Raw genomic sequence first — 115343 nt, 5'->3', positions numbered from 1 at the left:
ATATCGGTCAGCATTTGCCGGCGCTCTTCTTCCGTATTACTTTGGAATACATTCTCACAAATATAGTCCGTTTTTACCATACAAGCACCCCCGTCTGTTTGCTACAACATATGTAAAGGGGTTTGTACTGTATTCGTTTCTCAAGAAAGAAAATCATTCCCCCAGTGTTCACACGGCATTTTTCTCCCGAAAATGGCGAATCACCACCCATTCCCCCCACGGAAATAGATGGTGATTCAAGCGAGTTTATATCAAAATGTTAGGAATAAGCGATGAAATGACTTTTATTCAAAGCGGATCAAAACCTTCAAGCGCTGTGCGCCGAGTTCTGCCGTCTCTTTGAATGCCTTCTCTGCATCTCCAAACTCATAAACAGCAGATGCAATCGGCTCTAGATTGGCTTTTCCATCTTTAACAAAATCAATGAGCTCTTCAAAATCCTCTTTAAGGGCATTGCGGGAGCCGAAAATATCCAATTCCTTGGTCTGGATGATGGAGTAGAAGAAATCGAGGCTCTGTTTGCCGATGCCAACCACCGCAATGCGAGCGCGGAACGCAGCCGCATTGATGCAGTTCATAAAGGTGGAGGGTAGGCCAACTGCTTCAATGCAAACATCGAAGCCATTGCCGCCGGTAATCTCTTTTACCTGCTCGTTAAATGCTTCTTCACTCGTATTTAAAATCGTTCCGTCTACGCCAAGCTCTTTTACAAATTGCAGCTTGGATTCGGAAATATCGCTTACATAAACCTCGGCGCCCACCATTTTAGCAGCTGCGGCTGCCAAGTAGCCAATGGTACCGCCACCAACAACCAGCACCTTATCGCCGGCCTTTACACTGGCACGCTTTACTGCATGGTAGCTGATGCAAAACGGCTCAATAGATGCCAGAATTTTTGCCGGCAGACCCTTACCATCATAAATGCGCTCAATCGGCATGGAAATGTACTGAGAGAAAGCGCCGTCGCGCTGTGCACCCATTGTTTGGTTCGAGGTGCAGCAGTTTACAAACCCACGTTGGCAGGAATAGCATTTGCCACAGTTAAAATAAGGGTTCGCAGTCACAATCATTCCGGCTTTCAGGCCGCGGTCGTTCTCGCCAATTTCAACAATTTCAGCAGAAAACTCATGGCCGGGAATACGGGGGTATTCGGAATATAAAAAAGTGCCTTTATACGTTCCCATATCAGAACCGCAAATGCCGCCGTACAGCAGCTTTAAAATAGCGTGCCCTTCTTGCAGCTCAGGGCGCTCGGTTTCTCTGATTTCAACCTTTCCGGGTTTCGGAATCGTAATGTACTTCATTTTCATAGGGATCACACAGACTTTCCTTGAGTATAGTTTATTACAGTGAAAATGCCTTTACTGCATTGTTGTAAAACACATTTTCTGCTTCTTGCGGGGTAAAAGCCCCCAACATATAATCCATCAAATGCTCATAGCTGTCCCTCGTTAAGGGGCTGGGGACATCGCTGCCCCAAATAAGCTTTTCTGTACCCACAATCGATTTTGCAAGCTCTATAAAGCGCACTCCTGTGGGGTACGGGTATTGCTCGGGCGATACATTCCACGGCACCGCCGCTAAATCGAGCCAAACATTTTCGAGCGCAAGGCAGCGAAGGCCTTCTGCCAATGCTTCTTCATCGCCAAGGCGAGGAGCCAACAGGTGGCACACCACAATATTCATATCCGGATATTTGCGGGCAACATTTGCTACCGCCTCCGGCTGAAAGCTTGCCATGCCGGGGCTGCCGATGTCGAGCACCAGCGTTGCCCCTGCTTTGGCTATGGATTCAAAAATAGTTGAAAATACTTCTCCATCAATGGCAAAATCGGTATGATATCCCATCAGGCCGCCGCCAGAACTGGTTTCAAACTTAATCACACGAATGTTTCTTTCCGTTAAAAAGCGATTCAAAAGAGAATCCGCTTGTTTGCAGAAAGGGTCAAAGGTAGCACTTGCAATAAGGCGATCCGGATATTTTTGTGCCGCCTCATAGGTGTAGTCATTTTGAAAGCCATAAAAACTGCCTTGCAGCAATACGCTCTTCTCAACTCCATACTGATCCATCAAGGCAATGAGAGTTTCGGGGGTAAACTCCCTGTCTCCCATTCCCTGCGGAATCATTTGGATTTCCTCACCGTTGGCCCAACGTGCGCGGCCTGAGCCAAGGCTTCTTAATTCGCCCTTTGCGCCGAACCCGGCCAAGGATTCAAACACATGCGTATGGGCGTCAATTACCTTCATGCAAAAGCTCCTTTCTTCTCTTCATATCACAGAAAGAACTCTAGGTTATTTCTTTTTTTTGCCATCCACCGGATTGCATGCTTTTTTACCAAACGGCTTGCTGTTGCGCTGCAAACCGCTTCTGCGGTAACGTGAGTAGGCATCAATTGCAACTGCTGCGATAATCACTATGCCCTTTACCACACTGTGGTAGGTGGAGGGCACGCCCATCAGGCGCAGGCCGTTGCTGAGCATACCAACCAGCAGCGCACCGAACATAGCGCCCTGCAAAGAGCCTTCGCCGCCCATGAGGCTGGTACCACCCACAACAATGGCAGTCAGTACGTCATTCTCGTAACCGGCAGCCGCTTTCGCAATTGCCTGCTGGTTCATACTTGCCAGCACAATACCAGCCAAAGCGGCGGTAAAACCGGAAATAACATAGGCCGCAACCTTCACCTTTTTGCTGGAGATACCAGAAAGGTCCGACGAAACGTCGTTGCCGCCAACCGCATAAATTTTACGGCCGAACGTGGTATGGTTTAAGATGAAATAGCAAACAAGAGCTACCACAGTTAAAATGTAAATGGAGAATGGTATCCCCAAAAGTCTACCGCCACCAATAAAGGTAAAAGAGGCAGGCTTCAGGCAGTTAATAACTTGGTTGCCGGTAAGAAGCTGTGCAATACCGTAAATAATGTTCTGGGAAGCCAAGGTAATTAAAAATGCCGGAACATTGAATTTGGCTACCAAAACACCGTGAACCAAACCCGCAATCATGCCAGATGCAAGGCCAAGCAGTACACCCAGTATGACTCCCGTCGTGCTGTACCCAAAATGGATAACGGTAAGAACTACACAGGCACCGCTCATAGCGGCAACCGCACCAACGGAAAGGTCGATTCCGCCCAGCAGAATCGGGAAAATCGTACCGCAAACCATCACACCATAAATCGAGATGGCAAGGAAAATACTCATAAAGTTACTGCCGGTGAGGAACACGCCCGGCTGAATGATGGTAAGTACAACCATAAGACCGATTAGAATCAACGGTTTTTGAAGAAATCCCATCCATTCCTTTATGCTCTTATGCTGCAATTTCTGCAACAGTTTCATTTGGACTCCTCCTCTCCGTCAATACCAGATGCCGCCATAAGAATATCTTCCTGTGTAATTACACCATCGCTAAACTCCTTGAAGATATGGCCTTTGCGGAACACCAGAATACGTTGCGATACACGCAGCAGCTCCTGCAAATCGGAGGAAACCAAAATAACAGAAACGCCGTTTTCAGCGAGATTTTCAATAATCTTATAAATTTCGTCTTTCGCACCAACGTCAATACCAGCAGTTGGTTCATCAATGAGCAATACCTTTAAATCACGTGTCAGCCATTTGCCCAAAACCACCTTTTGTGCGTTACCGCCGGAGAGATTGCCAACCGGAACCGCAGCATTATTAGGGCGAATGTCAAGCTGGCGAACCGTTTCAACTCCAATTTTCTTTTCTTCTGAAAGATTTACGACGCTTGCCTTGCTCAGCTTGTCGTAATTGGTAATGGCAACATTGCGCGAAATGGAGAGAAGCGGAACAAAACCTTGCGTTCTGCGGTCTTCCGGCACAAGGCCAAAGCCCTTTTTAATGCGCTGGCCAATGGAACCGGTGAGCGGCTTGCCCTCAAAATCAATGGTACCGCTGTCGTATTTATCTGCACCAAAAATGCAGCGTAATACTTCGGTACGGCCGGAACCAACCAGACCGCCAATACCAAGAATCTCCCCCTTATGCAGGGTAAAGTTAATGTTTTCAAAAACACCTTTACGGGTAATCCCCTTTACTTCAAGCATCGGCTCGGAAGTGGGTTTTTTAAGCTTATTTGAAGCAGTGCTTTCACTCAGCTCTTTACCAATCATCATCCGAATCACTTCGGACGGGTCAATCTGCTCTTTTTCAAGGCAATCTACCTTACGGCCGTCACGCAGAACGGTTAAGCGGTCTGCCAAGCGGAAAACCTCTTCCAAACGGTGAGAGATATATAGAATGCTGACCCCCTTTTCACGAAGCTGACAGATAATTTCAAAAAGCTGCTCCGATTCCTTGCTGCTCAAGGAGGCCGTCGGCTCATCCATGATAATCAAAGAAGAATCTTCACTAAGTGCTTTTAAAATCTCAACCATCTGTCGCTGTGCAATGCTAAGGGTTTCGACAATATCATCCGGTGAAAAACCAAAATCATAGTCTTCAATCAGCTTTTTTACTTTTTTGTGCATTTCCTTAATTTTAAGGACCCCAAACATGTTGTTTTCTTTCCCCAGCATAATGTTCTGGGCAACACTCAGGGTAGGAATCAGGCTTAATTCCTGGTAGATAACGCCGATTCCCAATTTAGAAGAATCGTTACGGCTCGTGATTTCACAATCGCTGCCGTTAAAGTGGATCACACCGCCGTCTTTCGGGTAAACACCGGTTAAGATCTTAATCAGGGTCGATTTACCGGCTCCATTTTCACCCATTAAGGCATGTACTTCCCCTTTGGCAATGTTTAAATCAACGCCCTTCAGAACACGAACGCCGTTAAAGCTTTTTTCAATGCCCGACATTTGAAGCAGAGTTTCTCTTGCCATTGCTACGCCGCCTCCTTTGCCTCGTCCGTAAGTTGTTGGGCTTTCGTTTTCTTCTCTTCCATGTATTTGTTGTACACAGAATCAAATACAATCATAACCACGATGACTGCACCCTTAATAATAAGCTGGGTCGCAGTTGGCAGGTTGTATTTGTAAATGCCGTTTGTTAAAACAGCCATAAACAACGTACCAATTACGGTACCAAAAATATCGCCTCGGCCACCGCTGAACGCGCAGCCACCAACGACTACGGCAGCAATAACATCGAACTCCAGGCCAATGCCGGTGTCTGGTGTTACACTGCGCATTTTACCCATGAGAAACAGGGCAGCAACACCGCAGCAAAAACCGGTGAGTGCAAAAACAGAACGCTTAATACGATCTGTATTGATGCCAGACAAATCCGCAGATTTGCGGTTTGCACCTACTGCATAGGTATAAACACCAAGCTTAGTTCTTTTCAGTAAAAATTGACCGACGAATGCAATAATAAAGAACGCAATGATTGCTAAATACACACCGTTAATGCTTCCGCCCAAAACCAAGATGGCCGGGTTATCAATCACACGGTTGCTAATCATACCGGTCGCGGTACGAATCGCCAGAATCAGTGCCAAGCCACGAAATAGGAACTGAGTAGATAGAGTCGCGATAAAGTCTGGCAAACGAAGGAGCGTCACCAAAACTCCGTTCAAATATCCGCCAACTGTACCAGCCACTACGGCAATCAGCATGATAATCGGGGCCGGAATGTTTGTGTAATAAAGCAAATTGGCGCATAGCATAGATACGCAACCAACCAAAGCACCGGTAGACAAATCAATACCCGCAGTGATAATAACGAATGATACACCAACCGCAATAATACCGACCGTTGCGCTTTCTCTTAATAATGTAAACAGATTGTTAGCGGTAAAAAAGTAAGGACTGCTCAGGCCGAAAATCATAACCAAAACAAGCAGCATACCTACTGAAACCAATCTGCGAACGGTTTCCTGACGCACAATCGAATCCTCCTTCGATTAAATTGAAAGTTTAAAAAGCAAAGGCAGCGAGAGTTGTTTTTTTACCTCGCTGCCCTCTTTGTGAATAATTACCAGCGAATGTCTTTGCTGATAGTAGAAACGGTCTCTTTCGTAGCAACAATGGGAGCCATTTTGATGATAGGAGTCTTAGTGTAAGCACCGGTGTTTGCTTCAGAACCGATGAGGTACATTGCCATACGAGCAGCAGTTGCGCCCTGGTCGTAGCAGTTGGTGTAAATGGTACCTGCCATTTTGCCCTGCTCAATGTATTCAAGTGCTTTCTTTTCGCCGTCAGCGCCCCAAATCTTAATGTCCTTCAAACGGCCAGCAGCCTCGGCAGCCTGAGCGGCACCCTCAGCCATTGCATCGTTGTGGCAGAACACTGCGTCGAGTTTGCTGTACTTGGTGAGGAAATCGTTCATAACAACGTTTGCCTTTTCTGTCAGCCATTCGCCGCTTTGTGCGTCTACAATTTTAATGTTCTCATATTTCTTCATTTCATCACGGAAACCAGATTCCAGAATCTCACCACGGGTTGCACCGGGTGTAGCCTGAATAATAGCAACGTTGCCCTGCTTGTTAATGGATTCTGCAATGGATTTTGCCACAAGCGCACCAGCCTCATAGTCAACCATCGCGATTAAGCCTGCATGAGGAGTGGAAGCATCGAGGTTCAGAGTAATAACCGGAATACCAGCTTTTTCAGCCTGCTGAACAGAGCCAGCCAAAGCAGCGGAATCGGCAGCCTGAAGAATAATTGCATCATACTTCTGGTTCACGAGGTCCTGCATAATCTGAACCTGTGTTTCAGCAGACGCCTTACCATCAAAACGCTGGAAAGTAACATTCTCAAATACAGACAGCTCTTTTTGAGCGCCGTCGCCCCAAGCAGTAGCAACCGAATCACCGATTACGTTGGGAACAAATGCAATTTTAACAGGGTCCGCATAGGGGTTTTTCACCGCAGCTGTTGTAGTAGTGCCGGAAGAAGCAGCGGGGGATTTCTGATCGCCATCCACCTTTACTCCACCGCAACCAGTTAGCGCTGCACTAAGTGCCATAGTAGCAGCCAATGCCAAACAAAGTACCTTCTTTTTCATTCTTAATCCTCCTTCAGATTTCATGCCGTACTGCTTTTTAATTTCGTTTGCCCCACCATCTTGTATACAACATGTATACAAGATGCAGTAAAAAAATAAATGCTGTATGACAGCACCGGCATTTTATAGGCCTTATGCCCTTTGCAAGTAACAGAATACAGCAAAACTTCTTTAAAGTCAATGAATGGAAGTTTAAAACAAGAAGAATAAGATTTGTGAAATTTGCACAACGCAATTAGGTCATCATGGCATTAATAGCAGCAAGTTTTGAGCGCTGTAGGTGATTCTTCATCGCCTCAGCCGCCTCATCATATTTTTCATCTAATAAAAAGGAAAAAATTAACATATGCTCTTCGTGCGTTTCTTGAATACGGTGCTCTATTTTTTGCCCCGACAAAATACGGATGCGATGATTCTGCGCATAGATACGCGACATCAGCTCGGAAAAATACGCGTTATTGCTGGCACTGATTAGCATTTGATGCAGGTCGTTATCCGCCGCATACACCGTGGTTCTCTCCCCAGCCATTTCAATCTTCGTAATTTTCTTCTGTACCGCGAGCAAAACGTCGTGCGGAATGTTGGCTGCGTAATTGCGAATGATATACGGCTCAACAAGCTCACGTACCTCGAATATCTTATTAATATCTCCTAAAACAATATCACAGACCACCACGCCCTTTTTGGGCAGAATACGAACGAGGTTTTCTTGTTCTAATTTATTAAGTGCCTCACGAATTGGAGTGCGGCTGGCCCCCACCTGTTCCATCAATTCATTTTCTACCAAAAAAGACGACGGCATGTATTCACAATTGATAATTTTATCTTTGATCAGGCGGTATGCCTTTTCTTTTAAACTATCATTAACCATTGTATTCTCCTAAATTAAAATAAAATCATATTAATATTAACAGCTAGTTATGAAAAAGACAAGCCTCTTAAATAAGAATATCTAATTACGACACAAGAACGATACTCAAATTAAATTAATTCTCTTAAACCCGGTTGTACTATGCGGCCGGGTTCTCGAAACTTAAAAAATTAAAACAGATAATTGAACGATTCGTACTATTATGGACATATATCAATAAAGAGCTCGTGGAACTGCTAAATCGAAATGAGGTATAGTTTGAGTTTGAGTTTGTTTTGCTAAAACAGAAAGATCCCCAACCTCTCTATGTTGTTCTTGTGCAATTGCAGCATCTGCTGCTAAATCCTCATGCAGGTCTGTAATTGGGTCTCCCTTAACGGCAAAGTAAGCGGCCGTAAACGGTACTCCGCTTGCCGCTACCGGATAAATACCCGTTGTGTGATCTACAAAATAGGCGTCGTACCCGCCTTCCTTAATTTGCTCCGGAGTCAGGTTACGCGTGAGCTGATACACAATGGTGCCAACCATTTCTAAGTGACCTAGTTCTTCTGTGCCGATATCCGTCAAAATTGCTTTTAGTTCCGGGTACGGCATCGTGTAGCGCTGACTTAAATAACGAAGCGATGCGCCGAGTTCCCCATCTGGACCACCACACTGTAATAAGGTATGTTTTTCTACTGGTAAAATACAATTACAATTTTTCGGTTGCTTCGGTCAAACACAATATGGTCAATAAATGAGCGAAGCAATTCATTTTTTATTTTATCACCAATGTTTTTATTATCTAGAATACTCAGTATGCTTTGCTCAATGGGCTTTGCTTCTGGCTCTCTGTTTTGCAGCAAAGTTAGCTCGCAACGAAGCTGGCGAATCGTTTTTTGAATACATTCCTTGGTTTTTTTATACTCTTCCAACGTATCTATTCCAGAGGTATAAGCCTCTTTTGCCCGCATCAATCGATTTTGTTGGTACCTGATTGCTTTTTCTGTAATACGGTACAGCTCATCTGCACTTTCGGCCGTGCATAGCGGACTTATTGAAACATTATCTCTACTTAGAGCTTCACGAATACCACTTAGAACTAAGGAATAGAGCTTTTGAATGGATATGCTGTGGGATGTATTGCAACGCCCATGGTTGTAGTTCACGCATTGTAGGTTTGCTTTCCCCAATTTCACCAGCATACCCCCACATGCTGCGCAATGCACCAGACCGCGTAAAAGATACTCCCCCTGCGTTGGCTCTTGCATTTTACGGGAGCAACCCTTTTTCTGTTGCTTTTTTCGCCGCTGCACCCCCTTCCACGTTTCCTCATCAATAATTGGTTCGTGAATACCGGGCAGAATTGTTTTGGTAATGCCGTTATCTTTTGTTTCGTCTCTGCCTGGAGTCCAGCGAATTTTCCCGAGGTAAACGGGGTTATTCAAAACATATTCTACCGTTCTCCCTGCCCATGGGTTACCCCGGTTTGTCCTTACACCCATTGCATTCATTTTGCGAGCAATACCAGTAACGCTCTTTCCAGCCAGATATTCTTTAAAAATCGTGCGAACAAGCTCTGCCTGCTCCGGCTCAATGACATACCGTTTTTCTACCATTTGGTACCCGAAGGACGGAATCGAAACCGGCTCTCCTCTTCCCGCCTTTTCGCTCATTCCCCGGGTTACTTCTTCTGCTAAATTGATGCTGTAATATTCATCCATCGCTTCTATGATCGCTTCCATTAAAATGGACATTTTATCATCACCGAGCGCTTCGGTAATGGAGATAACATCAATGCCCAGCTGCCTTCGAAGCATTGTTTTATACACGATGCTGTCCTGCCGACTGCGGGCAAATCGACTAAATTTCCAAAGCAAAATTGCCTCAAACGGTTTTGGTTTGCGCTTTGCAATGCCAATCATTCGGTTAAACTGCGTGCGGTTTTTTGTTGATTTACCGCTAATGCCTTCATCAGCAAATAGGTATTCGTCCGGCACTACCATTCCATTTCGTGCTGCATATTCCCGAATGAGCCGAATTTGGCTGTCTGGGCTATATTCCGCTTGATCTTCGGTAGAAACTCGAATATACGCCGCCGCTATTTTCATTGCTTTGCTCGCCCCATTCTTTTACGATTCACTAAACTGTATATGTATGTTTCACTTCAATTATTCAATTGACACTTCATGCCCTATTCCTCCAACTTTGTATTTTAAGAAGATGTCATAGGACAAATGGGTGCCCCCATAAGCTTTACCGTGGGGGTGAAAAAATGTCCAAAGCAGAATACTTTACCGTTGCTACATCCATACGCTTTACGGGCGAAGTGGAATTACCCTGGGCAAAAAGCGTTGTTGCATTAACCAAAGAGAGCGGAGAATACCAATGCACCTGCAATGGTACGAAGTTTTACATAGAGCAAAACCAACGCGATGAATACGAACAGACGATACGACAACATATAAGCGAGCAATTGTCTGTTCATTTTTCTGAAATCTGCTGCAGTTTTACAGCTCAAACTGAGAAATCCAAAGAAGAAAAAAACACCGCACTCATAAGTGAGTGCGGTGAAACAAATAATATTTAATTTAACAACCAAACTCCGCAGCTTAAGTACGCCGCAAATGTGGTCCAAAGCAAATAAGGAATTTGCAGGTATGCCGCCGATTTGCGGCACTGAGAAAACAAACGAATCATGATGATGATGAGAACCCATAACAAAAGCAACCAAAGGAAAGCCGCAAAAAACGCCCGCATATTAAAGAAAATAATGGACCAGAAGAAATTCACTGCAAGCTGAATGAGATATACCATGAGCGCTTGCCGTTTGCCTTCGCAGTTGGATGTGTAAATTAAATAAGCAGAAATACCCATTAAAAAGTACAGGATTGCCCACGCAATTGGGAATACAGACGTTGGAGGCGAAAGCGGCGGCTGCTGAATTTGTTGGTATAGCCCGTAATTATTTCTGGTTAATAATCCGGCTAAGGCGCCGGTGCCCATACTAAGAGCAAGGCTGGCAATCAGCGGTTTCCACCGAATGGTAAGACAAAACATTATCTCCCCCTACTTTCTTCTAAATTTATAGAATCCCCTCAGCACTAGTGTATGCGTTTCATCTCGCATTTTATGCAGAACATTGTAAGATCTGCCTTATAACTCTATTATAACTTCCTTACCAAAAAGTTCAATTCTATTATAGACAATCGTCTGTATCATCAGGCGTTTTCATTTTTGATATAAATTGTTCTCTTTACCCTTTAATCCCATTCCATCGTTTTGTGTAAAAGCAATTAGTTCGCGGTTAAACCGTTCCATTTGATCATAGAACAGAAAATGCCCGCACTGCTGAAAAGGAACAAGCTTCGAGTTTGCAATCCCTTTGTGTTGTGCTACGGCTAGGGGGTATAAGCACACACGGTCGTTTAAGCCGTGCAAAATCAACGTGGGTACATTCACCTTTGCCATGTCGTCGAACAGCACCTCGTTCAGCCATGTGTTTGCAATAGCTGCCGTAGACCAACTCGCCGCCTGCAGCCCCAATTGAAAAATCCAATCTAAAATGGGCTTACCAACGCAGTGGTAGAAAATCATATTACCAAAACCCACTAACATCTTGGGCCGGTCGGTATAGGTTCCCTGAATAATATCGAGCACAGCCTTCTTTTGCAAACCATACGGGAAATTCGGGCGCTGAATCAGGCTGGGAGCTGCCGCCGCAAACAGCGCTAGTTTGGCTACCCCGTATCCGTTATGCCTTGCCATATAGCGCAGGCAAATAGCGCCGCCGGTGGAGTGACCGCCCAGCGTTATGTTCCGCAACTGCAAGGCCTCAATTACCGCCCGCAGATCATCCGCCAAACGGTTGTAATCGTAACCGCTCCATGGCTTATCTGAGAGGCCAAATCCACGGCAATCAATTGCAATGCAGCGGTACCCTAATTTGGGGAGCTGATTTAATTGATACTCAAATAGATTATGGTTGCCCGGCCAACCGTGAACAAACAGAATGGTTTTATCCCCACCCGGATTCACATCCTCAACGAAGATTTTTACGTTGGCTTCCACTGTTACATAATAACCCAAAACCTCATCTCCTTTTCCTATACAAAATATTCTTACCGCTTTTTGTCTATGCGTGTGTTAATCAATCTTTTTTAGAAAATAGAACTTTATATAGGTAATTTATTAAAATAACTATGGACTTTTATACCTGCTTGCAGTGTGGCCCACCATACTGAGTCATAATGATTTTTGCCAGAGCAGGGTTGGGGTTCTTAATCTTTACCGGGTATTGCAATCTTTTTTCGTAAACCCACATTAGTTATCCACCTCCTCTTCTACTTCCCACGGCCACGGTCCGGTTATCCAAGCCCATCTGCTGGTTTGGTTGCTTGTTTCTCCCATGGGTCCGTAGGCATCCTCATAGTTCTTTGTTAATTCAGCAATCTTCTTGCGGGTTTCTTCCAATTTTTTAGCTGCCTCGCAATTGTTCGGGTGTGTGTCTAAAAAGATATGGAGCTCCCACGACATAAAGCGATACGAGTTAATTTGCCGCATGAGTCTTTCTTGATCTGTCATTTTAGAACACCCCTCTTCCCTGTAAACGGTTTATCCAAATCTGGGAAAATCGTACCCTGATTAAATCCCTTTTCTGCCGTATACGTTGTATCAAACTGCTGGAAGGGTACATAAGCCATGGCTACGACGGTCTGCGCCGGGAGAGGGGTTACCTCTACCGTCAGCTCACAGCTTTGCATGCTTTGCATTCCCTGAACACTCTGCATATTTTGCATATTCGAGTTACTTTGCATATTGGGCATGTTTGGAGTGCTCTGTGCACCCTGCACACTCTGCATGTTCGGAGTGCTCTGTGTGCCCTGCACGCTTTGCATGTTCGGAGTACTCTGTGCGCCCTGCACACTCTGCATGTTCGGAGTACTCTGTGCGCCCTGCACACTTTGCATGTTCGGAGTGCTCTGTGCGCCCTGCACGCTTTGCATGTTGGAGTTGCTCTGTGCGCCCTGCACGCTTTGCATGTTTGGAGTGCTCTGTGCCCCCTGCACACTTTGCATGTTGGAGTTGCTCTGTGCCCCCTGCACACTTTGCATGTTGGAGTTGCTCTGTGCGCCCTGCACACTTTGCATGTTGGAGTTGCTCTGTGCGCCCTGCACGCTTTGCATGTTGGAGTTGCTCTGTGCGCCCTGCACGCTTTGCATGTTGGAGTTGCTCTGTGCGCCCTGCACGCTTTGCATGTTGGGGGCACTCTGCGCATTCTGCGCACTCTGCGAGTTCTGCACTGCCTGCGTGTTTTGCAGGTTCTGCATATACTGCAGGTACTGATTATCTGTCATTCTTCTCGTGTTCCCCTTTCGCTTAAATCTAAAGCTTATCCCATAACAGAATATGCCAGCAGAATATTCCAAGTGCCTGTTCTCTTCTGAAATTAAACAGAAAGCTTATTGTCCAACCTTTTTCCAGTAATCAATTGCAAGATAGCAATAGATTTAGAGTGCCTTTTTAATGCGAGTTTTCTTCGCCGGAGAAACAAGCGCAGAGCAGTCACTTGAGATGCTCCGAGCGTATCGCGAAAAGTGCCTTGAAAGTAAAGAGACTCTCAAAGCTGCTCATGCTGCAAGTTCGGAATATGGCGTGATTGTGGGCGATAACAAAGTCTAAACTCTTGAATATTTCTATTCTCTACGGGGAATCGTTCTACGATGCCGGTATATGTTCGGCAGATCATGCAATTGCTATTTTAGAGGGTAAGCACCTATGAAAGTTTTAGTGTTAAATGGGTCTCCCAAAGGGGAAAGCAGCAACACTATGCTCTTGACACGTACTTTCTTAGAGGGAGCCGGATGGACCGATGCTGAAGTTATTAACGTGGCAAAGGCAGATGTTAAGCCATGCTTAGGCTGCTATGTTTGTTGGCATACAACGCCGGGTAAGTGTGTAATAAAAGACACTGTGGTAGAAATTCTTACCAAAATAATTTTGGCTGATGTAATTATTTGGTCGTTCCCTCTGTATTATTTCAGCGTTCCCGGTGGTCTAAAAAACCTAATCGACCGCCAGCTACCGCTCAATTTTCAAAAATGGTACCCGGCGCAATACGCAAGAGGGTGAGTGCTAGTTTTTACACATTAAGAATAACTGCAAGAAAGTGAAATCCAGATACCGAAACGGTATCTGGATTTCACTTTCTAATAATAAAACTATTTTATTGGTAAACAGTTAAAGAGTTCCCTCTTTCGATTGTTTCTTACATGATGGGAGCAAACAGATTCAGAATACTGTTAAACGCACGCATATACCAGCTTGTGTGGCATTCGGCATGCACCACTTGGCGGCACTCTGAAAGTGTTGTTTGAAATTCCTCTCGCATGCTATTTACTGCCGGACACCGGAACATCCAAACTGCGCACTCAAAGTGCATATAAAAGCTGCGGTAATCGAAATTAATCGTACCAACAATTCCGTACTCATCATCACACACAACGGTTTTGGCGTGGTTAAAGCCCGGAAGATACTCGTAAATTTTCACCCCGTTTTTCAGTAGCATCTCATAGTTTGCGCGGGTGACCCGATATACCAGCTTTTTATCTGGAATATGCGGCGTAATAATGCGTACGTCTACACCGCTTTTAGCCGCATTGCAAAGTGCGGTTATGGTTTCGTTATCTGGTATTAAATAGGGTGTATTAATATAGAGATATTTTTTAGAGCGGCTAATGAGATTCAGGTACACATTGCGGCCTACCGGCTCCCAATCAAGCGGATTATCACTATAGGGAATCACGTAACCGCCCTCACGCGGTTCATCCGGTTTCGGTACAGCACGGAATTTTTCGTAGTCCTCCGTAATCTTCCGCTCAAACCCCCATAAAGAAAGGAACATTACTGTAAAATTCCACACGCCTTCTCCGCGAATCATCACTGCGGCATCTTTCCATTTTCCAAACCGCGGAGTTAGGTTAATGTATTCATCGGCAAGGTTTACACCGCCGGTAAAGGCAACCTTCCCATCGATTACCACGATTTTTCGGTGGTCACGGTTATTCATTAAGGTGGAAAGAAACGGAACAAAGCTGTTAAATACACAGCACTGAATTCCCATTTTATTAAGGCGGCGGCTATATTTAAAGGGAAGTGTAAATAAACAGCCCATATCATCGTACATAACGCGAACCTCTACACCCTCTTTGGCTTTCTTCGCAAGGATTTCGAGTATGGTATCCCACATAACGCCTTCACGGATAATAAAGTATTCTAAAAAAATGAAGCGCTCTGCCTTTTTCAATTCCTCCACCAACGCAAGGAACTTTGATTCTCCACTTGGAAAATAAACCGCAGAGTCATTTCGTCTGGCAGGGCAGTTGGAGTAGCGTTGCAAATACTGTGCCTGTGCACCGGCATCTGCATTCAATTGGCCGATTTCTTCCAAAATTTGTGGGTCTTGCTTTAAATAGGTACGAAAGCTTTGGTTCTCAAGTGAAACACTGCGCCGAATGAGTCGATTATGGCGGCTGCGTCCAAACATAAGATAAATGAGACCGCCAAATATGGGAAATAGTAAAATAGAAACACACCATGCAAATTTATAGGTTGGGTGAAGCTCACCGGTGTTTAATATCCAAAGCAGTGCTGCAATACTAATTACATTACAAACACTGTAGAACCAAACATAATAACTGCTAAACTGTGTAATCATCAGTAGCAGTACCGCAATTTGGACTAAAATTGCAAATGCAATCATAGAGGTACGGCTAAGCAAACTTTGCAGAATCTTTTTCATACAGTCCTTCCTTTGCGAATAGGGGATTCTTGTCAAACCAGTGGGGATACGTTATAATAACCTCACGCCGCACACAAAAGCTCCGCTTTTGGCGGCTGGGAGAGCATTGAAGCACTTACTTTCTTATTGCTTTTACCTTAAATGCTTTTTATGCTTGTTTGTCATTTAGTGCTTGAACAACCTCACGCCGCACACAAAAGCTCCGCTTTTGGCGGCTGGGAGAGCATTGAAGCACTTACTTTCTTATTGCTTTTACCTTAAATGCTTTTTATGCATTTTTAGTATTTCAGTGCTTGAATAACCTCACGCGCACACAAAAGCTCCGCTTTTGGCGGCTGGGAGAGCATTGAAGTGCCATATGCCAAATTGTCACTTTCAAATTTATATGGATAGTCCTCTTAGTGAGGCTCATTTCGTTAATTAACGTAAAAAAACACGTTTGTATTACCTCAAATCGTTTATTTTCTGCTATAATAACAGAAAATCATGTGTATTGGTATCTCAATAAAAAGTATGTTACATCTTTTTTATACATCACTTATTTTTTAATAGGATTCAGGGAGATAAATCCCTTTGTAAGAGGAGGCCACTTGATTGAAAAATTATGCTTTAATTACTGATGCTACTTGTGATCTTCCCGCCGAAGTATTAGATAAACTGAACGTTCGCGTTATTCCTATGGAATTTCAAATTGGAGGTACCCTCTACCAGCACTACCCGGACGCACGTGAGATGAGCTTCGCTACATTTTACGAGCGGATGGCAGCAGGTGAAACACCCTCTACTTCACAAGTAAACCAGCTTACTTATATGAAATATTTTGAAGCCATACTCGATGCCGGTATGGACGTGCTCTATTTGAGCTTCACCTCAGGACTGAGCGGTACCTACCAGTCTTCCCTCATTATAGCGGCTGAATTACAGGAAAAATACCCCGAACAGAGAATTGTTTGCATAGATTCCTTATGCGCTTCCATTGGCCAAGGCTTATTTGTGCTATTAGCGTCACAGAAAATGCAAGAGGGTTACACAATTGATGAGATGGTTGCATGGGCACAGCAAAGTCACCTGCACATTGCCCAATGGTTTACCGTTGATGACCTCAATCACCTTCGCCGTGGCGGCCGCATTTCATCCGTTGCCGCGCTAGCTGGTTCTGCTCTCGGTATTAAGCCCGTACTGCACGTAGACAGCGAGGGCAAGCTCGTTGCGGCACAAAAGGTTCGCGGTCGTAGAAAATCGATGGATGCCCTTATTGACCGAATAGCACAAACCGGGATTAACCCGGCAGAGCAAGTTATTTTAATTGGGCACGGCAACAGTGAGAAAGACGCGAAGCAGCTCAAAAATGAGATTCGCGAACGATTCCGTCCAAAAGATATTATTATTTGCGACATTGGCCCGGTAATTGGCGCTCATGTTGGGCCAGGGATGCTGGCAGTATCGTTCTGGGCAAGCGAAAACTAATCCTACGGCTGCCATAATGCATAACGTTTTGCCATTTTGAGAAAAAGATGAAATACGATGTGAAACGAAGATTCATCTTGTTAATAAATGTGAGGAGGAATTCACCATGCAGAAGAAAGAAATAGTCACTACCAGCGCACCAGCCGCCATTGGTCCATATTCACAGGCCGTACAAATTGGGGATACCTTGTATACTTCCGGTCAAATTCCGATTGACCCATCTACCGGTGCTTTGGTACCCGGCGGCATACAGGAGCAAGGAAGCCGTGTGTTCCAAAACCTAAAAGCTGTTTTAGAACAAGCTGGCGCCGATTTTTCAAACGTAGTAAAAGTGAATGTATTCCTCACGGACCTAAATGATTTTGCAGCTTTAAACGAGCTGTATGCCACTTACTTTGAAAAACCCTACCCCGCCCGCTCCTGCGTGCAGGTAGCCGGGTTGCCCAAGGGTGCTTTGGTCGAAATAGAAATGGTAGCTGTAATATAAATTAAATTTCAAATCGGATGCTACCAAAAGCATCCTTTAAAACGCTGGATGAGAGCTTGAATTTTTCAAGCTCTTTTTCTGTGAGTGAAACCTCTAATATACCGGCTACTCCCTCACGGTTTACAAAGCTGGGAACACCAATATACACATCACTTTCGCCGTACTGCCCGTTGAGCAAGGTAGAAACGGTTAAAATGCAATTTTCATCACCGAAAATTGCTTTCACAATTCGTACCATCGACATGCCAATGCCATAATACGTAGAATTTTTCGCCGCAATGATTTTTTGTGCGGCGTTTTTTACGTCCTCACTAATATTCTGCAAATCTGTCAGAGAAAATTTTTCGGGAGATTCTTCTACTATTTTTAATACGGGCTTTGTACCTACCATCGCCTGCGACCAAGGCACAAATTCGCTGTCGCCATGCTCCCCCATTACATATGCGTGCACATTGCGAGGGTCTGTCCGAAGGTAACTGCCAAGCAGGTAGCGCAGGCGAGCACTGTCAAGCGTTGTGCCGGAGCCTATGACACGGCGTGGGTCAAAGCCTGAAAGCTTTTGTGTTACATGAGCCATAATATCCACCGGGTTTGTTGCAATCAGGAAGATTCCATTAAAGCCAGACGCAACCACAGGGGCTACCACGGAGCGGAATACCGCCGTATTCCGTTGAAGAAGATCAATGCGGGTTTCTCCCGGCTTTTGAGCTACTCCGGCACAGATGGCAACAATATCGGCATCCTTACAGTCGTTATAGCTGCCGGCATAAATCTTCATATGGGAGCCGGAGAACGCAACACCGTGGTTTAAATCCATTGCTTCGCCTTCCGCACGCAAGGTGTCAAGGTCAATAAGCACGAGCTCATCGCATGCGGTTTGGTTTAGCAGCGCATAGGCGAAGCTCATTCCAACAAATCCGGTTCCAACCAGCACTATTTTTCGAATATCATTTTTCACTGAAATTCCCCTCCTATAATTCCGGTTTCCCTTGCTTCAAGATTGTTAAATAATAGTTATTTGAAGTATACCACTTTTTTCCATTATAGCAAATACTATTTTCCCTTGCTTTTTCTAAGGTCAGTTTATAAATGAAAACGCTGAATCATTTATAACAAAGTTAGAACAATACAAGATAAAATGTAGGAATACTGGGTATTCGCGAGCATTTTTAACACTGTCTGCTTCCCGTTTACCAAATGTAACAATGCTATTTCCTTACATGTAGTTTCTATTATCGAGAATTAATTTTAGTATAACCTCAATTTGCTTCTTTACAAAGAACATACGTTCCGGTATAATTAAAGCATATATTAAAATTCTATTTTTATCAAGTAAAAGGCAAGGTGGGTTGGGCAATTGCAAACGTTGGATAAGCTTAAAATATTATCAGACTCTGCGAAATACGACGTAGCCTGCACTTCCAGCGGGGTAGACCGCGGCGCTTCCGAAAACGGCGGTATGGGAAGTGCCGTCTCTGGGGGAATCTGCCACAGCTTTTCAGCAGACGGACGCTGTATTTCTCTGCTAAAGGTACTCATGACGAATAGCTGCGCCTACGACTGCAAATATTGCGTCAACCGCAGAAGCAACGATGTTCCTCGTGCCACCTTTACGCCGAGGGAACTGGCAGACTTAACCATGAACTTCTACCGCAGAAATTACATTGAGGGCTTGTTCCTTAGCTCCGGCATCTTAAAAAGCCCCGATTACACCTGCGAGCGGATGATTGAGGTGCTTCGTATACTTCGGGAGGAATACCGCTTTAACGGGTATATTCACGCAAAGGCGATTCCTGGTGCAGATAGTCTTTTAATTGAACGTCTTGGCTCTCTAGCGGACCGCATGAGCGTAAACATTGAAATGCCTTCCCAAAAGAGCCTTGCCCTCCTTGCTCCAGATAAATCCAAAACCAACATCTTAAAGCCAATGGGCTTTATTACGGGAAGAATCAAAGAAAACAAAACCGATTTGGTTCGTTACCGCCATACCCCCAAATTTGCACCTGCCGGGCAAAGCACGCAAATGATAATTGGTGCAACTCCAGACAGTGATTTTCAAATTCTAAAACTTACAGAAGGGTTATACCGCCGGTATGAGCTCAAGCGTGTTTTCTTTTCGGCATATATTCCTGTTTCAAACGACCCGCTTTTGCCTGCCCTTTCGGTTCGCCCCCCTCTGTTACGCGAGCACCGGCTGTACCAAGCAGATTGGCTGCTGCGTTTTTATGGTTTTTCGGCAGATGAACTACTGGATGAAGCACACCAAAGCTTCCACCCCATGCTAGACCCCAAGTGCAATTGGGCGCTGAACCATTTGGAGCAATTCCCTGTAGATGTAAACCGTGCCCCCTACGAAACCATTTTAAGAGTGCCAGGAATTGGCGTAAAAAGCGCAGGGCGAATTACTTCCGCTCGCCGCTCGGGAACACTGCGAACTGATGATTTAAAAAAGCTAGGCGTTGTAATGAAACGCGCCAGATACTTTATCTATGGAGCGGGACGCGATGAGCGCCCACCGGTACTAACTCGTGATGCTGTTCTTCGCGCTTTAGTGTCAGATTCCTGCAAATCGCTGTTCGAGCCGCAGGGAGAGCAGCTTTCCTTTTTCCCGAAAGAGACGGTTCCTCAGTTATGGGAAGGAGGAATTGCATGCCTGCCGGGACCCCAGTAGTGCGGGATTACCGCTACGATGGCAGTTGGGACGGCCTGCTGTGCTGCTTATTCGAAACCTATGAAAGAAAAGAGCTACCACAGGCGGTTTACTCACATGACACGGTACAGCAAACACTGTACCCTGCTGTGGAAATCGTCACCGACCCCATGAAGGTGCAACGCGTAAAAACGGCTATGCTGCCCAAAATTGGCCCGAATGCGAAGTATTTAGCAGAGCGGGCTTTTTTAACCTGCCTGCCGCAAAAAGAGGTTTGGATTCTCCGCTTTCTGCGGCAGGCATTTCGTTACGGTCCACAGGTGATGAACCGCTTAACAGACCCCGCTGTTCACAGCTTAAACAAGGCTGTTTTACATTTGCAGCGAGAAAGCCACCAGTACGAAGGCTTTGTTCGCTTCTCTGATTCGCAAGGGGCATTGTGGTCAGTAATTGAGCCAAAAAACCAAGTGCTGCCTCTTTTGGCGCCGCATTTTAGCAAGCGGTTTTGCAATGAGGCCTTTTTAATTTACGATAAAACCAATGATCAAGCTTTGGTTTACCAAAATGGGCGCTATGAAATCCTGCCTTTACTTGCATTTGAGCCGCCGGAACCGGATGAAACAGAACTGCGCTACCGAAAGCTGTGGCACACTTTTTATGACTCAATCAGCATTCATGACCGTGAAAACTTACGCCTTCGTATGAACCATATGCAAAAACGATATTGGAAGCACCTTCCCGAAATGCAGTACCATTTTTACCGGGATTTACAAATCGAGCCGGATTACGATGATGACAGTGAATTAGATAAACAGAGTACTCCTCTTCCGCAAAATGCCTTACCACCCGAAACCAGCATTTAAGAAAGCATGATATTCTTATTTAATAAAATTCAGTTCTTCTTTCTTGTAATATTATCTTATAATATTACATCAATTTTTATAGATTTCATTCTCGCTCTTGCTTTTCCCTTTTCAAAACGGTACGATACTAGAACGGGTAGTATCCCAGTGCTTGCTTTGAAAGGGAGAATCGCATGAAAGCAGTGACACCTGAACAAAAACAATTACGTTCTGCCTTAATTGGTGCGGCGTTTATGACCGGTGCTTCGTCGATTGGGCCGGGCTTTATGGTTCAAACCTCTCTATTTACCGCACAATATGGCGAAAGTCTTGCAGCGGCTATTGTAGCCATGATTGTGATTGATACCTTTGCAAAGCTCAACCTTTGGAGCATTTTAGGCGTTTCTGGCCTACGCGGGCAAGAGCTGGCGAACCGTGTACTGCCCGGCGCAGGAAATGTGATTGCCATATTGGTTACCTTTGGCGGCTTTACGTTCGCGATTGGGAATGTGGGGGGCGCCGCTCTTGGATTAAATGCGGTTTGCGGGCTCCCCCTTATGGCGGGCTATTTTCTTTCGAGTGGGCTGGCAATTTCATTGTTCCTGATGAAGAATGCGTCCAGTGGGATTAACCGGGCATCCCAAATATTGAGTGTGATGGTTCTGCTCATTTTACTTGTCATGTCTTTTCAGACGGATCCGCCGGTTCAGCGTGTGGCAAGCGGCATGCTTTATCCGGAACAGCCTCTTTTACTACTGGTTCCTCTCATTACTCTGCTAGGCGGCTCAACCGGCGGTTACATTGCATATAGCGGTGCACACCGTTTTTTAGATGCAGGTATTTCTGGTCAAGAAAACCTGAAAGGGATTCGAAAAAGCACGCTCCTTACCTGCGGTATCACGGGGCTTTCGCGCATATTGATTTTTCTAGTGGTATTTGGGGTTTGCGCAGCCGGAGGCAAAGCCGCTTCTGCCGCTATTGAATCGGCCGAAAACCCTGCGGCGCAAGCGTTCCTACTCGGCGCAGGGGAACTGGGGTCACGGCTGTTTGGCGTTGCTCTATTCTGTGCCGGTATTACTACAATCATCGGCTCATCGTATACCTCGGTTTCCTTTTTAAAAACATTGCACCCTACCATAGCAAAGAACGAAACGTGGTTTATCACCGGGTTTATCGCGCTGGCAACTCTATTGATTGTAACAATTGGCAAAGCGACTGCTTTACTGGTCATTGCTGGGGTAATAAATGGTTTTATACTGCCCTTTACACTTGCCATTACCCTGTGGAGCGTTCGGGACAAAAGCATTGTAGGAAAAGACTACCGGCACTCCCGGGTGCTAACGGCGGCTGGGATATTGATTACCATACTCACTACATATGCCGCCTTTCTTGCACTGCCCTCTTCGATGGCGATGCTATTTGACTAATTTTCCTATATTTATCAAGAGCAAAAAAGCTGCTGTTCTGAATTTAGAACAGCAGCTTTTACTATTATGAAAACAAATGATTAAATGGATACTTTGAGAGCGATTTGATACAATTCATTATCAAAGGTGCGCTCCATATTCAGGGCTTCGGTAATATCAAAATCAACAATTTGACTACCCTGCATGGCAACGACACGGTTGCTTTTTCCATCTTCCAGCAGCTTTACTGCATGGTAGCCCATTTGTGTTGCCACAACACGGTCACGCAAGGACGGGGAACCACCGCGCTGTACATGCCCTAAAATGGTTGCACGAGTCTCAATTCCCGTATTTTTCTCAATCTCTTTCGCAAGGTCTTCCACATGGCACCCAGCACCTTCCGCAACCACAATAATGAAATGGCGCTTGCCAATTTTTTGCGTGTACTGCATCCGCTGGTAAATATCCCGCTCAAAATCATAGGGCTGCTCCGGCACCAAAATGGCCATAGCGCCAACCGCAATACCGGTATTGAGTGCAATATCACCACAGCGGCGACCCATTACCTCAACTACACTGCAACGGTCGTGCGATTCTGTGGTGTCGCGTAAGCGGTCTACCATTTCCATAGCGGTATTCATTGCGGTATCGTAGCCAATGGTGTACTCACTGCAAGCAATGTCATTATCAATCGTGCCAGGTACACCAATGCAGGGAATACCCGCCTGCGTTAAATCACGTGCACCACGGAACGAACCGTCACCACCAATTACAATCAAGCCTTCTATGCCCATTTTACGGCAGTTTTCCGCCGCTTTTTTTACACCTTCCGGTGTATTGTATTCTGGGCTTCGAGCCGTATAAAGAACGGTTCCACCATTATGAATAATGTCTGAAACACTGCGCAGATTCATTTCTTCTACATCGCAATTGAGCAGGCCGTTATAGCCTCTGTGTACTCCATAAATACCCATTCCGCTGGAAATTGCAGTTCGAACTACGGAACGCACCGCCGCGTTCATTCCGGGTGCGTCGCCACCGCTTGTGAGTACTGCGATTTGCTTCTTCCCCATCTTAGACCCTCCCGATTCAATGTTACTGTAGTATTCAGCCAATTGGTTTGAGCTGATGTTGATTATGGTACTTGCTTTTGCTATAAAAGAACTTTGTATCAATATTATACCATCACAAAGCGGGCGATTGTATGGAGGAAAGTAGCGACAATATGGATAAATGTTGCATCATTTTACCAGTGCCACATTTTCCTCGCCGAGCAGCTCACCGAGTGCCCCCAGTAAAATGTCATTTACACTAACACGGTATTGCATAGGTGCCTGCATCAGCTTTTTCGTGTCTTCAAAATAGAGATATAACGGAGTTGCACCGTCAAACACAGCAATGTATTGCATCGCCTTTCGGTGACAGAAAGAGTCTTGAGATGGCAGCTTTAAATACAGCCCCGGCCGTTTGGATTGCCGTTTTGCCGCAGGAGATATTTGCTCCTGCGCACCAGTCTGCGTCATTTTGCCCCCCTCCTGCGGCGGCAGGGAAAGCGAGTCGCATACCAGCTTTGCATCTTTTTCTTCCGTCAGGCTCAACCGCCCTTTCGCCACCACAACATTGCCTTCCGCTACTAGCTCCCCGTACCGCTCCAACACATTGGGGAAAACCAAAATTTCTAATGAACCGTACATATCTTCAAGCATTACGAACGCCATTCGGCTTCCGTTTTTCGTTACCTTCAGCTTAACGGAGGAAATGACGCCAAGCAGTGCAATCATTTCTCCATCCGGGTGCCTGCCGGTTTGCTCCTGCGCATCCTCCAGTAACTCACCTGTGGGCGTTGCACCAATCTGCTCATACATTTGCAAGTATTTTCCCATTGGGTGGCCGGAAAGATACATGCCGGTTACTTCTTTTTCCATAACCAGCTTATCTGCATCCGAAAAATCTGGCAATGGGTCAATCGAAAACGTGGGTTCTTCTGCCTGAAGCTGTGGTGTGTCAAAAAAACCAATCTGTCCATCCACGTTTCTGCGTTTGTCAGAATCGAGTGTATCGAGCACGGATTGTATATTCGAGAGCATTTGGTTGCGGTTATAATCCAAGGAATCCAGAGCTCCGCACTTGACTAAGCTTTCAAGCGCACGGCGGTTTAAATCCTTACCATACATGCGCTTGCAGAATTGGTAGAAGGATTCAAAACTCCCGTTTGTGTCCCGTTCCTGAATCAGACTGCGCAGGAAACCGTCACCCAAATTTTTTACTGCTAGCAGGCCAAAACGAATGTCTCGCCCTGAAACGGTAAAGCCACGGCGACTTTGGTTGATATTGGGAGGCAAAACACGAATTCCCATACGCGAACACTCGGCGATATAGATGGCGATTTTATTCGTATTATCCAGCACACTGGTAAGCAAAGCCGCCATATATTCGCGCGGGTAATGGCACTTCAGCCACGCCGTTTGGTAAGAGATGGTAGCATATGCCGCCGCATGCGATTTGTTAAATGCATAGGAAGCAAAGCTTTCCATTTCCCCGAAAATCGCTTTGGCGGTTGCTTCGTCGACTCCGCGGCGAATGCAGCCGTCCACTTCTACCGTGCCGTCCTCCGCCACAAGACCATATAGGAAGATGGAGCGCTCTTTCTCCATCACGGAAGCTTTCTTCTTCGACATGGCGCGGCGAACAATATCTGCACGGCCAAAGGAATACCCCGCCAGCGAGCGGAAAATCTGCATGACCTGCTCCTGGTACACAATGCAGCCATAGGTAACTTTCAAGATATCAACTAGCAAAGGATGACGGTAGGTGACTTTTTCGGGATGATGCCGATTCTCAATGTACTTCGGGATGGAATCCATTGGCCCAGGGCGGTATAGAGAAATAACGGCAATCAAATCTTCTATCGTTTCTGGGCGAAGCTGCATAATCATGCTACGCATACCACCCGATTCAAACTGAAACACACCATCCGTTGAGCCTGCGGAAAGCATTTCGAACACCTTTGCGTCGTCAAACGGTATCTTTGAAATAGAGAATGAAGGATCCACCCGCTGAATCGCCTCTTGTGCATCATTGAGCACAGAGAGATTGCGTAGACCCAGAAAATCCATCTTTAAAAGACCCAGCTCTTCCAAGGTAGTCATGGTGTACTGGGTGACAACAGCTTCCCCATTCTTTGCAAGCGGAACATATTCGCTTACGGGATGGTCGGTAATTACAACTCCCGCCGCATGCGTAGAGGCATTGCGGGGCATCCCCTCTACCTTGCGTGCCATCTCAACCAGCTCGTGAATCTGCGGGTCAGATTCGTAGCGCGAGCGCAGCTCCGAGGATGCGGCAAGTGCTTTCTCTAATGTAACATTTAAGCCCATTGGCACCTGTTTTGCTACCGAATCCACTACGTTATAGGGGATTGCCATGGCGCGGCCTACATCTCGCAGCGAGCCGCGGGCAGCCATTGTACCAAACGTGACGATTTGCGCCACATGGTCGGCACCATATTTGTGTACCACATAGTCAATCATTTCACCGCGGCGTTCATCGCTAAAATCAATATCAAAATCGGGCATACTGACACGCTCGGGATTCAAAAAGCGCTCGAACAACAGCTGATAGCGGATAGGGTCAATCCCCGTAATCCCCACACAGTATGCGGCAAGGCTGCCAGCACCGGAGCCTCTCCCCGGCCCAACCGGAATTCCGACAGATTTTGCATACCGAATAAAGTCATATACGATAAGAAAATAATTGACATACCCCATGCTTTCAATTACGCGCAGCTCGTATTCGAGCCGTTCAATAATAGATGGATCAGGCTTTTCCCCATACAAACGATGCAAGCCCTCAAAGCATAGACTGCGGAAGAAAGCAGCGTTATCTTCCCCATTTGGAGTTTGGAATGCCGGCAGCTTCGTGTTGCCAAACTCAAACTCTACCTTGCAGCGCTCTGCGATAACGACCGTATTATCACATGCCTCTTGTGGAAATAAGGCCCGCATTTCCTCTTCACTTTTCAGGTAGAATTGGTCGGTTGCAAACTCCATTTTATCTGGGTCTTGAATGGTATGGTTGGTTTGAATACACAAAAGAATGAGGTGCATTCGGCTATCCTGCTGGCGGATGTAGTGGCAGTCGTTCGTTGCAACAAGGGGAATCCCCGTTTCTTTTGAGAGCCGCAGAATACCATCATTCACAATTTTCTGCTCACGAATCCCGTGATCCTGCATTTCTAAATAAAAGTTCCCTTTGCCGAAAATATCTTGGTAACGCAGAGCCGTTTCCCGTGCGGCGGCATAATCATCATTCGTTATCTGGCGGGGAATCTGCCCTGCCAAACAGGCTGATAGCGCAATAAGCCCCTCGCTATGCGCTTCAAGCAGCTCCAAATCGACTCGAGGCTTGCTATAAAACCCTTCCGTCCAAGACTGCGACACTATCTGTATTAAATTCTGGTAGCCTATATTATTCTCACAAAGCAATACTAGGTGGTACGAATCATTATCCAAACCATGAATTTTATCAAAACGAGTGCGGCGAGCTACATATACCTCGCACCCAATTATAGGATGAAGTCCATTTTGATTGGCCGCTCTATAAAAGTCCACTGCACCGTACATTACGCCGTGGTCTGTTATGGCTACCGCTGTTTGCCCCTGCTCCTTCACTGCCTCCATTAGGGGGGCGATACGGCATGCACCATCGAGCAGACTGTACTCCGTATGAAGATGCAAATGTACAAAACCCATACGCTTGTCCTCCTTCCTTTGCTTCATTATCTGTTTTATTTTGCTGGTTTATTTTAATTGGAAGTATCTTATATTATCAGTGATTGAAAAGCAATTTTAAAGCGGCTAGTGCCGCAAAAAATTCTTCTTTCTTTCCTTCGCCCCTCAAGCCGACTTGGGTTCCTTTTCTTGATGAGAAGAAAAGGAGGAAAGGCTCACCAAAGGCATCGCCTTTGGAATCCGTTTGGGGAACGAAAAACCCAAGCCCTCATACCCAAAGCCACATACAATCCGACGGCCAAAGCGTAACGCCTTGACCGTCGAAAATCATTTCAGGTTTTCAGCCTCTTCAATTAATCGGCGCAGCCGATGATTTACCCCCGAACGGCTCACTGGTGTTTGGAAAAGCTGCCCCAGCTCTCGCAGGGAAAGCTCTGGATTCTCTAACCGAAGCTCAGCGGTTTCCCGAAGCTCCTCCGGTAATACCTCTAACCCAACTGTATCTCGTATCTTCTCAATTGCTTCTACTTGTCTTACAGAAGCCCCCACTGTTTTATCAATATTTGCGGTTTCAAAATTCGTCTTACGGTTTACATTGTTACGAACCTCTTTAAGCATGCGAACCTGCATTAGCTCCATGGCAGCTCCTCCCGCTCCCATATAGGTGAGCAGGTCTGCAATACGGTCACCGCCTTTTATATACACCACAAACGCACCTTTTCGATTTACAAGCGCCGGGTGAAAATCCATCCCCTCCCGTAAGAGGGACATAATATCCTTTGCCAGATTCATGTAAGGAAGAATCAGTTCCAAATGGTAATCTTTATTGGGGTCTGTTACCGTACCACAGGATAAAAACACACCGCGCAAAAATGCTGCCTTACAGCAGTCATTTTCAAGGTTTGCTAAATTCACCCTTAGGCTTATTTCTTTACCGCTATGACCAAAAGCTGCAAGCACCTGGCTGCGCTGACTTTCCTCCTGCACAAGCAGTGTATAGCTGCTGCGGTGAAAAGAAACTGCTGTTCGTACATCTACAATTGCACCGGTAGTTTGTGCTGTAAGCTGTGCGGCACGGCGTGCAACCAACGAATGTTCCGTTACAAGCGAAACAGCTTGTAACGAAAAGCTTTTGGCGCAAAGCAAAAGGCCATAGCATTCCGCTTTTTCACAGCAGGATTGTTCTGGCTCCAGCTTACACATTTCTAATTTCGCATCATACGAGAAGGACATAGTTCTCTCCCTATTTATGAATATCTCTATGGTTTACGCTGGCACGTTTGCCATGCTCAAGAAGATGGTTATACAAAAGCTGCGCGAGCGCCACGGAACGGTGACGGCCACCTGTACAACCTATTGCTATCACCAATTGACTTTTGCCCTCATCGCAATATAGGGGCAGCATATAATCTATCATATCCAGAAAACGGGTAATAAAGCCTTTGGTTTGATCCCACTTCATAACGTATTCGCGAACTGGTTCATCTAGGCCGGTCTGGCGTTTTAGCTCCTCCACATAAAAGGGATTTGGCAAGCAGCGCACATCAAACACAAGGTCTGCCTCTGGCGGAAGACCATATTTAAAGCCAAAGGAGACACAGTGAATCATGAGTGCCGCTGAGGCATCGCCCAAAAACAGGCTGGAGATACGCTCTTTTAACTGCGCCGGAGAAAGATAAGAGGTGTCAATAATATAATCGGAACACTCGCGAACCGTTTTTAATATTTTGCGCTCCATCTGCACAGCTAGCTCTAACGAGCCAAGATATTCTTCCGCCAGTGGATGCTTGCGTCTCGTCTCTTTAAAGCGGTTGATTAAAACGGAATCCCCTGCATCTAAGAAAAGGATTTTATATTTTTTCCCCTCGTCACGCAAGAGAGAAAGTGTCTCGGAAAGGCTTTCAAACAACGTGCCTCCACGAATATCCGTAACGGCGGCCACACGTTGAAACCCTTCCTTTGCCTGACTGCACAAATCATAAAAAGTGGGAATCAGCTTTGGTGGAATATTATCCACGCAGTAAAATCCAATGTCCTCCAGTGCGTTCACTGCTCTGGACTTTCCTGCACCGGAAAGTCCGGTTACAATAATAAATTCCATTTAAAATTCCCCCTCATTCTCACACATCAAAATTTTAATGAGCAGTGCCTTTAATCATTGCCCAATCTTGCGTACTTCACATTCCAGTTCAACTCCGGTTTGTTTTAAAACCGTTGCCTGAATGACCGAAATCAGGCGAAGAACATCCTCACAGGTTGCACCACCTTGGTTTACGATAAATCCGGCATGCTTACCGCTCACCGCTGCGCCACCCACACATTGCCCTTTCAGGCCGCATTGTTCAATCAAGGTACCTGCAAAATGATCTGGCGGGCGCTTGAACACACTACCTGCGCTCGGCATTTCAAGTGGCTGCTTCGAACGCCTTCTGCCAATTAGGTCGTTCATTTTTGCCCTTATCTCTTCCGGGTTTCCTTCATTGAGCTGCAAATGAAGGAATAAGATAGCAGCATGATTTTTGCTGTACGCACTGTGCCGGTAAGAAAGCTCCAGCTCACCACCAGTAAGGGTGCCAAACTCACCGTCCTGTGTCATATGCTCACAAGAAAATAAAATATCTTTCATCTCACCGCCGTAGGCCCCTGCATTCATAAATGCCGCGCCACCTGCGGTACCGGGGATGCCCCATAAAAACTCTGCGCCAGTTAGTGAATGATTCACGGCAAAGGTACACAGTGCCGAAAGCGGCGCGCCCGCACCACAGCGGATTTTCTGATCTATATGGGTAATTTCAGTAAATTCCCCCGTTAACGCTATCACCATTCCGCGGATTCCCGCATCGCTTACCAACATATTAGAGCCATTGCCCATTACCATATAGGGTACTTCCAGCTCATTGGCTCGCTTCACCATTTGCTGCAAACAGGTGCGGCTGCCCGCAGAAACGTATAAATCTGCCGGGCCGCCAATACGGAACGTGGTATGCCGGCTCATCGGCTCATTGTAAGAATATTCGCAGCCGAGCTGCTCTGCCGCAGCCCCTAATTGTTCAATCCGCTCCATAGATGCCTCCTCTATTTTTTTGCCCGCAGGAAAAACCGGAGGCATCTGCTCCGGTTTTATGCCAACCTTGCGCCATTCATGGTGTTATATGTCACTGGAAAAGCCAAAGCCCCAATGAGATAATCCCTGCTCACAAGGGAAAATTGCGACCTTGTTAACTTTTTTACAAATCAAAGTTTAGCTTTTTTTCCGTTGGCTCCATCAGTGTTGAATCCAGGCCAAGGCTGCTGAGCAACTCCTGTGCAGCATTATAACCCATCTTCTTCTGCCGGTTATTCATGGCAGCTACTTCAATAATTACCGCAAGGTTCCGCCCCGGTTTTACCGGAATGGTTAGAATGGGAACACGAATTCCCAAAATCTCTGTATAGTCGTTTTCAAGACCCATACGGTCGTAATTTTTAGAGCTGTCCCATTGTTCCAGACTAATTACAATATCTATTTTTTCGGTTACCTTAACGGCACCCATACCAAAAATGCGGCGGGCATTGATAATGCCTATGCCACGAAGCTCGATAAAATGACGGATATTTTCAGGTGAAGTACCCACCAAGGATTTGGCGGAAACACGGCGAATTTCCACAGCATCGTCTGCAATTAGCCGGTGGCCACGCTTAATTAACTCAATCGCCGTTTCGCTTTTGCCAACGCCGCTGTCGCCAACCAAAAAGATTCCTTCACCATATACCTCAACCAGCACGCCGTGGCGCGTAATGCGTGGCGCAAGCTCTACGTTTACATACGAAACCAGTGCGGCCATTAAGTCGCTGGTTGGCTCGGAAGAGCTAAAAACCGAGACGCCATAAATCTGAGCCGCTTCCAATAGCTCTGGCATAGGCTCAATGCTGCGGGCCACAATCACTGCAGGGGATTTTTTTGAGAGCAGTTTATTTAACGAAACCTGCCGTTCCTCTGGTGTAAAGCTGCTTAAAAAAGCCGTTTCTGTATTGCCCATTATCAGAATACGGTGCGAATCAAAATAATCTAGAAAGCCATTGAGCTCTAATCCCGGGCGATTTACCTCACGGGAAGAAATCAATAATTTTTCTGGGTCAACCGGCATATATACAGGGGTTAGAGAAAGTTCCTTAATTACCTTTGCAAGCGGAACTGTATAGGTTGGCTGCGTATTATAGTTCTCGTGGCCGCTCATTATTATCACTCCTATATTTTCCGCCGTTTGATTAAGAAATGTATTTTAGGTAACTGCATCTCAAACGCCGGGAATCCTGCTGTAATCTAAAAACAGGGTATTTATTTGCCTGTTTAACGATTACTGTTATTATAGCTTAAAAAAGGGTAAAATTCAATGACAGAACACGAAATCATCTACTCTTATAACCCCTTATATTCTAATGTTTGCCTGCAAGGACTCCCGTTAAAAGTACCGTTGCTAACCATGCCTTTTACCCCTAGATTTTATAGGGACAAACGCAGAGTAAAATCTTAAAAATAAAAAGTAAGGAATAAAATTCAAAATCCGCAAGACAAATCGATTTTGCTATACTATAATATTGGCATTGGACAAGTTCAGTTGCCCAAAAAAGACAAAGAATTTTCCTGCGGTATGGTACTTTATTGTTGCCATTCTGCCGTTGGACTGCGATAAGACGAAAAGATTCTGGATGATTTGCGGGTTAGCCTGCCAACTGAAATGCAGAAGAGGCACAGCTAACCGGAAACGGGAGGAATTATGAAAATCGCTATTTTTACTGAAACATATCTGCCACAAACTTGTGCGGTTGAAACGCAGGTTTTACTGCTTGCCCGCTCGCTGATTCGTATGGGGCAAGAGGTACTGGTAGTAAGTACAGATGTAGAATCGGAAGAATGCTATTTAGAACAGCATACTCTATTTGGCCCCGCTAAACCTGCCGACACAATTTATGGACAAACCGGCCAGCGGACAAAGCTAAATCGCCTAAAAGACTTTATTGATGATTTTGACCCAGATATTATACACTTGTTTACCTTCTGTTCCGTAGGGAACCTCGGTTTGAAATATGCACTTTCGCATGACTTGCCGCTCATCACTACTGTGCAAAGCACACACGATATTAGCGAAGGGTTTTATGGCAAAGGAATTCGGCGTATGATAGGTAAGCGGCTATGCGAAAGCACTTACCGCAAAGCGCTCGCTTTTTCAGATTTGGTAACTAGCCCCTCGCAGAAAATCCTGCATAAAATACGACCTTTGTGTAAGCACCGCCAATTGACCGTTTCTCCTCTTTGCATCGATACGGAGATTCTTCGTAAAAAGGCAACGGAAGATACCAATAAGGCAGCCATATGCCGCCGACTTGGTATTACGGGAAAAATAGGAGTTCTGTTTGTTGGCACTATTGGGAAAGACAATGGCGTAGACACCTTGCTGGAACGCTGGGCATCGGTTTGCAAAAGCCTTACCAAGCTGCACTTAGCAATTGTTGGAACAGGGCCTGAATTTGATGAGATGAAAAACAAAGCGAATCTGCTTGGAATTTCTTCGCATGTTACCTTTGCCGGTGAGATTGAGCGTGAGCAAATACCGCTTTGCTACCAGGTTTGCAGTGTGTTTTTCAGTGCATCGGAATCGGACGCGATGAAAGCGGCTCCTCTTGAAGCCATTGTAAGCGGCTTGCCAGTTATGTTACCCAAAAATAGCGCATGCGCCGAGGTTTTGGTGGAGGGCGTAAATGGTTTTGCATATGATGCGGAAACCAACCTTGAGAAAATTTTGCAGAATTTTGTATCTATTTCCCCGGAAAAAGAAGCAGCCATGAAAAAGCTGGTTGCCCGTACCATGAGCGGCCTTACTTTAGAAGAACAGACGAAAAGCTTTTTAAATTACTATGCCCTAACGCAAAAGCACCACTATAAAACAGCAGAAAAACTGGAATGATTTGGAATGTTATTATACGGAAATAGCCGAAACAGACCTCACTATTTCCGTATTTAAGTACTTCTGCTAAAACTATGTGGTAAGAAAAATACCCGTAAATAACAGGCAGCTGAAGTGTCTGCCCATAGCAACAACTTACCGAACCATATCGGCCTGCTCTTTGCATACTTTTGCTGTTACAATCTAAAAATCTGAGTTTGGATATATTGACAGAAGCATAATTTTCCGTTACCATAGGCAAGTAACGGAGGGCGCGCTTTCTGTGCTGGATAAGTTATTGGCAGATTACTGCTGATTGCTTGTCCTTTTTTGTTTTATAAGTAAAAATCCCAAAAAGAATAACGTTCCTCTCAAAACAATCTATGTCAGGAGACGTTCCGATGAAAACCGTCAAAACGCAAGTAAAGCAAGACACCATATTGTTAATGCCGCAAAAATATTTGGGCGCTAAGGGCCTCATCTTATTTATTTCCTTAATGGGAATGTTCATCCCACTGTCAATCGATTTATATCTGCCTGCTATGCCTGCAATGGCAGATTATTTTGACACCACTGCTGCAAAGGTTAATTTAACCTTAATTGCTTTCTATTTTTTCTTTGCAGTCGGTATCATTTTATTTGGTCCCTTAAGCGATAAATATGGCCGAAGACCAATCCTTATTTTGTGCCTTCTTTTGTATACTACGGGAAGCGCGGCATGTGCTTTGTCCACCTCAATTGACCAGCTGATTCTCTTCCGGATTTTCCAGGCGCTTGGTGCCGGGGGCGTAGTAGCCATATCAACAGCCTTAGTAAAGGACTGCTTTTCTGGAAAGCTGAAAAGCAAGGTTCTTGCCGCCGTTCAGGTAATGGGGGTCATGGCTCCTATGGTAGCGCCAATTGCAGGCGCTGCAATTCTTCGCGTAGCGGAGTGGAGGGAGACTTTTTGGGTTTTGGCTCTAATTGGAATTGCGACTCTGATAGCTACACTTTTGTTTCAGGAAACTTTAGTAAAAGCATCCCGCTATAAAGGTAGTCTAGGAGGGGCTTTAGTAAGCCTTCTTGTCGTTGGAAAAAACATTGGGTTCAGCACGTTTTTATTTATTGCTGCCATACTGGCTGGCCCATATATGGCTTATGTAACCGTATCGTCCTATATTTATCAAAATTATTTTTCGTTAAATGCTCAAATGTACAGTTATTTTTTCGCTGTTAATTCTGCTTTGGCGATTTTAGGACCATTTATTTATATTCGTACCATTGGCAAGCTCTCCGCGCGTACCTTTTCCTGGTGCTGCTTCGGCGTGGCAATCATCAGCGGACTTTGCGTACTGGGTTTGGGGAACCTTTCTCCGCTGGCGTTCCTACTCTCTTTTCTGCCGTTTACTTTAGTGGAAAGCACCATTCGTCCGTTCAGCACTAATATTCTGTTGGATCAGCAGAATGAAAACATTGGCTCTGCTTCTTCCCTAATCAATGCGGTTCATACTATTCTGGGAAGTCTGGGAATGGCGCTCAGTTCCCTGCCATGGAGCAATATGATTCATGGACTCGGTCTTATCATGGTATTCTCATCATTCATCGCTGTAGCTGTTTGGATAATTCTGCTGAGAAGCAAGGTTACTATTGTGGGGTTAAAGGAGTAACCCTGCATGTTTTGCTCTAAGCAAAAATCAAAACCAACATATGAATATGCTCTAAGCATAATTGCATCTCAATAGCTCTACCGGAATAGTTGTGGTCGTTCTACATAGTAACCGCCATCTGCAACCAGTGCAGATGGCGGTTGTACTTCATGTTTTATCATGCCCTGCTCAACCAAGAATTCCTCCAATATAAAACAGCACATAGATGTGTAAGGGATAGAAAAGGTAGAAAAAATATTTCCATCCCCTCCCCTTTTCCCCATTATACAGGAGTAAGAACGGAAGCGCTCCAAGCATCATCCATTGATATTCTCTAAAGAGAATGGCAGTCGGGTCTGGATTATAGCCCGGTGTAATTCCTGCGTGAGCTATGCTAAAATCATATAAAAAGGAATGCAAATTGGGAAGATGAAATGCTCTATATTTAATCAGCTGAGCAAGGCAATGCGGTACAAATTGGGTAACAAGCAACAAGAAGAACACGACGCAAAAGATTGTATAGGCACGAGCCAACCGTTTTTTATCGTCCTTTGCCCAATAGAGGATCATGCCCAACAGCAAATACACCCAGCCGCCCTCCAAATAAAAGATGCTGCCAAGAAGTGTGGGCATAAACTCTATTACCATGGTAATAGGTGTCGTAATGGGAAGGACCATTGGCAGAAAAATTAGGAGCAAATAAGCTCCACCCTGCCACATGGCATAAAGGCGCAGCTGTTTTTTGAAGCTTCCATCTTTCCGAAAAAAGCAATCCATTAAATAATAGAGAATGCTTAAACAAAACAAGGGGCGAAATATATTGTTGTCAATTGTTCCTGCAGGGTTTGAAAAATGGGGAATCAGTCTGGTTAAATAGAAGATCACAATATTGGTAATCCCCATAATTACACTGGCAAAATAAAGCCGCAATATGTATTTTTTCTGGCTGCTTGTATGAGAAAACCCATGTGCAGAGCAGAAAATAAAAATTGGAAAGGAGATTCGCCCAACCCAATGCAGCCAAATTGGCATGTTGGGAAGAAACTGACCAATGTGGTCAATCACCATAATGATAAGTGCAAAAACTTTCAGTGCTGTGGTAGACATTCTCTTTCTCCTTATTATCGAATAAATTATAAAAATATAAATGCAAGTAATACTTTACTTTTCCAACCTAGTTAAATATAAAATATATCTGTTTATAAAACCCTTCCTATAATCTATCGTCCTTATATTATGGAATTACAGATTTTTTAAAATAATATTTTCTTAATATTTTTGAATTAATAAAGCCACCCCAAGTGTTATTGCACTTGGGGTGGCTTTTGTTATCGAATGTTTTGCTTTTAAAAACGGAGCTCAGTTGGCAGCAGCTGCTTTTTGTTTCTTCTGCTGCTTGTGCTTCTGCCACATAACGTACAGCGGGCCTGCAACACAAACGGAAGAATAGCAACCGGTAAGAATACCAACCATCATCGGCAGAGCAAAGGTCTGCACGGAATCCAGATTGTACATTACGCTAACCGCGTACACCACTGCAATTGCAACAAAGGTGCAGCCTGCGGTATACAGCGAACGGGTCAGGGTCTGGTTGATGCTGGTATCTACCAACACGCTGTAATCGGTTTTCGGGCCCATCAGCTTACGGTTTTCACGAATACGGTCATAAATAATAATCGTATCATTCAGAGAATAACCGAGGATGGTGAGAACAACCGCAATAAAGTTATCGTTGATTGGCATGCGGAAAATAACAAAGGTAAAATACACCATTGCCACGTCGTGCATCAGCGCAATAATCGCCATTGTACCTGCAGAAGCGCCGCCAATTTTACGGAAGCGGAACGCAATGTAAACAATAAGCAGTAACGCAGCAACGAATACGGACAACAGACATTTAAAGAAGAAATCGCGGCCCATTACTGGGTTAATGGAACTGGACTCCACAACAGCAAATTTAGCGTTCGGATATTCCTTTGCCAAAGCAGCAGCTACTGCTTGTTGCTGCTGTAATGTTAAGGATTCTGTTCCAGAAAAAGATATGGACACATTGTTGAGCGATTTACCATCACTCGCAGATTTCACATCTTTATTTATACTTGCTGTAACCGGCTTATTGGTAGTAGCCTGAACAATATCCTGTACTTTTTCCTGATTAATCTCACCAGTATAAGAATATTTAATCAGCGCACCACCGGTAAACTGAATATCGAGCTGGGTGCCAAAGATAATGTTGAAAATAAGGCCGGCGCCTATTAGGAGCAGTGAAATCGCAAAGTAAATTTTGCGGTTCTCATAAAAACGAATCTGAAAAGTTTTCATTTATCTGCACCTCCATACAGCCACTTGCTGCGAGCGAATCGGAACCCAGAAATAGATTTGGTCATCAAACGGGTTGCAGTTACGCCCATGATAAAGTTGCCAATCGTACCAATCAGCAGCGTGTAACCGAATGAATAGATGGCACCGGTAGTGGAGGAACCAAACAAAGCCGAGAACAGGTTGGTAGGTCCAAAAACCAGCATCAGTATGACCGCAACAATAATAACGGTAATGTTACCGTCGAAAATGGCCCAGAAGCTATTGGCGTTACCCTTTTGAATGGCTCCGTCCAGCGTTTTGCCGGCCCAAAGCTCTTCTTTGATTCTGGTAGCCGTGATGATATTTGCATCCACACCCATACCAATGGATAGGATGATACCGGCGATGCCGGGCAGAGTCATCGTAAAGCTATTAAGGAAGGGGAAGTAGCCGGAAACGGCTGCAAACGAAACAGCAACTTGGCCCATCAGTGCAATAATCGCAATAATACCGGGCAAGCGGAACACCACCAACATAAATACACACACCATCGCAAACGCGATAATACCGGCCCAGCGCATTGCATCCAGCGAGGTGCTGCCGAGTGACGGGCTGATGGTCTGGAAGTTTGTAGTGATTAGTTTAAATGGCAACGCACCAGCACTGATTTTCGCAGCCAAGGAGGAAGCCTCCGCCGCTGTAAAATTGCCTTCAATGGTACATTTGCCGTCTGTAATGGCTTCTTTCACGTTGGGGAAAGAAATCATTGTTTCGTCCATCCAAACAGAGATGGGTTGTCCGACCAAACGCTCGGTTGCTTCCGCAAATTTAGTAGAACCCTCTTTACTGAATTCCAATGCAACTAAGTACTGGGTTTTTCCGGAATTAGGGTCTTGATATACCTGCGGCTGAGCCGAAACTACATCGTCACCCTGCAGAATAATCTTTTCCTTTGTGGTACCCTTGGGGGTTTTGTAGATTGGCTGACCGTCGGAGTCGGTTTCTGTGGTTGTGTACTCTGCACCTTCACGGAACGTAAGCAGCGCAGTGGCGCTCAGCTCCTGAATGGCAGCCTCCGGGTCAAAGCTCTGTTCACCGCTCTTCCACGGGAAGCGAACAATGATACGGTCGTTATGATCATCTGTGTAGATTTCATAATCCGTAATGTGGTTGTTGACCAAACGCAGTTCAATGGTTGATTTCGCCGCATCAAGCTGCTCTTTCGTCGCTCCCTTTCCGGTATCAGGTGTAAAGGTTGCCTCTACCCCTCCACGGATGTCGATGCCCCATCGAATATCGCCCGCACCTTTAACATATGTAGTGCGATTATCCCCGTTTTGCGCATATACCCCAAAAATGGCGGTGTAGGTAAAAAGCAGGATAAGGAGGGCGACGATGAAAAACACCGGTTTTCCTATTCGCTTCATGCAAATATCCTCCAATAGCTTTAATGTTTCCGCGGCTGCGTTCCAAATGGAACCGCAGCCGCGTTTATAACAAACTTTATTATAAGATTATACCAGTTAAAAGTCAATGGAAAAGCGCCGATTCACGCCATTTACTGGCATTATTTTCGCATAAATGCTACAATCTGCATATAGCTCTCGCTAAAATCTCCTATTCTCTAAAAACTTGCTATCATTATAGTATAAAACATAGAAAAGGGTGTGATTTACCAATGGATTTAATACAATGCAAAATACTGCCGGATTCTCAAATTGTTTCTTATATTTCACTTATCCGAAAATTTGACCGTTCTCTTTCCATAAAAGACCTGAAAGAAAAAATCGAGAACCGCTCATTTGCCGTTGAATTCGACTTACAGTACTATGATGTATTGGAAGACCTCAATGGAATCGACCGAAAAACAATTTTTCGCGAACTACTGGAACAACTTTTGCAAATGGGTGCAAAATTAGAACTATACCGCAATGGCGAAAAAACAACACTCACACGATTGGACAACTGGCTCCATACGCTTCAACTTATTTCAGCTCAAACGGAGGAAGATTCGAATAACGAATGCGAAGAATAAACCTCTTCGCTTCTACCGAACGGTTCCCTACTAAAACACTTCCTATTTAACATTATATTGCCATTGTGTGGAATCTCTTTTTGCGTACTCCCATACAAAAGATTGCTCCCTAAGCCTTTTTATAAAACAAAGATGATAAAAACGGTAAAAAAGACCACAGCTCTTTGGCTGTGGTCTTTTCGATAATTCGATGGAATTTATTAAGCGAGCAGCTTTTCTAAGGCAGCTAATTTTGTGCTGACACAGAAAACAGCTATCGCTTTTTTCATTTCTTCCAGAGACGGATAGGTAGGCGCTACACGAATGTTTGTATCCTTCGGGTCTTTCCCATACGGGAACGCAGCACCGGCACCGGTGAGAACCACGCCGGCCTCCTTGCAAAGCTGAACTACGCGCTTTGCACAGCCCTCCATCACATCTACACTTACAAAATAACCACCGTTCGGGTTCGTCCAGGAGGCAATGTTCTTATCTCCCAATTCACTGCTCAACGTATTGAGCACAACCTCGAACTTCGGTGCAATAATGCTTCTATGGTGCTTCATCTTATCCAAAATACCATTCATGTCACGCAGATACAGCAGGTGACGCATTTGGTTGAGCTTATCGGGGCCAATGGTCTGGAATGAAAGATGTTTTCTGAAATCCTGATATGTTTTTTCTCCTGCCGCCATTGCAGCAATACCTGCGCCGGGGAATGTAATTTTAGAAGTGGAACAGAAGAATACCGGCAGTTCTGTGTTACCTGTTTTCTCGCACTCAGCGTACAGGTCGAGCAGTTCATCTGGTGTATCGGTCAGGTGGTGCACGCAATACGCATTATCCCACATGACGCGAAAATCTGGTGCGGCGGGTTTTAAAGCGGCAATGCGGCGAACCACATCATCCGAATAAGTGGTACCAAGCGGGTTGGAATATTTCGGCACACACCACATGCCCTTAATGGTAGCATCGTCAGCCACAAGCCGTTCCACTACATCCATATCAGGGCTGCCATCTTTCATCGGCACCAAAATCAGTTCGAAACCAAAATATTCGGTGACGGCAAAGTGGCGGTCGTACCCGGGAGAGGGGCACAAAAACTTAATGGTTTCTTGCTTGCTCCACGGCTTGCAGCCAGAAAAGCCGTGTGTCATTCCACAAGAAATAAAATCAAACATCATATTCAGGCTGGAGTTGCCGCCAATGATAACATTTTCCGGCTTAACCTGCATCATTTGAGCCAAAATTGCGCGCAGCTCAGGCAAGCCCTCTGGCATGCCATAATTGCGAAGATCGTCTCCAGTGGAAGCAATCATATTGGAATCTGAAGTGAGCATATTGAGCATATCCATAGAAAGATCCAGCTGCTCAGGAGAGGGCTTTCCTCTCGCCATATTCAGCTTCAGGCCTTGTGCCTTAAAAGCATCATATTGCTGTTGAACCTCTTGCTTTTCCTGTTCCAGTTCCTGTCTGGACAATAAACCGTATTCCATTTGAGCATCTCCTTTTCCAAACCTGCATAAATGATAATGAAAGCATTCTTATTCTAATATATTCAGAACAAAAACGCAAGTTAAATTTATCGTTCCTGCATTTTTGTGATAATTATCAGGTTTTTGACTAAAAAATATAGCATATTGCTTTTTTTGTGGCTTTTCTTCTTAATATTCACACTTTCAATTTCGTTTTCTTCCAATAAAAAAGAAATGCCCTTTCTGCCTATGGCAGAAAGGGCATTCTCTTTTCTTGCTTTGTTTTTAAAAATCTGCGGAACCGGTTGTGCGCGGGAATGGCAGAACGTCTCTAATATTCGAAACGCCGGTTAAGTACATGACCAAACGCTCAAAACCAAGGCCAAAACCGGCATGCTTTGCTCCGCCATAACGGCGTAAATCAAGATACCACCAGTACTCTTCTTCCGAAAGGCCAGATTCTTGCATGCGGCTTGTGAGAAGGTCGAGGCGCTCCTCCCTTTGGCTGCCGCCAATAATTTCACCAATTCCCGGCACGAGAAGATCCATCGCAGCTACGGTCTTTTCATCGTCGTTCAGGCGCATATAAAACGCTTTAATCTCTTTGGGGTAATCGGTAACAAATAGTGGTTTACCGAACACCTGCTCTGTTAAATAGCGTTCGTGTTCGGTCTGCAAATCGCAGCCCCATGAAACCGGGTATTCAAAGCGGCTGTTCTCACGCTCCAGAAGCTCCACTGCCTGTGTATAGGTTACATGTGCAAACTCTGAATCTGCCACATGGTGCAAGCGCTCCAATAAGCCGGTATCCACAAAACGGTTAAAGAAATCAAGCTCCTCCGGGCAGGAGTCGAGAACAGAACGAATCACATAGCGCAGCATATCTTCTGCTAAGCGCATATCATCGGACATCTCGGCAAACGCAATTTCCGGCTCTACCATCCAAAATTCTGCTGCATGACGTGCCGTATATGATTTTTCCGCGCGGAAGGTTGGGCCAAAGGTATAGATTTTACCAAACGCTAACGCCATACATTCGCCTTCCAACTGGCCGGATACGGTGAGTGACGTGTGCCGCTGAAAGAAATCCTTGCTGTAATCCACCGTACCATCCTCACATAAAGGTGGATTCACAGGGTCTAGCGTGGTTACATGGAACATCTCTCCTGCGCCCTCGCAGTCACTGGCTGTAATGAGCGGCGTATTGGCATACACAAAGCCACGCTCCTGAAAAAAGCGGTGAATTGCAAAGGCGGCGGCAGAACGAACACGAAAAACGGCGCTGAATAAATTCGTGCGAGGGCGTAAATGAGCGATGGTACGCAAAAACTCTACGGAATGGCGCTTCTTCTGCAGCGGGTATTCAGGAGAGGACGTTGCCTCAACGATTATCTCAACGGCATGCAGTTCGCATGGTTGCTTTGCCTGCGGAGTAAGAACCAGTGTACCGATTACGCAAAGTGCGGCTCCTACGTTTTGTTTGGCAATCTCCGCAAAATTTTCAACATTTTGCGCTTCAAACACAACTTGCAGCCCTGCAAAGCTGCTGCCATCGTTTAAATCGATAAACCCCAGCGCCCTGGAATCTCGAATGCTTCTTACCCAGCCGCACACGGTTATCTTTTTCTCAGCGTAGTTTTGAGGGTCCGCTAGAATTTTTGTTATTTCAATTCGTTCCATCTCAAATCTCCTCCGTTCATCCTTCAATATTAGCACCTGCGGTCAACCGCTTTCATTTTCTATTTACAGAATAACATTTCAATCATAAGATTTGTATTCTGGGGAACAGTATACTTGCCTTACTCTCTTTATTAAAATTGCTTAAGAGAAATCCCGATCATTTATAAGTAGGATATTGTATTAACTAGAAATTCGAATATAGAGATATTATATCATTCCTGCTCACAAACAGGAACAAATAAAAAAATTTTACACGATATTGAAAAATAGACTTGATTTTTGTAAAAAGGTTCGCTATAATAACATAGTCGTCAGCCCAACTGGGCAGATTCGGTACCATACGGAGAGGTATTCTAATGGTAAGGAGCCACATTGGAAATGTGGTGTGCCGCAAGGCATTGTGCGTTCGAGTCGCATCCTCTCCGCCATTGCAAAATCCAAAAGTGAGATTCTTTTTCTAACGGAATCATACTTTTGGATTTTTTACTATTCGGACTCCGGTAAATTTCAGCAAAAGTTAGATTCACCACAGTATCTTCTAAAAAATACATAAATTATTTTATACTTAACGGATTTTTTAATCAGTTTATAACTTCTAGTTTTTTAATTTACACAAAAGAGAGGCTTTCGAATTGTTCGAAAGCCTCTCTTTTATTATGGAGGATATGAAAAAAATATAACACATAAGCTTAAGTAAACACTCAGCAAGAGTTACTTCGGCTGTTTCCCAATATACGCAAGAATACCGCCATCCACATATAGAATATGTCCATTTACAAAATCGGAAGCAGAGGAAGCGAGGAACACAGCTGGCCCAATTAAATCGGACGCCTCCCCCCAACGGGCTGCCGGTGTTTTTGAGATTATAAAAGAATTGAATGGGTGACCATCCTGGCGTAGCGGAGCAGTTTGCGGCGTGGCGATGTAGCCGGGGCCAATGCCATTGCACTGAATATTGTACTCTCCATACTCGGAGGCAATATTTTTTGTCAGCATCTTTAGTCCGCCTTTAGCAGCTGCATATGCCGAAACGGTTTCTCTGCCCAATTCACTCATCATCGAGCAAATGTTGATAATTTTACCTCCACCATTTCTGATCATGCTCGGTATTACCGTTTTGGCAACAATAAAGGGTGCGGTTAAATCCACATCGATCACTTGCCGAAACTCACTTACTTCCATTTCGCACATGGGAATTCGTTTAATGATACCAGCGTTATTCACTAGAATATCAATGGCGCCTACCTTCTTCTCAATATCGGCGACCATCTTTTTCATTTGTTCCTCGTCCGTTACATCCGACACATAGCCGACTGCATCAATACCCGCCTTAGCGTACTCTTCTCTTGCCCTGGCTACGGAGTCCTCGTGAACTCCATTGAATGCAATTTTAGCTCCTGCTGCTGCTAATCCGCTTGCAATTGCAAAGCCGATTCCATAACAGCCGCCGGTAACAAGCGCAACTTTTCCTTTTAAAGAAAACATTGCTTGCAGCTCCATTTAAGACTCCTCCTTCTATTTTAGCTTAGCGATGTCCACCATATCCATATCGTCAAAAGCCTGATTTTCCCCGCCCATCGCCCAAATAAAGGAATAGTTTGAGGTTCCGCAGCCGGAGTGAATGCTCCAGCTTGGGCTAATTACTGCCTGCTCGTTTAAAACAACCAGATGCCTTGTTTCGTTGGGGGTACCCATAAAATGAAATAACGCCTGATTCTCTGGAATATCAATATACGTGTAAACCTCCATACGGCGCTCGTGGGTATGTGGCGGCATGGTGTTCCACACACTGCCGGGTTCCAGCACCGTTAGCCCCATCGAGAGTTGGCAGGTTTTTAGAACATCTGGGTGAATAAACTGGTTAATCACGCGCTTGTTTGCACTTTCCATACTGCCTAGCGTTTTTTTCGCGGCGTCAGCAATCCCGATAAATGTGGTTTGATACGCACAGTGAGCCGGTGCGCTCACCATGTAAAACTTTGCAGGGTTTGCTTCTTCTTTGCTAGAGAAGGTAACGTTGCGCGTTCCCATAGTAATATACAGGCAGTCTTTACAGCCCATCTCAAAACGTTTGCCGTCCGCTTCGATTACCCCGGCACCGCCAATGTTAAATATACCGATTTCTCTTCTCTCCAGAAAGTAATCGGTACCGAAGCTGGACCAAACGTCTATCCCCTTATGGAGGGGGAGCGTTTCCTTTACGGGCATGCACCCTAGGGTGACCATACGATCCACATGACTGTACACTGCCACTACTTCATCCGGTACATACAGATTTTCAATTAAGAACTCTGCCCGCAGCTCGTCTGTCGTGTACCTTTTGACATCCCTTTGGTTCGCTGAGTAACGAATATCCACATCAAGCTCCCTTTCTTCCGGGTAATTCCGTGTTAAAAACAGTTTTTGCCTTGAAATCTAAGAAAAATCGACATATTCTTGTATACTTGAATACAAGTTAAAGGAAATACTCTCTTGCGACCATCATATACCACCCTTCAGAATTCTGTCAAGAGTGCAAATTGCTAAATAAATGGCTATGTCTTGTAAATAACACTAAAATTTCAGAAATAATTTATTAAATTGGTTCTATTTCTCTCATCTCTCTTTACATATAATAATAAGTGCTCATAGAAAGAAAAACGATTTCATTGGTTCATTTTAATAGCTTATTCATCTTTAACAAAATAATAGATAAAATTTTTGATGCAAATTAAAAATGTATTGACAAATACATGCGATTGGGTATATAGTCATATCAGAAATCAAACGAAAAATCACACCTGGTGTCTCAATCTTGCATTCAAGTATACAAGAATTGCTGTTCCTACCAAGAAACGAGGGAAATCTTGAACAATTATTTGAAATCGATGAGCAGTGATGACATTTACCATGCGCTCAAAGAAGACATTTTAAACCTGAAGCTCAAGCCGGGCCAAATGATTAGCGAAAACGAGATTGCAAACAGCTACCACGTTTCCCGCACTCCGGTAAAAACTGCCTTTTTACGTTTAAAGGGAGAAAAGTACATCGAGATACTCCCGCAAAAAGGCAGCTATGTGACGCTGCTGGATATGCAGTACATTAAAGACATCATCTATATGCGCTATGTTCTGGAAATCGATGTGATGAAAAGCATTCTGGAGAAAGGCTCATATGAGGATTTGATGCACGAGCTGAAATCCAACCTACAGCAGCAGCTCATGATGATTGAGCACGACAACCCTAATCCCCAAAATTTCTATGATATTGACAGCCAGTTCCACTACCTTCTCTTCCAGAAGGCAGGCCGCACCAAAATGTGGGATATTATTCAGGACTGCCAGGTGTACTACACGCGCTTTCGTATTTTAGATACGCTCACGACTTCCCGCTATTTACAGTTATACCAAGAGCATATTGAAATATATAAGCTGCTGGAAGAAAAGGACCTAAATACCTTGCGCACACACATGCACGAGCATCTGCACGGCAATTTGAAAGTACTCTCTCATAAAATTGAAGGCGAATTCAAAGAATATTTTATTCCGAGCGACCAGTCGAACCCTTAATTTCCGGATTTGACAGAAGTCGATTCTAAAAATCGGCATCTGTTCAAAATACGAAAACTTTCTTTTATTATTAAGGAGGGTCTATCATTGAATAAGAAATTTTTATCAGGCGTACTGTCTTGTGCACTCGCAAGTTCTATGTTACTTACTGCATGTCAGGGCGCTTCCATCCAGTCCAAGGCACCGGTGGCTTCCGATAACACCAGCACCGCTGCAAGTGGAATTACAAGTGAGCCCGTAGAGCTGCGATTCTCTTGGTGGGGCTCCGATAACCGCCATAAGGCAATTCAGCAAGTGATTAAGTTGTACCAAGATAAGCACCCCAACGTTACCATTAAGCCGGAATACGGCGCATGGGACGGCTGGCAGCAGAATATCTTAACACAGCTTGGTGGCCAGACCGAAGCCGACATTATGCAGGTAAACTACAACTGGGTACACTCCTTTGGCAAAGGCAAAAACGTATTTTTAGACCTCAATACGGTCAGTAAGAATTTAGAGCTTTCTAACTGGGATGCCAACTATCTCAAAGCAATGGAAGTAGGCGGCGAACAGGCCGCGGTTCCCCATGGTATGACGGCTCGTGCATACCTTTACAACAAGCCTCTGTTTGAGCAGGCAAAGCTTGCTTACCCCACTACTTACGATGAGCTGATGGATGCCGGTAAGGTAATCGGCAAGGGCAACACCGCTACCGGTGCTGAAAACAAATATGCCCTGCTGAACATTGGCAAGGAATGCCCCGATTTATTTATCGCTCAAATGCTTTATAACAAAACCGGTAAGGTGATGCAGGTAGCCGGCAAGGTGCAGTACACCGAGCAGGAAGTTGCCTGGGCTTTGGAGCAGTACAACAAATTTGCACAGGCAGGCGCAATGCCCACCTTCCAGCAGCAGAATGCAATGGCAAACGAATCCAATCCCGATTGGACCAGCGGCCGCGGCGGCAGCATCTATGAGTGGATTGGCACAATGGATAAATACCTGAACTCCTACAAGGGCGGCAAGGCAAAAGAAGAAATTGCAATTGCTCCCTACATTGTAGAAACCGCTGGCCAAACACCGAACATTTATGTAAAACCGAACCTTGGCTATGCGATTTCGAAAAACAGCAAGCACCCCGAAGTAGCGGCAGACTTCCTAAACTTCTACTTCACCAATGAAGAAGCCGTTACCGCTCTGGGCACGAGCATCGGTATTTCCTCCAATAAGGCTACCCTTGCCATTCAGGAAAAAGCCGGCCTGCTCAAGGGTATTATGAAGGATGGCTACGACATGCTCGCCAAATACCCCCAAACGGTTATGGACCCATACTTTGAAGATTCCAACGTACGCGGCGCCCGCTATTCCGCTTTGGAGGCCTACCGTTCCGGTAAACTCAGTTCAGCCGAAGCTGCAAAGCAGTACATTGCAAAGCAGCAGGAAGAGCTGAATAAGCTCTTTAAATGAGGAACGGTAAAAGGAATTTTGCGCCCTATTTGATGCTCCTTCCATGGGTGATTGGGTTTATCATCTTTAAGGTTTACCCCATCGTCATTTCATTTGTGTACTCGCTGATGGAATACCCCATATTGGGTGACCCGGAATTTATCGGGCTTGGCAACTACGCTGAAATCTTTTTAGAGGACGACGTATTCCAGGCTTCCATCATCGCTACCATGAAATATGTATTGATCGGTACCCCTTGTGTTCTCGTCACTTCTTTCTTTGTGGCATATATTCTGAATTTCAAACTCAAAGGCGTAAACCTGTTTCGCACCGCGTATTACATTCCCTCCATTTTAGGAGGGAATGTAGCGGTCTCGATTTTGTGGATTCAGCTATTCGACATTAACGGGCCGGTCAACATGCTTCTGGGCATCTTTGGCGTGAATCCTATCTTTTGGCTTACGGATGAGAGCTTTGCGGTTATCACGCTAATCTTGCTGAAAACCTGGCAGTTTGGCTCCACAATGCTCATCTTCTTGGCAGCGCTCCAAAACGTTTCTCCCTCTTTGTATGAAGCAGCAAATCTAGACGGAGCTACAAAAGCCCAACAGCTTTTCCGTATTACACTTCCCATTATTACCCCCATGCTGCTGTTTAATATGGTCAATGTTCTTGTAAAAGCGTTCCAAGAGTTTAACTCCGCTTATTTAATTACCAAGGGCGGGCCAAATCATACAACCTACTTCCTGAATGTCTACATATACGATCAGGCATTTATGAGCGGTAACTATGGTTATGCCAGCGCACTCACTTGGATTTTACTGCTCATCATCGGCACCTTAACGGCCCTAGTATTCTCGTCCTCAAAATATTGGGTCTACTATAATGATTAAGGGGGGCGGAATATGAATCGAGTCGGTAATTTTTCTATTAATGCTGCCATTCGCTATGGCGTGCTGATTGTCATTGGCGTTTTCCTCATCTACCCTCTGCTTTGGATGGTAGGCTCAAGCTTTAAGGAAAACATTGATATTTTCAGCACACTGGCAATTCTCCCGCCGGAAGGACGCGGCACATTTGAGAATTTTCGAATGGCTTGGAATATTAAAAGTGACCATACCCTACCGTTCTATTTTGGGAACACCATGAGGTTCCTGGTTCCCAAAACCATTTTCACCATCGTTTCCTCTACGCTTACCGCTTACGTGGTAGCCAGAAAAAAGTTTGTAGGGAAGAAATTTGTTTTTACAGCCATCGTTGTCACTTTATTGATGCCCGAGCTTGCTTTCCGCATCCCGTTGTACCTGTTGTTCCGGGATATTAACCTGCTCAACACATTTGCAGCGCTGTATGTACAAGATATATTTGCTGCGGGCACCTGCTCTTTCTTTATTTTTATGGAGATTCAGTTCATGCGTTCCATCCCAAAAGAACTGGATGAAGCAGCAGTCATTGACGGTTGCAACGATTTACAAACCCTAATTTACGTAATCGTCCCTATTTTAAAGCCCATTATCATCACCGTTGGCCTGCTCTGCTTTATGTGGGGCATGAACGACTTCCAGGGTCCGTTGGTTTACCTGCGTACTCCAGATAAAATGGTGATGTCTATGATTCTTAAGCAGCAGCTTGACGGCGACACAATGATCGTTTATGGGAAGCTGTTTGCTGCCTCCTTTATGGCATTGTTGCCTATGATTGCAATCTTCTTTGCCGGTTCCCGCTATTTTGTGGACGGCGTTGCCAATTCCGGCGGAAAAGAATAATTTGAATCCCCACACACACAAACGGGGTCGTATCCCTCGCTTTTGGAACGAGGGATACGATTCCACTTTTTATAAGAAATAACTTTACGGATTGAAATAGACAGGAGGAAAAACAAATGCGCTTACTTCGTCTTTTCGCTCAAATAATAGACTGGTTGGTCAGCATAGCTGCTTTGGTTTTTTCTTTTCTATTTCTTCTCCCCCTTTTAAAACAGCTCATCCCTAGCACACCTGTTAGCGCTATTTTAACCCTGATTACGGCAATTTTGCTTGCGGTTGCGGTGCAAGTCCCATTCCTAAGTGTGAATCAAACCGTAGGCAAAGCATTCTTCGGGCTAGAAATACAGTCCTGCAATGAAGAACGCCCCTTAACACAATCGATTATTCTGCAGCGAGAAATATTCTGCAAGCTCTTTAGCTGTTACCTTATTTGCATTCCCATGCTTTGGGGAAGACCGGGCGGGCATGAAGCCGCTACGGAGACAAGAGTTGTACGCAGAAGAAAAGCCACCGCTTGCTATAAAAAATAGAGGTAGCCTATGCTGAACATTCTTACGACTACTCCCTTTGGCTTTGTGTTGGAACTGGAGCAGGATGGTTGCTACTACACCACAGAGCCTTATACGCTGTATGTAAACGGAGTGCCCAATCGAACCGGGAACCACCCGGTTATTTGCTTATTTGGCCTTACCCCCAACACCGAATACCAGTTGGAGGTGCACGGCTTTGGCGAACCCGTGTGCAAAACACTGCGAACCGAACCTTGTGAATATGCCATACATATTAAAGACTATAACGCCGCAGGAGATGGCATCCGTAACGACACGGCGGCCATTGATGCGGCGATTTATTCGGCTCCCCCTCATTCTGTTGTGATCTTCCCACGGGGAGAGTATTTCGTGGAGCATCTTTTTCTAAGAAGCAACGTTGATCTCTATTTGGAAGAAGGAGCTGTACTTCGCCAAAACCCAAACCGAGATTCCCTTGCCATATTAAAGGGATACCAAAAAAGCTACGACCACTCTGCCGCTGAAATCAACGCCTCTTGGGAGGGAAGCCCGCTCGACTGCTATTGCAGCCTGATTTACGGGAAAGACGTTCGAAATGTTCGTATCTATGGAGCCGGTACACTCAACGGCAGTGGGTTAGAGGGGAACTGGTGGACTGAGCCAAAGAAAAAGAAGCAGGCTTACCGCCCACGTAACCTCAGCTTGGTTCATTGCAATAACATTACGGTTTGCGGCCTAACCAGCGAGAACAGTGCCGCATGGAACCTTCACCCACTCTATTCCAAAGATTTGCATTTTTATGGGTTAACCATATGCAGTGACCCGAATTCGCCTAATACAGACGGCCTGAACCCGGAAAGCTGTGAGAATGTAGAGATTGTGGGGTGCCGCTTTCAGGTGGGTGACGATTGCATTGCCATTAAATCCGGTAAGCTGTTTATGGCTCGCCGCCATTTGCGACCCTCCCAAAACATTACCATACGGCGCTGTATGATGGCGGAGGGACACGGCGGTGTGGTAATCGGCTCTGAAATTTCATGCGGTGTAACAAAGGTTTTGGTGGAGCACTGCCTTTTTGTGCGTACCGACCGCGGAATTCGCATTAAAACGCGGCGCGGCCGTGGGGACACCTGCATTGTGGACGACATTTGCGTTTCCCACGTGAAAATGGAACAGGTCAAGCACTGCTTCGTGATTAATATGTTCTACCACTGTGACCCTGACGGACACAGCCGCTACGTTCAGCTAAAAGAGCCGCTCCCGGTTGGAACTGAAACGCCGGTTGTTCGGAATATCACGCTTTCCGGTGTATGTGCCGAACAAATCAAAGGGAGTGCGGTGTTCCTGTATGGACTGCCCGAAAGCCCCATTCACAATGTAACGGTTGAAGATTGCCGATTCCAATTCTCGAATGAGCGCATACTGGATTGCCCCGATATGATGGATGACCCTGTCCCCTCCCCTGTACTTGGCATTTACACAAATCATGTACAAGGCTTCGCATTTGAAAACAACCAGTTGGAAAGTGCTTTACACCATCCCCAGCAGGAGGAATGTAAACCATGAAATATCACGATATTATCGATTTTCTGCAATATCTTTTGAAAAATTCATCTCCATCCTGCCCGGCATGGAACAAAGAGGCTCTTTTAGAGAAGCGCAAAGCTGGGTGGAATTACATTGATGGTTGTATGCTCAAAGCTGTATTCGATGTATTTCATGCCACCGGTGAAAAGCATTATACAAAGTTTGTTGAGAAGTACGTAGATTCTCTTATTGATGAAGCGGGAAACATCGCCGGTTACTGTGAAGAAGATTATAACTGTGATAATATCAACGAGGGCAAGGTCTTATTTGATTTGTTCGATTTAACAGGCAAGCTAAAGTACCGCAAAGCCATCGACTTGTTGTATTTCCAAATTACAAACCAGCCAAGAACAGAAGATGGAAGCTTCTGGCATAAAAAAATGTACCCGAATCAAGTTTGGCTCGATGGTCTTTATATGGTACAGCCTTTTTATATGACATATGAACGCAGATTCCACGAAAATCGAAACTACAGGGATGTATTTGCCCAGTTTGAAAATGTGTTTCAACATATGCGCAATCCAGAAAGCGGGCTGCTGTTCCACGGTTACGATGAAAGCCGAAAAAGCTTTTGGGCAAACCCCGAAACCGGATGCAGCCCGAATTTTTGGACCCGCTCTCTTGGCTGGTATGCAATGGCCTTGGTAGACACCGCAGAACAGATGGATGAAATGTTTTTCTATGAATACCAAACACTGCAAGAACAGCTCCGCCTGCTCATTGATGCACTGCTTTGTTACGCTGACCCCAAAACAGGCTTGTTTTACCAAGTAACAAATGCAGGTAGCTTTGCGGGCAATTATTTAGAGACCAGTGGCTCCTGCGCCATTGCCTATGCCATTCTAAAGGCAGTACGCCTTGGGTATTTACCCTCCTACTACTGGGAAGACGGCAAACAGATTTTTGAATCCGTACTGAACCATAAGTTTGTAAAAACAGATACTGGCTACGAGTTAAAAGACATTTGCTTGGTAGCAGGGCTAGGCGGTTACCCTGGAAAAGGAGACTACAAATTGCGGGACGGCAGCTATGCGTATTATATTTCGGAACCAAAGGTAAGCAACGACGCAAAGGGAATTGCACCATTTTTATATGCCTTTGCAGAGCTGTTGCGAAAGGAGCATGAAGCAACATGAAAATTGGTGTGAGAGCGCACGATTTTGGGCGGCATACCCCTGAACATCTTTCAGCCCTCATTTACAATGCCGGCTTTGAAGCAGTACAGCTTGCTCCAACCAAGGCAATTGAGGGAATTCATCAATGGGGAGATATCACCCCGGCAAATCTAACCGCGATTCAGAATGGCTTTTTTAAAAACCATGTAGAGATAGGAATTCTGGGGTGCTACATCGAGCCATCTCTTCCAGACAAGGAAGAAAGAACACAACAGGTAAAGAACTTCTTAACTGCCCTTACATATGCCAAGGAGCTTGGCGTACCTTTTGTAGGAACCGAAACGACCCGTTTGAACCCCAATACGGAGACGCACCTACGTGCGGCGCGCTACCAATATTTAAAAGACAGCGTTTTAAGAATGGTAGAGCAAGCCGAACGCCATAATGTAACAGTAGCAATTGAGCCCGTAGCTGACCATACTTTGCACAGTGCAGAGCTTACCCGTCAGCTTTTGGATGAAGTTGGCTCAGACCATCTAAAAGTGATTATTGACCCAGTCAATTTAATATTGGAGGATACGATTGCGCGGCAAACCGAAATATATCAAACCTTTTTCTACCTATTAGGAAAAGAAATTGCCGTTGCACATATTAAAGATATTGTATTTGAAGATGGCGAAAAGGTGTGGCGCAACATTGGCAAAGGCTGTATTGACCTAGATACCATATTCCATTGGCTAAAAGAAAACAAACCGCAAATTACGGTACTTCGGGAGCATGTTAAGCCAGAAAGCAGCCATATTGATATAGCCGCTTTAAAGCAACTTGCTATATAAGAACAATTTTACAAGTAAAGAAAGCGAAAACGAGCTTACCGTCTGTATATCTGGCGGTAAGCTCGTTCTAATATAAAAGTAAGGGTAATTAAGCATTATTTCGCGCTGTTATTATTCGATGCACTATCAAGCTCCTCGGCTGGAAGCTCTGGAATATAGATTCGGAATTCAGAGCCCTTATCCGGTTCACTGGTAACCGTAACCCTGCCGCCATGCCGCTCCACAATCCACTTCACAATGGAAAGCCCCAGTCCGGTGCCTCCGGCCAAACGGGAACGGGCTTCATCTGCCTTAAAAAAGCGGTCAAAAATATACGGCAAATCTTTTTCTTGAATCCCGATTCCAGTATCGGACACTCCAAGGCAAACCTGCCCATCCTTTGAGCTGCACAGCAAAGTGATGGTACCGCCCGGGGGTGTATATTTTATACTGTTTTCCATAATCGCACGCACCGCCTGCAAAATCAAGGCACGGTCTGCCGTTAGCATTACTCCAAGTTCTATCTGTTCACAAATGGTATGGCTGCTGTCTATTAATCGTGATTCCTGTAAAATCTGGCTCATTAATTCACTGGCATTAAAATACTCGAGATTAATTTCTTGTGATTGCTGGTCTACCCGTGCCAAAAACAGCAGGCGTTCTACCAAGTGCTGCATGTTTTCGCTTTCTTCAATAATCTTTGTTACGGATTCTTCCAGTACAGCTGGGTCTGCGCTCCCCCAGCGACGCAATAGATTTGCATAGCCAGAAATAACGGAAAGCGGTGTGCGCAATTCATGCGAAGCGTCAGATACAAACCGATTTTGCTTATGGTAAGCCACCTCTAGGCGGTCAAGCATTTCATTAAAGGTTCTCGCAAGCTCACCAAGCTCATCACTCGAATCCTTTTCATCGATACGCACACTTAGATCATTGACGGTAATGGAGCGAGCCGTTTGCGTCATAGTATACACAGGCTGAAGAAGCCTTTTCGTACTGCGTGAGCCTAAAAAGGCCGCGGAAAGAAGCAGAACCACCAATGTAAATACAAAAACAATTGCCACCCTACCTTTGAGAGGTACATCGGCATACTCTGTACTGACAATTTTAATCATCATGCGGCGTTCTGGGCGGTTAATTGGGCGCTCTATCTGCATTCTACGGGATGTATCTTCCACCAGCTCACCGTAACGAACGGTTTCATTTTTAGAAATGTTGGTGATTACAATCATGGTTTTACTATACCGAGCAAACTCCTCAATGTTAAATGGTTGCTTTTGGTGGGTTTGCAGCCTGCTTACCACAAAGGACATTGTTCTGTCCAGCTCATCAAAACGGGCATCGTATTTTGCAAAAGCAAAATTTGTGACCGCCGCTGCAATCAGCAATACAAAACTAAACAACACAACGTAAACCACTGCCATCTTAAAGACAATGGATTGCTTTATTTTTTTACGTAATGTAAATAATTGTTTGAACATCTTTTTATTCCTTAATATAGATGTTTAAATCCAAATGGGCAAAGTTTCTTATGAGCGCACAATATACCCCACACCACGAATGGTATAGATGAATTCTTTATGAAAGTGATAATCTAATTTCGTACGTAAATAACGAATATACACATCTACTAAGTTGGTTTGCCCGCGAAAATCGTACTCCCATACCTGTTCCATGAGTAAATCACGTGAGCATACAACATTTTGATGATCCATTAAATAGGCCAGAAGGTCAAATTCACGCCGAGTAAGTTCAACCAATTCACCACAGCAAAAAACCTCTCTGGTGTTTTTGTTTATTTTCAGGTCTTTGATTTCCACTATAGGTTGTTCTTCACGTTTTGGCATTACCGTAGGGCGAAGCACTGCCCGCATACGGGCAAGCAACTCTTCTATGGCAAAAGGCTTTGTTACATAGTCTGCCGCTCCTTCGTCTAAGCCAAGCACCTTGTCCATCACGGTATCGCGTGCAGTGAGCAGTATCACAGGCGTTTGGCACTGCAGTCGTAACCTGTGTAAAACCTCCATTCCGCTGAGTGAAGGAAGCATGATATCTAGCAAAATGAGGTCAAAGTTCTCATTTAATGCTCTTTGTAAACCCAAAAGGCCGTCGTATTCTTTTTCTACCGAATACCCCTCATAGCACAACTCCAACTCTAAAAAGCGAACGATATTGGGGTCATCCTCTATAATTAAGACTTTTTGTTTCAGCATCCTTCCCTATCTCCTTAAAAAGTAATTGGCTATTGGAAATAACATGGAACTATTGCTTATTTCTTACGCTTTGGGTTTTGAGGAGCCCAGCCTTTTTCTACTCTTTTTTCTTGTTCAAACAGCTCTTTTACACTCCAAAAGAAGCAAAATCCAGCTACTCCTAAAATCGAAGATAAAAACTGACTATGTATAAAGTATGCCCCCAATAAACAAGCACACCCTGCTAGCAGAAAAAGAGGAAAAATACGTTTGGAAAAATGATACTCTGCCTTTCGTACAAGGGGATGAAATAGCCCAATTAAGAGAAATGAACAAAAACCGACAAGTATTCCCTGCACAATATAACCCTCACTGTCTTAATCTATTATAAAAAACATCTGATTTATTATTTTACATATTATACCACAAATTTACAGACGTGGTAGATAAAGCATACGTTTACTTTGCTGTAAAGTTTATTTCACGCTAATAGATGCACTTCATCACGCCAGTGATTTACCCATTTCATCACACTTGTACATTGAAAATATGTAGATAGCACTACAAATTGCACCATCTATCAAAATTATCTTTAAATACTTGTCGTATTTAAGGATATCATCTGCAATGACAAATTAAAATGATACTGTATATACTCCTATTATTTTTCAGCAACCAAAAGTATTTCTTTGAGGAGCACTTTTGATTTAGATTCCATAAGCAATGAATATTTAAATTGAGCTAAGCATGGTGCAGCCTATAAAAGTTAAAACATAAAGAAGTAAAATAAAAGTATATCAGCTAATCTTATTTCAATGAAAAATTGAATTATTATGTATCGCAATGAAATCATCTATTATAGTAAACAAAAAAAGGCTCTTGCTTTTAGCAAGAGCCTTTTTTCATTGAGCCTTCTTATTTACTACTAATGCATACATCTTACCTGGTTATAAATATCTTTTCAATTGTTCAGCGTTCGCCTCTTCTGTAGCTAACAGCTTTTGGGTTAGTGATCGAACAATATCATTATTCCCACTGTAATCATGCAGATGTTTTATGGTCTTATTCACACCCATTTGATTCCCTTGGATAGTCATTTCTGCAATTTTTGAGTCAGTATGGTTAACCATTATCTTTCCCGCAGCCATAACGTCTGCGGATATTTCGGCAACAGCCCCTACACTCTTAGGTGGTTCATTTCTTGCTGCAAGCATGCTTTGAGCTTGCGCACGAATTTTTTGATATTCCTCTTTTTGTTCTCTGAGCTGATCCTTTAGCGCAGTACTTTGCACATAGTTTTGTACGGATTCAATTCCCTTACAGCCCATATCTGTAGTCTTATACACATATTGAAGCAATTCAGTATCATGCATCATATCTATTACCTCACTTTGAGTTTAGTATAACTTTCTAATGACAAAGTATGCGAGGCAAAAACGTAACCGCTTAATAAGTAGGGTGTAGAATAGTGATGGAAATAAAACATCTTGGTATACTGGATAATAGCACGAGACAAAGCGAAACGCAAACTCCGTCAAAACAAGCTTTTTCTATTAAAACAGCTCTTGTGATATACAAGAGCTGTTTTAATAATCATCGTTTTGTATTAGGGCCCAAAGCAACCTTTTTGGTGTTATGATTTTGATTCTGATTTACAGGTTTGCTTTTTGCAATGTCTGCGCTGATTCCTTTATTGCTTGCCCGGTCATCGGTATTTAAAGATTTCGTTTTATTATCCATATAATCACCTCTAAATTAGCTTATGCGAATCAAAAGCGATTATCCTAAGATGAACCTTCAGTATATAAAAACAAAGCTCTTGCAATTAAGCAAGAGCAACTATTAATTTACCAACATAGAAATTTCATTTTTCAAATCATTCATTATCGTGTCTAAAAGAACCATTCGTTTGTGGTCCTTTGTTTTTCTCGCCTGTTGATAGCAGGCAGTGTACACTGCTAATTTACTCTTTAAAACTGCTTTTTCATCGCGGCTCATAACAAGACCTCCATTTATATGTTTGTTTACATAATACATTATGGATATGTCTCTGGTATGAACAACCAACCGTAGACAATGTATCAGAAAGAGGGAAAACTAGGAAACCGCAAGGCTAATACATGTTTGCGAATCTATCACGAAATACGAAAATGAAATGATAAACTGCTGCTACTGAATGGATTTGGTAACTGAATCGGCCTATGGAACAACTGCAGTTGGTTGTGCTAATTTTGGACACATGCTATACACTCTTGAATTAGATAAGTAGCATAACAGCCGGCAGAGTAAAGGAAAAAATCATAACCACTTGACTTCTGTAAATATTTGACATATTATGGAGGAAAAAGGGTGGGGGATATTGGAACAGGAGAAAAAGATTGCAGTATTGCTAGATGCAGACAACGTTTCACATAAATACATTTCTGCTATTTTAGATGAGATTGTAAACTATGGTATCCCAACTTACAAAAGAATTTACGGAGATTGGACGAAACCTCAATTATCCTCGTGGAAAGAAAAGCTATTAGAACACTCTATCACCCCTATACAGCAATATAACTATACAAACGGAAAAAACTCGACTGATTCAGCTATGATAATCGATGCTATGGATATTTTGTATTCTGGAAAAGTGAATGGGTTTTGTATTGTTTCCAGTGACAGTGATTTTACGAAACTGGCATCGCGACTTAGAGAATCGGGTATGTTTGTGATAGGGATGGGAGAATCAAAAACTCCAAATCCTTTTAAAACAGCTTGTGAAAGTTTTAAATATTTAGAATCCTTGGTATTAAAAAGCGAAGATTCTAACACCAAACAAAATGTAGCAAAGCCACTAATTCAAGGAATTATGAAACACGAAGACTTAATCAAAGAGCTTAAAAAAATTGTGGAAGAACAAGCGGATGAGAACGGTTGGGCGTCCTTAGCGATTGTCGGAAATACCATGAATAAAAAATTTCCGGATTTCGATGCTCGAAATTATAACCATAAAAAGCTCTTGCCATTAATAGAATCTTTAGATTGTTTTAAAGTGGAATTTAGAGAAAGTTCGAATACAAAACATCCGTATATCCAAATTATAGAATAAGATTACATAAAGCGCCTTGCTTCAGCAGGCGCTTTTTTGATGCTGAAGTTTCTTGCAGTCTTCTTCCCTTTTTAATAATTTCAACCTCAAAATGTATTAAATAAATTTGGGGTTAAAATCCTTAATAAATTAACAAATTAGATTATATTTTTATAATATTTATTGTAACAATATAACCCGTTTAAACGTTATATTATAAAGTGGTAATACTTTATTATAAAATGAATAGAGCGTTTATTTATGAAAAAGGAAATGTTTAAAAGATGTCTGTCTTTAATGATCGCTATGTTATTTTGTACCGCCTCTAGCACAATTTTTGCTGAAACCTACCATAACGGTACAAGTATGCTTTCGTCATCTTCTACGCTATCATTTGATGAAATTATGGCAACTGGTAACGCCATTGTAACAAATGAATATGAAATAGCTATGGCACAGTCAAAACAGTCGGATAAGAATATTCAATTAAATGGACTAGCTCAATTAAGCAAAGACAAACCATACCAAATTAAGAAGACCATATCTGAATTGTCTAATAAATCTGTTTCTGAATTAAAAAATATGAATTTTAATACGAGACAAATTGAAGCAATAAAATCAGCAGAAGGAAAATCTCCTGAAAAAATCTCTGATTCGATTGCTCTGAAAGCAAGTGGAAACTTTGTTATGACTTTAGATAAAAAAAGATTTAGCTCGAGTAGTGCAAGTGCTATCTGCAATTGGGCATGGCAGTCAGCTCCAATAAATGCACAAACAGATACTTTGGCTTTTGGATGGACGAACGGGTTTACTGTTAATTTAAACAAGACAACGATGAATGTATCCTATAAAGACTTAGATGGAAAATCTAAGGGATCAAAAAATTATAGAGCCAAAGGGTTGATTCAAGGATGCCGATTTGATTTTGATCAGAGCTTTGCTCCTGGTGCTATTCGCTCGATAAGCAGTGGTAAAGCAACAGTCGTAGTAAATAATGTAAAGAAAGAACCTTATTTGGAAATGGTAAGTGCTTATTCGCATAACTATTTTGGAATAGTTCCTTCAATTAGCATTGGCGGAGGTAGTGTTGGATTAGGAATTTCATTTAGCAGTGGATCGGAAGTTATGAAGGATAGATATATTTCTTTTCCATAAAAAGTATTTCTGCTAACTGAACCAATAATATCAAATCCACTTTCGTCTATTATAAAATGATATCATCAGGGGGATTTTTGATGAAAAAAAGAATAGTGATTGCGGTGGTTGCGTTACTGGTAATATGTTTGACTATTTTCTATATTGGGTACGAGCCCAAAGGGCCGTATGATGATATGTTTGATTCGAAAGAAAAAATAGCAATGCAAGATCAATTCAAGGCTAAAAAAGAAGAAAATGTAAAGTTAGAAAACGGCTCCTATCAATACACAGCTGAAGGCTTCAGCGGCACAAAAACCATTTGGCAATATGATGCAAAAGAAGAAGATACGATTCATTTTTCTTATAAACTTTATGGTGAATTCGGAAAAGAAATGCTAGTATTGGTACGTCCTAACCAAACAGTTCTAAGGATAGCTGGTGGTGGTGGGGCTCGTAGATCAGTAGGCGGTGTCTCTTCAGAGGATAGTGAATTTAAAGTAGTAAAAGGTTTATACAAATTAAAGGTAGTTGGCGCGGACAATCCAAACATATCCATTACACTTAAAATTTCACAAGGAACTTGGGTAAAATGAGAAACTTTATGCAAAATGGGTATTAACTACTGCAACTCTAGTTTTATTTTAAAAAGCTCAAACTTCCTTTTGGAAGTTTGAGCTTTTTTTTATTTCAATTCTGTTATGCTTCGCTTGTCTGAAGCAATCTCATTTAAACTCGTGCTATATCTGTTCGCTGTTCCGTATTCTACCAATATGCCAAAAAGAAACAACGTAAGCAATAATTGCGAATCCGATTAATACTAAAACTGCAAATATACAATTGGAATCAGTTTGAGAATTGTATGCAAGCCCAGTAAACGCTTGCATAGCATAGTTCCAGGAAAAATCCAACTCAACCAGCGAAAGCTTTCCGGCAGCATCTCAATCGGAAACATTATACCTGCTTTCACTCATAATCTGTCCCTTGATTTGATCCAGAGAAAAACCTAGTGTTTTCAAAAAGAGAATTTGCTGAAGGTTAAACAGATCATTGCGAGAATAGACTCTTCGCCCCCCTTCGGTGAATGATGCTTGAAGCAACCCGCAACGATCATAATATTGCAAGGTGCGAACAGTAATTCCGCAAAGTTGAGCCAACTCGCCTATCGAAAAATGCCTTTCCTCTTCAGTTTTCATTTATTACTTTTCTCCCTTACCGATGCAATCATTTTTACTCCACAGGGTACCACTTATTCTAATACATGACGTAAGGTAACATGCAAGTAAAATTTAAAATTATTTTTGACGTCAACTATATCAGCTTGCTTAGCAATGCGCAGTTAGTGTCTGCCAGCTATCATTATCACCTAATGACTGTTAATCCGATGCCCTACCTGCCTGTAATAAGAAAAAACATTAAATGAATGCGAGATAGAAGAAGAAATTGATTTGTAGATAAAGAAGTGGGGCTACCATCGTATAGCCCCACTTCTTTATCGTAATTTATTCAAATGTTCTTAGCCGTTCCACGACGGATTTCTTATTTAGCTGTCGGGTCATAATGGAGGAAATAGTTGCACACAACGTCCCCATAAAGGTGAGTAGGAACAAAAAACTCAACCCAAAGAGAGTTGGATTAAAACCGGTAAACATGGAGGAAGATGCCACCGTAACCGTAAGATAGCTTCCTGCCGCCAACATAATACCTGCTGATATAAGGCAGAGCCTCATACTGTTTTTAAAAAGGAACCTCCAAAGCTGTTTTTTTGTCATGCCTATAGCCTGAAAGATGAGTATTGTTTTTTTCTGTGCAAGCGTATCGGTAATCAGTGTATTCACCATATTAGATACTCCGATAATCCCCAGTACCAATGCCAAGAATAATCCTAAAATTGTAATAGCTGCTTTGCGATGCGTATAATAGTCTCTGTCCTCATAACGGGAATCTCTACGAAGTTGAACATTATGTTCTTTTTCCAATAAACCTGTGAGTTTCTCTATTTGCTGTCCGTTAAGGCTATTCTTTGAAATAATCTGTATACTTGATATGCGTTCGTCATAATTGGGATAAATAGATTGAAAAAGTGTGTCTGGCATTACAATATTGCAGTAGCGGATATTACCTGTCCCATAGTTATCCATCCTTGTTACAACAGCCATCACCGTCAACTGCTTTTTTTGATAAGTCCCGGTTACATCATCGTAAAAAGATAAATCCAAGACATCACCTGCATGAATCTTCTGGCTTTTGTCAATCTGCTGATCGGTTGCATTTAAATAATCGACATCCTGATACAAAATGTAGCTGCCCGATTTAAATTTTTCTGCATCTAGTTGCCCCTCCCGAACTTTTATATAGGCAGCTTCCTGTTCCAACCTTCGAGAAGGTAAACCACTGATTTCTAGCTTTGCGTTACCATTGGGTAATAACTGAACAAAGTTACGGCTTCCTTGTACTTGAGCGATTGCATCAAACTCTTCTTTTAGCTTTCCCTCAATCTTAACCTCCGCCAAAAAAGGCTCATACATTTTTTGAGATCCTGTTTCTATTAAATCAGGCATCGTTTTTGCTCGGTATATGATATCAACGCTTTCTACAAAAGGCAGCTTTTCTATAGAAGAAGGCAGCTCCTTTGAAATGGGCTTATAAGGCTCGTTTAATTCCCAGAAGCTGGCGGTATGAACAATTCGAGCCTCGTCTTGATTATGCCGGTCAACCATCTTCTCGACCTGATACCCGAAAGCCACATTGCAAACAGCCAAGAAAATGATTCCGCTCAACGCAAGTGAAATAACGGTAAACACTTTATTTTTATGACGTGGGACAAAACGGGCTGCTTCAATGGGTGAACAGGATGCTGCTTTCCGAAGTGTTCTGGAGCAGCTGATCCAGACCGTAAGCCACGAAAATAAGACTGTAAAACACAGTATCATCCACAAATTTGGAGACTTGTAGTAAAGATAGTAATCTGTCATTCGAATGACTTCTGGAGCCAATAGCAGACCTACCCCATATCCGGTAAGAAGACCCAAAGAAATACCTGCAAAAGCTAAAAATTGCATTTGCATCATGTAAATTGAGTGAAGCTGTTTCTTTGTTGTTCCAATGGTTTTCATCATCCCAAACCACTGGATATCCGATGCCACGGAGATGGAAAAAACATTATGAATTAGGAAATATCCGCTCATCATAATTACCAATACAAAGAAAAGCAGAGGCAGCGCAATCACAAGTGAATAAGACAACTCCATATAATTTCTTGTCAGAACAGAATCTGCATCAACCAATTCGCTCAAATCGGACAATTTGTTGAACACATCACTTTTTAGCTAAAAGGGATTTAAGTTATTGAGCTTAACATAAATCAGGTTTTGATTTATAGACAATTCGGAGTTATAAGTGTCAATGAAGCCTTGAGCCGTATAAATTTCTTCATAGACGCTGCTGATGTTTGCAAGTGGGTTTTTATAGATTCCGCAGACTTTCATAGGGATTTCGGTTTCAAGTTCTTTTCCATCCTGCAATACGACTACTTGCAAGGGAATCTCTGCACCCAACTCTTTCGATCCCATCTTTTGTGCAAGCGTGTCGGAAATCAGAATCTCTGTTTTTTCTTTTGGAAAGTCGCCTTTTGCCAAGTTGATATAGTTATGGGTATAGAAACTCTTATCCGGTGCAAGCAGCTCTGTTTGAACACCGGCAAAAACATCATTGTGCAAGGATGTCGTGCTGCATTTTCTTACAAAGTCCGCCCATTCGACCTGTTCTTGCAGCACAGCCTTTTCGTAGGCAGCTTTGCTGCCGGTCAGTGCTCCGTCTGCTGCCGGTCCCGGTGCTGCTTCGGAGGCTTCGTACATGGTTGTAAAAAAGCTGAGCCCGGCCGTTAAGATAAACGAAATCAGAACCGTTGTTAAGAAGATCGCGGTGACCATAATCAGGTTGCGATTGCGGTTGGCTTTCATATTTTTTATAGCAAGTTTCTTTACAATTTTCCCGTTATTATTTTCAAACATTGCCTCACCCCCTTATGTTACAATTCGTCCATCTTCAATCCGCACGATACGGTCGGCAAGCTGGGCAATCTCACTGTTGTGGGTAATCATCACGATGGTCTGATGGAACTGCTGGCTGGTCATCTTGAGCAGCCCCAACACTTCCTGACTGGTTTTGCTGTCCAGATTACCAGTAGGTTCATCGGCTAATATGATAGCGGGTTTTGTAGCTAATGCCCGTGCGATGGCTACGCGCTGCTGCTGGCCGCCGGACAGGTTGTTCGGCAGATTGTTCAGCTTTTCTGTCAGCCCCAGCATCTTCACAATTTTGTTAATGAAGGTTTTGTCCGGCTTCTCGCCATCCAGCTCAATGGGAAGAACAATGTTTTCGTACACATTTAGGATCGGTACAAGATTGTAGTTCTGAAAGATGAATCCAATATTTCTGCGCCGGAAAATGGTAAGCTGATCATCGTTCATTTTGGACAGTTCTTTTCCACCCACTTCCACGCTGCCGGAGGTAGGGGTGTCCAGTCCACCGAGCATATGCAGCAAAGTGGATTTGCCGCTGCCGGACGTGCCGACAATGGCCACAAATTCTCCCAGCTCCACGTTCAAGGCAACACCGTCCAGAGCTTTCACAAGATTTGCACCGGTTCCATATTGCTTATTCAATTCGGTTGTCTTTAATATGCTCATGGCAAATCCTCCTGTTTTCACTTTATCTACTTTATTGTACAAAGCAAATGTCACTAAAAAGTCCCAATCACAAACTCAATTATCACAGTATTGAGACTTTTCATTCTGCATAGAAAAAAGACAGCTCTCAAAGCTGCCTTTCGTTTAGGAGGAACACCGAGAAATTGGAGCCTTTGCCGATTTCGGATTTCACCTGAATGTAGCCGCCCTGCTTGGAGATTATTTCACGGCACAGGTAAAGACCAACGCCGATGCCGCTGAAATCATGCACTTCATCCTCCCGATAGAAGCGTTTGAATATCTGCGCATAATGCTGTTCGGGGATGCCCCTGCCTGTGTCGGCAATTTCAATTTTGGTTGCCATTTCCCATTGCTCCACCATCACGAATATTTTGCCGCCTGACGGTGTGTATTTTACTGCATTATCCAGAATGTTGAACAAGGCTTCCGCAGTCCACTTTTTATCGTGGGGCACGACAATGGCGGGATCACAGTCTACGGTTACTTCTATGTTTTTCTGCTCTGCTGTCCGTTCAATACCGGAAAGTGCAAGCCCTATGGTGATATAGATCGGTGCGGGAAAAACTGCGAGGGTGATAACACCGGTTTCCAGCCGAGACATCTTTACCATTGCCTGTATTAAAAAATCCAGCTTGTCAATTTGCGATTCCATCAGTTCATGAAACTCCCGTGCTTTCTCCGGCGCAAGCTGCCGCTCTAGCAAAGTGGAGTTATACATTTTCAAATTTGTCACCGGTGTTTTCACCTGATGGGAGATATCTGATATTATTTCCTGAATTGCCTGTTTTTCCTCCTGCACCTGTCTTTTTCCGTTCTGCATGATTTCATACAGGCGCTGGAGCTTATGATTAAATTTACCAGTCAGTGTTTCCGATTCCAAATCAAAGGTTACATCTTCTTTTTCTGCTACAATATCATCAATACAAGCATTCAGGGAATCTGAAAAGGCTGTCAGCTTGCTTTTAATCAAGACAATCAAAAGGATGCCTAGAATCAGAACCAGAAGAGAGTAGATGATAGCCGTTCCCCAGATTAACTGGTTCTCTGTGTTGTAAAACAAAGTAAAATAAAATACAGCTGTACAAATGAGAAAAGCAGCACCGACTCCGATATAAATTCCGCTTGTAGATAAATTCTTTTTCATTCCTTCTCACCTGCCCATAGGTAACCCATGCCGTAAACTGTTTTGATGTATTTTCTATCCCCGGTTTCTATCTTATTTCTTAAACGATTGATGTTGACGGTTAAGGCGTGTTCATCCACAAAGTTTGCATCCACATCATACAGCTTTTCCAATAGAACCTGCCGGGTAAGAAGAGCATTCGGATTGCTCGTAAAAATTTTCAGAATTTTATACTCCGTGGGTGTAAAAACGACTGGCTCATCCTTGATGGTTGCTGTCAACCTATCGAAGTCTAACACAAGATCACCACACAGATAATGTTTCTGACTTGCCGGTTCTCCTGACCGCTTCAAAACAGCGGCCACTTTTTTTCTGAAAATATTAATGTTGAATGGCTTTGTGATGTAATCATCCGCGCCTAAATCAAAGCCTTTCATCACATCGACTTCCAAATCACGGGCAGTTAGAAATATGACCGTGATATCCCTTGTAGCCCTGATTTTCTTGCACAGTTCAAAACCATCTCCGTCCGGAAGATTCACATCCAGAATCAACAGGTCAAAGGTTTCATTCTTTATCTTTTCCAGAGCCGCTGCCACATCATGGGCTGGAACAGCTTTATATGCATCCAGTTCAAGGTTATAGCACAAACCGGAATTTAACATCACATCATCTTCTACTACGAGAATTCGTTTCATTTTATCGCTCCTTTTTTGACTTCTTTCTAACATCAGAAATCCTTACTACTTTTTCCTATATTAATTATAATTAAATGCTCACAATATACAAGCCAGTTAACCTTTCATCCTTTCAAATGTTACACCGCTAAATCCATCGCCTGCCCATAGTTTCGGGTTAGGAAAGCCGTTTTTCTCCGCGTAATCAGCTAATATCTGCTTCTGGTTCTGGATACTGCCCGATTCAAATTTTTATAAGCACATGGTGAAGTCAATAAGAAAAACTACACCCAGCAGGTTGATGTCTATTTTAACTTTGCGAGCAAGGTTTTGGGTAAGAGAAAAGCCGTAGGACTTGAACTCCTACGGCTTTTCTTAATAACTAAAACATCCTTATTGACACGGGGCTTTAACACTCTGCGCTGTTTTTTTGTATATTAGCCATTTTCCAAATCTGTTTCAATCAAGCCATTAATATAAGCGTTTACACTCAACCCTTTTGATTGAGCCATTAACTGTATTTTTTCTTTGTATTCCTTTTTCACTCTTAATGGGATAGCGTCATATGCTTTATCATTATATTTGTTCTTTGCTTTAGTGGCTGGAGTACCCATATATAATCACCTCAAATCTAAGTCTAGCATACTTATTTATACTGATATAAGTATACTATAATAGTCTTAAAGACAAGGATTAAGGAGGTAACGAAGTGAAAAAGGCAAGGCTACTATATCATAATATAAAGGCAAAAATAAACCCGCACAAACACTGGAACCTCCAGCATTCATACGGGTTTTTCATTGGACGGAGTGAAATTATAGGACTTGGAGAAATCCTGTGATATCAATGGTTTGCAGGCAATCGGCAAGCATTATTTATAGATAGAGAGATACTCTTTCATTTAACTGTCTCATAGCAATCAAAACTTTCGCAGATATTAAGTGCTTTTAATATATTAAGGCCTAAGACCCTTGCAGAAAAATATCCTGTAATCGCATCGTAAGCATTGAATAATCGTTCTCTTGAATCGTCCTGATTAAACTCATGCTTTGAGCGATTATAGACCTTTACATAAGCAAATAGGGCATTTATAACATTAGTGTCTATCTCATTTATGGCCTGTATTTGTTGAATCGCTTTTCCTAATGTTGTATTTCCAAACCTTAACGGTCCAAGTGATTTTCTAGACTTTAAATAAAGTCTGCAAACAGACTCTAGGTGCATACCACACATTTGAACTGCATAACGAGCGTGCAATCTAACATCACAAATTTCTATTTCAGAGCGCGCATATTGGAGGGGGCGATAAAGTGCTCTTTCCGGTCCTCCTGGATATGGATTTTTAACGGGATTTGCTGGCATGCAATACCCGCCAATTCCACCTATTGCTTGATCGGCGATCCAGAGCTTTTCACAATTATATTGATCGTCGAACTGTTCAATTTCGTCTATAAAGGCTGTAATAGCAGTTTTTGTGCTTTCTGATAATATAGTATCAAAAAGTTGTTGCAATTCGGGATGAGAAATATTCATTAAACCAGCCCCCCTCTCGCAAAGTACGTTGGCTTAATTATAGCAGCCCAATTTAATCCTGTCACTCAATTTTGCTTCCGAGTGTCCTTATAGGACTTAGAACATTTACAGAGCCCTCAACTCCGCATAAACAAAGGCATAGTAAAAAGACCGCCGACAAAAATCGACGGTCTTTTCAATGGTCGAGGTGACAGGTTTTGAACTTGCCCTGTCAACATTTGCATAGTTTCGTACAATTAAGGAATTTAGGCGTAATGCGGGTTTTCAGAGTTTCCAGTTTTGTATAGTTTCGTAATTAAGAGCCGGTTTTTGCACAAATAAACCCCAAGAAATCAAACAGAAACACCCTCATTCCTGGCCGGAAGATCGGGGGATATTTTTTTATAACGATTGCTTTACCAACTTCGGCCTGTCGGTTTGCAATATTTCCAAAGCATCGTGATAGCTTTCAAGCCACTGATCTATTTCAGCATGAGTCAATACAACCGGCATTCGATTGTGTATATCTACTACGGATTGATTAGCTGCTGTCGTTAGTATAGTAAACCGGCGTTCTCCATTAAAATGATTATAAAGGCCAGCCATATATAGAGCCTCTTCTTCCGGTAGGTTAAACTTATATTTTGTTTTAATTCCAGAATGTGACCACTCATAAAATCCACAAGATGGTATGATACAGCGCTTTGCCTCCAAGCTATGCCGGAACATCGGCTTTTCCGGTGCGGTTTCTGCCCTAGCATTAATGACTACACCTTTATTGCGGAAATTAGGAAAACCCCATTTTACAGCTTCAGGTGTTAATTTTCCATCTTCTTGTAGCAGAACCGGTACTGCATTGGTAGGGAAAATTTCGCCTGTTTTTATTTCAGGATTCTTTCTCTGTACCTCTTCAATAATTTGGCGAATTTCTGCTAATTCAGGATCAGAAAATAAAACAAATCGACCACACATATAACTCACCTCTTACTTATCTTTTACAGTGGCCCCCAAAATAAACTTACGGGATGTATTGTATGGTCACGCTTGGGGTCAAACCCAGACAACTCTGTGTCTTTTAATAGTATCGCAGGGCGAACTGCATTCGCCCCGAAGCGCTTTTTCAGGCCATCCATGGCAATATCTAATTGTTCCATTCGCAGTTGATCTTTTCCTGCTCCAAATAAATCCAGCTGCAGGGGGGCAGAATCACTTACCAAATCAGATATACTGATTCCCAAACTACGGATTGGCCGCTGCCAATCATAATGTTTCAAAAACAAATCCATGCCTGCCGGTACAATTTCAGGAATAGGTATATAATCTAATTTATGCGAGGTGATAAGATGGATTTGCCAGGTCTGCTGTCTTTTCAAAACGGTGGTGTTTTTAAAGGTAGTAAAGGTAATATACGGTATATTATTAAACCTATTGACGAAAAACTACTAGTACAAACGTGGCAAGGGCCTTATTGTTATGAAAAGTCAGTAATGGAAGATGAATCTCAATTTGAACTGAACGATAACGGAAGAGGTGCAATGCTAGAGTGGCTTACGGAAAAGCTGCATATTATATAAAGAATCCCGCCCTATAATCAGGGCGGGATTCTTCACTTAGTTAAAGGGATAATTGCTGTTATCTAGAATAGACTGTGTAATTGCTGTTAAGTCTTTATCGTCAATCACACCATCTGGAATTACATCAGTATCAAAGCGGGTGGTATCTGTCTGGTCTGCCTGCATTCCATAATAATAGGCATCAATACCTAAATCCAAAAGGGTGTATTCGCCGGTGCGGTTAACATCCTTATTAGCTTCTACTTCAATGGTATCTTCGCCGCAGTTTTCCTCTGCAACGTCCATTTCTAGTACGTCATTATCGGCGATTCGTCCTTTTGTAATATCTACTTTACCGATTCCTACCGACTTTGCTTTAAACGTAAGCTCGATTAAGTCTTTGTCTCCGGTTGCGCCGCTATCTTTTCCTAAGTGGGCAACGATGAATCTTACGGACCCGGGCTTTGAAGTATCTTCCTTATAAATTTTCAAACCATCTTTAGCGGAAGCTCCTAGGTACTCAAATCGTTCCGCATCATAGTCGATTTTAATGTCTTCTGCGTAGATGTTGCTGACATTGTGGATGGCTACGGTTGTGGTGAAACGGTTGCCTACCTTTACTCTGTTGGGAGAGGCGGTGACGGTGAGGGTGGGGGACATACCTTCTATTTTATATGATTCAACAACTGGATTGACGGATACGCCAGAAGGAAAGCTTTTATCTGAAACGTATCCACTTATGGCAAATACTTCACCTTGAAAAATTGCTGTTACAAAATTGCTTCTGGGCGCTATCATTGACTGTAGGCGTGTCCATTGATTAGTTTTAATATCATAAACAGCAAAATCGTTGATAGTACCCGTTGAGTTCGCACCTCCCATACAATAGATTTTCTCTTTTGCGATTTCCACTTGGTTATAGTAAGAAGAAAAAGGCATGGTATCTAAAGTGCTCCATGTATTTGAGTCAAAGGCGTACAAGCTCTTTAGGCTACTTGAACCATTGTATCCGCCAAAAATATAAATTTTATTATTATAAACTATAGTGTCATTACTTACACTCATGCGTTGTACAGGTAAATCAGGTGCACTTTCCCATGAGTCTGTTCGAGGGTCATATCGCTCAACAGATCTTAGATATTCTTTTTCGCCAGATGTGCCCCCAATAGCATAAATTTTCCCATCTAATACCCCCGACGTAAATCTACTACGTGGTTGTTTCATGGCCGCTTTTACACTCCACTGGTTTGTTTCGGGGTCATAAACCTCTATTCTTCTATCTGAATTAGAATATTTATAGTCTTGGCTGCCACCGAAAACATATATTTTCCCATCTACGATTTGTGCCTGGAAAAATCTTCGATAATAGTTTAAAGGCGCTATCTCGGTCCAAATATCTTTTTCCGGGTCATAAGCTTCTGCATATGTGTCTCCTATGGCATATAATTTATTGTTTAGCACAACTGTTTGAAAAGCTGTTTTGGGGTGTTTCATGCTGGCTTTTATTTCCCATTTCTTAGTACTAGGATCAAATGCTTCAACTGAAGAAGATTGCATGGAATTGACAGTGCCACCAATCACATATATTTTTCCATCTACAACTTGCGCCTGTGAATAAAATCTTCCATAATTTAAAGAGGGCCTTTGTGCCCAACCTTTTTCGTCATTTGCCGCAAATGCAAAGGGCATAACAGATGACATTAGTGTTAATATCAGCAAAAACACTAAGCCTCTTTTCATATTTAATTTCATTTCTATTTCTCCATTCAATTTGTTAGAGCATTAATGCTTTTAGTTCAATTTAAACAATTGTTCTATATTTATATCGGTCTGTATTGTTGATAATTTAGCATAAAATAAGAATCCCCCGCCAAGAAGAAATCTTCTAGCGGGGGATAGCCACATCTATTCGGTTTTTTCCGCTTTGCTTTTAATCGCCGCAAAAGCATCTTTCACCTGCTCCGGCATCGGCACACCCATGATGCCAAAGTTTTCTATGATGCTGAAGCCCTCATTTGCGATAAAGAACAGAATCACTGCTGTGCGCAAATACCCGCCGGTATTGGCTACGGTATCTAGCTGTACTGCAACATACACAACAACGGAATGCCCAGCCGATTGCACTCAGCTACATTTCGTAACCACTGTTTGTCGTCTTGGTCGGCTTTATCGCTACCATACCCGCAGCGTAGGATAGCAAAATTAATCTTACTCTTGAGCTTGTCCCAATCAACGCGCCCGTTGGCGTTGCTCACGTCTATACCTTTAAGCATTTATATCCAGCTCCTTTCTCACTTGGACTACATCATCCGTAGCCATGCGGGGGTAGTCCTTAATTATATCCTCAAAAGCTTCCCCATTTGCCCTTCTACGTGCAATTACTTGACAAGTAATTTTAAGTAAAATACTCATTATGCCTCACCTCCCAACGCCAAAGCAGCAATAGCGGCTTGCATATCGGCAATCTCAGCCGCCTGCGTTGCTTGCTGCATCTCCGCATAAGTAAGCTGCGCCAATGTAATACAAAGCCTTTCCTCGGTAACAGCGGGGACGTCCGCTGCGGCTTTTGTAATGACTACAGGCTTAAGTGTTAACGCAGTACGTAGCACATAATGGTTGCAAATGCTCTGTGTCTGCTTATCTCCGTCCTGCGTAATGATCGTCAGACGGTCAGTTTTGGTACTGTCGGAGGTCAGTGCATCCAGAGCGTCAAATGAGATTGTGTCTTTAGCAAGCTGGATTTCAAGGCTGTCTCGATTTGCTCCCTGATGATAAATAAGTCCGCATTAATATTGGTTACGTTAATGCTTGTGCCATCCGCGAAAATAATCTGTTGTAACATAATCAGTCTCCTTATGTTTGATAAATAGGCAATGTTCTACTAATTCCAGTAACAAGTTCGTTTAAAAAGTAAAACATTGGGCATTTAAAGTAAAAACTGGAGCCGTGGGACGTTGTTGATTTGAGAGTTGCACTGATGTAAATAGAAATATTATCCAAAGCCAGCTTTTTGATGTTATACTTCTAAACTTGTTGCGCTATCCAATCAGCTATCAAATCGGGATTGATTTCTTTTTCATCAACCAGCGTCAGCCAACCCTTTTCCGCCCATTCTTCCCAAGGGATTTTTAAGCGGTTCAAATCCTTCGAGCGTAGACAAAGCCAAGAATGGTTAATGTCATATCGCATACCATCAACTTTAAAATGCAGGTTTGCGCTTGCGAAGTCATTGATTGCCGCATAGTCGATACTGGCGACGCAGCTTTTTCCGGTCAGATCAGGCATAGGCTTGTTAGTGGCTTTTACATTTTCCTCTTCGGTAACCGGTGTTTCCTCACAGCTCATAGGCAAATTCATACGCTTGGTGTAAAAATCCAATCGTACCTGATTTTTATAAGTCTTATCGATAAATTCCTGATCCATTTGCATTTTGAGTTCGTGAAAGTAATTGATAGACGGGCAAAGCCTTTTCCCATAAGTCCGGGTTATCGCACTCTTCAAAAGAATCCATCTTGAAAATCAGAGGGCAAAGCCTGCTGTTTGGGATAGTACCCTCCAGTACATCATGGGCAAGCCGCAAATCTTCATCCAGCACACCGTCGCGAACGTAGCCGTTTGTGGTGATCTTGAAAATTCGGCTATGCTCGCGCTTACCAAAACCAGACTGAAAAACGCCAATTGTTTTAGAGTTTTCATACTCATGCTCTTCATCAAAATTTATGCAAGCAGAACGCTTACCGTCTTTCGTACGGGCATTAGAAGTGTTGTATCTGATATATGAACGGGTATTAAGATTTCGGATTTCCTCTTTTGATTTGTAAAAGAACTTCTTCGACCTTACCCAGGTATCTTCAAGCTTTGTCAGGAACCCACCCGAGTAACGCCGCACAGATTAAAACGCGTTTTATTTGATCGGGGGTACCTTAACAATATTCTCATAATTCAACTCCAATCTTCTGCCCACGGTTCGGGCTTTGGTTTTCTCAACCTCTCCGGATGACATACTGTTTCATGGCAAGTATGACATACGCTTATAAGATTACGCTTTGTTTGTCCTTTGCCATCCACATATGTTTTGCTCAACGCTAGCTCTGGATGAAACCGCACATAGTTAACATGATGCACATGATTGGCCCGTGTGTACTTACCTTTACTTTTGCATATCTGACACTCGTTATTATCTTCTTCCAATACTTCTCGGCGTAGTTTGCGCCACGGTGGAGATACGTAAAATTCATGGATACGTCCTGTTGCTATTAGCTGGCGGATGTATCTTTCCGTCATCACAGTTTTGTTCTCTTTGTTCCTCATATAAACACCGTGGCAGCATGCAGTATGACACACCCGCCTTGCGGTAATCGTTCAAGGGGCAATTAATGCACTTCACTGCAGTCACCTCCTTTAATTGGCGTTAAAACACCAGTATTACTGTAGAATTTTTCTAAGACATTCCTAGAACGTATCCCGTATCTGCACATTGACAAGCCTAGCGCAAGCTCCATATTATGTACAAATCCCTTGAGAAAGGAGGGATAAGTTAATGTTTGATAATGATTCTTTCGATCGTGGCAAATGTAGGCGTAACGATTGGAATTGGAATGATAGAGACAATGATAGAGATAACGATCGTGATAATGATAGTCGTCGTCGCTGCCATGAGCGTTGCCGTTGGTGCAGTAATCCATGGTGTCGTCAACGTTGCCACCGATGCTGTGAACGTTGTTTTGGATAACTAGGAAAATGGGCAGCCACACTGTGGTTGCCCTCAATTTTTTATTCTATTCTTTCAGTGGACAGTATGCTGCTCACATTCTAAAAATAGGTATAAGAAAAGCGCCCGCCATAAGGCAAAGCGCTAAAAAGGCACCCACAATAAGCGGATGCCTCATAATATTTTGTCCCGAGTAACGCCCGGGTTATCGACTGTTATACCTGCTTTTGTTGTTTAGTCTGTGGAACAGTTCAGAAGGACTACAACACCGAATTAATGCTTTCGGCTTAGCACGAAAAGATAGGCTTTTTGGATATTTCCAACTTTTCTATATTACTATATTTCTCTTCGTATGTCAACAGCTTTCTCTTAAAGCAGTTTATAGCACTGCACCTGTTCTTTTCACCGCGGTCTGATAATGCTGCTTATCCCACTCAAACCCGGTATAATTGCGTTCAGAGTTGATGCAGGCAACTGCCGTTGTACCGCTACCCATGCAGTTATCCAGAACCAGATCACCTGGATTTGTATATGTCCGGATGAGGTACTCAAACAGCGCAACGGGTTTCTGCGTTGGGTGAAGGCCGCGTTCGCATTTTACTTCTAATAACTACCGCGGATAATGAACAATACAGGTCTCTGTATCGTGAGACAAGCTGCCGTCTGCTGCATAAACAAAATCTCCGTGCGCCGGCGCTTTCTTTCCTCGCTGAATAATAGTCTTATCCAGTATGATGATTCCCTGTGGGTTGTATGTTGGAAGGTGTTTATAAAACACGCAGACTTCTTCTATGCAACGTAGCGGCTGCCTCTTAGCGTTCGCAAACCCAGTTATCATGTTTTTCTTCCAGTACCAGCAATACCGGGATAGCTTTGGCTGGCTGCTAATCAGCCTTGTCATAAACGGCTGGCAGGCTGTTAAAACAATAGCCCCGTTTTCCTTGATGATACGTAGGTACTGCTGTCACAGCTGTTCAAATGGCAACAAACTGTCCAACTTGCAATCCATAATACCATATGGCAAATCGCAAAGTATCATATCGATACTTTTATCCGGGTACACACTCATACCGGATAGGCAGTCCATGTTAAATATTTTATTTATGTATTCCATACGGCTCCTTTCTATCGGACCCGCACAAAGGTATGAAAAAGCGCTCAGCCATTAGCTGAACGCTCTCTGCAAAACTCCGTAATTATATAATACCACATTTTGACCTGCCGAAATACGCCGATTTCCGCCGGAAGTCGCCGGTTATTTCTATTTATCTTTTGAGTTTTTAAGCAATTCAGTAATATCAAAATTCCATCTGTGTGTAGAAGATTTATTACACTCAAAATAGATTTCTCCGTTTTCATGTATGCATTTTAACTTTCCACCTAATGTTTCACCACAAGTTGGACATGCCTTTGGAATGATTTTTATAACTTCTTTTCTTTTTCTAATAAGTTTTCCTGTTATGTTATTTTTTAGTAAATAAAAAATTTGAAATACAAAATACATAAATATAATTATGAGAATACCTTCTATAATTAACCATATTTGCAGTCTATTCATAAATGGAAAATATCCATTCATTTTAATTATTTTAAGATCATTAAAAGCAACTAAAATAGTGACGATGTTGGCAATTAAAGATACGACTGCAGCAATCCATTTTCCAATCATAGTTCCAGATTGCCTAACTTCACATAAATCATTTAAACAAGATTGTGGGTTTTTCTTAGAATTGGAAGACGTAATTATAATATCTCTACCCGCATTGTACTGATTCCCGTTATTATCGCCTTCATTATAAAACATTTTATCTCTTCCTTTATTTTGCATTTACTTTATAATACTGTAAGGAAGCCAAAATTTCAATAATTATAAGTGCCTACTTATAGCACTACATACCGAAAAAGACTAATTGAGCCGCCAGCATCATTAGCTGAAGCAGGGCGACACGCACACGCTCGCGGGTCTGGCTCTCCAAATAATCTACCTTGTCCGCAATCTCTTTCCACGGTTGCCGGCGGAAGGTTCGGTGCCGCGGCTTCGGATTTGCGTCAGGGCTGCCCATATACCTCAGCTCCAATATGTACCGGTCGGTTTTATCCAAGCGGCCAAGTGCCAGACCGAGCCAGTTGCGTTTCTCCTGTAGCTCCGCAACCCTTCGGTAACAGTTCATAGTCTCATCTTCATAATATCGTGAAGGATCCGCCAGCGCGCCATATTGGCCGTGCGGTCCCCGTCCCCAGGCAGGCCTTTGCCGCCCGGCAGCCCTGAGAGGTTGACGAACGGCAATTTTATTGTATTTTTCATTTCTTCGCAGTGCTGGATGGTGGCAAACTCCTCATCAATCATCTGGGGAATATCGTAGTAAATTTCAAGCAGCTCTTTCACTTCGTTAATTGTCACTGCCATCATCCTTTCATCTTTGGATGAAAAATTCTTATTCGCATAAGCTACTTCTGAGGTGATTTTGTGGATATTCAAAATAAATCTTTAAATACCGATGACCGGGCAAGCAACAAAGGAATCAGTGCAGACATTGCTAAAAGCAAGCCAGAAAATCAGAATCAAAATCACAATACCAAGAAAGTTGCTTTAGGACCCTAATACAAAAAGATAATTACCAGAACAGCTCTTGCATTATAGTAGGAGCTGTTTTTTTACCCTCTATCAAAATCCCTACTATTTCGGCTCCGGGTCAACCCTTTTCTGTTTCCAGCATATTATGATATTGTCAAAACGATAAAGGAGAAATTTTTTATGAACCCGGAGAGTAATTTTTTAGTTTGCAGAAATAAGTGCGACTTGATAAACACCTTTCGCAAGCTTTGGACACAACACGTTATGTGGACAAGGTCGTTTATAATCAGCACTGCATCCGATTTGGGAGATTTACAGTATGTGACTAAGCGTCTTTTGCATAATCCTTCGGATTTTGCAAATGTTTTAAAAAAATATTATGGTGAAGAGAAAGCAGATAGTTTTGCATCACTTCTCACAGAACACCTTACTATTGCTGCAAAGCTTGTAAATTCGGCAAAATCAGGTGATACTAACGCAGTAAATGAAGAGAGAATAAAGTGGTATGCAAACGCGGATCAAATTTCAGATTTTATGGCTAGCATTAACCCGTACTGGCTTCAACACAAATGGCAGCTAATGCTGTACGACCATCTCAAAATTACCGAAGATGAAGCGGTATATCGATTAACTAAGCAATACGCAAAAGATGTTGCTATTTACGATACAATTGAAGATCAAGCTCTTATGATGGCTGATGATATGGTAAATGGTATCTATAAACAATTTTGCGTCTAATTTTTCTAATACGGCTCCTGCTATGAAGCAGGAGCCACTTTTGTTCTTGCTTATTTTTATCTGTGTGCAGATACCTCTATAATCTTAACCAACGTCCGCGGTACCTCTCCATAATACTTCGACATTTGTGTAATCACAATCTGCGCATCATCTTTGTATGCCAGCTCGTTCAGGGCATCACAAATAGTCTTTATCACATTATCGCAGTCCGGTTTTTTCGTGGGGCGGATAACTCCGGAGATCATCTCAGCCTGAATCCGTTTGCTTTTACTCTTGGGTATGGGATAGAATGCCGTGATTTGCATAGCCAACTGGGCATCATCCGAAAAGGCTCGGGGTGGGAATTTTGTTATATTACCATCAGGTGCAGAAACTACAGCCCAAGTCCAAAAACAGACCATCAAGCCCACTGCATACACATTGCTTATTTTTAGAGTATCGGCCAGATTATAAATCTTGTCGTGTTCCTTAATACCATCATCAACCTGTATCCATGCCACTGTGTATCACCTGCTCTTAGTATTTAGAATGCTGTTTTAGCATTTGGGCGTAGACGACACAAGATTTGTTGTCTATCCAATCCGCTTTGGAATTCACCCCTGCACCTCTCCGGTTTCCATATTAACTTCTTCTGCTTCAGCTTGAAGTGGAACAATCTCGGGAAGCATATCTTCATCATCGAATTGTCCATGAGCAAGGGCATCCGCAGCGGACAGCGTACCCGGATTAGCTTTCTGATAGTCAATAGACATCAGTCCCCACTTACCAATCAAACGGCGAAATACGGTTTTCATAGCCATACTGTCAAAATCTTCACGCCAACCTTTGCCCATATACTGACCCTTACGGTTCTTTTTCTCGTGAGTTTCGACCTGCTTTCTGGTCATGTAGATGGTCTTTTCCGTACCGTTAATCAAGCGATAATAACCTACCCATCCGATGATTGAAAGTTTCTCTCGTTCTTCATCATCCTCCACAAAATCCAGCTCAATGTCTTTCGTCAGGCGGTTGTAACTCTTTAGCTCACATTCACGAACGTCCACTACATTAACGGTTTTGTATACACCGGTGCGCAGTGCCAACTGATTCATGCCCTTATAGCCCATGATAAAAGATGCTTCCATGCGCTTTCTACTGCTACCATCCGGATTCTTGACAGTGTTGTTGAACGGAACTATGTAGGCATTGCCTAGGTTTGGGTCAATGGGAAGATTGAACGTTGCCGCTTTCAGAGCAGAGTTTCAGAATCATACTGACTATAAATCAGGCCACGCAGTTCTCTTACTTTTTCCATAATTTCACCTCATAAATCATTCATTTGGTGACTAAAATAATAATAGCATGCTAATAAACCTATGTCAACACTTTGGTGATTTTTTTAGTTGTTTTTTATTTTTGTCTTGAATTTGGTGACAAGTTATGTTTTAATATAGGTATTAGATAGGACAGGTGATAACAATGAACCAAACATTCGGAGATCGGTTAAAACAAATTAGATTAGAACGTAATATGTCTCAAGAAGAATTTGCTTCATTACTCGGTACATCGAAACAGGTGATAAGTAGGTACGAGACAAATCAGCGCACTCCTAAAATCACCGTGGCAAACGAATATTCTGAGAAATTAGGTGTGCCATTAAATTTCCTTCTTGGAAAAGGAGCTGTTGCTCCGGATAAGGAAATTACATTTGACGACTTCACATATGCGCTTCACTCCGAGACACAAGAGTTAACGGAAGAGAATAAACAGAAACTTCTTGAAATGGCTAAGCTGTTTAAGCTAAGCCAAAAACACGACGATAACGAAAAGAAATAAGCTGAGGAAAAACCATGTTCGACCTATCTACAATATACAGCGACTTAGAAGCGAGACAGATAAAACTATTTACACAGAATATTGGTTTTGCTGATGCAGCAACAATTGAATTTGGTGGTAAATATGGCATTTTTCTGGATTTGTCTTGCTTCGATAGCATCCCTAAATATAAAGAGATCCTTGCTCATTAACTCGGTCATTGTGCTACCGGTTGCACCAATAAAGTAAGCAGCCCATTAGACTTAATCGAGAAACATGAGTATAAAGCAAACCGCTGGGCTATTGAGCGGTACATACCTTTTAATGAATTGAGCGGAGCTATAAAGCAAGGCTACGCCGAAAGATGGCAGCTAGCAAAATACTTTGATATGCCGGATTCGTTCATTCAAAAAGCACTAGATTATAATTTTTCTTCGCTGCAAAGAAAAATGGCATAATAAAAGCCCCACACACTACTGCAAATAGTGTGTGGGGCAGAGATGGAAAGTTAGGGATAACCCTCCTCTTTATTTAATTATACAGCATTGGAAAATGTTGTCAACGGAGGAGTATATATGAAAAAACCATTAGCTTTATTAATTTGTGTTCTGCTGAGTGCGCAAATTACAGCGTGTTCTAGTAATTCAGCAGGTGCACCGTCGTCGACTACCGACAAAAACGGTACTACAAGTTCTCTATCTTCTGCGGCAGATAAAAGTATCGACGTTAACAAAGGCTTATTCGATGTTTCTATCACATTTCCAGCTTCTATGTTTGCAGGATTAGATCTTGATGCTATAAAAAAGCAGGCTAATGAGCAGGGTATAAAAAACGTAACACAGAATTCAGATGGTTCTATCACCTACAAAATGTCAAAGTCTGAACATAAAAAACTCATGAAAGAAACCAAAGATACCACTGTCAAATCTCTAAATGAATATAAAGAAAGCAAAGAGTATGAATCCATAACTGACGTGAAATATAATGATGATTTCAGTCAAATACAGTTCACAGCAGATAAAGATAAATATGAAAATAGTATGGATGCTTTTGTAGCTTTAGGTGCGGGTTTACAAGGGATGTTTTATCAGCTTCTTGATGGTAAGAAGTCAGATGAAATTTCTGTTAAAGTAGATTTTATTGACTCCAAAACCGGAGATATTCTTAACACTGCTACGTATCCAGACGCTTTCGAAACTTCTTCTAGTTCTAAATAAATAAAAACCGCCCTACCCCCACGGCAATAGGAACAATTTGTACAGCAATAAAATCTGCAAAACTTTTAATTATCTTAAGTACGCAATTAACAATTATTGGAGGAGATATAGTTGTACTGCAAAAACTGTGGGAAGCAAATTTCGGAGAATAGCAAATACTGTTTAAATTGTGGTGATAAGGTAATAATTGAAACTGCTGACCATAATCAAAGCTACGCTCCACCCCCAAATGATGATGCATTTTCAGCTGTATATCAAGGAACTGTAGAACCTACAGAAGACGAGAGTGAAAAAATAAGAAATAAATCATTTAAATTTGCTGCTGGGTTTTTTATAGTTGTAACCGCATTTTGCATTTGGGCCGTTTCAACATCATCTCCAGAAAAAGAAAGCAGCGTCTCAACTGCGCCGACAGTAGCCAGTGTCACACAGACAGCTGTTTCGTCTAAACCGGCATTATCTCCAAGACAGCAGCAAATTGAAGACGTGTTTGAAAATCAAGCACAATGGCAATTTGAAGGCACGATCAAAAGGCTATTGAAAAATCCAGATACGGCCAGCTTCAATCATAACAAATCAAGTTGGGCAGCCGATAACGCAATACTAACCGGAAGCGGAACTGTTTCATACAAAAACTCAAAAGATCAAAAAGTTTCGGAGCCCTTCACTGTTAGCATCATAATGAATGACGAGACTTATCTTGCCTTGTATATAGAACTGAATAAATTTGTGTCCACTAATATATTGGATAAAGTAGATAATACTGGATGTGCTACTCAATTAGGAGCTCAAGACTTCGGAGTAGCAGCGGGAAATTCCATTTTTCAAAAGGATTCAAACCAGATCGTAACCATAATGTATGAAGAAGGTAAGCAATCCACCCCAAGCAAGCCCTCCAAAGCAGCATCATCTTCATCTAAATCAACGCAAACACAGTCACCAAAACCCTCAAATGGAACAACTGATTATTCTGACTGGATAGGATACGATCCAGGAGATAGCTGGGATGAGGCGGCCAAGTATATGGCGCAAGGGCTTGTTATATATTTTGATGGTCAGTATTATGCCTCTCCTAAGCTTGCAAAAATGTGGGAAAATGAAGTCGTTGCGTATTACCACGACATCGCAAGTGATCCCAAAGAGTAATAATAAATAAAAAACCGCCCTACCCTGTTTGCACCAGGATAGAGCAGCAGATCGGCCGGAACCGATACGTATAACGCAAATATATTGTACCAACCTCCCGGCCAAAAATCAATAGGCCGGGTATTTTTATACCCGGTTTTAGGAGGTTACATTATGGCCACAATTGAAAAGCGTGGAAAAAGCTACCGAATCACATCCTCTTGCGGCTACACCGTCAGAGGGAACCAGGAGCGGCAGCACATGACCTGGACACCAGACTCCGGAATGACAGAACGACAAATCGAAAAAGAACTAAACCGGCAGGCCGTACTTTTTGAGGAGGAATGTAAACGAGGCCTTGTGTTGCAGCACGGAATAAAGTTCGAGGCCTTTTTGAAACTATACTTCGACGATTATGCCGCGCAGAACCTGCGAATAAGAACAATTACCGAATACCGTCGCATGTCATTTAGAGCTAATCAGCAGTTTGGGCATCTGCAAATGGATAAAATCTCTCCCACTCACATTCAAAAATTTGTTAGGGTACTCTTAAATGGTGATACAAAAAAACAAGGCTGTGACCCCAAAGACAACAAAAAACTACTTATCGTTTCTGTCGTCCGTGTTTTCCTTTGCAATACAGATGCGCATTACGAGGGACAACCCTTGCCGCGCGATAAAAATCAAGCTGGGTGAAAAGCCAGAAGCTGACTGCTATACATTGGAGGAAGCGCAGCATCTCCTTGACCTGATGCTTAAAGAACCTCTTTCGTTTCAGACTTTCTTTGTTTTAGCGATCTATGGAGGCTGCCGTCGGGGCGAATTATGTGGATTGGAGTGGAAGGACATAGACTTTAATTTCGGTGTTGTCAGTATCCGCAGGACATCACAATACACTAAGGAAAAGGGAACTTTCACAGACACTACAAAAACCAAAAAGTCACAACGCAGCTTGAAAATGCCGCCAGAAGTCATAATGATACTAAGACGGTATCGCGCAGAACAAACCGAAGAGCGGCTACCGATGGGAGTTAGATCGGTCGAGAACGACCGTCTATTTATTACTTGGAATGGTGAGCCCATAAGCCCAAACGCCCCTTATAAATGGCTACTGCATTTTTGCGAGCGAACAGGGATTCGCAAGGCCAAGCGGTTACTGCATAGTCTGCGCCACCTCAACGCGTCATTACTGATTACCAGCGGAGTAGACGTAAAAACCGTTTCATCTGCATTGGGACATTCGCAGGTGTCCACGAACACAAGTATTTACGCCCACACCTTTCAGCAGGTTCAGGCGCAAGCATCTGAGGCAATTGCCTCTGCCCTGCCCCTGAAATCTCATGCGTAAACCCCAAATAAACCCCAAACCACCTTTCTGTATAATAAAAAAACCTCGGAAATCCGCATAAATGCTGGATTTCCGAGGACACAAGTATGGTCGAGGTGACAGGATTTGAACCTGCGACTTCTACGTCCCGAACGTAGCGCTCTACCAAGCTGAGCCACACCTCGAAAAAAGCTAGCCTCGGTTTCCCGAGGCTATATGGCTGCGGAACTAGGATTTGAACCCAGACAAACAGAGTCAGAGTCTGTCGTGCTACCATTACACAATTCCGCATCAAACTATTTAATTGCCAGAAGCAACGTCATTTATTATAGCAAAATTCCAACGAATGTCAATAGGTTTCTAAAAAAAATCCTATAAATATTGGAATGTTTTCAAGTTTTGCAATACAAGTAGGAAATCTGTCGTTTCTGGGAAGCCTGCATATATAAAATGCCGGTGTACTATAATTCGCATGCCGTTAGCATACCCAGCCAAACCCGCACTCATTCGGGCTTTACACAACTTTATATGGTGCGGGAGTGGCTGTTTTCCATGCATGTTCTATTCTGCAGAATTCAAAACTGCTTCCGCAGCACGGATTCCGTCTACTGCGGCAGACACAATTCCGCCAGCATACCCGGCACCTTCACCACAGGGGTAAAGACCGCCATGGGAGAGCGACTGGCCATCTGCTCCGCGAGTGATTCGCACAGGAGAAGAGCTGCGTGTTTCAACCCCAGTTAATACAGCATCGGGATTTGAAAACCCGCGTAATCTACGCTCCATCAGCAAAATCCCTTGACGCATAGATTCTACTACATACGAGGGCAAGCAGGCAGATAAATCTGCCGGAACAACACCCGGGTGGTAGCTTGGCATTGTCCCAAAGGAATGCGATGCTTTCCCTTTTAGAAAATCGCCAACACGCTGGGCAGGTGCACGAAAATCTCCGCCACCCACACGAAATGCGGCCTCTTCCCACTTTCTTTGAAAATGCATTCCTGCCAGTGGATGCTCACTTTCAAAATCCATAGAATTTACGCCAACCAACAGTGCTGCATTGGCATTCTCCCCGTCTCGAGCCCAACGGCTCATTCCGTTTGTCACAAGTCTTCCCGGTTCAGATGCAGCGGCAACTACCTGCCCCCCAGGGCACATGCAGAAAGTATAAACTCCTCTCCCATTTTCCAAATGAACGGCTAATTTATAGTCTGCCGCGTCCAGTGCGGGGTTTTCTGCAAACGAGCCGTACTGTGCGCGGTTTATTGCTGCCTGTGGGTGCTCGATACGCGCTCCAATGGAAAAAGGTTTTTGCTCCATTGCCGCTCCTTGTTCCAATATTGCTTCAAAGGTATCGCGTGCGCTATGGCCGACTGCCAAAATTACATGCTGTGTTTCAATGGTCTGCTTTTCTCCGTCACGCTCTACTACGACATATTTTACTCTGTCTTGTTGCGAAACTATTTCAACCAGCTTTGTTTCAAAATGAACGTCTCCACCAAGAGATATTATCTGCTCCCGAATCGATTTAACGATACCGGGAAGTAAGTCGGTACCCACATGTGGTTTCGCTTCATATAATATCTCTTCGGGAGCACCCGCCTTTACCAGCTCCTCAAACACCTTTCCGGCACGCCCATCCTTTGTTCCGGTATTGAGCTTACCATCCGAAAACGTTCCAGCACCGCCTTCCCCAAACTGTACATTGCTTTCGGGATTCAGTGCACCGCCGTTCCAAAAAGCTTCCACCTGGCGAGTTCGTTTCTCTACGTCGGCTCCGCGTTCCAATACAATAGGTCGCTGACCAGCCTGCGCCAAAATGAGTGCCGCAAACATTCCTGCCGGGCCGAACCCGACCACTACGGGGCGTTTTACAAGCCTGCGGCATATAGAACGCTCGTAGTGGTAAGGCTCCACGAGCGAGATTTTCGCATCTCGGCTTTTACCAACGACCTTCTCTTCTCCGCTTTTTAATATTATACCTACGGTATACTGAAAATGGACATCCTGTTTTTTTCGGGCATCCACTGATTTCTTAATTATTTTAAGGGAAAGTATCTCTTTCTCCGGTAAGCTAAGGCGAGCAGATGCCTGCTTTATCAATTCTTCTTTTCCCGCTGAGAGGGGTAAGGTAATATCAGCTATCTTAATCATTTGGTTTCCTCCTTTGCCGCTTCTGCGGAACTTCTGCCGGCTGCCATGCCGCTTATCCAAGCCCAGTGTAAATTAAAGCCACCACAGTCCCCGTCAATATCCAATTGTTCCCCAGCCATGTACACACCGGGGCAGATACGAGACTCCATTGAGGGAATCCACAACTCTGATAAAGGCACGCCCCCTGCCATTACCTGTGCGTGCTGCCAAGGGAGCGTTCCTGTAACCGGAAATTCCCAACCTTTGAGCACCGCGGCTACTGTCTTAATATTCAGTACTTTTAGCTTGGCTGCCAATTCCCCCGCTTTGTCCGGTAGTGCTGTTGTAATTACCTGTTGACCAATGCGTTTGGGCAGTACACCAAACAATATATCTCTAACTGGCAGCTCCGGGTAAATCGATGCCAAACGGTGTAAAAGGTCACAAACCTCTTGAAACGATTTCTCTGGTAAAAGATCAATCGCAATTTTTGCATTGACACATGGCTTGCCTTCAACGGTTTTCAATGTCGCAAATTCCGATGCCAGTCGCGATAGCTGAAACACACATACACCGGATAACCCCCGCTCCGTAAACTGGATTTCTCCTACTTCCTGCTTTACGGCATGTCCATCTGCCAGAAAGCGAACTGCACCGGGGCACCGCACACCCTTGAGTGCACGAACAAGAGCCAGTGGAACCGTAACCTGCACCAATGCCGGAAAAAGTGCCGTCTGGCTATGGCCAAGAGTAGCCGCCAGAGACACGCCTTGCTCCGAACTAATTTGAGGCGAGGCCTTTCCTCCTTGTGCTAAAATGAGTCGACGTGCCTGAATCATTGTTCCATTTTCTTGCTGGAGCAAAAAAGCCCTCTTCTTTTTTTCTATGCTTATTGTTGCAGAACCACAGAACTCTACTACACCGTACTTTTGAAGGGAAAACCGAAGAGAATCCAAAACGGCAGAGGCTTGGCCATTTTGCGGGTACACCCTCCCCTGCTCTTCTTCTCGGCAAGTAAGACCCATCTCTTCAAATTGGTGCAGAACCTCTGCTGGGGAAATGGATTCAAACACCTTTTTTGCGAGCGTCGCTTCGCCGTGATACATCACCCAATCAGCAGATTGGTTTGTAATATTACATCTGCCATTTCCTGTGGCAAGCAGCTTTTTGCCAACACGCGGGGCAGCCTCTACCAGCGCGACACGACCACTGCCAAGCTGCTTAGCTGCCTCGCACGCCGCCATTAGACCTGCGGCCCCGCCGCCAACCACTGCAATCTCAAATTTTGGTGTAATATCCATAAAGCCTCCTTATTATCGAAGCAAAAATATCTGATTTATATCTTTTTAAGAAAACATACTATTATCAATTTACATCATTTGGCCTATTGCGCTTGAACCGCTTAAACCGGCATGTTATAATATATTTATTCAATATTAAGCGCATTTTAGCGCCGTAGCGATGTCGATTAATTCCCGCACTGAAATTACCCGGAGGTTATGGTGGTATGTCGGTAATGGAAAACACACAGCAGTTAATACAATTTTTGCACCAATTTGATAAAATGTACAACCTGGTTCGTATTATTGACCCTCTCAAGAAACAAGTTTTAAAGCTCTCTGGCAATGAAACAGAGTTGATTGAGGAATCCATCTGCTACGAACTATGGAAAAAAAACAGCCACTGTGCCAACTGCGTTTCAATGCGCGCCGCAAATGAAAATGATACTTTTTTAAAAATAGAATACAACAAAGACAAGATTTTTATGGTTCTGGCTACACCAATTGTGCTAAGCGGAGTTACCTATATAGTTGAAATGCTAAAGGATATTTCAGAAACCGGTATTGTACCAGACTTGAAAGGAAAAAGCATTCAAGAAATTAACGATATTATTGAGCACCTGAATCAGGCTGTGATTACGGACGATCTTACGCAAATATATAACCGGCGCTTTATTAACGAGAAGCTACCGGTTGACCTATACACTACCTCGTTAAACGATGGTGTTCTTTCTGCCATGTTAATTGATATTGACGAGTTTAAATCCATTAACGATGCCAACGGACACATAATGGGTGACAATGTACTGCAAAGAGCCGCTCAAATTCTAAAAAACAACACCCGTGGTACAAGGGATTGGGTAGCCCGGTACGGCGGCGATGAATTCTTAATGGTTTTACCGGAAACCGACAATAAAGCTGCCTTTCGCATTGCAGAAACAATACGCCAACAAATACAACATGAAATCTTTGAGCTCCGTGGCAGCCGTGTTTCTCTCACGATAAGCTGTGGTGTTTCCACAATCTCTGAAACAAACGAGCTCTCTGCCACAGAATTTTTTGAACAACTAGACAAAAAGCTTTATGAGGCAAAAAGTAAGGGTAAAAATACTATCTCGATTTAACTAGATTCGATTTATAAAAGGGCAGAAAGCATTACCGGCTTTCTGCCCTTTCGGCATTACTTCATCATTCGCCGCGTTTACGCCGCAGCAAAGCACCGGGTTTTATCGGGTGCTCCGTTTTTGTTAAGACCTTCATCATCGCATGAGGAGCCGCTTCAATGGGCTGCATCTTCGCGTCAAATAGATCCCCAAGCGTAATAATATAAGGTTTTGAGCCAGGCTCTAATACATCCAACGTATCACCCGGGAAAAAGCGGTTGCGCTGCGACAAGGTGGCAACACCGTCATCCCAGCCCTCACAAACCGCGGCAACGTCGTACTCACGCACATAACCGCCATTTTGGTACACCTGCCCCGGCTGACCAAAGTAAAAGCCAGTGCTGTATTCCCGGTGGCTAATTTTGTTAAGCTCGTCTGCAATCCATTCTGGCAGCGGCTCACCTGGGTGCTCTTCGCAAAAATCAATCGCATTGCGGTAGGCATTGACGGTTACCGCAACATAATAAGCCGATTTGGCTCTGCCCTCAATTTTCATACTGCTTACTCCCGCCTTTTGCAGCTCCGGTATGTAGCGAATCATACACATATCGCGGGAATTCATAATATAAGTTCCGCGTTCATCTTCCTCAATGGGGAAATATTCACCTGGGCGTTTTTCTTCTACAAGCCGGTAAGACCATCGGCATGGCTGTGCACAATCGCCGCGGTTCGCATCTCTACCCGTCATGTAATTTGACAGTAGGCACCGGCCGGAAAAAGACATACACATAGAACCATGTACAAATACCTCCAGCTCCAACTTTGAAGGAGTTTTGGCGCGAATCTGCGCAATTTCATTCATGCTCAGTTCCCTTGCCAATACGACACGGGAAGCCCCCATCTCATAAAACGCATTTGCTGTTTCGTGGTTTACCACACCCGCCTGTGTAGACACATGCAGTTCCACGTTTGGAGCATGCTTCTGTGCTAATTTCATAACACCAAGATCCGCTATAATAAAAGCATCTACGCCTACCTCCTGCGCATGGCGCAGAAAATCCGGCAGGCGGTCCATTTCATCCGCACGAGGCAAAACATTACAGGTCATGTGAACACGGGTACCCTGTCGGTGAGCTGCCTGAACAGCCGCCGCAAGCTCCTCGGGCGAGAAATTGGCAGGGCCAGCTCTCATTCCAAATTCTTTCGCTGCCAAGTAAACAGCATCTGCTCCAAAGGTCAGAGCAGATTCCAGCCGTTCGTAATCTCCCGCAGGAGCCAATAGTTCCATCTTCACTTAGTTAGACCTGCCTTTTTCAAGTTTTTCTGGTGCTGCTCTGCTGTTTTCGCATAATATGCCTTCCCATCTGCAGAGTGACAAAAGTAATAATAATCCGTTTTAGCCGGACTCAGCGCCGCGTTAATGGCGGCAATACCCGGGTTTACTATCGGCCCCGGAGGAAGCCCGGTAATCTCATAGGTGTTGTACCGACTAGTGTACGTGTCCCTCTGCGCTTCAGGCACCTGTGCCTTTGTGCGGTAGGGGTAGAATATGGTGGAATCGCAGCCAAGCTTTTGCGTACCCGTTGCCACACCGTTTTTTAAGCGGTTGTGCAGTACAGAAGAAACCTGTAGCATATCGTCTTCATCAGCCGATTCCGCCTGAATGATGGAGGCAAGGTTGAGCACTTCGTCTATGCTCATCCCCTGCTCCTTCGCCTGATTGCGAATGGTGGCTGTAAGCTTTTTACTGGTATTGTTAATCATTTTACCCAGTGCCTGCTTGGGGTCCTCGTCCTTATAAAACTCGTAGGTATCTGGGAACAGGTAGCCTTCCAGCATATAATAGCGATTGCCGGCACTCCCAAGTGATTTAATGAGTTCATAGTTATTAAAGTCCTGCGAATTGGCATACTCTAGTATTTCTTTGGCAGAACAAACGCCGCTTTTCTCCATCAGTACGGCAATCTCTTGCACATTTAAACCTTCTTGAAACATCACCTTAACAATATCGGTACGATTGTTGTCGGTTTGAAGGTAATTGATTATCGCTTCATAATCCATATCTGTTTCCAACTCAAAGGTACCATTCATATAAGCGCTGTTTGCGCGGGTAATACCGGAATACAGCTGAAAAAAGCTGGGTTCGTTAATTACGCCACCTTTATAAAGCACTTTTGCAATTTCACTCACGCTGGCACCTTTGGGAATATCCACTGTCACTTTGGTCTGCTGCTTTTGGTAAGCGAGCATATCTGCAATACCGGTTACAAGGTATTGACCAATGCCAATACCAAGAATAATCACCATCGCCACCCAAATCACGCGGAAAAAGCTGCGGTTACGGCGTCCCTTTTCGCGGCTTCTTTCTTTTAAAGCACGTTCCTCCGCTTTCATGGCACGCATTTCAGATTCCACCATTGCTTTGCGTGTCTGTGGGCTGCTGTAGCTATGCAGCACGTCCGGCTCACTGGTACTATTCGAACCGGAATCGGCACCATACGCATCATCATTGATATTCACCCTAAAATCACGGGCACGATTCTGCTGCTCATTGCTACGGCTCTGCCGCCGATTTTCATCTTCGCGCATAACAGACCCCCTATCTTACTTTTGCCGAAGTACGGCGTACATACTTTTCTGTAACTAAAAGGTCGACCGACCGGTCGTAATAGCCATGCGGTAAATTCCACTGAACGCAAAAGGAATAGCATATACCAACCGTAAAGCCACCGAACCGAGACAAAAAACGGTCGTAATACCCGCCGCCATACCCAAGGCGAAAACCTTGCACGTCAAAACTAAAGCCGGGTACCAAACAAAAGCCTTTGCTTTCGTCATCCACCCGTTCACATCGTTCCACTATCGGTTCCATTACACCAAAAGACGCAGGCTCTAAATCCTGCCAGGAACGAATATAATAAAACTCCATGTCTCTGGTTCCCGGCACACAGCGGGGAACCGCCACACGCTTTTGGTTTGCCCATGCCGCCCGCACAATGGCAAGGGTATCAACCTCCAGCTCTTTACTGATGTAAGTAAATACCGTCTCTGCCTGACTATATTCCCGTAAAGAAAGTAGGCGCGACTGAATTTCGGAATCCAGGCTACGCTTTTCCTCCTCCGACAGGTCTTCTCTGAGTCTGCGATATTTGCTGCGCAGACCTGTCTTAATCTCTTTGATGTTCTTTACTGGCATTGCATCAAATTCCTCAGCTTTTCCGCGGCATGCTTGTCCGCCAAAAGATCAACCAGCTGCAGCGCAAATGCGACTGAAGCCATCGGGCCACGACCCGTAATGATTTTTCCATCCATGGTAACAAGCTCACCCGTATACTCTGCTCCAGTAATTTCTGAAACAAAGCCGTCGCTTACCGTGGCACGCCTGCCCTTTAACAGCCCCATATGCCCTAAAATAGACGGCGCTGCACAGATTGCCGCCACATAAGCGCCTTTTTCATATGCAGCCATTACGGCATCCTTTACAATTTGGGACTTCTCTAGATTTGGTGTTCCCGGTAAACCGCCGGGCAAAATGACCATATCAAGGTCACTCAAAGAGATTTCGCTTTCTTCAACATCAGCGATTACGGGAATTTGATGGGCGCCCACGATTTGTTTGCCACCAACTCCCACGGTTTGAACCGGAACATTGGCACGCCGAAGCAAATCTATCGGTGTGAAAGCTTCCAGCTCTTCAAATCCATTCGCCAAAAATAAATATGTCATAACCGTCACAACCCCTTATTTATTAATCCAGCGTAAGGCCAAGGTAGACCCTGCCGTTATATTCTAACGGCCTGATTGGCCGCAGCATTCCAAATCGCTCAATCTCCCCTCTTTGAGGGAGCAGCATTTCATCTCCCGGAAGGCGTAGGTGGTAGCTCCTTGCAGGTATTTCAGCAACGAGCTTGCCCGCAAGTGCTGGGAAAGTCGCTTCATCAGCGACCAGCTCGGTTACCTCACAGGAGCCATCTTCTCTCAGGCGGCAAAGCGCCCAAGCTGAACCCTCACCTGTTTGGCAAGCAATCAGCTTGCCGCCATACTGGCGGTTAAAGCCTTCTGCAAAATAAAGTGCCTCTTCGCCCCATAGCACAGAACCCATTAAGGAAGAAAGACGCTCGTTTCTTATCTCTTTCATTGTTTTATAGCCTAGAACAATGGAACCACGCTGTACACTGGCGGAAGAAAGCAAAGACAGCTCCTCTACTGAAAGTGTTACAAAGCGGGTGAAAAAAGCCTCTTCATAACCATAATTTGCGTAGTAATCATACAAAGCATCGCTCGACGGAAGCAAGCATGAAAAATGCTCGCCCCGCCGCAGACCCAAATGTGCTGCCGCCCGAAGCAAAGCACCCATGCAGCCTTGCTTCCGGTATTCAGGCAGAGTAGCCGCAGCATAAATATAATGGCCGCGCACGATGCTGCCCGGCTGCGCCATGCTCACCGGCAGCATATGCACCATTGCAGCCACCTTGCCATCAACCTCATACACAAGGCAGGTATGTGGCTGAAAGGCATTATTAAAAAAGAAGGCGGTTGGGCGTTTGGGGTCCCCAAAGCACACCTGCCAAATCTTTTCTAGCTCTGGCTGCATGCCCCAATGGGCCAGCTTGATGATTCTGCCGCTCATTTTTCCGTTCCCTTCAGTACCGTACGGTACTTCTCCAATATAATAGCGGGGTAATAAGACAGCTTGGCTTTACGCAAGCCCTCCAGCCCCAAATCTTCTTCACGATTCACATATTGGTAGTCTGCCAAATTGCGGCGGGCAAACTCATTATTAATCACGGCATACAAGCCGTCATACCCAGCAAGCGCCTTTTCAAAATGAAGCAGGAATACCTGCGAATTAATTTCTTCTCCAATGGTATAGGCCACCGGTTTGCCGTCAATTCGGATTAAACCACCGCGAAGCTTCAGCTCTTCAAAGTTTGCAAACGCTTTGCGAAGCGCACGTACCTCTTTGTCGAGTCCATTCTCGGGGTCGCACCCATTTTGTTTGCACCATTCTCTGCTTACCTCTCGGCAAGCCTCGAGAGTATCGACCGTTACATCTTCATATTCCCACTGGTACTGCCGGTTGAATTTGGAGATATGATTGCGCTTGCCATGGTATTTTCTGCCTGCAAGCTCAATGAGGTCGCTGCTGTTGTAAATATAATCTGCACCATCTCTGTCGATGCTGAACTCAAATGCACCAGGCATGGCTTCTTCCATACGGGCAACCTGCTGCTCTGTCATACCCCACATTTGAAAATCGTATCCCTTTTCTGCCGCATCATCCATTAAAATCTGCAACGCATCTTTTAGGCTGCCAGCATTAGCGGGGTCCGCCACATAGGGGAAATTATACGTGTGAAAATGCTCGCCCGAGGACAAAAGCACATATCCATCCTGACGGCAAATACGGGAATGATACGATTCATTCCAAATAAACAGGGTGCCAAACGCATTCTCACTCCCCATTTTGCCGCTGGCCGCCAAAATTGGCTGAAGCCATTCGCGATCCTCGATCGTTGCATATTCAAAATTTAACATAGCCACATTCCTTTATGATTTCGCTTTCCATGATTTCCTCATGGATTTGCTGTATTTGCTTTAATTGGCCGTTTTCTGCACAAGAGAGAACCAGCCAACCCAGCTTTTTGGCACAATACAAGGCGCTTTCCCGGCAAGCCGCCAAAAAAGCCGTATCTTGTTCGTGTAAGTCTTTTTTTGCTTCGTCACCCTCATACCGTTCCCGCAGCAGCCGCTGAGAAATCTCCAGAGGCACGTCCAAATAAATCACGGCATCCGGTGAGGGAAGCTCTAGCTTATTATACTCAAAATCGCACACCCAATCCAGATAGGAATCCCAATCAGAATAAGGCAGCTTCGTCATTTGGTACACCATATTCGAGGTAGTGTACCGGTCTGCAATAATCAAATTGCCCGCCTCATAGTTTTGCCGCCAATGCCGCACATAACTCGCAAAGCGATCCACCGCATAAAAAGAACTGGCCGCAAACGCATTTACCTCTTGTGGGTGCGCACCAAGCTCGCCACCCAAATACATTTTAACGAGCGCAGAGGATTTTTCTTGATAATCCGGAAAAGATACTCGCTTTAGCAGAACGTTATTCTGCTCTAGCGCCCAACATAACAATTCGGTTTGTGTTGCTTTTCCGCTGCCATCCAGCCCTTCGATTACGATGAGGCGCCCGCTCACGGCTTTGCCTCCAGATTCTGGTAAAACGCGCGAACCTCAGTCATTTTACCGCAGCTCATTTTCCCCTCGGGACAAGCACCAAACACACAAGGCGGCCCACAGTGAGAAAACAGGTTTGGTGCTACACCGCGCACCAAACGCAGCATTTGAACCGCAACCTCTTGAATTTCCCATTGTGCACGGTTACAGCAGCGGTGTGCAAAGAAATTATAGAGTGAGCGAGCATTCATGGTGCAAATCATTTTGGTTTCACAGGCATTCGGCAATACAAAGCGAGCATCTTCAATCGCTTTTTTTAGGGAAGCGCGGGCAGCCTCTTCCGGCTTCTTGCCTTGCGCTACCATTTCAGCTTGGTGCTTTTCTTGCAGAATACGTGTAAGATTCTCATATCGGCGCTGTGCATCCTCCATAGAGGCAATAAACTCTTGCTTTGCCTCCGGTATGTTCTCTATTTCAGGCGGAATAACATAGCCAAACTGGTGCTCCGCCACATACCTTTGGCTTTGCACGCTGTAAGAGGCAATGCGGTGGCGGGTCATCTGTGCCAAAAACGCACGCGATACACCCTCAATTGCAAATGTAAATGAAGCATGCTCAATGGGGCTTTCATGCCCAATTTCAGAAAGCATCTCCACAAAACGAGCTGTTTTTTCTTCGGTAAGCCCGTCCATAATATGTTCCACACCCGCAGCGGAATAACAGAGCTTAGCGGCAGCTGCCACTGTCTGTTCCGGCTGCGGAGTATATGCGATTAACGCAACTTTAATCATTGTATTTAAGATCCTCCGCTTCTAGTGGGACCGCCACCCAATACAGACGGATCCGGCCCTTTGCTTAATAATATAACCACATGGGCGCCGTATTCCAGTGTATCGCCAGCCACTTGGTTTTGGTAACCCACTGCTTGCCCCGCTGGAATCGCATCATCAAAAACATCCCGTTTTGCAGGTGTTAAGCCCGAAGTTGCTACCGCAAGCGATGCGTCCTCAAGGCTCATTCCACGAATAACGGGGAGTGCACGCATTTTTGCACCCTGGCTTACTACTACCACTATTTTTACACCTTTGGGCGCCAATTCCCCTTCTGCGGGAGATTGACTGATTACTCTGCCTTCGGCGACCGTGTCGTTAAATTCTTTGTCAGATACTAAAATATCGTAGCTCTCGGTTCCGGCACTTTCCGCAGCCAGAATATCATCTAGCTTCTGCCCCACCAGGTTTGGTACCGGTAAACGGTCCGCTTCGGAAAGCGTAGCCCCTAAAGTACCCCCGCCCCCTGCGGCCGGTGCCCCAGCTCCAGCCATTGGCATATCGGAGTCATACGACTCTATTTCGGCTTTCATTGCAGCCGAATTTGGCACTCCAGCGGGACTGCCATAGCTAGGCGGGAACAGCCAAAAAATACCCAGACAAATAAAAATGGCCAGAGAAATCACTCCAGAACCAATTGCCCAAGCCATTCCAGGAATTCCTTTGCGTGCAGGCTCTTGTTCCATTGGAAATTCCGGCGGCAGCGGCTGCTCAATTTTTGCCGTAACTGTTGGTGCAGCTGACAGCTCTGCCCGTAAGCGCTCAAAATGCGGGGTACGCTTAGAGGGCATCACCTGCAATGCGTTGGCAAGGCCAGTAATCACATAAGGAGGCAAGCTTTTTAGCGTACTGGTGGGTATCATCAACCGGGAATCGGTTTTACGGCGCAAAGCGTCCTGCGGCAGTGCACCCGTCAATGCAAAAAACAGGCATGCCGCAAAGCCGTACACGTCTGTAGATTCGTCCGGCACATAATTCATTACATACTGCTCTAACGCAGCACAGCCCGCTACCAAATCCGGCGGGAGGTCTGTGTCCATACGGCGAACCACATCCAGCTCAAAATCAGTTAGCTTCATGCGGCCATCCTGTAAAATCACCAGTGTATCTGGTGAAATACCAAGGTGGTTTATGCCCTTCGAATGCAGGGTAGAAAGTGCAGACAATACCGGCATAAACAATGGACGAGCGGCGTTCCAGTCTATACTGCCACCGCGGCGCTCAACAAAATAGCGCAGCGTAATGCAATCTTCCCACTCCGCTACGGTATACGCCGTTCCATTCTCCTCAAATATGTCGTAAATCTGCTCTACGGCAGAAAGCTGCCGCATATGCGCCAGCTCACGGGCATCGTTCAAAAAGGTATCTCGATACTCACCAAAAGTGACTTCACTGCCATCAATAATGCGCACCGTTTTACCGTCTGGCAGGCGCTCGCCCATGGTTTGAGGAAAAAACTCACGGATTAGAGTTTTAATATTCAGCACACTGTCATAGCCAATATAGGAGATACCCTCTCCATTCACCTTTTGCGCCATACCAACCAAATACCGGTTTTGCAGCATCGTTTTCAGTGGCAGGGCATTGGGGCGCTGCGATTCATCTGCTAAAGACTCGCAGTGAGGGCACGGTTCGTCGCCGCTAGGGCGCTCCGTCATACAGTTCATGCATAGCTCAAAATCAGTCATACTGGTTCCTCCATAATGCTATTATGGACACACAAAGCGGGCGTTATCCCGCCGGTTGGCGCCATAGCCATTTCCGGCGGGTAACGCCGGGCACTCCGGTTCAGCCCGGTGTTTTCGGGGGAAACGCACATCACCCGATCTTTTATATTTAGAAAGTATACCACATTTTTATGCGTTCTTGCAATAACAAAGCTGTTACTCTTATGGTAAGGCCAAATTTAACACACTAAAATTAACTTACTTTTAAGTGAAATTTTAAAACTGAGCGAATTGATATTCAGAATACGCTTTGTTATAATAAATTACAATATTTTCGCTCTTTCTCCTCAGTTTTAATATTTAGGATAAGAACCCATGCTATCATTCGGTACATAGAATATAAAATTGGTATTTTTTCTCTAAGCGTTCAAAAGAATTCCAGCAATTTAAGAGAATACTAATGAAATCTTGCTGAGTATTGGAGGCACTGTGTAAATGAACCGTAAAAAAGGCGGTAAGGTAGCCGCTGTAATCGACATCGGCTCAAGCATGCTGAAAATGAAAATTGCACAATTGCAAAAAGACAACATCGTAACCTTAGACCGATTGGAATACCCTATTAAAATTGGTTCTGAGGTATTCCACGGCGGAAAAATCAGCTTTGAGAGCCTCTGGAAGCTTTCTTCTACATTGCATGGTTACAGCGACGTGCTCAAGGAATATGGTGCTGAGCAGCCGCGCGTGGTTTCTACCACCGCTTTGCGCGAAGCAAAAAACCGCGAATACATTACCGACCAGTTAAAAATACAAAATGGTATTTCGGTTCAGGTTCTGGAAGATGACCAAGAAAAAACGCTCATCTACTCTGAAATACTAAACTCCATAAAATCCATGCCGAATTTCCCGGCTGGTAACACACTTATTTCTTTTATTGGCACCGGCAGTATTGGTCTTTCTATTTTTGACGGAACCAATATGATATTTTCCCAGAACATCTCAATCGGGCCAATGAAGCTGTATAACATGCTCGGCAGCATTCAAGAAAACAGCGGCGATTTCGATACGGTGGTGGAAGAATACCTTAACCTTACTGTTCGGCATATCCCCATACCCGGCCGTTTGAACAGCATCCGCAACCTTGTGCTTGCGGGGAGTGAAATTGAGCTGATTGCACGCATTTGCGGTGTAAAGCCTGAAAAAGGACATTACATCATTCAGTCCGAACTCATCGGGCGACTTCTTCAAGAGGTTCGCGTTATGACTCCGGACACCCTTGCCGCCAAATACGATATTACCGACGCAAGTGCGCAGGTTCTTTACCCGGTGCTTGTCATTTATATGCAGCTTCTTGAATTGACGCACGCCGATCGAGTCATTTGCCCAAAGATCGAGCTATGGGATGCAATTTTACGCCAGATGCTTGTACCAAAAAGCAAAAAAGAATACGAAACGCATGTTATTAACAGCTCCATCTCCTGTGCACAGTGGATTGCAGACCGTTACCGCTGTAACCCCTCACATTCGGATGCAGTTCGCCGTTTCTCCTGCCGTATCTTCGACAAAACCAAAAAAATACATGGTATGGATTATAAAAGCCGGCTCATACTCGAGCTGGCCTGCATTTTACACGACGCAGGGTATTACATTAATTCGAAAGAACACCTCAACAGCACGTTTGACCTTGTAAAGAACATTGATATATACGGCCTAACGGACAGAGAAGTTCTAATGGTCGCCTTTTTATCAAGCTACGATGAATACAACACACCCAGTGATGACGACCCGGAGTTTAACCGACTCGATAAACAAACCCGCCTGATGATTTCAAAGCTTGTGGCAATCTTCCGCCTATCAAATGCACTAGATAAGTCCCAAACCCAGAAACTCAAGGATATTGCGATTAAGCTAGAGAAAGACCGGCTTGTGATTACAAGCACCAGTGATGGAAACCTTACTCTTGAAAAATGGGCATTTGATTTATGCGCCCCGTTTTTTCAGGAGGTTTTCGGGATTCACCCTGTGCTGAATATAAAAACCCTTATGCTTTAAGGAAAGGGGGAAAAATGATGAACGAAAACAAGCAGTTTCCATTTGTTAATCGGGAACTGAGTTGGATGGACTTTAACTGGCGCGTGTTGGAAGAAGCCTTTGAAAAAGAAAACCCCGTGATGGAGCGACTGCGTTTTTTAGGAATTACTTCTTCTAATTTGGATGAGTTTTTTATGGTACGCGTTGCAGGAGTAAAAGCACAGGTTCAGTCCGGTTACAAAATGCCGGATCTTTCGGGCTTAACACCGGAAGAACTGATGATTCGCCTTACCCGCAAAATCCGAACCTTTACGGAACAGCAGTATAACTCCTTACACCGCTCCATACTACCTACATTACGAAAAGAAAATATTTTTTTCAGTACCCCAAGCGATTTGAACGATGAGCAGCAGCTCTTTCTCTCCGATTATTTTGATAAAATTCTCTTCCCCGTATTAACACCGCTTGCGGTAGACCGCAGCCGCCCATTCCCCATGCTCTCAAACAAGAGCCTTAATTTGGCGGTTCGCTTGAAAGGGGAAGAGGAATCTCTGTTTGCCGTGGTACAGGTACCGTCTATTCTCTCCCGCTTTTTGCAGATTCCCGACCCGGAACGCAAGGTCTTCGTTCTTCTCGAGAATATTATGTCCTATAAAATTAATACGCTATTTAGCATGCACCAAATTGAAGCATGCTCTCCCTTCCGCTTAACCCGAAACTCCGATTTGGAAATTGATGAGGATGCGGAAGACCTGCTTACTGAAGTACAAAAATCCATTAAAAAAAGAAAGCGCGGGCGCCCCGTTCGGCTCGAGATTTTGCAGAACTGCGACCCGGAAATCAAAGATTTCCTTGTAGAAATGCTCGATTTAAAATCACACGATTTATTTGAGGTTCCCGGGCCAATTGACCTTACCTACCTTACCAAATTTGCTTCGCTTCCCGGATACGATTCGCTGTGCTTTGACCCAATTAAGCCGGTGTACCCTCCTGCGGCTTTTTGGGGATATGAGGATGTTTTCGAAGCCATTCGTGAAAAGGACCGGATGGTACACCACCCCTATGAAAGCTTTCAATGTGTGGTCGATTTTGTAAGCCGTGCCGCAGACGACGCGGATGTATTGGCGATTAAGCAAACCCTGTACCGCGTAAGCGGCCATTCCCCCATTATCGGTGCACTTATCCGCGCGGCGGAAAACGGGAAGCAGGTAACGGTACTTGTAGAGCTGAAAGCACGATTTGATGAAGAAAATAACATCAATTGGGCCAAAAAGCTGGAGCAAGCCGGATGCCATGTGATATACGGCTTAGCTGGTCTGAAAACCCACTGTAAAATCTTACTCGTAGTAAGGCGCGAAGAGGATGGCATTCGCCGCTATGTTCACATGGGAACTGGTAACTACAACGACTCTACCGCGAAAATATATACCGATATTGGCGTGTTCACCTGCCGTGAGCCGTACGGTATCGACGCTTCCTCCCTGTTTAACGTACTTACCGGCTATTCCCGCCCGCCGGAGTACCGAAAATTTGTAGTGGCACCGCAGAGTATGCGCAGTTTTTTTGTCCGAATGATTCGTAGGGAAACCGAAAATGCCAAAAAAGGCCTCCCGAGCGGGATTACGGTAAAGGTAAACGCACTCATTGATTCGCAAATGATTAGCCTGTTGTATGAGGCTTCTAAGGCGGGCGTGCCCATTCACTTAATCGTGCGCGGCATGTGCAGTCTGATTCCTCGCTTGCCGGGGATGAGCGAAACAATCACTGTACAAAGCATCGTCGGGCAGCTTTTGGAGCACAGCCGTATTTTTGCATTTGAAAACGCAGGGGAACCCAAAATATACATGGGCAGTGCCGACTGGATGCCCCGTAATCTAGACCGCCGTGTAGAGCTCGTATTCCCTATCGAGGGAGAGGATTTAAAACGCCGGGCATTTGATATACTAGAAATCATGAAAAGCGACAATGTTAACACACGTATGATGCAGCCAGACACGGCGTACCTGCATGTAATTCGCCGCCGGGGCAAAGCCGCTATTAATTGTCAGTCTTTGTTCTCTACTATGGCAAAGAAAAATGTATCGGAACTGAAAAAAACAGAGGAAAGCAAGCTGATGGAGCCGATTCGCGATGCAGATAAGGCAAAGCGGCTCAAATAAGGAAAGGGGCAACACAACTCATGAGAGTAGGGATTCTGACAAGCGGAGGCGACTGCCAAGGCCTTAACGCCGCAATACGTGCAGTAGGGAAAGCACTGTATGAAAAGTTTGAGGAGGACGTAACCATCTTCGGGATTCGCGATGGTTACCGCGGCCTGATGGAGGGTGATTACTGGGAGATGAACCCGCGCGATTTTTCCGGTATATTAACATTGGGCGGCACGATCCTCGGAACATCTCGCCAACCGTTTAAAGAGATTCGCGGCCCCGAAGGCAGCCAAAGTGAAAAAGTAGAACAAATGAAGCGGAATTATAAAAAACTTCGCCTCGATTGCTTAGTTATATTAGGAGGTAACGGCACCCATAAAACCGCTAACCTGCTCAGCGGTGAGGGACTCAATGTAATTACACTGCCCAAAACCATTGACAATGACCTCTGGAATACCGAAATGACCTTCGGATTTTCAAGCGCAGTTGAAATTGCCTCTACTGTTATTGATTCCATTCACAGCACCGCCACCTCACACGGTCGCGTGTTTATCGTGGAGCTAATGGGACACAAGGTCGGCTGGCTTACACTGCACGCCGGCATTGCCGGCGGCGCAGACGCCATTTTATTACCGGAGATTCCCTACAACATTGAATCCATTTGCCGGGCATTGCAGCAAAGAAAGCGCTCCGGCAAGCAATTTTCGATTCTGGCCGTTGCGGAGGGTGCTCTTTCTGTAAAAGAAGCCTCTCTTTCGAAAAAAGAGCTTAAAGCACAAAGAGCAAAAATGACAGAGCCCTCCCTCTCCTACCGTTTGGCAAAGGAGATTGGCGAGAGAACTGGCAATGAGGTACGAGTAACAATCCCCGGGCATTTTCAGCGTGGAGGCAGCCCTTGCCCTTATGATCGAGTTTTGGCCACACGCTTGGGAACTGCCGCCGCGCAGATGATTCAAGATCGTCGTTTCGGCTGTATGGTGGCGTTGCAAAACCAGAAAATCGTTCCCGTGCCACTCAGTGAGGTAGCAGGCAAGCTTAAGGCCGTACCACTCGATTGCGATCTGATTCAGTCTGCACGAGACATTGGAATTAGCTTTGGGGATTAAAATCCAAAAGTAAATAAAATAGAATCTTATCATTCTTTATGAAGAAAGGGAGCTTCCGCATTTGCGAAAGCTCCCTTTCTATATTAATTATTTATAATTTAGAGGAATCATTTCTTTGCATTTCTCACGATTTCTGATCTGATGAGTGTTTAGGCTCTCCATCATTGTGCAAAGCGGGAAACTCTTCCGTGAACTCAGGTTTTGGGAGAACAAAGGGTGTTTTCATATAACATACCACCTGTACCACAAACAACGCAAGAGAGGCTAAGCATATCAGCCAGAGATAGCTCGACCACTGGTAAAGATTCGGCACGTTATTATCCGCCAGAACTCCTTGAAACATTTGCCCCATGAATAACGACGCACCACACAACAGGCTAATCAGCAGGTCAACTAGACCTCGTTTTGGGTATAGAGGGTGTTTTCTGTTTCTAAGATAAAAGTACACACTGCGAGCCGTATTTAATAGAATAATCGTCATTGCAATAAGGTACGAGCCAAAGCACCAAGTGTAATGGTTCATAATATCTTGCAGGGGATTTACCACCATAACAATTCCTCCTTATTCTTATTACATTATTTTACCAACTAATTTTTTATTATGCAATCTTATTTCAAATTACCGCTATTTGCTATAATGCTATGCTTTTCCTGTGGATAATTTCTCTTGACAAAAATCGACAAATCACTTATTATGGAAACGTTTTTGAAAAATAATAGATGCAGTATAGGTCTTAATATCTGGGAGGAACCCTTTGTCTAAGCATGGTACTTTCAAGCGTTACCTTATTTTCTTAGTTGGTATTTTTATTACAGATTTTGGTATTAGTTTTGTAACCAAAGCTGGTCTTGGAACATCACCCATTTCAAGCATCCCTTATACCTTGAGTTTTGGCTTTCAACCTACGATTGGAATGTTCACATTATACATGAGCGCTGTTCTCATCATCATACAGTTGCTTTTATTGAAGAAAGACTTTCCAAAGCAGTATTATCTGCAAATACCCGCTTCCATAGCATTCTCATGGTTTATGGATTTAACGATGAATCTATTAACTTTTTTAACACCAAGTGCCTACTGGGAGAAGCTGATTTCTCTTTTGATTGGTTGTATTCTTTTAGCAATAGGAGTCAACACCCAAATGATGGCAAACGTGGTTCTGCTTCCTGGAGAAGCTTTTGTTAAGGCGATATCCATTACTTTGCATACGGATTTTGGGAAAACAAAGGTAGCAATTGATACGCTATTCACCTTGATAGCTGGCCTGATTGGGTTGGTTTTATTCCAAAAAATTACAGGCATTGGAGAAGGTACATTAATTGCCGCCCTATTGGTTGGAACAATTGTCCGTTTCCTAAAAAGCAAATTCACTCTTATTGAAAATTTCTTTTTTGCAAGTGATCCTTGTTCCAAGGACTCTGTGATTGTAAGATAATAGAGATATAAAAACTCAGCAATTGGGTGAGGGTAAACCTCACCTTTTTATTTTCGTCATTTACACACATTATAAAACATGCTATCTCTACGCTTTTTCATGATATAATAAATAAAAAAGCAAAGGAGCTGCTAAAATGGAACCATCGAACACAAAAGAGTTACTACCATTTTCACTTGATGCTGTTGTGTTGGAGTGCAAAGATGCTGATTGTTTATCCGATTTTTATATCCGGCTTCTAGGCTGGAAGAAAAACTATGTGGAAGAAAACGAATGGACCGATATTATTTCTCCGTCCGGCGGTGTAAAAATCGCCTTTCAGCAAAATCCTGACTATATTCCGCCCGTATGGCCGAATCGGCTAGGAGCACAACAGCAAATGGCTCATTTGGATTTTACCGTACATAATCAGAAAGAGTTGAAGCTTGCCGTACAGCATGCGCTTGCCTGTGGTGCAGTAAAGGCCAATGTACAATATGGCGAAGCCGATTCCGCGGAAGATGAATCGTTATGGATAACAATGCTTGACCCGGCAGGGCACCCATTTTGCTTTGTTATTTGGTCGTAACTTTGCTAAGAATTTTTAGCGCATTGTTCCTTGATGAGAGAAGTATTCTTTAACATCGCTTTATTTGATTTATTTAAAAAGCTCTATAAGAAAAGGGAACACGAAACGTGTTCCCTTTTCTTAAGTTATTGCCTAGTTCTTAAAAGTAGTGAAGCGCTTGTGCACAAAATGACACGAAAGCAACCATTTGGTAAATGAAGTGCAGTTGCGAGCGAACGAGAGCTCTTAAGCAAAAAAGAACACCGTTCCAATGAAGGAACGGCGTAATCCATAAAAGTGATAGTGCAGAAATATGTTCTTCAACTATTTAATTCTTAGTTACGGCATACTGCCTGTTGAGCTAGCTTCGCCGGTCTCACCCTCAACAGTAATCAAATTCTGTAGTTTTTCGAATGCCTTTTCTCCAATCCCATCAACCTGCATGAGCTCCTCTTTGTTTCGAAAGGCACCGACTGATTCGCGGTAAGCTATAATTCTCTTTGCTGTAACCGGCCCAATGCTGGGCAGCGTTTGCAACAGCTCGGCATCCGCCGTATTTAGATTGATCAAAGAGGCTTTCACCGCAGGCTCTGGCTCATATGCTTCCTGCTGAGAATTTTCATCCTGCTTTACATAAGACGGTATCTTATCCCGTATCGCTGAAGCGACATCCGTTCTTACTACGGTAGTGAGCGTGACCTGCGGCACAAAAAGAACATTATACCCAATGATTAACGCGCAGAGAAATACTGCGATGGCAAGCAGCCACCGTACTTGACAGGCATCCTTATCCATATTCCCACCGCCATTAGTAAATTAAGCGCGTTCTAAATATTCAATCAAATCGGCTACCGCACCAAAACGACAATCACCCACCACTAAATCCGCCATTTGCTGTATCTCTTTTGGCGCATTGGAGGGTACTACAGCAAAACCAGCTGTTTTTAGCATTTCAATATCGTTATAGTAATCGCCTATTGCAATTAATTTTTCTCTTTTTAAACCTGTTTGGCGTAGAATCTCTTCCAAAGCACTTCCCTTGTCTACTCCCTCCGGAAGCATCTCTAAAAACCGGGCATCGCTCTGCACAAAGCGCACGCCCGGGTGTGAGAACGTTTCCGTAAATGCGTGCATCTGCTGCTTTACATCCGGCTCGGCAGCAAAAAGCACCTTACACCACGGTTCCGTAATGCAATCATCCTCCACGGGAGTACAGGGTAGATTTTCATGCTCCATATGCTCTTTTACGAGCTGATTCTCTTTTACAACATACTGATCACGCTGCGTAAAGGCCTCATACCCCATTTCAGGAAAGTGCTCTGCCAAACGGCGAGCATATTCCTTCGCTTCGGGTGGAAGCGAAAACACAGCCGCAATATGGTCGAGTTCACAGTCATATAAAATAGAGCCATTGAGCATCACGCAAAGACCCTTTGGGAACACTCTGCGGTAATAGCGGGCACCAGAATCTATGGATCGGCCGGTCGCAATCGCAAAGCGGCCGCCCTGCTCCTGAAAGCGCCGAATCGCATCAATATTGCGCTGCGGTATTGTGTGGTTTTCACCAATGAGGGTACCATCTAAATCCGATACCAAAAATATATCCTGAAGCTTCAAAAAAGAATCCTCCTCATTGTGCATCTGCTCAGTAACAACATATAAATTTGTTCCCAGCTACTTATTGGTAAGAAGAACCCGATTCATTTCGCAAACGTGCCAAAAAAGCGGTAAAATATGGTGGAAGCGGGCTGGTTAACTCAATATAGCGGCCGTCTCGCGGGTGGCAAAAGCCGATGGTTCTCGCATGCAGGCATTGCCCGCCTAGCGAGGTAATCACCTTTTTGGGCCCATACACTACATCCCCCGCAACCGGGTGCCCCAAATAAGCCATATGCACACGGATTTGATGGGTGCGGCCTGTTTCAAGTCGAAGGCGCACATAGCTAAAGCCCGTCAGTTCTTCTAACACCTGATAATGCGTAATCGCATGGCGGCTGTTTTTCTCTGTGACGGTCATTTTCTTGCGGTCGTTCGGGTGGCGCCCAAGGGGAGCCTCTACCGTACCGCTTTCTTCCCGTAAATGGCCATAAACAATTGCCTCATATTCCCTGGTAAAGGAATGCTCCTTAATTTGTGCAGCTAAATTTTGGTGCGCAAAATCATTTTTAGCAACAATTAAAAGGCCGCTGGTATCTTTATCAATACGGTGTACAATGCCGGGGCGTATTACACCGTTTATGCCAGACAAGGAATCGCCGCAGTGGTACAGCAGTGCATTTACCAAGGTTTTATCATAGTTGCCCGGCGCCGGATGAACCACCATTCCCTTTGGTTTATTTACCACCAGCAGGTCTTCATCTTCATACACAATGTCGAGTGGAATGTTTTCCGGCGCGGCCTGCTCAAGCGGAGTAGGGTCAGGCAAAAGCACCTCAATGGCATCTCCATGGGCAACTCGATCATTTTTTGAAAGCGGACGACCATCACGAAGCACGGCGCCCGTAAGCATCAGCTTTTGCACACCGGAGCGTGTTACATCCTCAAGCAGTTCACTTACTGCTAAATCTGCTCGGACATCCTGATGCTCTGCTCCAATTACCAGCAGCTTTTTTTGCACCTTAACCACCCATTCTGTGATTTCTGTTCTGATTGTAGTGCGCGTATTTGGAATAACGACCCGGTTGTCTCGGGCTTCCCTTTTCATCTGTAAAAAAGAGAAGGTAAATGATAAGCAGAGCGCAGCCTATGGTCACACAAATATCTGCAAAATTAAACACCGGCGGAAAAAATTGAAAGTGAATATAATCTACCACGTACTGGTAATGAAGGCGGTCAATCATATTGCCTATGCCACCAGCCAATACCAAAGTAAGCGCCGTGCGGGTAAGTGCGGTATGATTTTGATAAAAGATGAGCGCAGCAGCGATAGCAACACAAACCACAGCAGTAACCACAATAAACAGCCATTGGTGATTTGCGAGCATACCAAATGCCGCACCGCGATTTTCTACATAAGTAAGGTTAAAGAACCCCGGTATCAGTTCAATCTGCCCCAACGGTTTTAACTGCTGGGTCACAACACTTTTCAAAACTTGATCTATGGCAACTCCCGCCGCAACGGCGGCAAAGGACAAAAAGATTGCAATATAAGGCAAAAGAAACTCCCTCTCTTTCAGGAAAAAAGGGCGGATTTCTCCGTCCTCTCTCCGTCTATGAAATACTCCGGCCCCGCTACGCGGGTAATACATATATTATACTCCGGATTCATCCACTTCATCAAATTTTAATACATCGTAACGCAGGTCATGGCTCGGGAATTCTGTATCAAATACCGCTGCATCCACTGCGAAATCATCTTTTTCAGATACCGGGGTGTATTCCGGCTCGGGATCTGAGTGAACAACCGGCTCTTCCGGCATATAATGCTGCGCCTCCGATACCGACTCTTCCTCCTGCTGCTGTTCTGTGTCTAATACAGAGGCAGCGGGCTTTTCCTCATGCGAAAACTCTTCTTTTCGGCTGGGAATTGCATCGATTAGGGTTAAATGCTCTTTGTAAATCGCCAGAAGCTTTGTGCGGAATTCAACGACCTTTTTCTTCAGGTCATCCAGCTCACGCTGCTGCTCCACAACGTCTGCCTTTGCAGCACCGAGAATTCGCTCGGCTTTTAGATTGGCATCCTTTAGGATGATTTCTGCCTTATGGCGTGCTTCCCGCACGGAAGACTCGCCAAGCTTTTGTGCACTCACAAGAGCGTTCTTAATTTCGCTTTCTTCCAGCCGGTAGTCTTCAATTTTCCCTGCCAGAACAGAAAGTTTCTTCTCCAGCTCTTTCTTTTCCACAGCCAGTGCCTCATATGCCTCCGCCTGCTCCATCGTTTTCTTCAAAAGCTGGTCATAAGAATCTTTCACCTGGTCAATAAAGCTGTCAACATCCTCGGTACGGTAGCCCGAAAAATTGGATTTACGAAAGCTTACATTAATAATATCGTTGAGATTAAGCACGACAAAAACCTCCTGTTATCTATATTTTCTTCCACTCAAGTTCACACGGCCTTTTTTTGTTTCGGGGCCGACCTGATCCAAGATAAACCGACCGCTTCCCCGAACGGACAGGCGGTCCCCTTCCTTAACCACAGCAGAAACGGACAAAATTTGCACTCCGTTTAAAAGCACCCCACCCGATTCCACCATTCGCGCCGCTTTTTCACGGCTGGTGTGAAGTGCCGCCGCAACGGCGCAGTCGAGCCTGGGAGATGCAATGACAGAAGAAAACGGTTCAAAGCCAAGGCCGCCCGGCAGTGGCTCCTGAAAGCCGGGAGTAAGCTTTACCCCTACCCGGCCAACCTTTTCCACCTGTGTTTGCACGTAGGATTCCATCTCTTCCCGCAAAAACAAAACACTGCGCCCCGGCTCAATTAAAATATCGCCTACCGTGTCGCGTGTAATGCCAAGACCCATTAACGAGCCGAGAAAATCGCGGTGAGTGAGTTTGTCACACTCACGGAAAGAGGCGGTAACGGCGGCAAGGGGGAACAGTTCGGGCTGCGGCTCTAAATACTCGGGGAATGCACCGAACATCACACGCTCGGCACCATCAAAGCCACCCCAGAACAAATAGTGGAAAAAGCCCTCCCGGCGCAGTACACCCTGTGCCAAGAAGGCCTCCGCTTCTGAGAGAAAGCCCACAAATACCGGCTCATACCGCCGGGAACAGAGACGCACCGCATCCAGAAGTCTTGCCTCCAGTATGGCGTTCTCCTCAGGGGAATTCCGCTTCATTAGAAATAAACGCCGTTGTTTTCCAGCTCATCCAGCACATCGTCGCCGGTTAGCTCCACATTGTACGGAGTAATAATAAAGGTGCTTGCCGCAACACGCTTAATTTTACCCCCGTTTGCATAAGCCACACCGCTTAGAAAATCGATGATACGGCGGCTTACGTCTTTATTGGTATTTTCCAGATTAAGTACTACGGTGTGCATTTTCAGCAGCTCGTCCGCTACGGCACGGGTTTCTTCCCCAAACCGCTCTGGCTTAAACAATACCACTTGCAGCTGTGTGGTAGCATGAATGTTCACTACCTTATTGCTGCCGCCGGTACTGCCACCGCGCCTTACTGTTTCTCGCTCACGAATTGTATCTGCATGGTTCTCCGAGCCAGAGATAATCTCTTCCGCACGGTCATCCACATATTCTTCATCCTCATACTCATCTTCAGGAGCGCCTAACATATCTTTGAACTTTTGAACCAATCCGGCCATTTTACACTGCCTCCCTAATTATATTAAAGGATTTGATATTTCCTAGGTCCGAAAAGAGCCGAGCCCACTCGAACCATATTAGCTCCGCAAAGGATTGCCTGAGCATAGTCTGACGACATGCCCATGGATAAGAAATCCATGTGAATATTATCCATTCTTTTCGTCTTGATGTCAACATAATATTCTTGCATCCTCGAAAAATATGGCATAGAATCTTCCGGATTTTCGCATACGGGCGGGATTGCCATGAGCCCGCGCACCAAAACGCCCGGGAGACTGGAAATGTTTACCAGTAGTTCTTCTAGCCTTTCTGGCAGAACACCAGATTTATTTTCTTCGTGCCCAACATTTACCTCAACCAATATATTGGTGATGGTGTTGTTTAAAACCGAGAGTCGAGAAATTTCTTTTGCTAATTTTTCGTTATCTACCGACTGAATCAGACTAACCTGTCCAATTAAAAACTTCACTTTGTTGCTTTGCAAGTGGCCAATGAACTGGCGGTCACATGGGGCTAGGCTAGGCAGCTTATCGCACAACTCCTGCACCCGATTTTCGCCAATATGAGTTACGCCAAGCTCCACCGCACGGTTAATCACTGGAACAGCTACTGTTTTGGTAGCCGCAAGCAACGTAATTTTACTCACGCTTCTTGCAGATTTCACGGCGGCTTCTTCTATATTTTCCCGAACCACCTTAAGGTTCTCCTCTAAATCACGCATTTTCTCAGCGTAATCCCGTTCCACTTCACTTAACGACTTTTCCATCATATAGCTCCGTCCCTTCTGAAATAACCTCATCGTACAACCGTATGGAGGATTTTGTCATAAGTTCCTTCCACTCCGGATCTGTGTCGCTGAGCTCTTTACAGATCACATAACTGCCGCTGCTCATCAGTGGAATCACCTGCACAAATTCAATGGAGTTGCCGTGCATTACATAAACACCTTGCACTTCTTTGGTTACCGTTTTCTTCTTGCCGTCTTCCTGCTTGAATTCTTTTGTTATCTTCTCAAAATGGATGCTCTTTTGACTGACCATAATACCGGAATACGTGCCGGCCTGCACCTGAACGGTAGCGTCACGAACCGAAGCAATCCCAGTATCCATATAAGAACAACGCAGAATAACGGCGGCATCCCCTTGATGGTTTGGCTGGTTCACAGCTAGAACGACAGCAGGAACCGTTTTCCCCACTGCAAAGGGGAAGTTAATGGTAACGTGGTTGCCTTCCTTGAGCTTTAGAGCATCATCCTGATTGACTACGGCTGCAAAATACCAGTTAAATTCTTCGCATACCTTGCCAATCACGTCGCTGCCCAAAACTTGCGGCTTTTTCTTTGCTTTTAAGTCATTTACCGAAAGCTCCTTTACAGAAGCGTAATTATACTGCGATTCGTAACCATCCACCGCATTTACAAAGTACCCGGAAACCGGAGACTTCACCTGCCCCATTTTTCTGCCGCTAGTGGCGGGAATTGCACTTAGCTGGCTTTGCAGCTCTGCAATACGGGCCGTAAAGTCTTTGGTAACGCCGGTAACCACCTGTTGTTCATTCATGCGGTACAAAAGGGTATTTCTTTTTGAAGGCAAATCATTGTAATCTTTGCTTTGCAAAGAGGTTAATATTTCAGTAAGGCTTTGATTAATTTGCTTGGTCAGCGAACCGGGGTTTGCTGCATACGTATCTCCCGGGTTACTCAGGCTTTGCAGGCGAGCAATCTCTGCGGTGAGGTATTCTATCTGCTGCTGTTGGGTCGCATCCTTTGCACTATCGTATATTTCTGCAACTACGCCGCCTTTTGCAATTTTACCCCCCTCTCCCAAAGGATACGTGAGAACCCCCTGCACATTTTGGCGAAGAAGCTGTTCTTTGCGAATTACGGTTCCCGTCATTTGAACCATGTCTTCCGCATTGGCATACACAGCCGTTTCTGTTTTTACGCCACTGTAACTGGCATTGTAAATTTGGTTGCCAATATAAAAAAGGAGCAGCAGGCCGATTAGACCCGAAACCAGGCGTTTTAAAACCGGATTATTCATGCAGCTCCCTCCCCATAATTTCTTCTGCGGCGGCAAAAAGTTCCTGCCACTGCGGGTATTCATCTACATACAGCCACCTTGCCTGCTCTTCCCTACGGAACCAGGTAAGCTGACGCTTGGCATAGCGTCGGGTTTCACGCTGAATGGTCTCTTTTGCCTGCGGCAGTGTGATTTCACCACGAAAATACGGCAGTAGTTCCTTGTAGCCAATTGCCTGCATTGCCGTAGCTCCGCTGGGCATATCAAGTAGCTGCTTGGCTTCCTCCACCAATCCACGCTCGAACATTTCATCTACCCGAAGATTGATTCGTTCGTAAAGCTTCTCTCTGTCACGAAAGCCAAGGCATAAAAAACACGAACGATAGGGCGACGGTGCAAGGCGGGAACGCCGCAAATGCTCTGTCATGGTAACTCCCGTTACACGGTATAGCTCAATGGCACGAATCAGTCGGGGTAAATTGCGCGGCTCAATACGCTGGGCGGATTCGGGGTCGAACCCAGCGAGCTCCTGCAATAGGCTCTCTGCCCCCTCCTGCTCCGCACGCTCCTGCAATCGCGCACGTAAGGCCGGGTCATTGTCTATCTGGGTAAACTGTGTATTGGTGATTAATGAACGAATATAAAGCCCGGTGCCGCCTGCCAAAACCGGCAGCTTCCCACGGCCATGAATTTCTTTGATGGTTTTCTTGGCAAGAGCCACATAGTCTGCCACAGAAAAGGATTTGCCAGGCTCTACAAAGCCCATAAGGTGATGCGGCACACCCAGCGTTTCTTCCGGAGTGGGCTTTGCCGTTCCAATCTCCATCCCGTGGTATATCTGCATGGAATCTGCGGAAACCACTTCGCCATTGTGGCGAAGCGCCAATTCTGCGGCAAGGCGTGTTTTCCCGCTCGCGGTTGGGCCGCCAACGACGAGCAGTGGTATTTTCTCTTCCGGCATGAGCCTTCCCCCTCTCCAAAGTAACACCATTTGTTTTATCTTTTCCTTTCCTCCCGTATCAAGAGAAAAGAGACATTATACTCAAAATAAGTAATTAAATATGATTTTAAGAGCACTCGCCATTACGGAACGAGCTTTCTCTGCATTCTGCGTTATGCTCGGCCAAACTGACGCTCAAGTTCCTTGCGGGTAAGCACAATCGAAATGGGGCGCCCGTGCGGGCAATAGCGAAGCTGCGGGTTTTCATCAAGCTGGCGCACCAAGGCAATGAGTTCCTCTGGGGAACGGTCATCGTGCGCTTTCATTGCCGCACGGCAAGCGATGTTATGGTAAAGCCAGTCGAGATGCTCTGTGGTTACATCTGTTCGAGACTGCGCCAAGTAGCCTGCAATCTCCATCACGGCATCGGGAATATCCTCCCCTGTAAGCGACAACGGCGCACTGCGTACCAATACGGTACCTCCGCCAAAATCATCTATTTCAAAACCGGCTGTTTCGCACAATTCCAGCGAAGCCAAAACAGCCGCATATTCATTCTTTTCCAAAAGTACGGGAACAGGCGTTAGCAGCATCTGTGAAAACGCGGTACCGCTCTGCTCCTTGAGGCGTTCATACAAAAGGCGTTCATGCGCCGCATGGCGGTCTACCAAGACAAGCTCTTCGCCCTCGTCTCCCACACGCTCTAAAAGGATATACGTACCGAACACGTGACCAATGTAACGAAAATCCCCTTGTGCCTGTGCAGAGGGTTGTCCCTCAAGCTGTTCCACGGCATTCGGCGATGCAAACGCTATGGTACTTTGCGCTTGTTCTGTGGGTTCTGTTATCGGCATCTCCTCTGGATTGTGAACAAACGCCGTGCTGGCGGGTACTGCATCACCACTCGGTGTAACGCTCCACTCCTCTGGCTCGCTTGCTGATGGCGCTATTTCTTTTTCTTGGGTATGTACCGGTAGAGTGGAACGAGTATCCTGCCACCTGCGTTCCTCTAGCAAACGGGAGGGAGAAGCTTCTGCATTGCAGTAAGCAGGCGTTGTTGGGACGGCGATTTCAACCGGGTCCTCCAACGCACTATCGTTTAGCGCAGGAGCGGCTGAGGATGCAGTTCCAAATATGGCAGGCATCGCAATTTGCTGCGGCTTTGTATCCTGTACATCAAACGGCAAAGACGATGTTGTTGCCTTAACGTGCTGCGGTTCTGGTTGCTCTGGCTTTACCGGCAGCAAGATTTTATTTGCAGAGTCCCCTTTGGCTAGTGCTGTTTTTACTCCGTAATACACCGCGTCGAACACGGGGCGCTCATTGATAAAGCGAACCTCTAGCTTGCCGGGGTGAACGTTTACATCCACCGCCTGAACCGGAATTTGCATGTGCAGAACGCAGGCCGGAAATTTACCAACCATCAACGAACCTTTAAACGCCTGCTCTAATGCCACCTGCGCCGTGCGGCTGCGGATGGTGCGCCCATTGATAAAGAATTGCTGCATACTGCGGTTGGGGCGGGCATGGGAGGGCTTGCTTACAAAGCCCGTAGCTTTTATACCCTGCAATTCATATTCTACCGGAATCAGCCCGGCGGTAAACTCGCGGCCAAACACGGCAAATACCGCAGATTTTAGCTGACCATCGCCGGGGGAGCGCAATGTTTCTTTCCCGTCGCGTACAAAGCGAACGGCAATCTCTGGGTGAGAGAGCGCAATTTTATCCATCACCGCGGCGACCGCGTTCGATTCCACCGTGTCTTTCTTTAAGAACTTCATTCGTGCAGGGGTATTAAAGAAAATATCTCGAACGGTAAGAACCGTTCCGCGCGCACAACCGGCATCCTCAAAAGCCTGCTCCTCGCCGCCCTCTATGACATAATGTGTTCCGGCAAGCTCCTCTTCGGTACGGGTAAGCAGGTCGATTCTCGCCACCGCCGCAACAGAGGCCAATGCCTCCCCACGAAAGCCAAGAGTCCCAATAGATTCCAAATCCTCTTCATGCAGCACCTTACTGGTCGCATGGCGCAAGAACGCCGTAGGAACATCTTCCCGCGCAATGCCACTGCCATTGTCGGTTACGCGCATCATTACAGCGCCGCCGTTCTGAATCTCGACAGAAACGCTGGTTGCTCCGGCATCAATGGAGTTTTCGACCAGCTCCTTAATGACGGAAGCTGGGCGCTCTACCACCTCACCGGCAGCAATCAGCTCAGCTACGTGTTTCTCCAGCAGATTGATTTTCCCCATTTATTTGCCTCCCTGCATCGGTTCGTTTTATTCCATTACTCTTGAGCGAGGCGACTCAGCTCAAAGAGTACATTCATACATTCAATTGGTGTTAGCGTATTTACATCTACCGTACGCAGACGCTCCAGCACTTTAGACTCCTGCTGCGGCACAAGTGAAAGCTGTGCGGGTTCTTCTTCCCGCTGTTTTTTTGCAGCCCCCTTGGGGGTAACCGGCCTGCCGCTTTCCAATTCACGCAGTACCTGCTTAGCGCGGTTCACAACAGAGTTTGGTACCCCCGCAAGCTTCGCAACTTCAATGCCGAAGCTATCGTCTGCCCCGCCGCGCACAATACGGCGTAAGAAAGTAATGTCATCCCCACGCTTTTTCACGGCAATGTTATAGTTCTTCACACCAGAGACTAGCTCTTCCATCACCGTAAGCTCATGGTAGTGCGTAGCAAACAGTGCCTTCGCACCTAAGGAACGCTTGTCCGCCACATGCTCCAGCACCGCACGGGCAATGCTCATTCCATCAAAGGTGGAGGTTCCCCGCCCGATTTCATCAAGGATAAGCAGACTACGGCTGGTCGCATTTTTTAATATATCTGCCACCTCAGCCATTTCCACCATAAAGGTAGATTGGCCGGAGGCCATGTCGTCCGAAGCGCCTACACGGGTGAAAATAGCGTCTACTACACCAATTTCAGCCGACTGTGCGGGCACAAAACAGCCGATTTGCGCCATGAGCACAATGAGAGCGATTTGGCGCATATAGGTCGATTTACCCGCCATATTGGGGCCGGTGATAATGGCAACACGGTTTTCGTCCGGGTCTAGCTCTACATCGTTTGGCACAAACGGTCCGCCATCAAGTAACTGCTCCACGACCGGGTGGCGGCTTTCCTTTAATTTTATCTTTCCACTCAGATTTACTTCTGGCCGCAGGTACCCGTTAGCAACAGAGACTGCTGCAAAAGAGGTTAGAACATCCAACTGCGCGACGGCGGCGGCGGTTGCCTGCACCCGTTCCAGCTGTGCTGCCACTGCGGTGCGTACCTGCTCAAACAATTGCCCCTCTAGCTGCACCGATTTTTCGTGTGCACCCAGAATGCGACCCTCAAGCTGCTTTAAATCTGGCGTAATGAAACGCTCGCAATTCGTGAGGGTTTGCTTTCTTATGTATTCGTCCGGTACTTTATCGCGGTACGAATTCGAAATTTCAATATAATAACCGAATACCCGGTTGTAGCCTACTTTCAGTTTGGGGATTCCCGTTTTCTCACGTTCCTGTGCTTCAAGCTGAGCAATAATCTCTTTGCCGCTGCCCATATCGGTTCGCAGCTCGTCGAGCTCGCTGTGGTAGCCGGGGCGTATCATCCCGCCCTCACGGATGGAAAACGGAGGTTCTTCTACAATGGCGCTTTCCACCAAAGCCGCCACATCGTCCAGCGGGTCAATTTTCCCGCCTATTTCTTGAAGCAGATTGGAGGAAACGCCCCCCAAATGCTGCCGAAGCTCTGGTAATTGTGACAGCGCCGCACATAACGAACGCAGTTCCCTTGCATTGGCTGAGCCATATACAATGCGGGTCATCAGGCGCTCTAAATCGTGGATACCGGAAAGTTGCTCGGCGATGGCATCGCGGAACATACTGTCCTTTGTAAGTTCTTCTACCGCATTTTGGCGGCGAAGAATCTGCGCCGGATTCAAAAGCGGACGTTCAATCCATACGCGGATGAGCCGTTTGCCCATCGCTGTTTTGGTTCTGTCGAGCACCCAGAGCAGGGAGCCGCGCTTGCTTTTGCCGCGCATTGTCTCCAAGAGTTCTAGGTTGCGTCGGGCAGATAAATCGAGCCCCATATATTGCGAGCCGGAGTACCGTTCAATGGTATCCATACGCTCAAGGCCGGTGCGTTGGGTTCTCTTAAGGTACAACAGCAAATTGTTCACTGCACTCGCTGTTAAG

General features: G+C 44.6%; 119 protein-coding genes, 3 tRNA genes and 3 pseudogenes (2 of these 125 running past the window's edge). 38 read left to right on the top strand and 87 right to left on the bottom strand.

Annotated features, from left to right (window positions below; all coding sequences use genetic code 11):
* The 10 genes and pseudogenes from E7L17_RS06060 to E7L17_RS06015 all read right to left on the bottom strand — a co-directional run.
* Nucleotides 1-80: the 5' portion of a hypothetical protein gene (locus tag E7L17_RS06060; protein WP_316322360.1), read on the bottom strand. The gene continues 61 nt to the left of window position 1, outside the view; the window shows 80 of its 141 coding nt (coding positions 1-80); it begins with the start codon at nt 78-80; the stop codon falls past the left edge of the window.
* Between the two features lie 204 nt (nt 81-284).
* Complete coding sequence (locus E7L17_RS06055) at nt 285-1310, bottom strand: zinc-binding alcohol dehydrogenase family protein (RefSeq protein WP_410470652.1); 1026 nt, start codon at nt 1308-1310, stop codon at nt 285-287.
* Between the two features lie 34 nt (nt 1311-1344).
* Nucleotides 1345-2247 (bottom strand): amidohydrolase family protein, encoded by a 903-nt coding sequence (locus tag E7L17_RS06050; protein ID WP_316322359.1) that lies wholly within the window; start codon nt 2245-2247, stop codon nt 1345-1347.
* A 45-nt stretch (nt 2248-2292) separates the two neighbouring features.
* Nucleotides 2293-3342, bottom strand: coding sequence for an ABC transporter permease (locus E7L17_RS06045; protein ID WP_316322358.1), 1050 nt, complete (start codon nt 3340-3342; stop codon nt 2293-2295).
* On the bottom strand, nt 3339-4850 hold the full coding sequence (locus E7L17_RS06040; protein ID WP_316322357.1) for a sugar ABC transporter ATP-binding protein: 1512 nt from the start codon (nt 4848-4850) through the stop codon (nt 3339-3341). The genes E7L17_RS06045 and E7L17_RS06040 overlap by 4 nt, the downstream gene beginning before the upstream one ends.
* A 2-nt stretch (nt 4851-4852) precedes the next feature.
* Entirely contained in the window at nt 4853-5854 is a 1002-nt protein-coding gene (locus E7L17_RS06035; RefSeq protein WP_316322356.1) for an ABC transporter permease, read from the bottom strand.
* A gap of 89 nt (nt 5855-5943) precedes the next feature.
* Nucleotides 5944-6975 (bottom strand): sugar ABC transporter substrate-binding protein, encoded by a 1032-nt coding sequence (locus E7L17_RS06030; protein ID WP_316322355.1) that lies wholly within the window; start codon nt 6973-6975, stop codon nt 5944-5946.
* 235 nt (nt 6976-7210) lie between these two features.
* Nucleotides 7211-7846, bottom strand: a complete 636-nt coding sequence (locus E7L17_RS06025) for a GntR family transcriptional regulator (protein ID WP_316322354.1) — start codon at nt 7844-7846, stop codon at nt 7211-7213.
* Between the two features lie 330 nt (nt 7847-8176).
* A pseudogene (locus E7L17_RS06020) lies at nt 8177-8503 on the bottom strand (manganese catalase family protein); the annotation flags it as partial.
* 17 nt (nt 8504-8520) lie between these two features.
* Nucleotides 8521-9936 (bottom strand): recombinase family protein, encoded by a 1416-nt coding sequence (locus E7L17_RS06015; RefSeq protein WP_316322353.1) that lies wholly within the window; start codon nt 9934-9936, stop codon nt 8521-8523.
* Nucleotides 9937-10100: 164 nt separating this feature from the next.
* On the opposite strand from E7L17_RS06015, the gene E7L17_RS06010 reads away from it, so the two are divergent.
* Nucleotides 10101-10415 carry a hypothetical protein gene (locus E7L17_RS06010; protein ID WP_316322352.1) on the top strand — a complete coding sequence of 105 codons (315 nt, stop codon included), beginning with the start codon at nt 10101-10103 and terminating at the stop codon, nt 10413-10415.
* On the opposite strand, the gene E7L17_RS06005 is transcribed toward E7L17_RS06010, so the two are convergent.
* The 5 genes and pseudogenes from E7L17_RS06005 to E7L17_RS05985 form a co-directional block, all read right to left on the bottom strand.
* Entirely contained in the window at nt 10412-10885 is a 474-nt protein-coding gene (locus E7L17_RS06005) for a TspO/MBR family protein (protein ID WP_316322351.1), read from the bottom strand. The genes E7L17_RS06010 and E7L17_RS06005 overlap by 4 nt on opposite strands.
* A 171-nt stretch (nt 10886-11056) precedes the next feature.
* A complete protein-coding gene (locus E7L17_RS06000) occupies nt 11057-11914 on the bottom strand; it encodes an alpha/beta hydrolase (RefSeq protein ID WP_316322350.1) in 858 nt (285 codons plus the stop codon).
* 139 nt (nt 11915-12053) lie between these two features.
* A pseudogene (locus E7L17_RS05995) lies at nt 12054-12149 on the bottom strand (manganese catalase family protein); the annotation flags it as partial.
* Complete coding sequence (locus tag E7L17_RS05990; protein WP_316322349.1) at nt 12149-12409, bottom strand: spore coat protein CotJB; 261 nt, start codon at nt 12407-12409, stop codon at nt 12149-12151. The pseudogene E7L17_RS05995 and the gene E7L17_RS05990, both read right to left, overlap by 1 nt.
* Nucleotides 12406-13182: a spore coat associated protein CotJA gene (locus E7L17_RS05985; RefSeq protein WP_316322348.1), complete on the bottom strand. Its 777-nt coding sequence runs from the start codon at nt 13180-13182 to the stop codon at nt 12406-12408. Before E7L17_RS05985 ends, E7L17_RS05990 begins: the two co-directional genes overlap by 4 nt.
* A 169-nt stretch (nt 13183-13351) precedes the next feature.
* Here E7L17_RS05985 and E7L17_RS14950 point away from each other — a divergent pair, with 169 nt between their 5' ends.
* Both E7L17_RS14950 and E7L17_RS05980 read left to right on the top strand, forming a co-directional pair.
* Nucleotides 13352-13507 (top strand): hypothetical protein, encoded by a 156-nt coding sequence (locus tag E7L17_RS14950; protein WP_410470647.1) that lies wholly within the window; start codon nt 13352-13354, stop codon nt 13505-13507.
* 96 nt (nt 13508-13603) lie between these two features.
* A complete protein-coding gene (locus E7L17_RS05980; RefSeq protein ID WP_316322347.1) occupies nt 13604-13957 on the top strand; it encodes a flavodoxin family protein in 354 nt (117 codons plus the stop codon).
* A 136-nt stretch (nt 13958-14093) separates the two neighbouring features.
* Here E7L17_RS05980 and cls read toward each other — a convergent pair whose 3' ends face one another.
* The gene (gene cls, locus E7L17_RS05975) at nt 14094-15626 is read right to left on the bottom strand and encodes a cardiolipin synthase (protein WP_316322346.1); all 1533 of its coding nucleotides are present in this window, start codon (nt 15624-15626) and stop codon (nt 14094-14096) included.
* A 594-nt stretch (nt 15627-16220) separates the two neighbouring features.
* On the opposite strand from cls, the gene E7L17_RS05970 reads away from it, so the two are divergent.
* Complete coding sequence (locus E7L17_RS05970) at nt 16221-17093, top strand: DegV family protein (protein WP_316322345.1); 873 nt, start codon at nt 16221-16223, stop codon at nt 17091-17093.
* A 106-nt stretch (nt 17094-17199) separates the two neighbouring features.
* Nucleotides 17200-17580, top strand: a complete 381-nt coding sequence (locus E7L17_RS05965) for a RidA family protein (protein ID WP_316322344.1) — start codon at nt 17200-17202, stop codon at nt 17578-17580.
* Between the two features lies 1 nt (nt 17581).
* Here E7L17_RS05965 and E7L17_RS05960 read toward each other — a convergent pair whose 3' ends face one another.
* A complete protein-coding gene (locus E7L17_RS05960; RefSeq protein ID WP_316322343.1) occupies nt 17582-18538 on the bottom strand; it encodes an L-lactate dehydrogenase in 957 nt (318 codons plus the stop codon).
* Nucleotides 18539-18937: 399 nt separating this feature from the next.
* Between E7L17_RS05960 and E7L17_RS05955 the strand changes: the two genes are divergently transcribed.
* The 3 genes from E7L17_RS05955 to E7L17_RS05945 all read left to right on the top strand — a co-directional run bounded on the left by E7L17_RS05955 (nt 18938) and on the right by E7L17_RS05945 (nt 22499).
* Nucleotides 18938-20251, top strand: coding sequence for a putative DNA modification/repair radical SAM protein (locus tag E7L17_RS05955; protein WP_316322342.1), 1314 nt, complete (start codon nt 18938-18940; stop codon nt 20249-20251).
* Nucleotides 20230-21093 (top strand): TIGR03915 family putative DNA repair protein, encoded by an 864-nt coding sequence (locus tag E7L17_RS05950; RefSeq protein WP_316322341.1) that lies wholly within the window; start codon nt 20230-20232, stop codon nt 21091-21093. The genes E7L17_RS05955 and E7L17_RS05950 overlap by 22 nt, the downstream gene beginning before the upstream one ends.
* A 173-nt stretch (nt 21094-21266) precedes the next feature.
* Nucleotides 21267-22499, top strand: coding sequence for an NRAMP family divalent metal transporter (locus E7L17_RS05945; RefSeq protein WP_316322340.1), 1233 nt, complete (start codon nt 21267-21269; stop codon nt 22497-22499).
* Between the two features lie 80 nt (nt 22500-22579).
* Here E7L17_RS05945 and pfkA read toward each other — a convergent pair whose 3' ends face one another.
* The 6 genes from pfkA to hprK form a co-directional block, all read right to left on the bottom strand.
* On the bottom strand, nt 22580-23551 hold the full coding sequence (gene pfkA, locus E7L17_RS05940) for a 6-phosphofructokinase (protein WP_316322339.1): 972 nt from the start codon (nt 23549-23551) through the stop codon (nt 22580-22582).
* 168 nt (nt 23552-23719) lie between these two features.
* A complete protein-coding gene (locus E7L17_RS05935; protein ID WP_316322338.1) occupies nt 23720-27229 on the bottom strand; it encodes a DNA polymerase III subunit alpha in 3510 nt (1169 codons plus the stop codon).
* A 306-nt stretch (nt 27230-27535) separates the two neighbouring features.
* Nucleotides 27536-28441 (bottom strand): DNA-binding protein WhiA, encoded by a 906-nt coding sequence (gene whiA / locus E7L17_RS05930; RefSeq protein ID WP_316322337.1) that lies wholly within the window; start codon nt 28439-28441, stop codon nt 27536-27538.
* A 10-nt stretch (nt 28442-28451) separates the two neighbouring features.
* Nucleotides 28452-29309, bottom strand: coding sequence for an RNase adapter RapZ (gene rapZ, locus E7L17_RS05925; RefSeq protein ID WP_316322336.1), 858 nt, complete (start codon nt 29307-29309; stop codon nt 28452-28454).
* Nucleotides 29310-29363: 54 nt separating this feature from the next.
* A complete protein-coding gene (gene murB, locus E7L17_RS05920) occupies nt 29364-30272 on the bottom strand; it encodes a UDP-N-acetylmuramate dehydrogenase (RefSeq protein ID WP_316322335.1) in 909 nt (302 codons plus the stop codon).
* Nucleotides 30273-30435: 163 nt separating this feature from the next.
* On the bottom strand, nt 30436-31425 hold the full coding sequence (gene hprK / locus E7L17_RS05915) for an HPr(Ser) kinase/phosphatase (RefSeq protein ID WP_316322334.1): 990 nt from the start codon (nt 31423-31425) through the stop codon (nt 30436-30438).
* A gap of 540 nt (nt 31426-31965) precedes the next feature.
* On the opposite strand from hprK, the gene E7L17_RS05910 reads away from it, so the two are divergent.
* Together E7L17_RS05910 and E7L17_RS05905 are read left to right on the top strand one after the other, a co-directional pair.
* Nucleotides 31966-33153 carry a glycosyltransferase gene (locus E7L17_RS05910; protein WP_316322333.1) on the top strand — a complete coding sequence of 396 codons (1188 nt, stop codon included), beginning with the start codon at nt 31966-31968 and terminating at the stop codon, nt 33151-33153.
* A gap of 380 nt (nt 33154-33533) precedes the next feature.
* On the top strand, nt 33534-34778 hold the full coding sequence (locus E7L17_RS05905) for a Bcr/CflA family efflux MFS transporter (protein ID WP_316322332.1): 1245 nt from the start codon (nt 33534-33536) through the stop codon (nt 34776-34778).
* A gap of 168 nt (nt 34779-34946) precedes the next feature.
* Here E7L17_RS05905 and E7L17_RS05900 read toward each other — a convergent pair whose 3' ends face one another.
* The 3 genes from E7L17_RS05900 to secD all read right to left on the bottom strand — a co-directional run bounded on the left by E7L17_RS05900 (nt 34947) and on the right by secD (nt 38485).
* Nucleotides 34947-35864: a TraX family protein gene (locus E7L17_RS05900; protein WP_316322331.1), complete on the bottom strand. Its 918-nt coding sequence runs from the start codon at nt 35862-35864 to the stop codon at nt 34947-34949.
* A gap of 252 nt (nt 35865-36116) precedes the next feature.
* Nucleotides 36117-37079 (bottom strand): protein translocase subunit SecF, encoded by a 963-nt coding sequence (secF, locus tag E7L17_RS05895; protein ID WP_316322330.1) that lies wholly within the window; start codon nt 37077-37079, stop codon nt 36117-36119.
* Nucleotides 37076-38485: a protein translocase subunit SecD gene (gene secD / locus E7L17_RS05890; RefSeq protein ID WP_316322329.1), complete on the bottom strand. Its 1410-nt coding sequence runs from the start codon at nt 38483-38485 to the stop codon at nt 37076-37078. The genes secF and secD overlap by 4 nt, the downstream gene beginning before the upstream one ends.
* Before the next feature lie 251 nt (nt 38486-38736).
* On the opposite strand from secD, the gene E7L17_RS05885 reads away from it, so the two are divergent.
* The gene (locus E7L17_RS05885) at nt 38737-39093 is read left to right on the top strand and encodes a hypothetical protein (RefSeq protein ID WP_316322328.1); all 357 of its coding nucleotides are present in this window, start codon (nt 38737-38739) and stop codon (nt 39091-39093) included.
* Nucleotides 39094-39293: 200 nt separating this feature from the next.
* On the opposite strand, the gene E7L17_RS05880 is transcribed toward E7L17_RS05885, so the two are convergent.
* Both E7L17_RS05880 and asnS read right to left on the bottom strand, forming a co-directional pair.
* Nucleotides 39294-40568: an aminotransferase class I/II-fold pyridoxal phosphate-dependent enzyme gene (locus tag E7L17_RS05880; RefSeq protein WP_316322327.1), complete on the bottom strand. Its 1275-nt coding sequence runs from the start codon at nt 40566-40568 to the stop codon at nt 39294-39296.
* Between the two features lie 264 nt (nt 40569-40832).
* Nucleotides 40833-42227, bottom strand: coding sequence for an asparagine--tRNA ligase (asnS, locus tag E7L17_RS05875; protein WP_316322326.1), 1395 nt, complete (start codon nt 42225-42227; stop codon nt 40833-40835).
* Between the two features lie 342 nt (nt 42228-42569).
* On the opposite strand from asnS, the gene E7L17_RS05870 reads away from it, so the two are divergent.
* Nucleotides 42570-42655: transfer RNA gene (locus tag E7L17_RS05870), tRNA-Ser, on the top strand.
* A 283-nt stretch (nt 42656-42938) separates the two neighbouring features.
* Here the strand turns inward: E7L17_RS05870 and E7L17_RS05865 are convergent.
* Nucleotides 42939-43727, bottom strand: a complete 789-nt coding sequence (locus E7L17_RS05865) for a gluconate 5-dehydrogenase (RefSeq protein ID WP_316322325.1) — start codon at nt 43725-43727, stop codon at nt 42939-42941.
* A 15-nt stretch (nt 43728-43742) separates the two neighbouring features.
* Nucleotides 43743-44585, bottom strand: a complete 843-nt coding sequence (gene kduI / locus E7L17_RS05860; RefSeq protein WP_316322324.1) for a 5-dehydro-4-deoxy-D-glucuronate isomerase — start codon at nt 44583-44585, stop codon at nt 43743-43745.
* A 488-nt stretch (nt 44586-45073) separates the two neighbouring features.
* Here kduI and E7L17_RS05855 point away from each other — a divergent pair, with 488 nt between their 5' ends.
* From E7L17_RS05855 to E7L17_RS05820, 8 genes are all read left to right on the top strand, one after another.
* A complete protein-coding gene (locus E7L17_RS05855) occupies nt 45074-45775 on the top strand; it encodes a GntR family transcriptional regulator (protein ID WP_316322323.1) in 702 nt (233 codons plus the stop codon).
* 87 nt (nt 45776-45862) lie between these two features.
* Nucleotides 45863-47224 (top strand): ABC transporter substrate-binding protein, encoded by a 1362-nt coding sequence (locus tag E7L17_RS05850; RefSeq protein ID WP_316322322.1) that lies wholly within the window; start codon nt 45863-45865, stop codon nt 47222-47224.
* A complete protein-coding gene (locus E7L17_RS05845; protein WP_316322321.1) occupies nt 47221-48096 on the top strand; it encodes a sugar ABC transporter permease in 876 nt (291 codons plus the stop codon). Before E7L17_RS05850 ends, E7L17_RS05845 begins: the two co-directional genes overlap by 4 nt.
* Before the next feature lie 12 nt (nt 48097-48108).
* Nucleotides 48109-48969, top strand: a complete 861-nt coding sequence (locus tag E7L17_RS05840) for a carbohydrate ABC transporter permease (protein ID WP_316322320.1) — start codon at nt 48109-48111, stop codon at nt 48967-48969.
* A 116-nt stretch (nt 48970-49085) separates the two neighbouring features.
* Complete coding sequence (locus E7L17_RS05835; RefSeq protein ID WP_316322319.1) at nt 49086-49499, top strand: RDD family protein; 414 nt, start codon at nt 49086-49088, stop codon at nt 49497-49499.
* A gap of 9 nt (nt 49500-49508) precedes the next feature.
* The gene (locus E7L17_RS05830; RefSeq protein WP_316322318.1) at nt 49509-51044 is read left to right on the top strand and encodes a glycoside hydrolase family 28 protein; all 1536 of its coding nucleotides are present in this window, start codon (nt 49509-49511) and stop codon (nt 51042-51044) included.
* Entirely contained in the window at nt 51041-52201 is a 1161-nt protein-coding gene (locus E7L17_RS05825; protein ID WP_316322317.1) for a glycoside hydrolase family 105 protein, read from the top strand. Before E7L17_RS05830 ends, E7L17_RS05825 begins: the two co-directional genes overlap by 4 nt.
* Nucleotides 52198-53016, top strand: a complete 819-nt coding sequence (locus E7L17_RS05820; protein ID WP_316322316.1) for a sugar phosphate isomerase/epimerase family protein — start codon at nt 52198-52200, stop codon at nt 53014-53016. The genes E7L17_RS05825 and E7L17_RS05820 overlap by 4 nt, the downstream gene beginning before the upstream one ends.
* A gap of 95 nt (nt 53017-53111) precedes the next feature.
* Here E7L17_RS05820 and E7L17_RS05815 read toward each other — a convergent pair whose 3' ends face one another.
* The 6 genes from E7L17_RS05815 to E7L17_RS05790 form a co-directional block, all read right to left on the bottom strand.
* On the bottom strand, nt 53112-54476 hold the full coding sequence (locus E7L17_RS05815) for a sensor histidine kinase (protein ID WP_316322315.1): 1365 nt from the start codon (nt 54474-54476) through the stop codon (nt 53112-53114).
* Nucleotides 54477-54524: 48 nt separating this feature from the next.
* The gene (locus E7L17_RS05810) at nt 54525-55208 is read right to left on the bottom strand and encodes a response regulator transcription factor (protein WP_316322314.1); all 684 of its coding nucleotides are present in this window, start codon (nt 55206-55208) and stop codon (nt 54525-54527) included.
* A gap of 56 nt (nt 55209-55264) precedes the next feature.
* Nucleotides 55265-55546, bottom strand: coding sequence for a DUF4491 family protein (locus tag E7L17_RS05805; protein WP_316322313.1), 282 nt, complete (start codon nt 55544-55546; stop codon nt 55265-55267).
* A gap of 588 nt (nt 55547-56134) precedes the next feature.
* Entirely contained in the window at nt 56135-56563 is a 429-nt protein-coding gene (locus E7L17_RS05800) for a hypothetical protein (protein ID WP_316322312.1), read from the bottom strand.
* A gap of 217 nt (nt 56564-56780) precedes the next feature.
* A complete protein-coding gene (locus tag E7L17_RS05795; RefSeq protein ID WP_316322311.1) occupies nt 56781-56927 on the bottom strand; it encodes a hypothetical protein in 147 nt (48 codons plus the stop codon).
* A 102-nt stretch (nt 56928-57029) separates the two neighbouring features.
* Entirely contained in the window at nt 57030-57185 is a 156-nt protein-coding gene (locus E7L17_RS05790; protein WP_316322310.1) for a hypothetical protein, read from the bottom strand.
* 361 nt (nt 57186-57546) lie between these two features.
* Here E7L17_RS05790 and E7L17_RS05785 point away from each other — a divergent pair, with 361 nt between their 5' ends.
* From E7L17_RS05785 to E7L17_RS05775, 3 genes are all read left to right on the top strand, one after another.
* Nucleotides 57547-58278 (top strand): NYN domain-containing protein, encoded by a 732-nt coding sequence (locus E7L17_RS05785; RefSeq protein ID WP_316322309.1) that lies wholly within the window; start codon nt 57547-57549, stop codon nt 58276-58278.
* A gap of 240 nt (nt 58279-58518) precedes the next feature.
* Nucleotides 58519-59412 (top strand): hypothetical protein, encoded by an 894-nt coding sequence (locus E7L17_RS05780; protein WP_316322308.1) that lies wholly within the window; start codon nt 58519-58521, stop codon nt 59410-59412.
* 80 nt (nt 59413-59492) lie between these two features.
* Nucleotides 59493-59987 carry a hypothetical protein gene (locus tag E7L17_RS05775; RefSeq protein ID WP_316322307.1) on the top strand — a complete coding sequence of 165 codons (495 nt, stop codon included), beginning with the start codon at nt 59493-59495 and terminating at the stop codon, nt 59985-59987.
* Between the two features lie 345 nt (nt 59988-60332).
* Here the strand turns inward: E7L17_RS05775 and E7L17_RS05770 are convergent, their stop codons facing one another.
* From E7L17_RS05770 to E7L17_RS05725, 10 genes are all read right to left on the bottom strand, one after another.
* Entirely contained in the window at nt 60333-60587 is a 255-nt protein-coding gene (locus tag E7L17_RS05770) for a MerR family transcriptional regulator (RefSeq protein ID WP_316322306.1), read from the bottom strand.
* A 306-nt stretch (nt 60588-60893) separates the two neighbouring features.
* Nucleotides 60894-62696 carry an ABC transporter permease gene (locus tag E7L17_RS05765; protein WP_316322305.1) on the bottom strand — a complete coding sequence of 601 codons (1803 nt, stop codon included), beginning with the start codon at nt 62694-62696 and terminating at the stop codon, nt 60894-60896.
* A 24-nt stretch (nt 62697-62720) separates the two neighbouring features.
* Nucleotides 62721-63404, bottom strand: a complete 684-nt coding sequence (locus E7L17_RS05760) for a hypothetical protein (protein WP_316322304.1) — start codon at nt 63402-63404, stop codon at nt 62721-62723.
* Between the two features lie 12 nt (nt 63405-63416).
* Entirely contained in the window at nt 63417-64082 is a 666-nt protein-coding gene (locus E7L17_RS05755; RefSeq protein ID WP_316322303.1) for an ABC transporter ATP-binding protein, read from the bottom strand.
* A 127-nt stretch (nt 64083-64209) separates the two neighbouring features.
* Entirely contained in the window at nt 64210-65247 is a 1038-nt protein-coding gene (locus tag E7L17_RS05750) for a HAMP domain-containing sensor histidine kinase (protein WP_316322302.1), read from the bottom strand.
* On the bottom strand, nt 65244-65924 hold the full coding sequence (locus tag E7L17_RS05745; protein ID WP_316322301.1) for a response regulator transcription factor: 681 nt from the start codon (nt 65922-65924) through the stop codon (nt 65244-65246). Before E7L17_RS05745 ends, E7L17_RS05750 begins: the two co-directional genes overlap by 4 nt.
* Nucleotides 65925-66340: 416 nt before the next feature.
* Nucleotides 66341-66517, bottom strand: a complete 177-nt coding sequence (locus tag E7L17_RS05740; RefSeq protein WP_316322300.1) for a toxin-antitoxin system HicB family antitoxin — start codon at nt 66515-66517, stop codon at nt 66341-66343.
* A gap of 283 nt (nt 66518-66800) precedes the next feature.
* On the bottom strand, nt 66801-67436 hold the full coding sequence (locus tag E7L17_RS05735) for a hypothetical protein (protein WP_316322299.1): 636 nt from the start codon (nt 67434-67436) through the stop codon (nt 66801-66803).
* Between the two features lie 381 nt (nt 67437-67817).
* Nucleotides 67818-68387, bottom strand: a complete 570-nt coding sequence (locus E7L17_RS05730) for an SOS response-associated peptidase (RefSeq protein WP_316322298.1) — start codon at nt 68385-68387, stop codon at nt 67818-67820.
* Nucleotides 68388-68410: 23 nt separating this feature from the next.
* Entirely contained in the window at nt 68411-68788 is a 378-nt protein-coding gene (locus E7L17_RS05725; RefSeq protein WP_410470646.1) for a hypothetical protein, read from the bottom strand.
* On the opposite strand from E7L17_RS05725, the gene E7L17_RS05720 reads away from it, so the two are divergent.
* Nucleotides 68759-68989 carry a hypothetical protein gene (locus tag E7L17_RS05720; protein WP_316322296.1) on the top strand — a complete coding sequence of 77 codons (231 nt, stop codon included), beginning with the start codon at nt 68759-68761 and terminating at the stop codon, nt 68987-68989. The genes E7L17_RS05725 and E7L17_RS05720 overlap by 30 nt on opposite strands.
* Before the next feature lie 36 nt (nt 68990-69025).
* Here the strand turns inward: E7L17_RS05720 and E7L17_RS05715 are convergent, their stop codons facing one another.
* The 13 genes and pseudogenes from E7L17_RS05715 to E7L17_RS05655 form a co-directional block, all read right to left on the bottom strand.
* Complete coding sequence (locus tag E7L17_RS05715) at nt 69026-70720, bottom strand: kelch repeat-containing protein (RefSeq protein ID WP_316322295.1); 1695 nt, start codon at nt 70718-70720, stop codon at nt 69026-69028.
* A gap of 153 nt (nt 70721-70873) precedes the next feature.
* Nucleotides 70874-71092, bottom strand: coding sequence for a phage holin family protein (locus E7L17_RS05710; protein ID WP_316322294.1), 219 nt, complete (start codon nt 71090-71092; stop codon nt 70874-70876).
* Between the two features lie 141 nt (nt 71093-71233).
* The gene (locus E7L17_RS05705) at nt 71234-71380 is read right to left on the bottom strand and encodes an antitoxin (protein ID WP_316322293.1); all 147 of its coding nucleotides are present in this window, start codon (nt 71378-71380) and stop codon (nt 71234-71236) included.
* Nucleotides 71380-71577, bottom strand: a complete 198-nt coding sequence (locus E7L17_RS05700) for a hypothetical protein (RefSeq protein ID WP_316322292.1) — start codon at nt 71575-71577, stop codon at nt 71380-71382. Before E7L17_RS05700 ends, E7L17_RS05705 begins: the two co-directional genes overlap by 1 nt.
* 415 nt (nt 71578-71992) lie before the next feature.
* Nucleotides 71993-72391: a terminase TerL endonuclease subunit gene (locus E7L17_RS05695; protein WP_316322291.1), complete on the bottom strand. Its 399-nt coding sequence runs from the start codon at nt 72389-72391 to the stop codon at nt 71993-71995.
* Nucleotides 72369-72857, bottom strand: a complete 489-nt coding sequence (locus E7L17_RS05690) for a terminase large subunit domain-containing protein (RefSeq protein WP_316322290.1) — start codon at nt 72855-72857, stop codon at nt 72369-72371. Before E7L17_RS05690 ends, E7L17_RS05695 begins: the two co-directional genes overlap by 23 nt.
* A gap of 53 nt (nt 72858-72910) precedes the next feature.
* The gene (locus E7L17_RS05685; RefSeq protein WP_316322485.1) at nt 72911-73252 is read right to left on the bottom strand and encodes an HNH endonuclease; all 342 of its coding nucleotides are present in this window, start codon (nt 73250-73252) and stop codon (nt 72911-72913) included.
* An 806-nt stretch (nt 73253-74058) separates the two neighbouring features.
* Nucleotides 74059-74253 (bottom strand): annotated as a pseudogene (locus tag E7L17_RS05680) (DNA methyltransferase); the annotation flags it as partial.
* A 36-nt stretch (nt 74254-74289) separates the two neighbouring features.
* The gene (locus tag E7L17_RS05675; RefSeq protein WP_316322289.1) at nt 74290-74517 is read right to left on the bottom strand and encodes a hypothetical protein; all 228 of its coding nucleotides are present in this window, start codon (nt 74515-74517) and stop codon (nt 74290-74292) included.
* Nucleotides 74518-74643: 126 nt separating this feature from the next.
* A complete protein-coding gene (locus E7L17_RS05670; protein WP_316322288.1) occupies nt 74644-74793 on the bottom strand; it encodes a hypothetical protein in 150 nt (49 codons plus the stop codon).
* Nucleotides 74794-74940: 147 nt separating this feature from the next.
* Nucleotides 74941-75483 carry a hypothetical protein gene (locus tag E7L17_RS05665; protein WP_316322287.1) on the bottom strand — a complete coding sequence of 181 codons (543 nt, stop codon included), beginning with the start codon at nt 75481-75483 and terminating at the stop codon, nt 74941-74943.
* Between the two features lie 85 nt (nt 75484-75568).
* Complete coding sequence (locus E7L17_RS05660) at nt 75569-75850, bottom strand: hypothetical protein (protein WP_316322286.1); 282 nt, start codon at nt 75848-75850, stop codon at nt 75569-75571.
* The gene (locus E7L17_RS05655) at nt 75847-76080 is read right to left on the bottom strand and encodes a hypothetical protein (protein WP_316322285.1); all 234 of its coding nucleotides are present in this window, start codon (nt 76078-76080) and stop codon (nt 75847-75849) included. Before E7L17_RS05655 ends, E7L17_RS05660 begins: the two co-directional genes overlap by 4 nt.
* Nucleotides 76081-76146: 66 nt before the next feature.
* Between E7L17_RS05655 and E7L17_RS05650 the strand changes: the two genes are divergently transcribed.
* Both E7L17_RS05650 and E7L17_RS05645 read left to right on the top strand, forming a co-directional pair.
* A complete protein-coding gene (locus E7L17_RS05650; protein WP_316322284.1) occupies nt 76147-76281 on the top strand; it encodes a hypothetical protein in 135 nt (44 codons plus the stop codon).
* Nucleotides 76282-76575: 294 nt separating this feature from the next.
* A complete protein-coding gene (locus tag E7L17_RS05645) occupies nt 76576-76992 on the top strand; it encodes an acetylglutamate kinase (protein ID WP_316322283.1) in 417 nt (138 codons plus the stop codon).
* A 56-nt stretch (nt 76993-77048) separates the two neighbouring features.
* Here the strand turns inward: E7L17_RS05645 and E7L17_RS05640 are convergent, their stop codons facing one another.
* Nucleotides 77049-77492, bottom strand: a complete 444-nt coding sequence (locus E7L17_RS05640) for a RusA family crossover junction endodeoxyribonuclease (RefSeq protein WP_316322282.1) — start codon at nt 77490-77492, stop codon at nt 77049-77051.
* A 93-nt stretch (nt 77493-77585) separates the two neighbouring features.
* The gene (locus tag E7L17_RS05635; protein ID WP_316322484.1) at nt 77586-78224 is read right to left on the bottom strand and encodes a recombinase RecT; all 639 of its coding nucleotides are present in this window, start codon (nt 78222-78224) and stop codon (nt 77586-77588) included.
* 226 nt (nt 78225-78450) lie between these two features.
* Here E7L17_RS05635 and E7L17_RS05630 point away from each other — a divergent pair, with 226 nt between their 5' ends.
* From E7L17_RS05630 to E7L17_RS05605, 6 genes are all read left to right on the top strand, one after another.
* A complete protein-coding gene (locus E7L17_RS05630; protein WP_316322281.1) occupies nt 78451-78807 on the top strand; it encodes a helix-turn-helix transcriptional regulator in 357 nt (118 codons plus the stop codon).
* Between the two features lie 14 nt (nt 78808-78821).
* Nucleotides 78822-78998 (top strand): hypothetical protein, encoded by a 177-nt coding sequence (locus E7L17_RS05625; RefSeq protein ID WP_316322280.1) that lies wholly within the window; start codon nt 78822-78824, stop codon nt 78996-78998.
* A 363-nt stretch (nt 78999-79361) separates the two neighbouring features.
* Nucleotides 79362-80003 carry a hypothetical protein gene (locus tag E7L17_RS05620; protein ID WP_316322279.1) on the top strand — a complete coding sequence of 214 codons (642 nt, stop codon included), beginning with the start codon at nt 79362-79364 and terminating at the stop codon, nt 80001-80003.
* A gap of 111 nt (nt 80004-80114) precedes the next feature.
* Nucleotides 80115-81149 carry a zinc ribbon domain-containing protein gene (locus tag E7L17_RS05615; RefSeq protein WP_316322278.1) on the top strand — a complete coding sequence of 345 codons (1035 nt, stop codon included), beginning with the start codon at nt 80115-80117 and terminating at the stop codon, nt 81147-81149.
* 153 nt (nt 81150-81302) lie between these two features.
* Nucleotides 81303-81824, top strand: a complete 522-nt coding sequence (locus tag E7L17_RS05610) for a hypothetical protein (RefSeq protein ID WP_316322277.1) — start codon at nt 81303-81305, stop codon at nt 81822-81824.
* Nucleotides 81772-82476 carry a site-specific integrase gene (locus E7L17_RS05605; protein ID WP_316322483.1) on the top strand — a complete coding sequence of 235 codons (705 nt, stop codon included), beginning with the start codon at nt 81772-81774 and terminating at the stop codon, nt 82474-82476. Before E7L17_RS05610 ends, E7L17_RS05605 begins: the two co-directional genes overlap by 53 nt.
* A gap of 87 nt (nt 82477-82563) precedes the next feature.
* On the opposite strand, the gene E7L17_RS05600 is transcribed toward E7L17_RS05605, so the two are convergent.
* From E7L17_RS05600 to E7L17_RS05585, 4 genes are all read right to left on the bottom strand, one after another.
* Nucleotides 82564-82640: transfer RNA gene (locus tag E7L17_RS05600), tRNA-Pro, on the bottom strand.
* Between the two features lie 32 nt (nt 82641-82672).
* Nucleotides 82673-82746 (bottom strand) — tRNA-Gln (locus E7L17_RS05595).
* Between the two features lie 270 nt (nt 82747-83016).
* The gene (locus E7L17_RS05590) at nt 83017-84609 is read right to left on the bottom strand and encodes an NAD(P)/FAD-dependent oxidoreductase (RefSeq protein ID WP_316322276.1); all 1593 of its coding nucleotides are present in this window, start codon (nt 84607-84609) and stop codon (nt 83017-83019) included.
* Nucleotides 84606-85889, bottom strand: coding sequence for an aminoacetone oxidase family FAD-binding enzyme (locus E7L17_RS05585; protein WP_316322275.1), 1284 nt, complete (start codon nt 85887-85889; stop codon nt 84606-84608). Before E7L17_RS05585 ends, E7L17_RS05590 begins: the two co-directional genes overlap by 4 nt.
* Before the next feature lie 206 nt (nt 85890-86095).
* On the opposite strand from E7L17_RS05585, the gene E7L17_RS05580 reads away from it, so the two are divergent.
* On the top strand, nt 86096-86992 hold the full coding sequence (locus E7L17_RS05580; RefSeq protein ID WP_316322274.1) for a GGDEF domain-containing protein: 897 nt from the start codon (nt 86096-86098) through the stop codon (nt 86990-86992).
* Nucleotides 86993-87056: 64 nt separating this feature from the next.
* Here the strand turns inward: E7L17_RS05580 and E7L17_RS05575 are convergent, their stop codons facing one another.
* From E7L17_RS05575 to E7L17_RS05535, 9 genes are read right to left on the bottom strand one after another with little or no spacing between them, the layout of a single operon-like run.
* Entirely contained in the window at nt 87057-88265 is a 1209-nt protein-coding gene (locus E7L17_RS05575) for a peptidase U32 family protein (protein WP_410470645.1), read from the bottom strand.
* Complete coding sequence (gene mltG, locus E7L17_RS05570) at nt 88262-89560, bottom strand: endolytic transglycosylase MltG (RefSeq protein ID WP_316322273.1); 1299 nt, start codon at nt 89558-89560, stop codon at nt 88262-88264. Before mltG ends, E7L17_RS05575 begins: the two co-directional genes overlap by 4 nt.
* A 10-nt stretch (nt 89561-89570) precedes the next feature.
* Nucleotides 89571-90167: a 5-formyltetrahydrofolate cyclo-ligase gene (locus tag E7L17_RS05565; RefSeq protein WP_316322272.1), complete on the bottom strand. Its 597-nt coding sequence runs from the start codon at nt 90165-90167 to the stop codon at nt 89571-89573.
* Nucleotides 90158-90697, bottom strand: coding sequence for a DJ-1 family glyoxalase III (locus tag E7L17_RS05560; RefSeq protein ID WP_316322271.1), 540 nt, complete (start codon nt 90695-90697; stop codon nt 90158-90160). Before E7L17_RS05560 ends, E7L17_RS05565 begins: the two co-directional genes overlap by 10 nt.
* Nucleotides 90698-90719: 22 nt before the next feature.
* Complete coding sequence (locus E7L17_RS05555; RefSeq protein WP_316322270.1) at nt 90720-91601, bottom strand: GNAT family N-acetyltransferase; 882 nt, start codon at nt 91599-91601, stop codon at nt 90720-90722.
* On the bottom strand, nt 91598-92509 hold the full coding sequence (locus E7L17_RS05550) for a DUF2156 domain-containing protein (protein ID WP_316322269.1): 912 nt from the start codon (nt 92507-92509) through the stop codon (nt 91598-91600). Before E7L17_RS05550 ends, E7L17_RS05555 begins: the two co-directional genes overlap by 4 nt.
* The gene (locus E7L17_RS05545) at nt 92496-93179 is read right to left on the bottom strand and encodes a dTMP kinase (RefSeq protein WP_316322268.1); all 684 of its coding nucleotides are present in this window, start codon (nt 93177-93179) and stop codon (nt 92496-92498) included. Before E7L17_RS05545 ends, E7L17_RS05550 begins: the two co-directional genes overlap by 14 nt.
* Nucleotides 93176-93949: an FAD-dependent thymidylate synthase gene (gene thyX, locus E7L17_RS05540; protein WP_316322267.1), complete on the bottom strand. Its 774-nt coding sequence runs from the start codon at nt 93947-93949 to the stop codon at nt 93176-93178. Before thyX ends, E7L17_RS05545 begins: the two co-directional genes overlap by 4 nt.
* Before the next feature lie 5 nt (nt 93950-93954).
* Complete coding sequence (locus tag E7L17_RS05535; protein ID WP_316322266.1) at nt 93955-95676, bottom strand: PASTA domain-containing protein; 1722 nt, start codon at nt 95674-95676, stop codon at nt 93955-93957.
* A gap of 474 nt (nt 95677-96150) precedes the next feature.
* On the opposite strand from E7L17_RS05535, the gene E7L17_RS05530 reads away from it, so the two are divergent.
* Genes E7L17_RS05530 through E7L17_RS05520 form a run of 3 tightly spaced genes read left to right on the top strand, consistent with a single transcriptional unit; the run spans nt 96151 to nt 100936 of the window.
* Nucleotides 96151-97704 (top strand): phosphatase, encoded by a 1554-nt coding sequence (locus E7L17_RS05530; RefSeq protein WP_316322265.1) that lies wholly within the window; start codon nt 96151-96153, stop codon nt 97702-97704.
* 17 nt (nt 97705-97721) lie between these two features.
* Nucleotides 97722-99842, top strand: a complete 2121-nt coding sequence (locus tag E7L17_RS05525) for an RNA degradosome polyphosphate kinase (protein WP_410470651.1) — start codon at nt 97722-97724, stop codon at nt 99840-99842.
* Nucleotides 99843-99862: 20 nt separating this feature from the next.
* Complete coding sequence (locus E7L17_RS05520; RefSeq protein WP_316322263.1) at nt 99863-100936, top strand: ATP-dependent 6-phosphofructokinase; 1074 nt, start codon at nt 99863-99865, stop codon at nt 100934-100936.
* Between the two features lie 124 nt (nt 100937-101060).
* Here the strand turns inward: E7L17_RS05520 and E7L17_RS05515 are convergent, their stop codons facing one another.
* Nucleotides 101061-101486 (bottom strand): hypothetical protein, encoded by a 426-nt coding sequence (locus tag E7L17_RS05515; RefSeq protein ID WP_316322262.1) that lies wholly within the window; start codon nt 101484-101486, stop codon nt 101061-101063.
* A 205-nt stretch (nt 101487-101691) separates the two neighbouring features.
* Between E7L17_RS05515 and E7L17_RS05510 the strand changes: the two genes are divergently transcribed.
* Together E7L17_RS05510 and E7L17_RS05505 are read left to right on the top strand one after the other, a co-directional pair.
* Nucleotides 101692-102372 carry a YczE/YyaS/YitT family protein gene (locus E7L17_RS05510; RefSeq protein ID WP_316322261.1) on the top strand — a complete coding sequence of 227 codons (681 nt, stop codon included), beginning with the start codon at nt 101692-101694 and terminating at the stop codon, nt 102370-102372.
* Between the two features lie 136 nt (nt 102373-102508).
* Nucleotides 102509-102940, top strand: a complete 432-nt coding sequence (locus tag E7L17_RS05505) for a VOC family protein (protein ID WP_316322260.1) — start codon at nt 102509-102511, stop codon at nt 102938-102940.
* A 318-nt stretch (nt 102941-103258) separates the two neighbouring features.
* Here the strand turns inward: E7L17_RS05505 and E7L17_RS05500 are convergent, their stop codons facing one another.
* From E7L17_RS05500 to mutS, 12 genes are all read right to left on the bottom strand, one after another.
* On the bottom strand, nt 103259-103714 hold the full coding sequence (locus E7L17_RS05500; protein WP_316322259.1) for a helix-hairpin-helix domain-containing protein: 456 nt from the start codon (nt 103712-103714) through the stop codon (nt 103259-103261).
* A 21-nt stretch (nt 103715-103735) separates the two neighbouring features.
* Nucleotides 103736-104536: a Cof-type HAD-IIB family hydrolase gene (locus E7L17_RS05495; RefSeq protein WP_316322258.1), complete on the bottom strand. Its 801-nt coding sequence runs from the start codon at nt 104534-104536 to the stop codon at nt 103736-103738.
* Nucleotides 104537-104597: 61 nt separating this feature from the next.
* A complete protein-coding gene (locus tag E7L17_RS05490) occupies nt 104598-105536 on the bottom strand; it encodes an RluA family pseudouridine synthase (RefSeq protein WP_316322257.1) in 939 nt (312 codons plus the stop codon).
* A 1-nt stretch (nt 105537) separates the two neighbouring features.
* Nucleotides 105538-106074: a signal peptidase II gene (gene lspA / locus E7L17_RS05485; protein WP_316322256.1), complete on the bottom strand. Its 537-nt coding sequence runs from the start codon at nt 106072-106074 to the stop codon at nt 105538-105540.
* A 96-nt stretch (nt 106075-106170) separates the two neighbouring features.
* A complete protein-coding gene (locus E7L17_RS05480) occupies nt 106171-106923 on the bottom strand; it encodes a DivIVA domain-containing protein (RefSeq protein ID WP_316322255.1) in 753 nt (250 codons plus the stop codon).
* A gap of 15 nt (nt 106924-106938) precedes the next feature.
* The gene (locus E7L17_RS05475; protein ID WP_316322254.1) at nt 106939-107700 is read right to left on the bottom strand and encodes an RNA-binding protein; all 762 of its coding nucleotides are present in this window, start codon (nt 107698-107700) and stop codon (nt 106939-106941) included.
* Nucleotides 107700-108182 carry a cell division protein SepF gene (locus E7L17_RS05470; RefSeq protein WP_085834016.1) on the bottom strand — a complete coding sequence of 161 codons (483 nt, stop codon included), beginning with the start codon at nt 108180-108182 and terminating at the stop codon, nt 107700-107702. Before E7L17_RS05470 ends, E7L17_RS05475 begins: the two co-directional genes overlap by 1 nt.
* A 23-nt stretch (nt 108183-108205) precedes the next feature.
* Complete coding sequence (locus E7L17_RS05465) at nt 108206-108952, bottom strand: YggS family pyridoxal phosphate-dependent enzyme (protein WP_316322253.1); 747 nt, start codon at nt 108950-108952, stop codon at nt 108206-108208.
* Complete coding sequence (locus E7L17_RS05460; RefSeq protein ID WP_316322252.1) at nt 108930-110225, bottom strand: HlyD family efflux transporter periplasmic adaptor subunit; 1296 nt, start codon at nt 110223-110225, stop codon at nt 108930-108932. The genes E7L17_RS05465 and E7L17_RS05460 overlap by 23 nt, the downstream gene beginning before the upstream one ends.
* Nucleotides 110218-111165, bottom strand: a complete 948-nt coding sequence (miaA, locus tag E7L17_RS05455; RefSeq protein WP_316322251.1) for a tRNA (adenosine(37)-N6)-dimethylallyltransferase MiaA — start codon at nt 111163-111165, stop codon at nt 110218-110220. Before miaA ends, E7L17_RS05460 begins: the two co-directional genes overlap by 8 nt.
* 152 nt (nt 111166-111317) lie before the next feature.
* Nucleotides 111318-113396 carry a DNA mismatch repair endonuclease MutL gene (gene mutL, locus E7L17_RS05450; protein ID WP_316322250.1) on the bottom strand — a complete coding sequence of 693 codons (2079 nt, stop codon included), beginning with the start codon at nt 113394-113396 and terminating at the stop codon, nt 111318-111320.
* A 35-nt stretch (nt 113397-113431) separates the two neighbouring features.
* A protein-coding gene (mutS, locus tag E7L17_RS05445) for a DNA mismatch repair protein MutS (RefSeq protein WP_316322249.1) crosses the window boundary here: on the bottom strand, nt 113432-115343 show its 3' portion. The gene runs 704 nt beyond the window's last position; the window shows 1912 of its 2616 coding nt (coding positions 705-2616); the start codon falls outside the window, past its right edge — the gene reads right to left on this strand; the stop codon is at nt 113432-113434.

Source organism: Clostridium sp. (assembly GCF_032576335.1).
Classification (GTDB): Bacteria; Bacillota; Clostridia; order Oscillospirales; family Acutalibacteraceae; genus Faecalispora.
The sequence above is the reverse complement of the archived record's forward strand: the minus strand, read 5'-3'. Positions and strand labels throughout refer to the sequence as shown.

Excerpts from the sequence above, each read along its gene's own strand:
- E7L17_RS05820 (WP_316322316.1), top strand. The coding sequence starts at position 52,198 with ATGAAAATTGGTGTGAGAGCGCACGATTTTGGGCGGCATACCCCTGAA.
- E7L17_RS06030 (WP_316322355.1), bottom strand. The coding sequence starts at position 6,975 with ATGAAAAAGAAGGTACTTTGTTTGGCATTGGCTGCTACTATGGCACTT.
- E7L17_RS05505 (WP_316322260.1), top strand. The coding sequence starts at position 102,509 with ATGGAACCATCGAACACAAAAGAGTTACTACCATTTTCACTTGATGCT.
- E7L17_RS05825 (WP_316322317.1), top strand. The coding sequence starts at position 51,041 with ATGAAATATCACGATATTATCGATTTTCTGCAATATCTTTTGAAAAAT.
- E7L17_RS05760 (WP_316322304.1), bottom strand. The coding sequence starts at position 63,404 with ATGTTTGAAAATAATAACGGGAAAATTGTAAAGAAACTTGCTATAAAA.
- mltG (WP_316322273.1), bottom strand. The coding sequence starts at position 89,560 with ATGCGCGAAGATGAAAATCGGCGGCAGAGCCGTAGCAATGAGCAGCAG.
- E7L17_RS05630 (WP_316322281.1), top strand. The coding sequence starts at position 78,451 with ATGAACCAAACATTCGGAGATCGGTTAAAACAAATTAGATTAGAACGT.
- E7L17_RS05460 (WP_316322252.1), bottom strand. The coding sequence starts at position 110,225 with ATGAATAATCCGGTTTTAAAACGCCTGGTTTCGGGTCTAATCGGCCTG.
- E7L17_RS05535 (WP_316322266.1), bottom strand. The coding sequence starts at position 95,676 with ATGACTGATTTTGAGCTATGCATGAACTGTATGACGGAGCGCCCTAGC.
- E7L17_RS05840 (WP_316322320.1), top strand. The coding sequence starts at position 48,109 with ATGAATCGAGTCGGTAATTTTTCTATTAATGCTGCCATTCGCTATGGC.
- whiA (WP_316322337.1), bottom strand. The coding sequence starts at position 28,441 with ATGTCCTTCTCGTATGATGCGAAATTAGAAATGTGTAAGCTGGAGCCA.
- E7L17_RS05830 (WP_316322318.1), top strand. The coding sequence starts at position 49,509 with ATGCTGAACATTCTTACGACTACTCCCTTTGGCTTTGTGTTGGAACTG.
- E7L17_RS05810 (WP_316322314.1), bottom strand. The coding sequence starts at position 55,208 with ATGCTGAAACAAAAAGTCTTAATTATAGAGGATGACCCCAATATCGTT.
- E7L17_RS05740 (WP_316322300.1), bottom strand. The coding sequence starts at position 66,517 with ATGGGTACTCCAGCCACTAAAGCAAAGAACAAATATAATGATAAAGCA.
- E7L17_RS05585 (WP_316322275.1), bottom strand. The coding sequence starts at position 85,889 with ATGGATATTACACCAAAATTTGAGATTGCAGTGGTTGGCGGCGGGGCC.
- E7L17_RS05500 (WP_316322259.1), bottom strand. The coding sequence starts at position 103,714 with ATGGATAAGGATGCCTGTCAAGTACGGTGGCTGCTTGCCATCGCAGTA.
- E7L17_RS05560 (WP_316322271.1), bottom strand. The coding sequence starts at position 90,697 with ATGACATATTTATTTTTGGCGAATGGATTTGAAGAGCTGGAAGCTTTC.
- E7L17_RS05795 (WP_316322311.1), bottom strand. The coding sequence starts at position 56,927 with ATGGATAATAAAACGAAATCTTTAAATACCGATGACCGGGCAAGCAAT.
- E7L17_RS05715 (WP_316322295.1), bottom strand. The coding sequence starts at position 70,720 with ATGAAATTAAATATGAAAAGAGGCTTAGTGTTTTTGCTGATATTAACA.
- secF (WP_316322330.1), bottom strand. The coding sequence starts at position 37,079 with ATGAAAACTTTTCAGATTCGTTTTTATGAGAACCGCAAAATTTACTTT.
- E7L17_RS05475 (WP_316322254.1), bottom strand. The coding sequence starts at position 107,700 with ATGAAGCGGAATTCCCCTGAGGAGAACGCCATACTGGAGGCAAGACTT.
- E7L17_RS05815 (WP_316322315.1), bottom strand. The coding sequence starts at position 54,476 with ATGTTCAAACAATTATTTACATTACGTAAAAAAATAAAGCAATCCATT.
- E7L17_RS05735 (WP_316322299.1), bottom strand. The coding sequence starts at position 67,436 with ATGAATATTTCTCATCCCGAATTGCAACAACTTTTTGATACTATATTA.
- E7L17_RS05565 (WP_316322272.1), bottom strand. The coding sequence starts at position 90,167 with ATGCCAGTAAAGAACATCAAAGAGATTAAGACAGGTCTGCGCAGCAAA.
- E7L17_RS06010 (WP_316322352.1), top strand. The coding sequence starts at position 10,101 with ATGTCCAAAGCAGAATACTTTACCGTTGCTACATCCATACGCTTTACG.
- E7L17_RS05675 (WP_316322289.1), bottom strand. The coding sequence starts at position 74,517 with ATGATAACTGGGTTTGCGAACGCTAAGAGGCAGCCGCTACGTTGCATA.
- E7L17_RS05625 (WP_316322280.1), top strand. The coding sequence starts at position 78,822 with ATGTTCGACCTATCTACAATATACAGCGACTTAGAAGCGAGACAGATA.
- E7L17_RS05865 (WP_316322325.1), bottom strand. The coding sequence starts at position 43,727 with ATGGAGCTGCAAGCAATGTTTTCTTTAAAAGGAAAAGTTGCGCTTGTT.
- secD (WP_316322329.1), bottom strand. The coding sequence starts at position 38,485 with ATGAAGCGAATAGGAAAACCGGTGTTTTTCATCGTCGCCCTCCTTATC.
- asnS (WP_316322326.1), bottom strand. The coding sequence starts at position 42,227 with ATGGAACGAATTGAAATAACAAAAATTCTAGCGGACCCTCAAAACTAC.
- E7L17_RS05900 (WP_316322331.1), bottom strand. The coding sequence starts at position 35,864 with ATGTCTACCACAGCACTGAAAGTTTTTGCACTTATCATTATGGTGATT.
- E7L17_RS05770 (WP_316322306.1), bottom strand. The coding sequence starts at position 60,587 with ATGAAAACTGAAGAGGAAAGGCATTTTTCGATAGGCGAGTTGGCTCAA.
- E7L17_RS06045 (WP_316322358.1), bottom strand. The coding sequence starts at position 3,342 with ATGAAACTGTTGCAGAAATTGCAGCATAAGAGCATAAAGGAATGGATG.
- E7L17_RS05790 (WP_316322310.1), bottom strand. The coding sequence starts at position 57,185 with ATGAGCCGCGATGAAAAAGCAGTTTTAAAGAGTAAATTAGCAGTGTAC.
- E7L17_RS05880 (WP_316322327.1), bottom strand. The coding sequence starts at position 40,568 with ATGGAATACGGTTTATTGTCCAGACAGGAACTGGAACAGGAAAAGCAA.
- E7L17_RS05980 (WP_316322347.1), top strand. The coding sequence starts at position 13,604 with ATGAAAGTTTTAGTGTTAAATGGGTCTCCCAAAGGGGAAAGCAGCAAC.
- E7L17_RS05685 (WP_316322485.1), bottom strand. The coding sequence starts at position 73,252 with ATGACGGAAAGATACATCCGCCAGCTAATAGCAACAGGACGTATCCAT.
- E7L17_RS05990 (WP_316322349.1), bottom strand. The coding sequence starts at position 12,409 with ATGACAGATCAAGAAAGACTCATGCGGCAAATTAACTCGTATCGCTTT.
- E7L17_RS06040 (WP_316322357.1), bottom strand. The coding sequence starts at position 4,850 with ATGGCAAGAGAAACTCTGCTTCAAATGTCGGGCATTGAAAAAAGCTTT.
- E7L17_RS05720 (WP_316322296.1), top strand. The coding sequence starts at position 68,759 with ATGGATTTGCCAGGTCTGCTGTCTTTTCAAAACGGTGGTGTTTTTAAA.
- E7L17_RS14950 (WP_410470647.1), top strand. The coding sequence starts at position 13,352 with ATGCGAGTTTTCTTCGCCGGAGAAACAAGCGCAGAGCAGTCACTTGAG.
- E7L17_RS05610 (WP_316322277.1), top strand. The coding sequence starts at position 81,303 with ATGGCCACAATTGAAAAGCGTGGAAAAAGCTACCGAATCACATCCTCT.
- E7L17_RS05910 (WP_316322333.1), top strand. The coding sequence starts at position 31,966 with ATGAAAATCGCTATTTTTACTGAAACATATCTGCCACAAACTTGTGCG.
- E7L17_RS05550 (WP_316322269.1), bottom strand. The coding sequence starts at position 92,509 with ATGTTAAATTTTGAATATGCAACGATCGAGGATCGCGAATGGCTTCAG.
- E7L17_RS05780 (WP_316322308.1), top strand. The coding sequence starts at position 58,519 with ATGAAAAAGGAAATGTTTAAAAGATGTCTGTCTTTAATGATCGCTATG.
- E7L17_RS05555 (WP_316322270.1), bottom strand. The coding sequence starts at position 91,601 with ATGAGCGGCAGAATCATCAAGCTGGCCCATTGGGGCATGCAGCCAGAG.
- E7L17_RS05520 (WP_316322263.1), top strand. The coding sequence starts at position 99,863 with ATGAGAGTAGGGATTCTGACAAGCGGAGGCGACTGCCAAGGCCTTAAC.
- rapZ (WP_316322336.1), bottom strand. The coding sequence starts at position 29,309 with ATGGAATTTATTATTGTAACCGGACTTTCCGGTGCAGGAAAGTCCAGA.
- E7L17_RS06055 (WP_410470652.1), bottom strand. The coding sequence starts at position 1,310 with ATGAAAATGAAGTACATTACGATTCCGAAACCCGGAAAGGTTGAAATC.
- murB (WP_316322335.1), bottom strand. The coding sequence starts at position 30,272 with ATGGAGCGGATTGAACAATTAGGGGCTGCGGCAGAGCAGCTCGGCTGC.
- cls (WP_316322346.1), bottom strand. The coding sequence starts at position 15,626 with ATGAAAAAGATTCTGCAAAGTTTGCTTAGCCGTACCTCTATGATTGCA.
- E7L17_RS05580 (WP_316322274.1), top strand. The coding sequence starts at position 86,096 with ATGTCGGTAATGGAAAACACACAGCAGTTAATACAATTTTTGCACCAA.
- E7L17_RS05775 (WP_316322307.1), top strand. The coding sequence starts at position 59,493 with ATGAAAAAAAGAATAGTGATTGCGGTGGTTGCGTTACTGGTAATATGT.
- E7L17_RS05620 (WP_316322279.1), top strand. The coding sequence starts at position 79,362 with ATGAAAAAACCATTAGCTTTATTAATTTGTGTTCTGCTGAGTGCGCAA.
- hprK (WP_316322334.1), bottom strand. The coding sequence starts at position 31,425 with ATGAGCGGCCACGAGAACTATAATACGCAGCCAACCTATACAGTTCCG.
- E7L17_RS05605 (WP_316322483.1), top strand. The coding sequence starts at position 81,772 with ATGCGCATTACGAGGGACAACCCTTGCCGCGCGATAAAAATCAAGCTG.
- E7L17_RS05745 (WP_316322301.1), bottom strand. The coding sequence starts at position 65,924 with ATGAAACGAATTCTCGTAGTAGAAGATGATGTGATGTTAAATTCCGGT.
- E7L17_RS05905 (WP_316322332.1), top strand. The coding sequence starts at position 33,534 with ATGAAAACCGTCAAAACGCAAGTAAAGCAAGACACCATATTGTTAATG.
- E7L17_RS05835 (WP_316322319.1), top strand. The coding sequence starts at position 49,086 with ATGCGCTTACTTCGTCTTTTCGCTCAAATAATAGACTGGTTGGTCAGC.
- E7L17_RS05525 (WP_410470651.1), top strand. The coding sequence starts at position 97,722 with ATGAACGAAAACAAGCAGTTTCCATTTGTTAATCGGGAACTGAGTTGG.
- E7L17_RS05950 (WP_316322341.1), top strand. The coding sequence starts at position 20,230 with ATGCCTGCCGGGACCCCAGTAGTGCGGGATTACCGCTACGATGGCAGT.
- E7L17_RS05530 (WP_316322265.1), top strand. The coding sequence starts at position 96,151 with ATGAACCGTAAAAAAGGCGGTAAGGTAGCCGCTGTAATCGACATCGGC.
- E7L17_RS05660 (WP_316322286.1), bottom strand. The coding sequence starts at position 75,850 with ATGAACTGTTACCGAAGGGTTGCGGAGCTACAGGAGAAACGCAACTGG.
- E7L17_RS05800 (WP_316322312.1), bottom strand. The coding sequence starts at position 56,563 with ATGATGCATGATACTGAATTGCTTCAATATGTGTATAAGACTACAGAT.
- E7L17_RS05665 (WP_316322287.1), bottom strand. The coding sequence starts at position 75,483 with ATGTTTTATAATGAAGGCGATAATAACGGGAATCAGTACAATGCGGGT.
- E7L17_RS05695 (WP_316322291.1), bottom strand. The coding sequence starts at position 72,391 with ATGGATCAGGAATTTATCGATAAGACTTATAAAAATCAGGTACGATTG.
- E7L17_RS05515 (WP_316322262.1), bottom strand. The coding sequence starts at position 101,486 with ATGGTGGTAAATCCCCTGCAAGATATTATGAACCATTACACTTGGTGC.
- E7L17_RS06025 (WP_316322354.1), bottom strand. The coding sequence starts at position 7,846 with ATGGTTAATGATAGTTTAAAAGAAAAGGCATACCGCCTGATCAAAGAT.
- E7L17_RS05590 (WP_316322276.1), bottom strand. The coding sequence starts at position 84,609 with ATGATTAAGATAGCTGATATTACCTTACCCCTCTCAGCGGGAAAAGAA.
- E7L17_RS05965 (WP_316322344.1), top strand. The coding sequence starts at position 17,200 with ATGCAGAAGAAAGAAATAGTCACTACCAGCGCACCAGCCGCCATTGGT.
- E7L17_RS05755 (WP_316322303.1), bottom strand. The coding sequence starts at position 64,082 with ATGAGCATATTAAAGACAACCGAATTGAATAAGCAATATGGAACCGGT.
- mutL (WP_316322250.1), bottom strand. The coding sequence starts at position 113,396 with ATGGGGAAAATCAATCTGCTGGAGAAACACGTAGCTGAGCTGATTGCT.
- E7L17_RS05945 (WP_316322340.1), top strand. The coding sequence starts at position 21,267 with ATGAAAGCAGTGACACCTGAACAAAAACAATTACGTTCTGCCTTAATT.
- E7L17_RS06005 (WP_316322351.1), bottom strand. The coding sequence starts at position 10,885 with ATGTTTTGTCTTACCATTCGGTGGAAACCGCTGATTGCCAGCCTTGCT.
- E7L17_RS05465 (WP_316322253.1), bottom strand. The coding sequence starts at position 108,952 with ATGATGGAAAAGTCGTTAAGTGAAGTGGAACGGGATTACGCTGAGAAA.
- E7L17_RS05750 (WP_316322302.1), bottom strand. The coding sequence starts at position 65,247 with ATGAAAAAGAATTTATCTACAAGCGGAATTTATATCGGAGTCGGTGCT.
- miaA (WP_316322251.1), bottom strand. The coding sequence starts at position 111,165 with ATGCCGGAAGAGAAAATACCACTGCTCGTCGTTGGCGGCCCAACCGCG.
- E7L17_RS06050 (WP_316322359.1), bottom strand. The coding sequence starts at position 2,247 with ATGAAGGTAATTGACGCCCATACGCATGTGTTTGAATCCTTGGCCGGG.
- E7L17_RS05885 (WP_316322328.1), top strand. The coding sequence starts at position 38,737 with ATGGATTTAATACAATGCAAAATACTGCCGGATTCTCAAATTGTTTCT.
- thyX (WP_316322267.1), bottom strand. The coding sequence starts at position 93,949 with ATGATTAAAGTTGCGTTAATCGCATATACTCCGCAGCCGGAACAGACA.
- E7L17_RS05670 (WP_316322288.1), bottom strand. The coding sequence starts at position 74,793 with ATGGAATACATAAATAAAATATTTAACATGGACTGCCTATCCGGTATG.
- E7L17_RS05705 (WP_316322293.1), bottom strand. The coding sequence starts at position 71,380 with ATGAGTATTTTACTTAAAATTACTTGTCAAGTAATTGCACGTAGAAGG.
- E7L17_RS05985 (WP_316322348.1), bottom strand. The coding sequence starts at position 13,182 with ATGACAGATAATCAGTACCTGCAGTATATGCAGAACCTGCAAAACACG.
- E7L17_RS05845 (WP_316322321.1), top strand. The coding sequence starts at position 47,221 with ATGAGGAACGGTAAAAGGAATTTTGCGCCCTATTTGATGCTCCTTCCA.
- E7L17_RS06015 (WP_316322353.1), bottom strand. The coding sequence starts at position 9,936 with ATGAAAATAGCGGCGGCGTATATTCGAGTTTCTACCGAAGATCAAGCG.
- pfkA (WP_316322339.1), bottom strand. The coding sequence starts at position 23,551 with ATGGGGAAGAAGCAAATCGCAGTACTCACAAGCGGTGGCGACGCACCC.
- E7L17_RS05470 (WP_085834016.1), bottom strand. The coding sequence starts at position 108,182 with ATGGCCGGATTGGTTCAAAAGTTCAAAGATATGTTAGGCGCTCCTGAA.
- E7L17_RS05935 (WP_316322338.1), bottom strand. The coding sequence starts at position 27,229 with ATGGGTTTTGTACATTTGCATCTTCATACGGAGTACAGTCTGCTCGAT.
- E7L17_RS05730 (WP_316322298.1), bottom strand. The coding sequence starts at position 68,387 with ATGTGTGGTCGATTTGTTTTATTTTCTGATCCTGAATTAGCAGAAATT.